The sequence below is a fragment of the Larkinella terrae genome, assembly GCF_009668025.1.
GTDB lineage: Bacteria > Bacteroidota > Bacteroidia > Cytophagales > Spirosomataceae > Larkinella > Larkinella terrae.
The window spans coordinates 167,508-282,850 of record NZ_WJXZ01000006.1; the positions used below are offsets into that span (position 1 = coordinate 167,508).

Sequence of the window (115,343 nt, forward strand, 5' to 3'; positions counted from 1 at the left end):
GCCGAGCGAATCGGTTTTGTGAAAGGTGAACAGCACTTTGTTGGGGTTCTCGTAGCTGGAGACGGTTTCGGCCATCGCGTCTAGCACCTGCTTCTGATGGGCCTTGCGCTTTTCGTCGTCTTCGAAGCCTTCCTGATCAAAATAATCGTCGGGAATGCTGATGTGGTGGGTGATAAAGTAGCCGTTGTCCAGTCCTTTGTCGTTGAAAACCGGCACTTTGTTGCTCACTTTCGTCCAGTTCTCCGTTCCCCACCAGGGCGACAGGGCAAAAAACCGCTGGCCGGGAATGGCCGGCCGTGCCACGCGCAGGATCGACACCGGGTATTTGGCCGGTTCGGCAGAATCGAAGGCCGGAACCCGCACGTACTCGTCTTTTTTGAAGCGGCTGGTGCCGTAATTGGCGTTGATCAGGTAGGCCGTCACTTTCGTCTGGCCCTTTTCAAGTTTGGCAGGCCGAATGTCGAACACATCCACCACGTCGACGGCGAGTAGCTTCCCGCCGGTTTCGAAAGCAAACCGCACGTAGAATTCTTCGGCAAACGCCAGTTGCAGGGCGGCCGCCGGAATATAATCGTTCAGCGCCAGACGGTCGATCCATTCGGTGTAAGCCGGATCAATCACCGGCGTGATTTTGATATCGTCGCCAACGACCTTTTCAATGCCGACGCCCAGGCCCAGCCCGGCGGCAAAGTCGGCTTTGGTGTAGATGAGCTGCCATTTGTTGGGCGACTCACAGGCGAGCTGGTGCAGGCGGTGCAGCACTTTGTCGTCCCCGCGCGGAATGTGGTCGGCTTTGGTGCCGGTGGCGCGGCCGCGGTCCAGGGAGGCATCGACGGTGGTACTGGCATCGCCCCCGAAGGTGACGACGGTGGCCGCGCCTTTCTTGCCGTAGGGCACGACGTAAACGTTGTGTGCGATTTCGCGGATGGGCATTACATCAGGTGGTTTACCGGCATCCGGTTGAAGGTGACAATCAGGTCGATGTAGCAGTCGAAGTGCTTGCGTTCGGTGGGCTGGTAGCACTTCAGGATGCCGGAGCGGTTCATCTTCTTGCGCTCGTTGAGCCGGTTGGCCTGCGTGGGCTGAAGCCGGGTGCAGCCGGTCCGGACCGAAACCGTTCCGTTGGTTTTGCGAAACTTCAGGTCAAAGACGGCGTTCGGCCGGTTGACTTCGGCCAATACTTCGGAGATACCAATCACCAGGCGGTGGACGCGGCTCATAGCGGGCGGTTTTGTTACAGCCACAAGATTAAATCACCGGTATTTGGCAAAGAAGGACACGATTTTTAGGGCGTTTTGAGTAGGTTTTTGCAATCCAAATTTTGGCAAGTGATTGGCAGCGAATGGGATACAAAAAAAGCAGTCAAAAAACCACTTACTGACTCACTCGGTGGGGCGCCCGCCCTTTGACGAGAACGGAAATTTCCAAGATGAAAAACAAGGATATAGACGCTGGAAAAATCGGAATAAATGATTTTTGTAAAGAGCTATAATTTAGAATGCTATTAAAATCAATTTATCTTCAGTAGTAATAGATATTTTGTTTGATATAGCTCAGCCTTAGTAGAAGCGTACTATTTTATTTTTATTATTTCATCGACTACTTTGATCAATAAAGCCATGACTGAAATTAGAGTCGAAAAATAAATGAATGGCGATTTTTCTGGTAATGCAGCACCTTTAAGAACACTTGATAATATAATTTTTTGTGTTGTTAGAATTGATTTTAACAAAAACATAAATAACAAATATATAAGTATTATTGCCCAAGGCGAAATACATATTAATGTGTAATTAATAGAAAAAGATAAATTATCAATTCCATATCCGTTTACTGGATTACCAAGGATAGTTAAAACAAAGGAGAATAGTAAAATGTGAATTATTAGAACTAATAATAGAGTGAAGACAGAAATAGAAATAACAATAAGTTGATAAATGTTTGATTTTGCGTTGTTCCACCTATCAAGAACATTAATTACAAGTAAACCATTTAATAAACAAAATGAAATTGCCCAAATTAAAAAAAAAGCCCATCCAATAGCGCTCAAATTGTCAGATAAATCAAACCAACTTATTAAATAATTATAGAATCCATCATTAAATGGAATGCCGTAATATTTTCGTGACAAATACAATGTATAAATCAATATAAAAGGCAATATTAAAAGTATGAATAATAAAATAATCAATCTTGCTTTCGTGCTTTTTAACAATAACAAAGTGCGTTCTAAAGCAATCTTTGGAAAGTTTGGGACTTTTGGCCTTTCTACATAGGCAAGCATTTTTTTTACCCACTCTCTCGCTTTAGATTTTTGTTCCGTATTAATATGAAAATCGTCTAAAAACTTCCCAGTTCCAGTAATAAGTGCACATATGGCTATGTAAAGGCCCCAATTCATATTCGTTTTTTAAAAAGCAACAATCCTTAATTCCAAAATTAAATTAGGCAGTGAAAATGAAATTCATTTGAAAATGTCACTTTAAAGTTAAGGTGAATATGTAATTAAACCTCAAATTTTTGTTAAGATTTTTATTGGTCTCCTAAACCACATACAACGTATTCTGCTGCTTGCGGTGGCCGGGCAGGAGCTGGCGGCATTTGGCCCAGAGCCAGTAGTCCAGGGCGTCGGTGCCGTCGGTGGCGAACTCCCGGTTTTTGAGCTGGCGTTCGGCGGTCTTGTCTTTTTCGAAGGTATCTCCGATCCTAACGGGGGTGCTCTGAATGGCGATGATGAGCACCTTGTTGGTGTTCTGGTTAATGCGGATACGCGGGGCGCGGGGGTTGGATTCTTCCAGCAGTAAGTTAATCAACAGGTATTTGTCCTTATGGCGAGGGTAGGCCGTCAGCTCCCGGCGGAACACCTTCCAGCCCTTCCTGGCCAGGGCCGTGGCGAACTGGTCAAAGAATGGTTTGTTTTCATTGCTGGTGGCCGCTGAACGGGAACGCCCACCGGGATCACCGTACACAAACACCTCTTTTTTGGCGTGGTTTTCATAGGTGCTCGTAAACCAGGCGGCTATTTGCAGCACCAGGTTGGTGTCCTGATCATGCAAAACCGGCTTGGTGTATTTGCTGTTGACCACCCGCAGTTCCCGGTTAATTTCCTGGCCCACCAGCGCCCAGCAGATATCGGCGTTGAAGTCCAGGGAAATATCCAGGGGTTTGTCACTGTGGTAATCATTCGACTGGTACAGAGTCAGTCCGGATTTATCGTCGTGCTGGTAACCGTAGCTTTCAAAGTAGCAGTGTTTGCTGGTGCCGAAGGCGTGGTAAAAACAATTGGGCAGTTTACCGATCCGCCGGTTGAGGACTTCCACTTCAAACTCCAGCGGGTCCAGCTCTTCCCGCAGTTTATCGGCATAATCCGGAGGCAAGATCTCGGAATTGTCCACGTAGGTCGATTCGACGAACAGCGTTTCAGGTGGGGTGCTTTTCAACTGTTCCGCAGAAAATGTTTTCCGCAGCTCCAGCTCTTTTTGCCACAATTCCTCGGTGTGGTAGATGTGCATGCCCTCCTGGGTCCAGGGCGCGGAGGTGAAATCGAAGAAACCGTGGTGCCAGGGGTCTGAAGAAAACGATTTGTAGCGGTTGGCGCGGAAGGTGGGTTTGACGACTTTATTCAGGAAATCGGTTTTGATCAGGGCCGATTCGTCGGCCAGCCCACCGTCCAGGTTCAGGCCCCGGTGGGTTTCGGGCCGGTCCTGGCTGATGAGCTGGAGCGTGGCCCCGGAAATGTGGGTGATGCAATACTGGTAGCCAAGCTTGCCCGGCGCTTTAAACGGTTTGGGCCAGTGATCCGGCGGACGTACCCCGATTACATAGGTGCCGAACGGATTGGCTTTCGAGTATTCAACCTGGCCCATCAGTTCGAGGGCTTCCTTCAACCCTGGCAGCACGACCAGATCGAGCTGCACATAAGTCAGGCCGATCAGCCCCCACTTGCTGCGGGGAAAGCGGTCGAAGATCATTCCGGCCTTGAAACCCAGCGTGGTGGTTTTCCCCGATCCGCGCCCGGCGTTGAAGGTTTTCCGGCGAGCCCGGCTTTTGAGGAACTTGATCTGCTTGGGGTTGGCGTACACTTTGCGGCTCTCACTCATCCCATTCCAGCCCCTGCTGTTTTTTGTAAACGTTGACGTTGTTGATGAAGACATATTTGCCCGGTTTCTGGAAATCTACCGGGTCCAGCCCCTGCACTTCCTGTTGATACAGCCCGGCCAGTTCATCGGCTTCACGCCGACATTCGCGGGCTTCCTTGATATCCTTTTCCTTGAAGGCAATGTTCGACAACAAATCGTAGTAGGCAATCGACGCTTGCCGTCGGCCTTCTTTGTCGGTTTCTTCGACGGCTCCAAACAGCAGTTTGCATTCTTCGACCAGGTAGCGGGCCATGCGGTCCTGAATGGCGTAGTCTTTCATGAGCACTGAGCGCACCATATCCTCCGTGCGGCCCATGCGCAGCATCCCCCAGGCTTTGGAATATTGTTCTAACTTCTGTTGCTCGGATTCGGTAAAGTCCTCGTATGTAGTCTCATTGGCGTAGAACTGGAGGTACCGGTCGAGCTTCGATTCATCAATTTTCAGCAGCCGCTTGGCCCGTTTGATGGATAGTTTCTTGGTCATTCTCTCCCGAAAAATGCGTTGGGGCAAGATTACAGGGAAATTTTTCACTTAAAAAGGACGGATTTAAAAGAGAGTGAGTCGTAAATTTCCAACCTTTAGGCAACCAAAGGGTCAATAGGGAAAAATCTCAGGACGATGCGCTTTTTTAACCTCCTTCTATTATGCCTAATCGCGTTGTTCAGTCAACAAGCGTGTAACCAAGTAAAGCCGCAGAAGGCTTCAGGCTGTAGCGATCCGAAATTTTCGCGCGCTAAAGAGTTTATAAATCTGGATGCAGTTGTCGTCGATCGGTACGGGGTAAGCTTGTATTTATTGGAAGCTTCCCAGCCCAATGAGTATGGCCTAACTGTTCCCTTACTGCCTTGTAACCTGCCCGATTCCTACAAACAAGATCAGCTTCGCATTCGTGTAAGTGGGTATACGCTCACCCATCCGGACCTGACGTACCAAATCAGTTCAGGTGAAAATTTTGAAATTACTAGGATTGTAGAACGATAAACGACTGGATGCTCCGAGGAGAAAACGCCAGGGTATCCCCTCGGAGCGGAGGACTACTCAAACAACCCATTCCCCTCCGGATTCATAATCGCTTTCATGGCCTTCGTCCGCATTTCCTGCTCACCATCCACATCCCGGTGCGGATGCAATAGCGTGCCTTCGTCGAAGAAATGCGCCCAGGACCGGCCCAGCTTTCGACCGCGATCGTTGTGCTTGTCGAGCGCAAAGTCCGGAATTTCCTGCCGACGGAACGGATGCGTCAGCCAGGCCCATAGCAGCGTCCAGTCAATCATTCGGCTTTTGCGCGCGCGGCAGAGCCGCAGCACCGCCTGAGTCAGAAACAACCGCTGAGGCTCGTTCTTGTCCTCCTTCTTTTTGGCCTGTTCCCGATGCATTTCGTAAAGTGCCCAGATCTCGGCGGGGAGTCCCGGTTCAGCCAGGCCCACGTCTTCGCTGGTCATGATCCGCAGCCGCTTCCAGACGTATTCGACAAAACCGGAATCGTACAGCTCCACCACCCAGAACATGGCCTGCTCTTCCAGGCCCCGACGGATGCACTTTTGCAAGGCACTGCTGCACTCAAAAAAATCGTACCCCTTCCGGGTGCGTATGTCGTACTTGCTCATCGTTCAATGACAATTTTGTTGTGTTCCACCCAAACTTTTACCGAATCACCCCGGCTAAAACCGGCGCTGGTCATCCACTTACCCGCCAGCAGGAGCGACGGCACCAGTTCGGTTTGCTGCCGGATCGTCCAACGGTGTTTTTTTCGTTGTTGATACCCAATTTTTCGTACTTTCACGGCTCAGGTATTTATTCCGGGTCGCCGGCGCGATTAACTTTCAGTGAAAGCCCGGAAGCCCTTGCATCCGGGCTTTTTGTCAATCGAAGAGTCTGGTTTGCTTTTCAACGTGGTTGAACAGCGGGAGGTCCAGGAAACCCTGGTTCTCACTTTTACGTAGCCCCACTCGGGTGGGCTGGCTCATCAGAAACTCGTTCAGGAGCTTGACCTCAAAGGTCGTCAGTTTGGCTTTCTTTGGCTTTTTCATCCGCGTTTTAGCTGTTTGTACACTTTGTCCAGGGCAATTTCTCCGCGCACGACTCGCCAGGCGACTTTCAAACTCATACTCATCGTGACGATGCCGCGCCGGAACAGCGCCCAGGCCGTGGTCATGATCGACCGAAGCTTCGTTAACCATTCTTTTCTCATTGATTTCCAGATAGTTATTGTTAATTGATGGTGTAAAAATCTCCCGGCAGAACGGATTAAAAAAGCGTTTTTCCTGAATTATTTTTCGCTAAAACGCTGATTATCAGAACAATATAAGTTGTCCGTTTTGCGCTACCTGCCCAATGTGCTGGGGTTCTTTGTACGCGCCCTGGGGCCGGGTTTGGGCTGGTTTGGACGGATCGGGTTGAAGCTGTTTTTTCTCCCGAAATGACCCGAACAGGTAGGAATCTTCCGGCTCAATGGTTTCAATGGACGGACACCCGGCCAGGGGCAACAGGCGGTTGACGCGGTAGCCAAACCGCCATTCCCATTTCAGGCTGTCCATGCACACGGCTTCACCTTCGCAACCGTGCAGGGCCATGTTCACCGCCGTCATGCGCGCGCAGATCGGGTCCAGATCGGCGGCAAAATGGTAGTTGCCCGGCGCCAGGGCGTGGAAAGCCAACAGCAGCCGACCGGAACCACAGGAAGGATCATAAACCTTCTGGCGTTTTCCCTTCAGCGATTCTTCGCAGCCCTGCAGGCGCACCATCAGGTCGCAGACGTGTTCGGGGGTGAAGAATTGACCCAGCAGTTGCGATTTCCCGCGTGAGGTCAGGCATTCGTAATAGTTGCCCAGGCCGTCGTACCAGTCGGTGTCAGTCACGATCTGGCTTTGCTGCAGCAGGATTAGTTCCTGGGTCAATTGGACAAACCGGTCCAGATCGCCGTACTGCTGTTTCAGTCGCTCGTAGACGCCAACCCGTTGGGGCATGAACGATTCGGTCAGGAACTCGACGAAATCGCTGAAAAAGCTGGAGTAGTTGAAGCCGTGCTCCATTTGGGAGAATAGCTTGTTAAACGCACGGAGTTCGTGCGGTACAACGGTGGATTTTAACATGGTAGGAGAGAAATAAAAAAGCCCCGCGTGTCGGCGGGGCTGTGGGTTTCAGAACGGGACGGCTTCGGCTTCGGTAGCCGGTCGGCTAAAGTAGGCCGACCGCAGCAGGTGATCGACGTAGTAGTCTTTGATCCGGAAACCGGTCAACTCTTTAAACCGGTCTTCGAGTTGCTCCCGAATCAGTAGGGCCGGAGATTTGTAACTGTTGGGTTTATACGTCCGGACGAACTCCAGAATAGCATCAATGCTGACCTGCGCAGGCGCGATCGCGTTGATTTCTTCCACTTGCACGTCGATGTTCCGACCGGTTTTCTTAAACCAGCCGCGCGACACATCGGGGAGCCAGTTTTTGTCGCCCCATCACTCGAAGTCTTCTTTGGGGAATGGAGCCAGGTGTTCATCCAGTACGCTCTCCACCGACACCCATGCGTCGGCATCGGCGCAGGCCTGTTGCCAGAGTTTGGCGATTTCCAGCGGATTCTGGGATTGTTCAAACAGGTGCTCATCGACGCGCTCCGGATCGATGTCGGGTGGGAGCGGGGTTGGCATCAGGGCCAGGTGGGCCACGGTGTAGATGCCCAATTTGGCACACACCATTTTGTCCAGGGTGTTGATGTGCATTCGGCGGCCGACCTCGCTGGCCCACTCGTAATACTCTTTTTCGGACTTGCCGGTGGTGGTCAAAAACCGGTCTAAATTCCGGCGCGGAACTGTTGTGTTTTCCATTGATTTACAGACGTTTATTGTTTGAATTGGTCTGTAAATTCTCCCAGCAGAACGGATTAAAAAAGCGTTTTTTCTGAAAATTTTGTGTTATTTTGTATTAATTATTCAAACAAAAAAGATCTCATTAAATCGTAACTATCAGTTGGAATAAATGGAAAACATCTGCCAATAACCTTGCTCATATGTTTTTGTAATTTTCCTGTTTCTTTATAATGAGGAGAATTATAAATTGGAAAAGATTTCTTTATAATGCCATCCAACTGATGATTTCCCATTTCTAAGAACCATTTTGGAAGCAGTATAATTTTACCATTTGCATAATATACTTCTTTTCTATCAGAATCTTTACTTTTAAAGTAAGGAAACGAATTGTAAATTAATTTCAATATATAATCACTAAATGATTGTAATGCTTTTTCTGACTCATTCCCAATCAAGTACGGACTAATAGTTCCTAAATCAAATTCAGAAACTACATTGTAAGTGTCCTTTTCAATAAATGAACAAAAAATATAAATGGGATCAAATAGAAAATTTTCTAAGGAATATCTGCTAGAATCTCCATGAATAAAAATGTAACTGTCTAATGCTTCGTAATTCTTTTTATCCCAGTCTATAATTCCATAAACAGTTTTGTTTCCTGCTCCTCTAAATTCATTAACCAAATTAATAACTTTTTCACAAGAACTATCCCCGTAATCACCTGAAATAAAATACAATTTTGTTTCAGGCTTACAAGTTCTTGATACTACTTCGTTAATAATTTGATAATAAACAAGATCAGTTGGGCTTTCTACAATTATCTGTTTATGTTTGCGATAATTAATGCTTAAAATAGGAATTGTGTTTATTAAAATTTCTAATGCTCTATCTTTATTGACTTTTTTTAATGCAGAATTATTTTCATTAGATAACTGGTAAATAGAATCTTCAGGAGAAAGGGCGATTGTGGTCGGATTATGAGTCGTAATAAACACTTTAGATTTATTTTTATTAACAACAGTGTCATAAAGCGATTGGATCAAAGTTTGAATTCCGTCAGGGTGTAAAAAAGCATCAGGTTCATCCAATAAAATTAAATCTGGAAATTTGCTACTCTCATTAAAATTAATGTTCAAAAAAAGTAAAGCATAGAAACTAAATAAAATTCTTTCACCAGATGATAAATTTTGAAATTCAAGAACTTCTCCTGAAATAGAATTTGTTAAAGAAATAGAGAAATTGCCATTTTTTTCAAATTCTTTAAAATTAAAGTCTTTTAATCTGAATTTGAACTCATATTCATTTAAGAAGTCATTAAATTGATTGAATGGAGACCTGTTGGCTTTTATGAATTCAATATCAGAAATGGAATTATTTTCTTCGCCATATAAGACTTTATTGGTAAAGTTTGTTCTATTTAAATCTCTTCTATATATATATGAGGCAAAAATTTGTAGAAAATTATTGGTATAATTAGTGTCGTAAAGATATAGGGTTTCCTCATAAGGTAAATTGATAAAGTCCTCAGTAGAAATATTGGACTCATCTAATCCATTGTATCTAGATATTTTGAAAATGAATTCGAAAAGATGTCTCTTTTGATTTAAATATTTATTTAGTTCTTGCAAAGCTATTTCATTTGAAATCACTTTGCCCTTTACTGAGCCTGGAAAGAAACTAAATGAAATAAGTTCATTAATGTATTTTTTAACTTCATCAGTCTGCTTTTCGGGGAACAGATCAAGATAGTTATTTTCTATGATTTCTTTAATCGGAATATTAGTATAATAAATTTTATGAATAAAATCTTTAAATTTGCCTTTTAATACATGCCAATCTCGAATAATTATAGAATTATAGTCAGACCAATTCTTGAACGAATAGTTTCTTTTATCGAAATCTATAAAATCATACTTGAGAATGGATTCTATGTTTTCACTAAATTTAACTACTCGAAATTCCGGTAATTTTAAGTTGTCTTCTAAAATAGCTTTCAGAAGTTGTGTTTTTCCACTTCCATTAGTTCCAGTAATTACGACAAAATCAGTTAGCTTATCGCTCTCAAAAGGTTTTAATGACAAGTAGTCGTTAGTAATTGACAGAATCATTGGATGTTTTAAGTTTTTGAAAAATTATATTAAAGGTGCCTTACCATCAATCTTTTAGACTATTTTAAATTACAACAATCGATTTCAGATTGTAAAGGAATGATTTGAGAGAATTTTAATTTGTAAATACTACATAATAGTGGTCGATTATTATATTTTTAATCAAATTGTATACATTTCAAAATGGTAGCTTCATAGTCTTCTGAAACGGATGTTTTGGCTTCGCCTTCCCACCAGCTTTTTTCAAAGTAACCACTTCTTTCCCGAACACCCGCTGAAGATAGTTAAAATCTTTCTCTTCCGCATCCAAATTCCGAAACTCGGCCAACCCGCCCGCGTTAACGAACGTATCCTTCTGAGCAAAGTAAAACCGGGTATCCTTCCAGATCAGACGGTGTTCGTAAGCGTTCAGGCAACTGATCCAGTAATCCTCGTTGCATTTGATCTCCGGCGAATACCATAATTTACTTCCGGCCAGCACGCCGTGCGCGCAACCGGTCACGTAGCCACTGAGTTGAATCGGGTTCAGCGAGTTGTAAGAAACCGGTGTCGGGCTGGAGCTGAAGCCGAACAGATACGCTCCGGCATGGCGGGCGGCATCGGAGGTGGCCTGGATAATTTCCCGGGCGGTCAGTTCGTCAACATCGGCGGACTCGCCCGGCTGGGTATATAGCCGCCGGAAGGCGGTAATGTCGTCATCGAGCATGAACACGCTGCCGAAATGCTTAATGATCCAATCACGCTTGCGGGCCAGGCCCACCACCGAATCCGGGTGGGTCACAATCTCGTCTTTCGGGTTACAGAGCCGGTAGGCTTTCGCCTGGCTTTCCGGAACGCAGATGATGGCGCCAGCCACCACGCTGGTGGTTAGCACGCGCGTGTGGCGTTTGTGGCTGGGAATTACGATCTGGCATTCCATTGGGTCTGAAACTGGTTAGCGGTGATAACGTGAGTTTTGCCGATTTTGGTGGAAGCTTTGTAGCAGCGCATTGTCTCGACGCCCAGTTGCTCGGCCACGTTGTTCTCGTCGATCTCATTCGTGCAGACAATGATGAAGGCAGTGTACTTCTCCGAAAACTTGGCTACAATCGGCATTTCCGGTTTTTCGTCCTCCGGCAACGCTTCCTTCAACTGCTGCTCCAGATCGCTCAGGTCGATGCCGTAACTGCCCAGGTCCACGAAATCGGAAAAGTCCGACTGGAGCAGCAGTTTGTCCCACTCGCCGAAGGTGCTGTTCTCGATCACGGAAATTTCCTTGAACTCGGCTTCGGTCAGTTTGCGGGTAGCCACGCGCACGTCGATCATCTCGTCGCCTTTGCCCATCGCCAGCATCACTTTGCACCGCTGGTGACCGGCAATCAGTGTGCCGTCGGCATCTACCACCGGCAGGCCGATCAGGCCAAACTGGCCGATTTTGGTTTCGAGTTCCCGCTGTTTGGCGGCCGTAATTTTTCGGGGATTCTTTTCGTAGGGCACCAGGTCCTGCACCCGGCGTTTTTCAGTCGTAAATAACTCAGTCATGATTTGCGAACACATGGATGATTCACAAACATGGCTCGATCCAATTGACGCTGGTAGGACAAATTAGCCGCAGGAAATAACGCTACATAGTTGGTACAAGAGGCTTAAATGCAACTGCCAAAATAAAAGCAACTGCAAGAAACGAAACCACCCAGAGCAGGATTGGACCCGATGGCCCCTTCAGCTTAATACCCAATACTGACATTTCCAAGGTTCCGGAAGACGATCGGAAGTAGCGGACAACATAGGTGGCTAGGAAAGCCGCTAATAAAACTGTAACGATCCCAGAAATCAGGGGGAATACCTTAACCCATCTTGTAGTGGCAGCATCAATTCGATCGAATCTGCCATCATAAAAATCTAGTAAGACAACAAAAACAATGACAACAGTAATAATTGAGATGGTAATTGAAAATACCCAGGCTAACAGCTGGTCAGGTTTCATCTGTTTCATGAATTTGGCATAATTGTGCTCATAAGCTTCTAACTTTTAGGGATATATGCAAAATAAGTAAGAGAGAATTTTAGAAAATTAAATTTCCCGATAATCAAAGCGCCTTGAACAGCGCCAGCATCCGTTCCAGCTTTAATTCGGCTTTAGCGATCTGCGTCCGGTAGTGCTGCTTTTTAGCTTCGGTCGACGAGCGGTCCAGCCCACTGCGGTATTTGCTCAGTTTCGATTTTTCGTAGCGAATCAGCCGGTCCAGCTCAAACTTGTCGGTGGGCAGCGAGGCCGAAAAACTGTCTTCCACCAGCTTTACCGGCTCCTGGGCGGGTCGGTGGCCGTGGTCCAGGGCGTAGCGGATTTCGTCCTGCTTTTCCACCCAGGCCCGGCGAAGCGTCAGAATCTGCCCCACCACATCCGGACAGGCCAATTCATCCGGAATGCTTCCCAGGGAGTTGGACAGTTCGGCTTTCCGGCGGCTGATCTCGCCCTGCTCGGCCCGGATGGTATTCACCAGAGCGGCCACGGCGGGTGGCAGGCTGGTACCTGGCGGGCGGATCGGTCGGCTGGGTTGGGCCGGTTCAGAAGTGGGATGTGCCGTCGTGAGGGCTTCGTAGACCAGGCGGGCTTGTTCCACGTCGGCCGGGTTCGCCTGGCCGCTTCGGAGCCGGAGTTTGGTCAGGTTCCAGGCGGCTTTGGCCTGGGTGCGTTGGTGCTGCAGTTGGGTTTCGGTCATCCCCGAAATTACCCGGTGGGTTCGGTGTCCGACAGGAGCGCTTCCGTAAAAGCATCGACGGTTTCCTGCCAGGTTTTGGCTTCAATCCAGACTGTCGGCTGCTCGTAGTGATTGATTTGCGCTGAGATCACTTCCTGCACTTCGGCCGAATAACCGGCCAGCAAGTCGCCGAGTTGGTGGGGCGCAATACCGCCCTGTTGCAGATAGGTAAAGAGAGAGGGGAGGCAGGCAGGACGGAGCATATATGAAGCCGGTTGGTCACTGCGAACACTCGTCTGACAGACGACCTGTTACCCTACTTGCAAAGGTATGCCAACCGGCAGGTCGTTAAAGTCCTGCCAGTCGGTCGGCTGTCATAAAAAAGTGTTCGCAGGGCAAACATAACAAAAAAACCGGTTAGCCAACAGGCCACCGGTTTTTGTACGACCAAACAGTTTCAATTGACGCTATTCGTTTGTCTCTTCCTGGGACTCGTCGGCGTCTTCTGGTTCATCCGTTTCCAGACTCACTTCCCGACTCTTCAGCAGGGCCTCCAGCTTCTGCTGAGCTTTCTCTTTCAACGCCTGATCGGTTGCCAGTTCCGGATTTTTTTCGGATTGTGGTGTTTTCGGCTTCTGGTTTTGCTTCGCCATTTTCGGAGATAGGTTGCGCCGATGACTCGGCAGGTTCAAAATAGTGGGTTATTCCGGCGGCCATCAGCTTTTGGGCCATTTCATCGGTCAGGTTTTCGTCGATGTTGACCAGGCCCAGGTTACCGACCGAATGGCGAACGCCCCCCTCGGGAACGTTCACCAGTTTGAATTTAATGAGCATAGGTTGGGGCTTAGGTCGTCGCTTCCGGTTGGATCGGCAGGGTGGCCACCAGCGAAGCCTGGATCGGCAACAGATCCCACATAAAACCGTCCTGATCACCCTTTAGCGTAAAACCCCGCTTGTCGTTGCCCTTCTTACCGCCCTTGAAGGATTTCTTCAGGAAAATAGGGTTGTCGCTCGATCCCACCACCACAAACTGACCGTCATTCATTTCCACAATCCAGACGCTCCCGGCGTTCAGGTGCTTTTTTAGTTCGCCCTGGATGGCTTTGGAGAATCCGGCCAGCATCAATTCGATGGTGTGTTTGTGCGACTGAAAACCGGGATCACCGTTTGAATCACTCGCCACTTCCGCCGTGCCGTCGGGAAACTGGTACTCGGCAAATTTGTTGGTGCCCACCATCAATGGCAGGGCTGTCACCTCACCGGTTTGGGCTTCCTCCAGCGTCGGCCAAATGCCCTGAATGTGTTTCGATAACGCCACCAAGACTTTCCGCAGCCCGCCGGGGTTGGGGGCCTGAAACGACTGGCCGTCGAGGTTGGCGAAGTTGACGTAGGCCAGCCCCATCACCGGAGCCGCCACGTTCAGCGGGTCGCTGGTCAGGTGCTGCACCACTTCCAGCGGCATCACCACGCCCACCAGAAACGCCAGCCCCGCCAGAAAAAAAGAGAAAATTGATTTTGCTTTCATAAAAAATGAACCAGTAAACGAGTTGAGAAAAAATGAATTACAGGCCGTAGCTTTCGTTTAGGCTTGGCCCGACCACAGCAGGCTCGGCATCGCCACGTCCATGCCAATCTGGAAGTCCATGACCCACGCCAGGTCCCGCTCGCGTTTGTTGTAATCGAACTCCAGGTTCGACTGCGCCGACTCGTCATCGTAGAGCCAGGCCACAATGCCGCGCGGCAAAATCAGGGGCGCTTCAAAGGCGGTCGGGCCGCTGGTCAGCATGTAAGGTTCGACGCAGAATTCGATCACCGTGCCCTCGATGGTCTGCTTCTGAAAACCGGCGTTGTAGGGCAGGGTGCCGTAGGTCGACCGGTAGTTGCGCTCGTAGGCTTTCAGGTGCGAAAGCGGGGTCAGGCAGATCAGGTCCTGGTAGAAGTACTCGGTCGGCAGCGTGTCGATCTTAGATCGGTTCACTTATTTGATGCCAAATTAATAATCTAGAGGGGGTTAGATCTTATGATATACCCCTCTAGATTACTATTCCTCAAAACTCAATCGGCACGGCCACCAGCACCGTGTCCCAGCCCATGTACATTGTGGCGGTTTTGGCGTCTTTCTTGGCAAACTGGATCGAGAAATTTTCGATGACGCTGTCCGATTTCTGCACCGGAACCGTCACACGGGCTACGTCGAGGGCTTCGTTGTAGCTGTAGGCACCCCATTGATCGAGATCAGAGCTCAGAATAATTGTCCATTCTTTTTCGGTCGGAATGGCTAGCAGGGCGTAGTTTCCTGCTTTGATTTTTTTGCCGCCGAAGGTTACATCCTGGTAAAATTTGATCTCCGGGGCTTCGTTCGCTCCCGCCCGCCATGCCTTGCCATAGGGTGCCAGTTTTGTTCCGAAAAGCTCCCGGCCATTTTTCCCCGGCCGACTGTAGACAATCCGGACCATCGCCTTGTCGGTACCGATTTTAGCGGGGGCAAATTTGCGGTCGTGGGCGTAATCATCAGGGTAATAGGCCATGTCCATCGGTGATTTGTCGATGCCCCGGAAGGTAAAGGTTTGGGCATTGGCCCCGGTCAGCGCCAGGAAAAGCAATCCAAAAAGCAATGCGGTTTTTTTCATGAGGTTTTTGTGAAATAAATAAATTGGCTTGCGGTTTTTCGTGCCTAATATACAGCATCCCGGCGCGCGATACCGTACTACGGTAAGAATAGACATAAAAAACCAATCAATCGACCGATTGAATCAAATCGGTTGGGCAGTCGTATTGGCTTTTCCGTACACTTAAAACGAACTGAATTCGGAAAGGGGAATGACGTTGAAACGACTAATTCGCCGAAATCCGGAAAACCGGGGTCTCCTCAAACCGCGAGGCCACAATCAATTCGGTACGGTCGACGTGGGGCCGGAACAATTCCCGCAGCAAATCCGGGTTGTTGTTGTCCTTCGATAAGTGCGACAACAGCACGTGGCTCATATAAGCCGGTTTGTGCCGGATGAACAGTTCCAGTGCCTGCTGGTTGGACAAATGGCCTTTGCCACCCCGGATGCGCTGTTTCAGGAAGTACGGATACCGCCCGCGTTCCAGCATTTCATCGTCGTAATTGGCTTCCAGAAAAGCCGCATGGCACTGGCTGAAGTGGTGAACCAGCCGTTCGCAGGGAAGGCCGATATCCGTGAAAACGCCCACATTGGTGTCCTGATCGGAAATCATAAAACTGTGCGGGTCAGCGGCATCGTGGTGTTTGGGGAACGCCGTGATGCGAAGCCCGCCGATCTGAACCGGCTCATTACCGAAGAAAGGATTGACGGGAAATCCCTGGAGCAGCAACCGCGAGTTTCGGAGGGTTTTGACGGTAATAAAAACCGGTATTTTATATTTCCCGGCCAGTTGGGCAAGGCCGCTGATGTGATCGGTATGTTCGTGCGAAATGAAAATGGCTTTTACCGTTTCGAGCGACAATCCCAGCCGCCGAAAGCGGGTTTCGGTCTGGCGGCAGGAAATTCCAACGTCAATTAAAACCGCTTCCTGTTCGTTGCCGATGTAATAACAGTTTCCGTTGCTGCCCGAATTAAGAGAGGAGATAAACAGTGGCATAGACTGGTAAAGATATTAAAAAACGGCCTTACAATGACCGGTTTAAAAAACAATTCCCGGCCTATTGGGCCGGGATGTCCCACTTACCAATCTCTATTAATTAGAAAAGCACAGGGAGTGCCCTTCATTGATAAGAGGGGCAAAAGAGTCGTTTATCACCTTTTTTTTGAAATTATTTTTTCTACTATTCGATAACTCTCAGATAACCAGTAACAAAAAAGTTTTCTTACTCAGGTTTCGACCGGTTTGATTTCGCCTGAACAATGGTAACCGTGGCGGATTTGGTGGCCGGGTTAACCAGACCGTCCTGAATTTCGGGAATCTTCAGGGCAGCCCGGGGGCCGATGGCGGTATCTATGATGCTTTTTGACGAACTGATCTTGTGGTAGGTACTGTCGAAATAATCGAAGCGAATCTCGATGTGCTCATACGCGTACGATTGCGAGGTATTGGTCAGCGTAAACCGGTGTCGGTTCGTGGCGTTTGGCTCATCGCCCTTTTTCCAGACGACGCGGTCGATGAGCAGATCGCGGTAGGCATCCGGCTTCTCTTGGGTTTCGGTTTGGTTCGATTGGCAGGCGAAGGCGGTGATAACCAGCAGCCAGTAAATAACTCTCATACGTATTGATTTCAAGGCGTTTAGCTGATTACTTTCGGCCATAATGCACACCCAGTACGCCGGAAGCAAGTACGGTAGTCTCCAGGAGTTTTAGATATTCGATTTCGTTAATGTTCCGGAATAAAGGTGTTCCCGAACCGAGCAAAACCGGGTTTATAAACAACCAGTATTCGTCTATTAATTGGTATTGCATTAATGAATGGCAGGCTCCCGGACTACCAAAAATTTGAATATTTTTTCCGGGTTCCTCTTTCAAAGACCGGATTTGCTCCGCCAGATTGTCGCCAACAACCTGCACATTCGGGCGATTGGCCTCTTTCCAGGAGTTTGAAACCACCACTTTTTTAACGCTGTTGTACCAGCCCGAATGCTGAATATCGTGCTTCGACGCGCCAGGCTGTTCGCCCGCCGTGGGCCAATAGTTATCCATCATTTCGTAGGTGACGCGCCCGTACAGAGCCGTATCGGCCGCATCGGTCAGCATACCCGAATACTCAAAAAGTTCGTCGTCCACATGAATCCAGTTCATTTCGCCCTTGGGCCCGGCCACAAAACCGTCGAGTGAAATATGCATGGATAAAATCAGTTTTCTCATGACTGCTTGGTTTTACCGTCAAAGTGATCGAATTTGTAATTTCCCGGATGGGAAAGCACCTTAAATTAGTACGATGCCGGTGGTTGCCCGCAATAATGGCTATTTTTCGTAAAAACTACAAAGCCCGGCTGCAACTGCAACCGGGCTTTGTCAGGATTATCTATCGCATAATGAGGTGAACTCATCCAAATATATACTGATAAATTTAAATAATGACAATTTATTCGAGGCTGCGAACGAGGATTTTGCATAGCCTGAGAACTAAATGTCTGATATTTAAGCCGGAATGCCAGGTATATATCTGAACAACGATTTTAGACGGAATGAACAAAGTCCTATTACAACCGGGTTTGAATATGTATGCACTATAACCTCACCGAATTAATTGCCCAGGGCGAAGGAAGCCGACTCGAGTTTAAATCGACCATCCACACCGCCCACCGGATTGCCCGGACGCTGACGGCTTTTTCCAATACGTCGGGCGGCTTGCTGATCATTGGGGTGTCCGACGATGGCCGGGTGACGGGTGTCGAATCGGAATTGTACGAAATGCAGAAAATTGAGAAAGCGACCGATTTCCTGGTTGATCCGGCCATTTCGGTGAGCTACGAAGTAGTAATGGAATCGGGTCGGCAAATCATTTACATTGAGGTACCGGAAAGCGGGGAAAAACCGCATTACGCCATCGACGAGCGGGGCAAACGGACGATTTATGTCCGGGCCAAAGACAAGTCAGTCCCGACTAATAAACTGATTCTGAGCACTTCCGTAACCGCCGATGGTCAGCTCCTGCAAACGTCCAACGTCCGAAATCTGATTCAAGCTTTGCGCAAAACCGACTTCATTACGGCCAAACAATACGCCCAACTGGTCAATATTTCGGAATACCGCGCCAGTAAATTGCTTCATCAATTGACCGGACAGGGTTTGCTGATCATGATTGATAAGCCCCGACCCGTGCGATTTTCTCTGAAAGTCAGTGAGTAAACCGCGTACCGACGGACTTTAGTCCGCATGTCACTGTGATTAAATAAGCTTCTTTCTATTTTTGTCTCTGTTTTATTTAGGATCTGACGGACTCAAGTCTGTCGGTACATACCACGAATGGCTTTCGATAAACAAACGATTACTGATTTTTTTACCGGTTTACAGGATCGGATTTGCCGGGCGCTCGAAGAAACCGACGGAAAAGCGCGTTTTCACGAAGATCTTTGGGAACGGGCCGAAGGCGGGGGAGGCCGGACGCGAATTATCCAGAACGGCGACGTAATCGAAAAAGGCGGGGTGCTGTTTTCGGCCGTGCACGGCCCGGCTTCGGAAGCGACGCTCAAACAGATGAATAGGTCGGAACCAGCCGATTTTTACGCCACCGGCGTCTCCATTGTCATTCATCCGCACAGCCCGCTGGTACCGATCATTCACATGAACGTGCGGTATTTTGAACTCAGTACGGGCGAATGCTGGTTCGGGGGCGGTATTGACCTGACTCCTCATTACGTCGACGACGAGGATGCGCGCTGGTTTCATGAGCAGCTCAAAACCGCCTGTGACCGGCATCATCCGGACTATTACGCCAAATTCAAAACCTGGGCCGACGATTATTTTTTCATCCGTCACCGGGCCGAAACGCGCGGCATTGGCGGAGTTTTCTTCGATTACCTGCGCCCAATCGACGACGATCACAAAGCGGCTTTGTTTGCCTTTGTGCAGGAAATCGGCAATTCGTTTGCCCCGATTTATACCTATTTCATGCAGAAAAACCGGGATTTGCCGTTTGGCGAAACCGAGAAAAAATGGCAGATGCTGCGCCGGGGTCGCTACGTAGAGTTCAATCTGGTCTGGGACCGGGGAACCAAGTTCGGCCTGGAAACCAACGGACGCACGGAATCCATTCTGATGAGCATGCCCCCACAAGCCAACTGGGTTTATGACTACCAGCCACAACCCGGAAGCCGCGAGGAGGAAACCTTGCATAAACTAAAAAAAGGCATTAACTGGGTATAAAACCAAACGATGAATCCGGTTCACCTCGATCGGTTACAGCAGTTCATGAACGGAATCCTCAGCCGCAAATCGGCTGAGTGGCAGCCGTTTATCAACGCTTTTGAATACGCTGAATACCCGAAAAAGAGCTTTCTGACTCAGGCCGGTGAACTCGAAAATTACCTTTATTTCATTCTGGAAGGGGGAACGTCCTCGTATTTTGTGAACGAAGGGCGCGAAAAGTGCCTCGATTTGTGGTTTCCCAACCATTTCGTTTCGTCTTACATGTCTTTTCTGACCCGAAAACCGTCGCAGATTTTTATTCAGGCGCTTTTCCCGACCAAAACATTGCGCATTCATTACGATGTCTTGCAGGGATTTTACGGCAGTCAGGAAGGCAGCAATAAAGTTGGGCGACTGCTGGCCGAAGGGTTGTACATTGCCCGAACCCAGCGCGAAATCCGGTTTTTGAGCCAATCTGCCGAAGAACGCTACCTTGATTTGCTGCAACGGCAACCCCAACTGGTTCAGCAACTTCCGGTCAAGATCATTGCTTCCTACCTGGGAATTCACCCCGAAAGTTTAAGCCGAATCCGGAAGCAACTGATGCCCTGATTTTCCTAACATAGGTCATTTTTACGCAGTAGCCAGCCCCGTAGTTTTGTTTCACACAAATGCACTACGAACATGGCTTTCTTTTTTCTATTGGTATCGATCTGGGCGGTTTTATGGCTGGTTTCCCGGTTTGCCTTTCGGCAGCAACTCGCTTCTCACGCAAAAAAGGGTCGCATTGCAGCCGCCATTGCATTCACGTTGATTGGAATTTCGCACTTGGCGTCGCCCGAAAAATTGGCGTATATGATTGCCGACTGGCTGCCTTACGCCCACGAAATGGTTATTTTGAGCGGAATTGCCGAAATGGCGGGCGGCATCGGTCTACTGTTGCCCCGCTTCCGGCGCCTGGCAGCAATGGGTCTGATTATATTGCTCGTGGTAATCTTTCCGGCCAATATCAACGTGGCTATCAACCAATTACCGGCACCGGGTGGTTTGCCGGCTTCGCCCTGGTATACCTGGTCACGCTTGTTGTTTCAGCCGATGTATATTGCCTGGATCTGGTGGAGCTGTCTTCGGAAGGAGACGAATTAACGCAGAATTTTAGAATCAACTTTCAACCCGCACTCCGCGACCGGCTTCCAGCATTTCCAGATTCCAGCTTTTGGAGAGATCGGTTTTCAGAAAACCGCTTTCAATCGTCAACGGACTTTCAATGTTGTTGTGGTAAAGCTGGCCGGTACCGAGTCCCTGCGGAAGGGGATTTTTGAACTGGGCGGTATACTGCGCAATCGCATTCAGGCCAATATTGGATTCAAGGGCGGACGTAATCCACCAGCCAATGCCGAGCCGGTTGGCAATTTCGATCCATTGAGAGCAATGGCTAAAACCGCCTAACAATGTGGGTTTCAGGATGATGTATTGCGGTTGAATCTTTTTCAACAACCGCATTTTGTCGACATATTCCATGTGGCCGATCAATTCCTCATCGAGCGCAATGGGCACCGGCGACTGGCGACAGAGTTCCGCCATCAGTTCCGGCTGACCCGGTCGGATGGGCTGTTCGATGGAATGGATGTCGTAAACCGCCAGGCAGTTGAGTTTGTTCAGGGCATCTTCTTGACCAAAAGCGCCGTTGACGTCGACGCGCAGTGTGATCTGCTCGGCGCTGAACCGGTTGCGAATGGATTCGAGCAGGGCGCATTCCTGCTGAAAATCAATGGCTCCGATCTTTAACTTGATGGTTGTAAAGCCCGCTTCCAGTTTGTCCTCAATCTGCCGACGCATGAAATCCGGTTTTCCCATCCACACCAACCCGTTGATCGGCAGTTCTTTAGCGCCACTGATAAAACCAGTATCGAAAACTTTGCGGGTTCCGCCGTTGACGTAATCGAGCATGGCGGTTTCGAATCCAAACTGGATCGACGGCAACTGGTCGCTGATAAGTTGCAGGACAATCGGGATGTTCCAGTGAAAAAGTTGCAGGTCTAACTGGTTGAATGTTTGGCAGGTTTGTGCGAGCTGTTCGGCAAAATCAGGGCGGTCGTCAATGCTCAGGCCCCGGAGTGGCGCGCATTCGCCCCAGCCAATCACCGAAGGATCTTCGTCGTCGGAAATGCGGATGAAATAGCTGTCTTTCTGGGTTAATATGCCCCGTGACGTTCCGGCCTCGAACGTAAAATGCAATGTGTATTTGAGGGAGGTGGCCTTGAGACTCATAGTAACGCGAAAGAGACGGCTTTCACCATTAAAAGTAGTAATTTTGGGTGTTACTGAACAGACTTGTTAATAAATTATTACGTAAAATTTAGTGCTCGATCGATTGCTGACTCCACTCAACTGGCTTTATGGCGGAATTACTGATGTTCGTAACTTATTGTATGACAGCAGTATTACTAAATCATTAAGGCCACCAATCTATACCATTAGTGTAGGAAACCTTACCGTTGGTGGAACGGGTAAAACGCCCCATGTCGATTACCTGGTCGATCTGCTAAAGAAAACCGCCCCGACGGCAACGCTCAGCCGGGGGTATGGTCGCCGGACACACGGCTTCCGGATTGCAACGGATGTCGACACCGCCGACACCATTGGCGACGAACCCTTACTTTTGTACCGGAAACATGGAAAAACTGCCGGGCCCGATCAAGTCCGGGTGACGGTGAGCGTGGGCGAAAAACGGGCTGAAGCAATTACGAAACTGTTGGAATATAGTTCAGATTTACAGGTTATTATACTGGATGATGCGTTTCAGCATCGCCCGGTTCAGCCGCATTTGAATATCCTGCTGACGGATTTTAACCGGCCTTTTTATCAGGACCAGCCTTTTCCGGGCGGGCGGCTACGCGAACGGCGACATGGTGCCCGCCGGGCGGATCTGATTGTGGTAACCAAATGCCCGGATAATCTGAGTTCGGCCGAACAAACGGGGATTCGGCAGCGGATTCAAGTGTACAGCCGGGCGGATGTGCCGGTTTTTTTTACCGGTTTTCGGTACGGGAAACCGGTCTGTTTTTTGCCGGAGCTAGGTGTTCAGGCGAGAAACGGGGAAGAGGTGAAAAGCGTCGTTCTGGTATCCGGAATTGCCCGTCCTGAACCGCTGGAAGAGTACGTGAAAGCTCGGTTTTCGATGCTTCGGCACCTGCAATTCGCTGACCATTACCGGTATACGCCCGATGATCTGGAAAAGATTCAGCGTGCGGTACCGCCGGGCGCTGCTGTTTTGACGACCGAAAAGGATTTTGTCAAACTGGCTCCGCTGGTGGCTGAAATGGGCGCGGATGCTACCGGATTTTATTATTTGCCCATTGAAGTGAAGTTTCTGAAGGATGAAAACCGGTTTCGGGAAATGAGTACCCAATTTCAACGCTGATTCGTAGTTGGCCGTCGGAGCGTGTTGTTAAAAAAACTAAAAAGCGAGAAAAGTAATCACCGCGAATCAATAAATTGGCGGAATCCCAGTTCAGACAATATGACCCGACTTTATATTCTTTGTTTAAGTATCCTGTTGTTTTGGTTGATCATTCCGGCTTCGGCGCAGTTGCCCACCCGACTGCCGACATTCCCGGGAGGAGCCAATCGGACCGGGGGGCAAACAACTCCGTCGACCGGTGGCAAGGGGGCAGGCGCGGGCGGGGCTATACTGGACGACTCAACGAAGATGATTTACGGCCCCAAATCAACCCGGTATTTTCTGGAAAGTGACGTGTTGAACAACCGGAAAGCGCTGATTATTATTGATACCACTCTGGAGGGCATTCATCAGGCTCATTACGTCGAACGGCTCGAAAATAAGTATGCGGATCTGGGGAATCTGGGTACGGCCCTGCGACCGGTTTTTTACGAATCGCCCGCCATTGGCACCCAGCTGGGGTATAACGTTTACGGCCTTTACGGCTACCAGACCCAAACCGTCCGGTATTTCGACACCCGCTCGCCGTACACGAACATGGACCTGGTATTGGGCGGGCGCGGGCAAAACCGCATCCATTTCGATTTTACGCAGAATATAAACCAGCGCTGGAATCTCGGTTTCAACCTCCAGCGGATGACCTCGGATTTGCAGTTTGGCGGAACCTCCAGTACGTCCGGTTCGATTTCCACGCAGCGACTGGCCGAAAACTGGAATTTTCTGGTTCACTCCAATTACCGCTCAAAAAACCAGAAATACACCCTGCTGGCGCATTACAACAACATCAACCACCGGATGGCCGATCAGGGCGGGATGATTGAACCCGATACGGTTTCCGGCAACGCGATCAATTCCAACTTTGAATTGCAGCCGGTTTTGACCAACGTCAATTCCCACGAAAAGCGCAATGACCTGCATTTGTACCATCAATACGTGCTCGATACGGCTTTTCAGGTTTACAATATCATCGATTTCCGATCCCAGACGTACAGCTTCTCGGACCCGAATATAACCTCCAATTTGCGTCCCGTTGACTCGTCCCACCCGGAGCGGAAACCGTTTTACCCCAGCGTTTATTTCGATAGCCTGGAAACGAACCAGACCACGCGATTCCGGCTGCTGGATAATCAGATTGGCATAAAAGGACAGTTTGAGACTCGTGGATCGGCTTTTAATTACCGCGCCTGGCTCCGAAACCGGGTTTATGGCCAGAGCTATACGTTCAATGTCGGTCGGCTGCTGCCGGATTCGACTTTCAAAACCAACCGGTTTGAAACGATCGTGGGTGGTTGGCTGGGTTACTACTTCCCGGACAGCCTGACGCGGGCCACGGCGGAAGTCGAATACTTGCTGGGCCGGGATGTCCGGTTTCACGGGCGACTGGAAAGCCGGTTTCTGACGGCGGGTTACGAGAGTATTTTTGCCTCGCCAACGCTGGTTCAGACGCGTTTTATCAGCAATAATTACCAGTGGGATCACGTGACGCGGCAGTCTTCCCAATTTCAGTTGCGCGGTACCCAGCACGCGTACGGACAGTTGAATCTGAAGGTTGGAAAACTGGTTTTGAGTCCCGGTCTGGATTATTACCTGCTGTCGAATTATATTTATTTCGACACAGTTGGGGTTCCGAGACAGGAAAATAACCCATTCAGCGTTTTGCGTACGGGTTTTGGGTTTGAGTTTAAAGCGGGCCGGTTTGCCGCCGTTGGCCAGGGTTATTATACGCTGGTTTCGCGCGATGTGCTGCGGATTCCGAGGCTGTTTGCCAACGCCCGGGTTGAATATAACTTTCTGTTGTTTAAAAAGTTATATGTGCTGACGGGCATTCAGTTTCATTACAAATCGGCTTATTTTGCGGATCAGTACATGCCGCTGACCCAGCAGTATCACTTGCAGAACGAAACGAAGCTTGGCGATTACATCATGGCCGAACCGTTTGCGAATTTCCGGATCAACCGCGTCCGTCTTTTCCTGAAACTGGCCCACGCCAATCAGGATCTGTTCAACAAAATTTATTACAGTGCGCCTTATTACCGGACCATCAACCGCTCGTTTGCATTCGGGGTCCACTGGTTATTATTTGACTAAAACGAACCCGTGAAAATCCTCCACATCCTCAATGGCGACTCAACCGCCGTCTCCTTCGCCGACGCGAATATTCTGGGAAAAACCGATCAGGCCGAAGTCGCCGTCTGGCGGGAAGCGCTATCGGAAGGCCCCGTCAACGCCGACGTTTCGCTGAACGAACTCTGGGACATTCGGCGGGCGTGGCACAAGGTGGCCGACGAACAACCGCAGCCAGAGAAATACAACCAGCTGGTGGTTCAGGAATTTGAAAAAATAGCAAATCCGGCCGATTACGAAGAGATTTACCTCTGGTTCGAGCACGATCTGTTTTGCCAGATCAACCTGGTTTTTCTGCTGGCGCAACTGGGTCAACGGCCGTTGGGAACCACCAGAATCAAACAGGTTTCGGTGGATTCGTTTCCGGGTGTGCCGTTTTTTAAGGGAATCGGAGAATTGAACGGAGCCCAGCTGGCGACCCTGTTTTTGCAGGCCGAAGAGTTGACTCAACACGAACTGGAGCTGGCGCTGAAAGTCTGGAACGCCTACGCCGGACCGGATCCGCTGGAAATTCAGAAACTTCTGGGGGCGGATTTTGGCCGATTGCGGTTTTTGAAAACCGCCTTGACCCTACATTTGCAGCGGTTTCCGTTTACCGAAAACCGCCTGAATCTGATCGAACACCTGCTGACGGCTACGTTGATGGAAGGCCCAATGCCCGAATCGGACCTGATCGGGCGGTTTTTGAAACAGGACCGGGTTTACGGAATCACGGATTTGAGCATCGGCGAAACCATTCGGCAACTGAATGGAAAATTGTGGGCTTACACCGAAGAGGGCGTGGGTCTGACCGAAACCGGTGCCGACATCATTGCCGGTCGGCGGACGCTGAACCCGGTGGAACGCTGGCTGGGCGGTTTTTACCAGACCGGCGACTCGCCGTATCGATGGGACCGCGAATTGGAAAAACTGATCGAATTGTGATTACAACCTTAGGACTGGAGCTCCCGACCGACCCGCGCTGGGTCGATATTGCCCGAATGAACCTCGGCGATATCCTGATCGATCACGCGTTTTGTGAGCAAAAAGCCGCATCGTCGTGTATCTCGCTGATCGTTCAGTATCCCGAACACGAAAAGCTGGTCGAGGTGCTGACGCCGGTGGTGGCTGAAGAATGGGGTCATTTTCAGCGGGTGTTAAAAGAATTGCGGAAACGGAACATCCCGCTCGGAAAACCGCGCAAGGACGAATACGTGAATCAATTGCAGCAGATTCTGCGGAAACCGAGCGCCCGAAACGAGCAATTGATGGAAAAACTGCTGCTGAATGCGCTCATTGAAGCCCGAAGCGCGGAGCGCTTTAAGTTGCTGTCCGAGAGCCTGTCCGACGAACCGCTGCAAAAATTTTACCGCGAACTGATGATTTCGGAAGCCGGTCATTACCGCAATTTTATCGAACTGGCGGAAGAGTACAACCCCAAAGAGCGGGTCAGAAAACGCTGGAAAGAATTTCTGGAAGCCGAAGCTGATATTATGAAAACACTGGAAGTTCGGCCCGACCGGTTTCATTGAACCTTGCAAAACCGTAGTTTTCGCCGTATTTTTGATAATCAACTACTGTATTTCCGGGTAGCCCGAATCGTCGATGCCCGGCCCCATTAAATGTCATTCTTACGCCTGGTTGCCAATCATATTTTCCAGCGCCATCAAACGCGGATGGACAACGTTTGGGTGATTGTGCCAACGCGTCGGGCGGTATCCACGTTCCAGCAGCACCTGAGCGAACACGCCGACACGCCCTTTTTGTCGCCCCACGTCCTGGCCGTCGACGATTTTATCATGCAGAGCGCGGGCGTGTTGCTGATCGATCCGGTCAGTTTACTGTTCGAACTGTTCGAAGTATTCAAGGAAATCGACGATTCGCTGGAATTTGGGCGGTTTTTGAACTGGGCGAGCATCCTGCTCACCGACTTCGACCGCATCGACCAGTACATGATTTCGCCTTCCGAGCTATTTAGTTACATGACAGCCGCCAAAGCCCTCGAACGCTGGAAACTCGAACTGCCCGACGGCCGGGCACCCAAACTCGAAACCGCCGGTACGCAGCGGTATTTCAAATTATTCGAAAATCTGGAAATCGCCTACCAGGCGCTGCACGACCGGCTTTTGGCGAAAGGCTGGGCGTACCGGGGCATGGCGTACCGCTTGCTGGCTAACCGGGTCGACGAGCTGGTGCGCGACAATCCGGCGTATGAAAAACTCTATTTTGTCGGGTTCAACGCCCTCAGCCGTTCGGAAGAGGAGATTGTTAAAACGCTGGTGAAGGCCCAGAAAGCTGAAATGCTCTGGGATACGGATTCGTACTACATGCAGTCCCGGCGACAGGAAGCCGGAAAAATGCTGCGAACGTATAAAACCGCCGGTTGGACCGGCCCCTGGACCTGGGAAGAGAAAAACCTTACCGAAACGCCCAAACACATCCAAATTATCGGCGTTCCGAATGCCAGCATGCAGGCCAAAGTGGCCAGCCAATTGTACCGCCAAAAACCGGTCGATGATTCCGAATCCAGTACGACCGCGCTGGTGCTGGGCGATGAAACCTTGTTGTTACCGGTGCTGTATTCACTCGGCGGTTCAGTAAGCGATCTGAACGTTACGATGGGGCTTTCGTTGCAGAATTCCAATCTGTTTACACTGGTCGATGCCCTTTTCGAAATGCAGCGAACGGTGGCGGCTTTTCAGAAAAAAGACGGCAGCGGTACGGTTTTTATCCCGAAATTCAACCACCGGAACGTAGTGAAAGTGCTGAATCATCCGTTCATCCGGCAGTATGAACAGGTGGAATCCAAAGCGTCGAAAACCGCTCCGGTGCGGATTGTCCAGCGCGCCATCAACACCATTACGACCGATAATCTGGTGTATCTGGACGAAAAACAGTTGCTGCAAATGGGCGACGGCAGCCCGCTGTTCGAGGTGCTGTTTCGCCGGTGGCCCGACGATAAACCGCTGGTCATCATTCACCAGTTTTACGCGCTGATCGATGTCTTGAAAGAAGTGTATACCGACCAGCAGGATGCAATTGAAACCGAATACCTGTATCTATTCCAGAATTTACTGCGCCAACTGGAAACCACGCTCGAACGCGAGCAACGCAACGAACTGGTGACCATCAAGAGCTTAAAGCAGTTTTTGTACGAACTGATCCGGCAAACCAGCATTCCGTTCGAGAGCGAGGGCGGCAGTGCGCTGCAGGTGATGGGAATGCTCGAAACGCGGGCGCTGGATTTTGATCACCTGATCATTCTGTCGGTAAACGAAGGCGTTTTGCCGCAGTCGCGGAAGCTCAACTCGCTGATTCCGTTCGATGCCTGCGTGGAAGTCGGTTTGCCGACCTATCAGGATCAGGAATCGGTCATGTCGTACCACTTTTACCGGTTATTGCAGCGAGCGAAAAATGTATCGCTGCTGTATGTTACTTCCGCCGACGCTTACGGCACCAGCAAGGGTGAAAAAAGCCGGTTTATCCGGCAGATTGAACACGAACTGGTCCCGGCGTCGGGCGGAAATATAACCGTTAGCTACCCTACGGTGCGGTTTGGACAACTTGCGGACAAAAAACCGGTGATGTTACCGTTCGATACGCTTGAAATCCCGAAAAGCGACGCGATTCTGGCGAAGCTGAAAAGAGATTTGACGGCCCAGTTCGATCCGGTCAAAAACCGCACTTTCGGGGGAATTTATCCTACTTCGCTGAATAATTTTGTGAGCTGTTCGCTCAAATATTATTTCAGCCGGGTCATCAAGATGGAAGAAGATGACGAGGTGAGCGACGGTATGGATGCGGCCGAGTTTGGACAATGGATTCATAACACGCTCGAAACGCTCGATCAGGAACACCGCATGGTCGGGGAGGAGGTGACGAATGAAACCGTGATTGAAACGCTGAAACGGAAGTACGAGGAAACGTTTGCGAACCGCATGACGGAGTCGGGCATGAACCGCTTGCTGTACCGGGTTGCCGAAGATCTGATGGTGCGTTTCAATGCGTTGCAGGCCGAAAAGTATGGCAAAAACCTGGAGGTCTTGCAAACGGAAGAAGAATGGGATGCGGAACTGCTGGTTGAAACTGCCATCGGGACGATACCCATCCGAATTGCCGGAAAGATCGACCGGGTCGAGCGTCTGAGGATGCCCGACGGTTCGGTACAGATTCGGGTGGCCGACTACAAAACCGGTAAAGTGGAAGCCAAAGATGCGGATGTTAAAACCATCGACCTGCTCTTGACCGACGCCCTGAAAGATAAGGCGCGGCAGTTATGGCTTTACCAGTATCTGGTGTACCGGAAAATGCTGCAAAACAAGGGATTGCAGTTTGGCGACGAGTGGATCGACGGCACGAAAACCAACGTGGTCGCTGGTTTTTATTCGTTCCGAAATCTGGAAGGCGGTTTTATGGAAAACAAGCTGTACCTGGGACCGCCCGAAGAATTCGTTGTACAAACGGAAATGCATCTCCGCAAACTCATCGCCGAACTGTTCGATCCCAACCAGCCTTTCCGGAAAACCGCCGACAAAAAAATCTGCGAATGGTGCGATTACCGCAAACTTTGTGGAAGGTAGTTTTAATCATAAATGTAAAATGATGAATGTAAAATGTAAAAGCGAGCGCGCCCGGAAAACTTTTACATTCGTCATTTTACATTCATCATTCGATATTCTCATTTTTTACTCTCTTTTCTTGTGAAAAACGGCCGGTTTTTCCTTCGAGGTTTCGTTGAGCAAAATCGCGTCCTGGATTAATTCCCGAATCAGATCTTCGTTGACGGCGTCCGCCTGAACAATAATGGACTTGACGGTTCGGCGGCCACGGCCTTCCAGAACGCCCCGCTCATCCGCTAATTCGTAGCCTCTCAGAAAGCAAATATCGACGGCGGCTACCGGCGTTCGGAGCGGATTGAGGTAACACAAATGGCCTTTGTAAAGGTAAAAAGGTACGCCCCAGCTAATTTTTTCCTGAATTTTTGGGGACGCATCCAGGATTAATCGACGTATTTGGGCTAATAAGCGGTGAATTTCGGGTGTTTGTCGATTAATGTATTCGTCAACTGTCATGGCTTGTTGTAATGGAGTAATTTCGGTGCTAAGTTAGCTGAAAAATCAGATTCAGACAGTAAACCTGCTGTCTGATGTTACTTTCTCAAAGGGCGCAATGCCGCGCTCGATTCAACACGCTATTTCTGTGAAAAGGTGGATTGCAATTATTCTGGTGGTGCTGGTATTAGGTGGCGTCATCTATTACAACAAGTTTTATAAACAACAACCCGGTGGTTCGGGTGGCGGCCGGGGAGGTGCTCCGTCCGGGCAGGCTGGCGGTCGGCCCGGTGGTGGACCAACGGCGGTGAATGTCTTTGTGGTAACCTCGCAAAATCTGAAAGATGAGGTAGTGGCAACGGGTTCCCTTCTTGCCTCCGAGCAGGTGGATATTTACCCGGAAATTTCGGGTCGGATTGTTGAATTGAACATTCAGGAAGGCCGTTCCGTTAGCCAGGGAACGCTCCTTGTTAAATTATATGATGGTGATTTACAGGCACAATTGCTGAAATTGCGGTCATTGGAAGAAAATAACCGCCGAATTGAAGAACGGAATAAACAATTGTTGCAGCGGGGTGGTATTAGTCAGCAGGAATACGACATCATCGTTACCAACCTGAAAGGTACACTGGCCGATATCGAGGTGACCAAAGCGGCTCTGCGCAAAACGGAAATCCGGGCGCCCTTTTCGGGCAGTATGGGTTTGCGGAACGTCAGCCTGGGAGCCGTTGTGAGTCCGAACACGTTGATTGCCAGGTTGCAGCAGACGAACTCGATGAAGCTGGACTTTTCGGTGCCGGAAAAATATGGCCCGTCTGTAAAAATCGGCAGCGTTATTTCGTTTCAGATTGACGGATCGGACAAAACGTTTAACGGATCGGTGTATGCCATTGAGCCGGGGGTTGAAGAAGCGACCCGGAATTTGCGCATTCGGGCGCGGGTGAACAACAACTCGTCGAACCTTCGTCCCGGTACGTTTGCGAAAGTGAATCTGGTGATCAACACCTCAAATGCGCTGATCGTGCCGACGCAGTCAGTTATTCCTCAAACGCGTGGTAGCCAGGTCGTGGTGATTAAAAACGGAAAGGCGGTTTTTCAGGATGTAAAAATTGGTTTGCGAAACGCCAGTGTTGTCGAGGTCACGCAGGGGTTGCAGAAAGGCGACTCTGTGGCTACGACCGGTTTGATTTTCCTCCGTCCGGAATCGCCGGTTAAAGTGGCTAAAATTGAAAAATTGACGGGTCAGAACCAGAGCCAATCAGCCGAAGGTTCCGGTGCGGGTAATAGTGCCAGCATGAAATAACGAGCTAATCCTATGAGTTTACCTTCAGTAAGTTTACGTCGACCGGTATTCGCCATGGTAATGTCGATTGTCATCATCCTGTTCGGGGTGATTGGCTTTACCTTTCTGGGCGTGCGCGAATACCCGGCCATTGATCCGCCGATTATTTCGGTTCGGACCAGCTACGTCGGTGCTAACCCGGAGATTATCGAATCCCAGATTACGGAACCGATTGAAAAATCGCTTAACAGTATCGAAGGCATTCGAACCATCTCGTCGAACAGCGCACTCGGCAGTAGTAACATTACGATCGAATTTGAATTAGGTGCCGACCTGGAGCGGGCCGCCAACGACGTTCGGGACAAAGTGGCGCAATCGCAGCGGCAACTTCCGCAGGACATCGATGCGCCACCGGTGGTGAGCAAGGCGGATGCCAACTCCGATCCGATTATTTTCATGCCGATTCAGAGCACCACCCGCAATCCGATGCAGTTGTCGGATTATGCGGAAAACGTGCTTCAGGAGCGTTTGCAAACTATTCCCGGTGTCAGCCAGGTGATGATTTTCGGTCTAAAACGCCCCGCCATGCGGCTCTGGATCGACCCACACAAACTTTCGGCCTATCGCTTGACCGCTCAGGATATTCAGGATGCCCTGACCCGCCAGAATGTTGAGTTGCCGGGTGGTAAAATCTACGGAAACAACACGGAGCTGACCGTTAAAGCCGCCGGCCGGTTATCCACGGAAGAGGATTTCAATAACCTAATTCTGCGTCAGACCGCCAACCAGATTGTGCGGTTTAAGGATGTGGGCTATGCGGTTTTAGGGCCGGAAAATGAAGAGTCTTCCGCCAAGCAGAACAACGCTTCGGGTGCTATTCTGGTGATGATTCCGCAGCCGGGCGCCAATTATGTGGCCATTGCCGATGAATTTAACCGGCGTCTGAATGACATTAAACGGGAATTGCCGCCCGATATCAAGATTCGGAACGGGATCGACCGGACGATTTTTATTCGGAAATCGATCGAAGAAGTGGGGGAAACCATCCTGCTGGCTTTCGTTCTGGTTGTTATTGTCATCTACCTGTTCTTCCGCGACTGGCTGATCTCCATTCGACCGCTGATCGATATTCCGGTTTCGCTGATCGGAACGTTTTTCGTGATGTATATTTCCGGGTTTAGTATCAACGTGTTAACGCTGCTCGGAATCGTTCTGGCAACCGGTCTGGTGGTGGATGACGGGATTGTGGTAACGGAAAACATCTTCAAAAAAATCGAAGGTGGAATGGAGCTGAAACGGGCCGCGAAAGAAGGGTCGGAAGAGATTTTCTTTGCCGTTATTTCCACCTCCGCAACGTTGGCAATCGTGTTTTTGCCGGTAATCTTTCTGGAAGGTTTTACGGGTCGACTCTTTCGCGAATTCGGGGTCGTTGTCGCCAGTTCCGTATTGATTTCGGCGTTCGTTTCCCTGACTCTCACCCCGGTTTTGAGTGTTAAGCTGGTCAGCAAGGATCACGGAAAAGGATCGTGGTTTTACCGGAAAACCGAACCTTTTTACCAGTGGCTGGATGAATCCTACCGGTCTTCGCTGACCGATTTCATGGGCCGCCGTCGGTGGGCATTTGGGCTGATTGCGGTTTGTATCGCCATTATATTCGGCATTGGTTCGACCTTGAAATCGGAGTTGGCTCCGCTCGAAGACCGGGGTCGGGTTCGGATTCCGATTACGGCTCCCGAAGGAACGAGTTACGAAGCCATGAGCCGGATCTCGGACAAAGTCAATCAATTTGTGCTGGATTCGGTGCCGGAAATCAACTTTACGTTCAGCGTTATTGCTCCCGGCAATTCAGGTTCGGGGGCCGTTAACTCCGGCTTCGTTGCGCTTAACCTGGTCGACTCGAAAGATCGGAAACGGTCACAACAGGATATTACTGATTTCCTGAGCAAAAACCTGAAGAACTTCAGTGAAGCCCGTATGAATGCTACCCAGGAGCAGACCATCCAGGTCGGACGCGGTGGCGGTGGTGGGGGCGGGGGACTTCCCGTTCAGTTTGTGATTCAGAACCTGAATTTTGACAAGCTGCAACAGGCATTGCCGAAATTCATGGATGAGGTGCAGAAAGATCCCACCTTTCAGGGTTTTGATGTGGATTTGAAGTTTAACAAACCGGAATTGAACCTGACTATCGATCGCGAAAAAGCGACGAGTCTTGGCGTAACGGTTCAGGATGTGGCCCAAACACTTCAGCTGGCCCTCAGCAACCGGCGTCTGGCCTACTTCCTTATGAACGGGAAGCAATACCAGGTGATTGGTCAGGTGTCGCGCGATGACCGCGACGAACCGGTCGATCTGGCGTCGTTCTACGTTCGGAATAATGTAGGCAACCTCGTTCAGTTGGATAACCTCGTGAAATTCGCCGAAGTATCCAGTCCCCCGCAGGTATATCACTACAACCGGTTTAAAGCCGCAACGGTATCCGCCGGTCTGGCTCCGGGCAAAACCATTGGTGATGGCGTTGATGCCATGCGGGCTATTGCGGCCCGCACGCTCGACGACACTTTCCAGACGGCGCTTGCCGGTTCATCCCGTGACTACGCCGAAAGTTCGTCAAACACTTTGTTTGCGTTTGTCCTGGCGCTGGTGCTGATTTACCTGATTCTGGCGGCTCAGTTTGAGAGCTTTACCGATCCGTTCATCATCATGCTAACCGTGCCGCTGGCGATTGCGGGGGCGGTTTTATCCCTCTGGATGTTCAATCAGACCCTCAATATTTTCTCGCAGATCGGTATCATCATGTTGGTGGGTCTGGTGACGAAAAACGGGATTCTAATCGTGGAGTTTGCCAACGAGAAACGGAAGGAAGGTATGAATAAAGTAGAGGCCGCTATCGAAGCTTCTGCGCTGCGGCTCCGCCCGATTCTGATGACGAGTCTCGTAACAGCCTTTGGGGCATTACCGATTGCAATGGGTCTCGGTGCAGCTGCTAAAAGCCGGATTCCGCTCGGGGTCGTTATCGTGGGTGGAATTATGTTCTCACTGGTACTGACGCTCTTTGTTATTCCAGCCATGTATTCGTTCATGTCGCGCTTCAAGGCAGTCGACAACTCGGCCTACGAAGATCAGCCTTATCCGCAGCCATTGCCGCTTCCGGAACCGGAGAAACCGCGGAAACGGAAGAGCGAAGAGCTCCACGGAGAAGAAGTATAAAACGAAAAAACCGGCCATCTGCCGGTTTTTTCGTTACTGCCAAATCTACATAATCGGCTTTTTACAGGAAGTATTGAAGGCTTCGATGATGTTATTTTCGGGCATCTGAAAAGCTGTCTTCAAAGCGGAAACTCAGGGTAGGGCGGGCCGGATTGGCGTAGAAAAATCCCTGTACAATGGGTTTGTCCAAAACGGAGATAGTGCTGCCCACATTCTTCAAAATGGTTACATTATTTTTGGACGATCATCCGCCAATCAACTGAAATTTTCCCGGCGGAATGGCCTGCCAGAGACGGCTTCGGACTTCCTGGATATCGTTCAGCGCCCGGACACCCGCGTTGGTCAGAGCGAAAAACCGCTTCCGGCGACCACCGCGTTCGGCGGTAGCACCCCCCATCTCCGACGACAGAAAGCCTTTCTCCTCGAGCCGGTACAGGGTGGCATGAACGGCGCTCATCGTGATCGACCGCCCGGTTTGCTGCTGCACGTCTTCCCAGATCGTGACCCCGTAGGCTTCGGCCGGGCAAGCCGCCACAACCAGCAGGACAATCTCTTCAAATTCGCCTAAAAAGGATCTGCGCATGATCTTAACCGATTAGGAGCATTAGTTGTAATTTTGCAAAACAAATATATTGCCAAACCGGAAAAAATGCCTTCTAAAGCTCGTAACAAGGGGACTGGATTCGGGGCCTGTACGATTTCGGACAATAGTTGTCCGGGCTTGGACAGGGCGGTTTTTGATTTACAGTTTTCGGTTTACGGTTTACGGTGGCTGACGCGACCGACTTCATGCCTCAGCTACCGTAAACCGAAAACCTCAAAACTACATCGACCCAATCAGGGTCGCCATTTTTTCGCGCAGAGCCGGGTCGGGTAAGCGGCCATATCCGGCCAGCATGTTGTCCGCAGCGTGTTTGGGGTCGCTTGTTCCGGGGATAACGCAGGTGACGGCGGGGTGCGAAACGATGAATTTCAGGAAGAACTGCGCCCAGGTGTTGATGTCGTTTTCTTTGGCCCAATCGGGTAGCGGTTTTCCTTTTACGAGCGAAAAAAGCCGCCCTTCGGCAAACGGCTGGTTGATGATCGTGGCCACGCCTTTGTCCTGGGCCGCGGGCAGGAGCTTTTTCTCGGCGTTCCGCGACAGAATCGAATAGTTAAACTGGACGAAATCGATGGGAAATTTGGAAATGATGTCGATCAGGTCGTCGTGCATCGAATCGGTGTAATGCGTGATGCCAATGTAGCGGATTTTACCGGCGGTTTTCCAGCTTTTCAACGTGTCGAGGTGCGTTTTCCAATCGACCAGGTTGTGAATCTGCATCAGATCCATCGACGACCGCTGCATTTTTCGCATCGATTCGTCCATCTGCTGAATGCCCGCTTCGCGGCCGCGCGTCCAGACTTTGGTGGCGTAAAAAAACTGATTTTGAATACCGGATGCCGCCGTCAGTGTGCCGACCACTTCTTCCGAGCGCCCGTACATCGGCGACGAATCGATCAGTTTACCACCCGCTTTGTGGACGGCTTTGAGGGTTTGCAGCAGTTCGTCGTGGGCCGATGCGCCGGAAGCGTCGAACGTCTGCCAGGTTCCGATGCCGACGACGGGCAGTTTTTCCTTCGTGGAGGGAATGGTTCGGTTGAGCATGGTAGATTGGGTAAGTGATGAAAAACCGGTCAAACCATTCACTCCCAGAGCCGAAGCCGAAAGAGCCAGAAGTCGCAGCGCTTCACGCCGGGAGGATAAAGGGGCGCCGGAGTAGTCATTCGTCGGTTTCATGATCGATTGGATTCGTTTTTTGTGGATCGGTTTTACTACAAACCGGTTTGCTTTGAAAACGTTTCCGGCCGTTGTCCGAAGATGCGATCAATCACTAAAAAGGGCGAAAAAAGGTGGCCTGCATCCATTGCCGCAACCGGCGCTGATGCTCCATCAGATTCTGAATCCGTAATTGAAATTCGGTGAAATTATAAGGCTGGGTGAAGTAGTCATCCGCGCCAAGTGCCAGACCTTTGATCCGGTTTTCGGTGGAGGATGTCGTCGTCAGCAAGACCACCGGAATGTGCTGGGTGCGCTGGTCCTCTTTCAATTTTCGGCAGAGCGTAAAACCGTCCATGCCCGGCGTTTCGATGTCGCCAATGACCAGGTCCGGAATCAGCCCGGTTGCCTGTTCCCAGCCTTCGAGGCCGTTGGTAACCTGCAAAACGGTATACTTTCCGGTAAAACCGCTAGCGATGGAATCGGCCAGTTCCGGGTTATTTTCAATCAGCAGAATGAGAGGCTGGACGTTTTGCAGCGGATCCGTTTTCTCCGCATGGGTCGGGGCCCAATCACCGGGCGGTTTTTTCGGGAAATCGGACTTCTTCAAAAACCGGTCGTCCAGAATGACGGAATCCATCTGCTGGTTGAAGAGATTCAGGAGTCGATAGGCGTTTTTTTCGATGGTCGTCAGCCGGTGCCTGTTTTTAGTCTCCTGCGTTTCCATCAGCATGTGTTGAATCGGCAAAAGGATAAGGGTCAGCGTCGTCCGGAATTCCATCGCCAGATTCTCAACGAGACTGACTTTCAGATCCTGAGTGGACTGCTGCTTGGTTTGCCGGTTTTTTAGTCTGACCCGTTTTCGCGCCTGAATCCATTTTTGACCATACCAAAGAAAGCCAAATAGAATTCCGACCAGCAATACCCCAAAAGTAAAGTTGGTTAGCCATTCCATTGCCTGGCTTGAAAACGGGTCAGTTAGTCGATCAGTCATTTAAAGTCTAAGCAGTGAAAAAGAATACTGCTTCCACCGCCAGTTCAGAAAAAATGCCAACAGAAAGGCCCGGACAGAGCCTAAAATATGGAGTAGCCAACCTTCTTTCTGCATCAGGATTACCGCCTTTTTGTCGGACTCTTTCGGCGTCAACGCATGCGGAAAAGGTTGAAACGACGGCGTCGGATGACGTCGGCAGTCAACGGAAAGTAAGCGCTCTGTCAGTGAATGCCCCTGGAGCTTTCCAATGGAGAAGTATTCTTTTTCAACCAGATACCAATAGATTTCCTCATTCAGAATGGCTTCGCTCGCGGGAATGCTTGAATATAACTCTTTTCACGCAAAAGACGGAATGTAGGGGTTGTAATACATAAATTTTGGGTCTATTTGGTGACGAATCGCTTCACTTTGATCTTTCATCAGCCGGTAATAAAAGGTTTCGGACCGGTTTTCGCCGGAAAGGACCATCGGGTTGATTCCAAAGCGGATTGTTCTCCGCCCGAAATCGTCAATGGGTAAGTGAGTGACTACATTTTATAATTTGTCCGCCCCCACCCCCCTAAAGGGGGCTTTGAAATGCCGATTAAAGCCCCCTTTAGGGGGGTGGGGGCGGGGCAGACCGAAGAAAGGGAAAATCTGGATTTTAGACAGTCGATAGGATGTTGAGTAACTGAAATCGTTTTTTCAGAGTGGCGATGGCGAAGGATCAGCGCGGATCGTTTGAAATCAAACGGTCTATTGTAAACGTGGCCGGATTATTCGGATTTTCTGCCCGCAGAATCAAAGCGTGCTTACCGGTTTTATACTGAAACGGATTGGTTCGGAAAAACCGGTTCCTGAATTTCAAAAGGACCCAAACCGGTTTCCGTTTCAATCACTGGCATACATAGCCGCCGTCCGCGCTGACCAGGCTGCCTGTCATGAACGAATTTTCATCGGATAACAGAAACGCCACCACGGCGGCAATTTCCTGCGGTTTTCCGATCCGGCCCCAGGGCTGCACCGCGTTGAGGGATTCGTAAACACCGGCTTCCTCCACGCCGTTGATCGTCGCAAAATGCGTGACGGCCCGGTCGAGCAGGGGAGTATCGATGGTGCCGGGGCAGATGCAGTTGACCCGAATGTTGTAAGGCGCGTAATCGATGGCGGTGCTTTTGGTCAGTTGTCCGGTGGCACCTTTGGTCATTCCGTACACGGAACTGCTGCCTTTGCCGACGAACGTCTGGTCCGATCCCATCAGAACGATACTGCCCCGTTTCTGCGCTTTCATGTATGGCAAAATTTCCCGAACGCTGTAAAACGTGCCCTTGATGTTGATGTTGATCAGGTTGTCCAGGTCTTCGTCCGAGGTTTGCTCCATCGTGGCAAAAAGGTGAATGCCTGCGTTGGCGAAGAGCATATCGATTTTTGTTTCCCGGGCGATAATGGCCGAGAAAGCGTCTTTGATGTCCTGGACCTTTCGCACGTCGCAGGGGATAAACTCCCCCCGCGTGTCGTCGTCGGCCGGTTTTGTCGTATCGAGATTATAGACTTTGACACCCCGATCGACCAGTAATTCCCGGGTGGCTTTGCCAATACCGGTGGTGGCTCCGGTGATGACAGCAATTTTTTCTTTCCAACTCATTTTGAATGCATTAAGCAGGTTTGGGTAAATAGATGATTTATTTGAACTATGCCGCTGAATGGCGTGATTACGGTTTTTCTAACAAAACAACCCGATTGCAAAGCCAGTCGGGTTGTCATAACTAAACTACTAATCGTATTCATTTTATCGGTTTTCCAGGCTTCGGGCGTATCTAAAGCGTTGGAGAATAGTTCCATAACCAATAGAGAAGCAATATGAGCAACAACCCGCACAGACACCAGATGGCAAAAATCAGAGTGGCTTCTTTTTTCACCGGAAAATGCCGGTTGTGCGGATGAACAGCAACCGGTTTCTGGTTAAAAATTTTATCCGAATGCTCGTTGGAATGCTTCCAATCAACGGATAAAAGCCATTCTTTGGGCGACTTTCCCTGCGGTTTTCCAATGGCCTGGTAATCGTTTTCGATGAGAAACCAGTAAACGATTTCGCTCACGGCCGACTCGTCTTTGGGCATGTCATTAAACAGTTGCCGTAAATGAAATGATGAAATATATTCTTTGTGGCGCATCAACTGAATCTCAACTTTTAGACGAATATTTTCTCTCATTCTTCAAGGGCTATGTGAAAGAACGCCGGAATCCGTATTCGTTTCCGGCAAGCCTACACGGTCAGCAAACGTAGGCACTTCAGCTCACAACGACTATCACAATTGTCCCAATAACTATCGCATTTGTACCATTGACGGGGATTTTTGCGGTTTTTCGAAACACCTGTGCCACGTAGCAAAAAATAACCCGGTTGCAATGCAACCGGGTTGTCGGAAAGGCTATTTGAAATAAGCCATGAAGTGCGGAGTCCAGACTCCATGATAGACTATTTTGCGCTGACCCGCCAGATTCGGTTCCCGGCATCATCCGCCACGAGCAGCGAGCCATCGGGCAAAACCGATAACCCAACCGGACGCCCGAACACATCGTTGTCATTTTCGATAAAACCGGTCAGGAAATCTTCCGGTTTTCCGCTGGGTTTGCCGTTCTGAAAAGGCACAAAGATGACTTTGTAACCGGCAAACGACGAGCGATTCCAGGAACCGTGCTGACCCACAAAGGCTCCGTTGCGGTATTTTTCCGGAAAAGCGGTTTTGTCGTAAAATGCCAGCCCCAGCGAAGCCGTATGCGAACCCACCGGCACGTCGGGAACGATTGCTTTTTGGACCAGATCGGGTCGTTCGCCCTTCCGGCGCTGATCTTCGTGCTGGCCGAAATAGGAGTAGGGCCAGCCGTAAAAACCGCCTTCCTTCACGCTGGTGATGTAATCGGGGACCAGTTCGTCGCCCAGTTCATCGCGCTCGTTGACGGCTGTCCACAGGGTCTTGGTGCCGGGCGCCCAGTCCATCCCGACCGGATTACGCAGGCCACTGGCGTAGATGCGTTCGCCCGAACCATCCGGATTGATTTCCAGAATATTCGCCCGTTTTACTTCGTTTTCCATTCCGTGTTCGCCCACGTTGCTACCCGATCCCACCGAAACGTAAATCTTGGAACCATCGGCATTGGCTAGCAGGTTGCGGGTCCAGTGGTTGTTGTAACCGCCTGCCGGGAGCGGCAGAATGGACGTGCCTTTCGCGGTTATTTTGGTCTGACCAGTTTGGTACGGGAATTTGAGAAGCCCATCCGTATTGGCGACGTAGAGCGTATTGCCAATCACCAAAACCCCAAATGGCTGATTTAAACCTTCGAGAAACGTTTCCCGAACTTCTGGTTTTCCGTCTTTATTGGCATCGCGGAGGAGGGTGATGCGGTTGGCGCTTTTGCCGGAAGCCCCCGATTTGGCCTGACCGCTGACGGCCGCCACCACTTTCTTAACCACTCCTTTGCGCTCGGTTTGCGATTCGACCACCAGCACATCGCCGTTAGGCAAAACGTACGTCCGGCGCGGATTGTCCAGGTCGCGGGCAAACTCCGTAACCACAAAACCGTCGGGCGCTTTGGGCATTTGCCCGTCTTTCCAACCGACGACATTGCTGAAATGCGTCGAGGATTCGGATGGCGGAGGCAGATCCGGAGAAATGGGCGTTGCGGTTTGTTCCGTCGTTGCCTGGGTATCTGTCGTTGCTGTATTTTCTGATTTTTTGCCCTGACCGCAGGCCAGCAGTAGGCCGGCCAAAAGTAGGCTGTACGTAGAAAGAATAAACCCGTTTTTCATCGTTGAACAGAATTACATTTGAATTCTTAATCAACCGTTCGTGCAGCGGGTTTGTTTGTCACTTGTCCCTGGTCGCGCTGAGTTCGTTACCCATAATTTTAATGCTGAAACCGGTGACCGCTTTGGTGGCGGCATCGCGGGTGAAGGTAAAAATGGAACCGTATTCACTCGTCGATTTGAAGGTTTCGGGAGCGGATTGTTTCACAAGCTTGTTTTTGGGATATTCATCCACGGCCCCGTACAGGTCGCCGTTTTCCAGCGTAATGGTAAATTGCTTGAACGTATCGTTTTGGGCAAAGGTGTATTTTCCGGTATACGCTTTGAGATCCGTCGAGTCGGCCTGCTGAACGGTTGCGGTTTTTGAAACCGGCGAATTGGAAGCGAAAGCCAGGGGCGAGGCCGCCGTAAGTGCGAAAGCGAAAACAAGCAGTTTTTTCATGGAAAGATTTGTTGAGGAATGTGAGAGAAGTGTATGAGACTGTCAAAATTTTATAATTTTTCCTTTCTTCGATTTGCCCCCAACCCCCTAAAGGGGGCTTTGAAATGCCGATTAAAGCCCCCTTTAGGGGGTTGGGGGCAAAGCGAAGAAAGGAAAAATCTGAATTTTAGACTGTCTCTATCAGTTTTGATGTTCGGCTACGGGCTTGCTTTCCGGTTTCGGACTCACCTGCAGAAAACCGCTGACAGCTGCCTGCCATTTCGCCTTTTCATTCACGCAGTACGATTGGTGGGCCGAATTTTCAAAAACCACCAGTTGCTTGCGGGAGGTGCCTAAATTTTCAAAAATAGCGTCGGTTTCGTGCCGCAGAACGCGGGGGTCTTTCGCGCCCCAGTTCAGCAAAACCGGCATGCTGAGTTGTTTCGCGTAAACCGCTGGCCGGTACCCAAACGCCCACATGCTTCGTTCCATGCCTCCCCAGAGGGTGAGCAGCTCCGCAATCGGGTGGGCGGGAATGTGCATCGAGCGAAGCCGACCCTGAACGGCATCGTAAAGCGAGGCAAACGGACATTCCAGAATCACCTGCGCCGGTTTTAACCCGTGTTCGGGGATGGCTTTCAGGATGGTAGCGGCCCCCATCGACACGCCCCAGAGAATAATGTTTTTTTCCTTTCCCTTCACCACAAAATCGTAAGCGGCTTTCAGGTCGTTGGTTTCGCGAAAACCGATCGTGCAAATGTTGCCTTCGCTGTTGCCGTGCGCCCGGAAATCGAACGAAAGCGTGTTGTAGCCCAGTTCGTGGAAATATTCCGTTTCGCAGAGAATGCGCGATTTGTTTGACGCGTGGCCGTGGCAGAGAATCACCGTGCCTTTGGGATTTTCAGCGGGAATATACCAGCCTTCCAGCTTCTGATTGTATTCGTTGGTCAACCGGATGGTTTCGAAGGGAATCCCGGGCTGTTCGTTGACGACCGATTTCTTCAGTTTTACCCCAAAAAAAGCCGCTTCAAACTTTTCGCCGGTCGTATACTCTTCCGGTTTTCGGGGCGGTGTTTTGTCCGGATTGTTGTAGAAATACGTGAAGCGGGAAGCCTGGAACGCCGTAATGATGTTCAGCAGAAGAAACAGAACGAGCAAAACCAGCCCGGTTCGGCGCAAAATGAGCATGACTTGTCAGAATAAGTAAAACCAGATGGGAGATGTACTCGTTCGTCTCCGCTCTTCCGGTGGATGGAATAAACAAACATATCGATTTTTTAGAAACCGTGGGTCGTTTGGGACATCCTTTCAGCACCGTCCGCAGCGAATTGATCCGGCGGTTTTCTTCGAAAATCGGAAGCGCAGCGTGACAAACCGATTCGTTCTCCGTCTAATTTAGGTAAACCGGAAAAATCATGAAATCTTCAACTGTCCTCCTGGTATTGCTGGCGCTGACCTTTTTGCTCAATCTGTATTCCGTTCTGGCGAATGGCGCTGAAACCAATCAAAAAGCGTTAATCGCGGGCGGGTCAACCGCATTTGGAATGACTTTGCTGCTTGCATTAGTTTTGAAAGCAAAACAGGTAAAGTAGCCTTTCGCTATTTCGCATGGGGAAACAGGCAAATCAATACGACAAAGTTTTCAAGGAAAATATCGAAGCTGCCATACCGAGCCTGATGAAAAATATCCTCGGTATTACGGCTATTTCATCCGAAGAATTACCCGGTGATATTCAGCATACCAAAGAACGAAAACTCGATTTATTGAAGAAAATTACGGACGTTCAGGGGAATGTATTTGTACTTCAGGTCGAGTTTCAATTGCTGGATGAATCGGAAATGGTATACAGAATGACCGCGTATCATATTATGCTCGCCAGAAAATATCGGTTACCGGTGCGCCAATTTGTTCTTTTTATTGGCGCTGAAATCCCCAAGATGGCCGTAAAATATCAAAGTGAATGGATGAGCTATGCGTTTCCGCGTTGCTTTGAAGCAGATCATCCACCGGATTGAGGAAACGGTAAAAGGTGATTTTGCGCTAAAAAGGTACTTCAATCAATTGCGTGTATTAGCACAGTTGCGTAACTTAGAGCATAAACTAAAAGAGATTGTTATGAATAGCGTAGCACAATACTTTGATGATGAAAAAGATGTGGGCTATATGATTGGAAGGGAAGTAGAGCAGATTAAGTTTGTAACTTACTTATTAACTGAAACGGATTTTGATGATGAAAAAATAGCAAAAATTACCGGCGTTTCAACCGATTTTGTGGATAAAATCAAGCAGAAACTAGCCTCCCAAAAGTAGATTATACATCCCATTATTGACTTTATCTATAACTGGCTATTCGGTTAAATAACTCCTGGTAAGTTAGCAATTAGTGACTGAGATTGAGTAGATTAACTCGTACGGAACCTTATCGGCATAACTCTATTCTGAAACGCTATGCCTTTTCTGCTTCAACGACGCGAATTGTTAAAAGGTCTGCTGGCAACCAGCCTGATGGGCTCAACGGCAGAAACCCAAGCGGCTCCCGAACGGGTGGCTGGCGCTAAACCGTTCAGCATTCATATATTTTCCAAACTTCTTCATTTTCTAAAACCTGCCGAACTGGCCGCAGTGGCGGCTGATCTCGGTTTCGACGGCGTCGATCTGACGGTGCGGCCCGATGGTCACGTCGAACCGGCTATGGTCCGAACTGACCTGCCAAAAGCCGTCGAAGTGCTGAAAAAGCGGAATTTAAGTGTCTCTACTATTACCACTGCCATCACCAAAGCCGATGATCTGGCACGAAATGTGCTGGAAACCGCCAGTCAGCAGGGAATTCGGTATTACCGCACGGGTTGGCTGGCTTATCCGAACGATCAGTCCATTGCGGTCGCGCTCAAACAGTATAAAACGCAGCTTGGCGAACTGGCCAAGCTGAACCAGGAATTCAAAGTGGTCGGGGCGTATCAAAACCATGCCGGAACCAATTTCGGGTCGGCCGTCTGGGATCTGTACCGGGTTTTGCACGAAATCGATAATCCTGCTCTGGGGAGCCAATACGATATTCGCCATGCGACGGTAGAGGGCGGCACATCGTGGTCGACGGGCTTGCGGATGATTGCCTCCCACATCCGGTTTATTGCCATTAAAGACGTGATTTGGGAAAAAGTCGATGGAAAATGGAAAGCTCAGAGTGTGCCGCTGGGACAGGGAATGGTCGATTTCCCGGCGTACTTTGCGCTGCTGAAGCAATTGAACGTTCAGGTTCCGATCTCACTGCACCTCGAATATCCGCTGGGTGGAGCCGATCAGGGCAAGCGCGATATTACGATTCCCCGCGAAAAAATCTACCAGGCGATGCAGACGGACTTGGAAACCCTGCGCGGTATGCTGAAAAAATCGGGCCTGGCCGTTTAAAAACAAACTCCCCTTGTCGTTTACTTCCGCGAACGACAAGGGGAGTTGTTCTCCTTCGGTTATTGTTTGGTATAAAACGGATCGAGGAACAAATAACGAGCTCTGTTTGTCTCCGTTTCAAGCCGGGTGTTGACGTCAATCTGCATAAACTGAACGCTGTTCCCGTTGTTGATGGCGGGCCATTTGGGCAGTCCTGCTCCATTGGGATTACCGGTTTTTACGAAATTGGCGAAATAATCCTGCATAATTGCCGAAACTTTGTGATCATCGGGAGTCCAGGCGTATACCTTGTTTTTCGAAAGATTCCCCATCGCATACTCAATTTCGGCGGAATGGACAGCCCCGCGAGCAGGCGGTATTTTAACCGCATTCGCATCCGTTGATTTCACCACTCCACCCGCCAGACCGGGCGCTGCATTCCCCATTTCGGGCGTCATCGCGGGGCGGGGCCGCGAATAATAATAGCGATACACCGGTTTTCCGCCCCCGGTTTTACTTTGTAAATCCGCCCACTTCCAGGTGCTGTACGCCAGAAAACGGTCGCCCGCCAGCGCTGTGGCCGATTGCAGAATTTCTTCTTCCGTCGAACCCGGATACAGTTTTAAAACCTCGTCGGCGCGGTCCTGATACAGTTTTTTTACCGCATTGGCGTAGTTCTCGGGCGTTGGTTTTTCCTGCCCCAGCACGGCGCGCGCGTTCATTTCTTCCGAATTCCAGCCCGCCAATAAGGGTACATGCGCCTGTTCACCCGCCGTAAAAATTTCCATTGGCGGTTTGGGGAAAAAATAACCGTCGACGGTTGCACTAAACCGGGGCGCACCGGATTTTCCGGTGGCTTCAAGCAACTGATCGGCAGGCATGGCCCGCATTTCCGCCAGCGAATTGGCGCCGACAAACTTTGCAAAACCGTTGCCCGTTTCTTCGCCTTTCGCCAGCGGAACGGGCGGCAATCCACCGAGCAGGGAGCCGCTTTCACCAATGGCCCCGGCAATCAGTCCTTTCGACAGGGGAGACGCCATCAGACCGCTGACCGCAATCGACCCGGCCGACTCTCCGGCAATAGTTACACGGTTGGGATCGCCCCCAAATGCCGAAATGTTCTGCTTTACCCACCGGAGGGCGGCCGCCATGTCCAGATAGGCGTAATTTCCCGACGAATGGTTGGGTGATTCTTTTGTCAATTCAGGATGCGCCAGAAAGCCGAATACGCCCAGCCGGTAGTTGACGGTCAGCGCAACCATGCCTTTTCCTGCCATGCTTTCGCCGTCGTAACGACCTTCTGAACCATCACCCGCGATAAAACCGCCCCCGTAGAAATACACCAAAACCGGCAATTTTTCTTTGGCAGACTTCGCGGGCGTCCACACATTTAAGTAAAGGCAGTCTTCGCTCATGCCATCCGAGCGGAAACCCATATCGCCAAAAACCGCGCGCTGCATGGCTCTCGGGCCAAATTTGTCGGTTTTCCGAACGCCCTGCCAGTTCTTGACGGGCTGCGGCTCCTTCCAGCGCAGCTCACCAACGGGCGGCTGAGCAAACGGAATGCCTTTGAAGGCACGTATCCCACTGGGCTCCAGAACGCCCTCAACCTCACCATTGGCGGTTTTGGCTTTTGGCGCCGTCTGGGCACTCGCAAAATGAGTAAACTGAATACTTAATGCGGCCAGAATTAATAGCGTTTTCATGCTGTTTCGTTTAGGTAAAATGGAGCCGTGCCGCCGACTTGTAGCCCGAAAGCGGGCCACTGCAGGCTGGGCCGCGGGTCCATTTCCTGAAAGGAAAATTCACCTCACCATCTACCGGCTTTCTCGCTACAAGTTATCGGTCAAAGTTCTTCGCTAGGCCAACTGCCTGAAAAACTGTCGTTTTCAAAAAAGGACTCCATACCCGTGCCGGAATTATGGGTTTGATTATTAAAAATGGCATCGTTTCCCGGAAACCGGCGGTTTTTCGGTTCCGAAACCTTCGGATAAGCGTTGAAACCATAGATTCCAAGATTAGAATACCCTTAGAAATACCGGTTCCTGAAACCGCTTTGGTAAATTATGACGTTATTTTGGTAATCGTCCTGAACCGAAGCCGTATGAAAACCATTCTGATCGTTGAAGATGACCGCCGGATCGCCCAGAACATCAGCCGGGGCTTATTGGAAGAGGGATACCAGACGGAGGTGGCTTACGAAGGCTACAACGGCCGGGATCTGGCGTTGCGGCAACCGTTCGACCTGATTATTCTCGACATTAATTTGCCCGGTTTGAACGGTTACGAAGTCTGCCGGAACATTCGCGCCGAAAAACCGCACCTTCCGATCATCATGCTGACAGCACTGGGTGAAATTGAAGACAAGGTGGAAGGACTGGAACGTGGCGCCGACGATTATTTGGTAAAGCCATTCGATTTCAGGGAGTTAAATGCCCGGATTGCCGCCTGCTTCCGACGCGCTGATCTGCTGGATAAAACCGTGGCCGACGAAGTGCTGCGGATTTCCAACCTAGAAATCAATATTTCTACCAAGCAGGTCAAACGGGCGGAAATTCCGATCGACCTGACCGCGCGCGAGTTTGCACTGCTTGAATACCTGGTGCGGAACCGTGGGCGAGTGGTTTCCAAAATGGATCTGGCCGAGAAGGTCTGGAGCCTGAATTTTGATCCCGGTACGAACGTCGTTGAGGTGTATATCAATTACTTACGCAAAAAAATCGACCGGGATTTTGAGCCAAAACTGATTCACACCCGCGCCGGAATGGGCTATGTGTTAAAAGTAGAGTCGTAAGATGAAGATCAGAAACCGGATCGCACTTCAATTTTCACTCATCGTAGCCACGATCTTACTCGTTTTTTCGGTGGTCATTTATTTTACGACGGCCACCTACAGCCGCGACGATTTCTACGATCGGCTGAAAAGTAAGGCACTGACGACCGCCCGGTTTTTGATTCAGGTGAACGAAGTTGACCGCAATCTGCTGAAAATCATCGACCGGAATACCCTTACGGCCCTGTACGACGAAAAAGTGCTGGTTTTTGATGAAAACAACCGACTGATTTACGCCAGCGTCGATGATCATATCATTCATTATCAGCGCAGTTTGCTCAACGAGGTCCGGCAGTTGAAGGAGGTCGAGACCTGGAGCGACGAAAACCAGCTGGCCGGTATTTTATACGAAGAGGGTGGCCGGAAACTGGTGGTACTGGCGTCGGCGAATGACCGCGTGGGCCGGAACAAACAGAAAAATCTCGGCATTACGCTCGTCTGGGGGCTTCTGGGTGGGATCAGTGTGACGATCGGTTTGGGGATTTTCTTCGCCGGGCAGTCGCTCGAGCCCATCGACGAAATCAATTCCCAGGTTTCGACTATTACGGCGCGGAACCTGCGGCAGCGTCTCGACGAGGGCGACCGGCGTGACGAAATCGATCAGTTGGCGGTCAATTTTAATGCGGTTTTGGGGCGGCTCGAGCAGGCTTTCGAGCAACAGCGCAGCTTTGTTTCCCACGCTTCGCATGAACTTCGCACGCCGTTGGCCGCGCTCAAATCCGAAATACAACTCGGGTTGCGTCGTCCTTTGAAAACCGCTGAGTATGAAACTATTCTGACCAATCTCTTATCGGATACGGACCGACTGATTGGCCTGACCAACAGTTTGTTGTTTCTGGCCCGAACGCTCGAAAACATCAGCCAGATGCCGCTGGAACCGGTGCAGATGGAGGAAGTGGTGTTGCTGGCGCGGGACGAGTTGCTGAGTGCCAAACCCGACTACCGGATTGAGTTTGACTACGACAATTTACCCGGATCGGAAACGGAAACGACGGTTTCCGGTAATGAAGAACTGCTGAAGCGGGTTTTGCTCAACCTGATGGACAATGCCTGTAAATATTCCGCCAACCATACGGCCCGCGTCCGCATCCGGACCGACAGCCGCTCGTGTTGGGTGAGCGTGCGCGATCAGGGAATCGGGATGTCGCCGGAAGATGCTGTCCTCATTTTTGAACCTTTTTACCGCACTTCCAATGCCGTTGGTTACGACGGTTTTGGCATTGGTCTCTCCATTAGCCAGCGGATCATCGAACTGCATCAGGGCCAGATTTCGGTCGAAAGCGAGTTGAACGCAGGCAGTCAGTTTACCATCCAATTAGCTCATTTGTAAGGATCAGAAATGGGTTCTGGCTCAAAAGTTACGGGTTTATAAAAACCGGTATGATCTGCTGCATGGAAAGCAAGTTTCTGAAAATCAGAAGAATACAGTCAATATTAGGGCCGATTAGAAAACTTCTAAGTTTTTTTTAACGGCTATTTAACCTTTTTCTAATTCGCTTTTAACGGCCTTCTAACTTCTTTTAGGCAATCTTGCATTCCGAAATGTGCTAACCTTTTTTAATGCGCCTGATATTTAGTTTTTGTTTGATTGGCCTGATTTCTATCCACGTTCAGGCACAGGATTCGTTACGACTTAGTCGACGGCAGGCCGACAGCCTTTTTCTCAAAAATAACCTCTTGCTGCTGGCCGGGCGGTTTCGGATCGAAGCCGGACAAGCGCAGATCATCCAGGCGAATTTGTACGATAATCCCACGGCCTTGCTCGAAGTCAGTGCTTACAATACGGAACAGCATCGGGTTCTGGATGCAGGGCGGCAGGGGCAGAAAATTATCTCCGTTCAGCAACTTTTGTATACCGCCGGGAAACGCAACAAGCGCGTGGCGCTGGCGCAGGAATCGGCCCGACTTAACGATTACGAGTTCGCAGATCTGCTCCGGTCCCTGCGGTTTGAACTCCGGAGCCGGTTTTTCGATCTGTATTTCCAGCAGGAAACGCTGGCCCGCTACGACCGCCAGATCACGACCTTACAGGGAACCGTAACGGCTTTTGAACAACAGTACGACAAAAATAACGTGTCGCTGCGTGAACTCCTCCGGCTGAAAGCGCTACTGTTTCAACTCAATAACGACCGACTGGAAATCCGGCTCAACCAGGCTGAAAACCAGCAGTTTTTGCGAACCCTGCTGTCGGTTGAGCAGCCGATTCTGCCGCAGGTCGATGAAACACAATTGCAAATTTACCGCTTTCCGAACGAATCGGTCGACTCGCTACGCAGCCGGGCGCTTCACCACCGGGCCGACGTGCTGGCCAACCAGTCGCTCACCCGGCAGGCGGAACTGAACTACAATCTGCAAAAAGCGCTGGCAACGCCGGACCTGCGGGTGGGCGGAACCTACGATCAGGCCGGGAGCTACGTTCCCAATTACCTCGGTGTTTCGGTGAGCATGGATTTGCCGTTTTTCAACCGGAATCAGGGGGCCATCAAAGCCGCCCGCAGCCAGATCGATTATCAGAAGCAGATCCAGAGTCAGAAAGCCGTTCAGGTTGGTAATGAGGTCATTGCGGCCTTGCAGAAAGTCCGGGAAGTAGAGCGGACGGTGCAGTCGGTCGAGTCGCGGTTTTCGGAACAATTTGAGCTGCTGAATCAGGGGTTGTTTACCAATTTCCAGAAACGGAACATTTCCCTGCTGGAATTCATCGACCTGATCGAGACGTACAACGAAAGCACCAAAGAACTGAACCGCCTGAAAGCCGACCGCATCGGCGCCTACGAAGAACTGAACTACGTGGTGGGGGAGGAATTATTTAATTAACTATCCAATGAAACAACTCGTTAGCTGCGTGCTGCTGGGAACACTCGGGCTGGCAACGGCTTGCCATCAGAAAGCAGAAGTAGAAGAGGCTAAGGCATTTATGATGTCGGACACGATGATGAATCGCATCCGGCTCGACACAGTGCTGAACCAGCCGGTTCGCTCTGAACTGACGCTGGTGGGGAAAGTAGCCGCCGACGAAAGCAAGGTCATTAAAGTATTCCCGCTGGTGGGCGGGGTCGTGGAGGAAGTGGACGTCGAACTGGGTGACTTTGTGAAAAAAGGCCAGCAACTGGCAATTATCCGGTCGGGCGAAGTGGCTGATTTTGAACGGCAAATGATTCAGGCGCAATCGGATCTGCTGCTGGCGCAAAAGAACCTGAGTGTGGCCGAGGATCTGTTTGAGAGCAAATTGAACTCGCAGCGCGAGGTGGTCGCGGCCCGCAAAGACGTAGAAACCGCCCAGGCCGAACTCAGCCGTGTAAAGGAAATTTTCCAGATTTATGGTTTGGGCAAAACGCCGACGTACACGGTTCGCGCGCCAATCGACGGTTTTGTGATCGAAAAAAACGTTAACCGGGACATGCAACTGCGGTCCGATAACGCCGACAACCTGTTCACCGTCGGCCAGATCAGCGACGTCTGGGTGCTGGCCAACGTCAACGAAAGCGACATCGGCCGGGTGAAAGCCGGAATGCCCGCCAGCGTTCAGACGCTGAGCTATCCCGACCAGCGGTTCAACGGAAAAGTCGATAAGATTTTCAGCGTGCTCGACCCCGGTACCAAGGCCATGACGATCCGGATTCGGTTGCAGAACGAAGGCATGAAGCTCAAACCGGAGATGCACGCGACGGTGGCGCTGCGGTTTGATGAGGGCGATCAAATGGCCACGGTTCCGTCTAACGCCGTTATTTTCGATAATTCGAAATACTACGTCATGGTTTTCCGCAGCCGTTCCGACGTCGAAACCCGCCCGGTTCAGGTGCACAAATTTCTGGGAGACATCGCCTACATCAACGCCGGTTTGAAACCGGGTGAAAAAGTCATCTCGAAGAACCAGCTTCTGGTTTACGACGCACTAAACGATTAATTAGTGAATGAGTGATTGAGCGACGGGGCCGCCCGCGCGGTGAGTGAATAAGATCGAAGATCACGCTTATTAATTTGTAGAACTGCGGTAGCTATTCACTCAATCACTCATTCGCTCATTCACTCATTGGAAGCATGAACAGATTTATCCGGAATATTGTCGGTTTTTCGCTTAAAAACCGGTTTTTCATCTTCTTCATGACCACCGCGCTGATCATTGCCGGGGTGGTCAGCTATTTGAATACCCCGCTCGAAGCATTTCCCGACGTGACCAACACGCAGATTATCGTCGTGACGGAGTGGAATGGCCGGAGTGCCGAAGAAGTTGAGCGGTTTGTAACCGTGCCGATTGAAGTGGCCATGAACTCGGTGCAGCGCAAAACCAACGTTCGTTCGATCACGATGTTTGGGTTGTCGGTCATCAAAATCATTTTTGAAGACGATGTGGAAGACTTTTTTGCCCGGCAACAGGTTAATAACCAGTTACGTACCGTCACGCTTCCCGAAACCGTCGAGCCAGATGTGCAGCCGCCGTACGGCCCAACGGGCGAGATTTTCCGGTTTACACTCCAAAGTCAAACGCGCGACAGCCGCGAACTGCTGACGTTGCATAACTGGGTGATCGACCGGCAGTTGCGGTCCGTTCCTGGTGTGGCCGATGTGGTGGCGTTTGGCGGACAGGAAAAAATCTACGAAATCCGGGTGAATCCGACCCAACTGACCAAGTACGATCTGACTCCCCTTGAAGTTTACCAGGCTATCACGCGCAGTAACATCAACGTCGGGGGCGATGTCATCGAGCGCAACGGGCAGGCGTATGTCGTGCGGGGCGTGGGGTTACTCACGTCGATTCCTGATATTGAAAACATCATTATTGAAGAGCTGAACGGCAACCCGGTTTTGGTGCGCAACGTGGCCGAAGTGGCCGAATCGAGTCTGCCCCGGGTGGGTCAGGTCGGTTTAAACAACAACGACGACGTGGTGGAAGGCATCGTGGTGATGCGCAAAGGTGAAAATCCGAGCGAAATTTTAAAGCGGGTGAAGGACAAAATCGACGAGCTGAACACCCGGATTTTGCCCGCCGATACCAAAATGGTGACTTTCTACGACCGCGACAACCTCATCGCGTTCTGTACCCGCACCGTGATGCACAACCTGACCGAAGGGATCATTCTGGTGACGGTGATCGTCTTCATTTTCATGGCCGACTGGCGGACCACGATCATCGTTTCGATCATCATTCCGCTGGCGCTGCTGTTCGCATTCATGTGCCTTCGGTTGCGCGGGATGTCGGCCAATTTGCTGTCGATGGGCGCGGTTGACTTCGGGATCATCATCGACGGAGCCGTCGTGATGGTCGAAGGGGTTTTTGTAACGCTCGATCATCTGGCGCATAAAAAAGGTATGCCGGCCTTTAACCGCATGTCCAAACTCGGGCTGATAAAAAAAACCGGGGGCGATCTCGGGAAAGCGGTTTTCTTCTCCAAACTGATCATTATCACGGCGTTGCTGCCCATTTTTTCGTTCCAGAAAGTGGAAGGAAAGATGTTCTCCCCGCTGGCCTGGACGCTCGGTTTTGCCCTGCTCGGCGCTTTATTATATACGTTGACGCTGGTGCCGGTTCTGTGTTCGATCCTGTTGCGGAAAAACGTTCGGGAGACCAACAACTTCGTTGTCCGGTTTTTCAACAATTCCGTAACGGCCGGTTTTGAATGGTGTTACGCGCGCAAGCGGCTGAGCTTTTTGCTGGCAACGGTTTTCCTGGGCGTTACTTTTTTCTCAGCCACCCTGCTCGGAACCGAGTTTTTACCCCAACTGAACGAAGGGGCTTTGTGGGTGGAAGCCAAACTGCCGATGAGTTCCTCGCTGAGTGAAACGACGAAAATGGTGCGCGTACTTCGCAAGAAACTGATGGAATTTCCGGAAGTCAACGGCGTATTGTCGCAAACCGGTCGCTCCAACGACGGAACCGATCCGTCCGGTTTTTATTACGTTCAGATGCAGGTCAACCTGAAACCCAAAGACGACTGGCAGCGGAAGATTTCGACCGATGAGCTGATCGAGGAAATGGACGGCAAACTCAAACAGTTTCAGGGCATTAACTACAATTATTCGCAGCCGATTATCGACAACGTGGCTGAAGCTGTGGCCGGGATGAACGCGTCCAATGCCGTCAAGATTTTCGGCGAAGACCTCAACCAGCTCAACGGCCTGGCCAACGAGGTGATTGCCGCCATCAAGGACGTGCCGGGGATCAAGGATGTCGGTATTCTGCGAAACATCGGTCAGCCTGAAATTAGTGTCTTGTTTCACGATCATAAAATGGCGTTGTACGGGGTTTCAACGGCTGACGCTCAGGCGGTTATTGAGATGGCAATCGGCGGCAAAACCGCTTCCATTCTGTACGAAGGTGAACGCCGGTTCGACATCCGGTTGCGGTACGCCGAGAATTACCGGAAAACCGAAGATGACATCATGCGGCTCATGGTGCCGACCATGCACGGCAGCAAAATTCCGCTCAGCGAAATTGCCACCCTGCGTAAAACCACCGGCCCGGCTTTCATTTATCGCGACCTGAACAAGCGATTTATTGGCGTCAAATTCTCGGTTCGGGAGCGTGATCTGGGCAGCACGATTGCCGAAGCGCAGCAGAAAGTGGAGCAGAAACTGAAGAAACTGCCCAAGGGGTATTCCATCAACTGGACCGGCGAATTTGAGAATCAGGTGCGGGCCACGCAGCGGCTCGGGCAGGTGGTTCCGCTGAGTCTGGCGGCTATTTTCGTTATTCTGTTCATTACGTTCGGCAATCCGAAAGACGCGGGATTGGTGCTCCTGAACGTGCCGTTTGCGCTCATGGGCGGTATTCTTGCGCTGCACGTGACCGGGATCAACTTCGGGATTTCGGCGGGCGTCGGTTTTATCGCCCTGTTCGGAATCTGCGTCCAGAACGGGGTGATTCTCGTATCGGTTTTTAACCAGAACCGGGCCGATCGGCAACCGCTCGATGAAGCCATCCGGCAGGGTGTTCGGAGCCGGATTCGGCCGGTGGTCATGACCGCCCTGATGGCGGCCATTGGCTTGCTGCCCGCGGCCGTCTCGACCGGTATTGGTTCCGAAACCCAAAAACCGCTCGCGGTGGTCGTCATTGGCGGTTTGATTACGGCCACGATCCTGACGCTGCTCATATTCCCGATTCTGTACCGTTATTTTTACCGTAAAGCCGAATCGGAAGCCAAACCCTGGCGACGCCAGCCGCAGGTACTGGAAAGTTAGAATTAACTTTTTTCTAAGACGGCTCTAAGCATTTTCTAATTTGACGGCTCCTTCTTTGTACCGGGAACGTCGGAAGCAGAATCAGCCTCCTGCTCCGGTTTGCTTATTGAGATAATAGATAGGAGAGGTGAGGCAAGAGACGAAGATGGTTGATTTTCAGGCCTTTATTCTCGCGTCTCTGGTCTTTTATCTCAATGCAATAGAAGGTTTTGGCGAGTAAAATTGCTAATTTCAGGTGATTTCGATAGCCGGTTACGTCATGGAAACCGGCTATTTTTTTGCCTAAAAATTCTAATTTTTTTCTAATCGCCGTCTAAGGGTTATTTAAACTGACTACCCCATCTTTGCGGTAAGACTATCCCACATTTAACCTCATTAACTGAACATGTCCTGGTTTGAATATAGCAAGTGTGTATTGAATAAAGTTGATTTTGACCGACGATTATTCCGCAAGGAATTACGTAAACTGCTGCGGCTGCTTTCTCACCCGGAACGACTGCAATTGCTTCAATGGTGCCGCCAGCAGGTTAAACGAAAAAGGGTGGTTCTGAATACATAGAAATGAACGGTAAGACCGAAGAGTAGAGCTGTAAAATACCGTAAGTCTTTATTCTCCTGTCTCATTTCTTTTCTCTGATTGTGTGTTTTCTTTAGCGTTTTAGGTAGAAAGGGAGTAGCCGGTTCGTGAAAAGGACCGGCTATCTTGTTAACGATTGACTGGGCGCGTTTTAACTAAAACCGTAGTATCATGCAGTTAAAAAACAATCTTATTTTTATCGTTGATGACGACGATGATGACCGGTTTATGCTGTGGCAGGCGTTTCAGAAAAAACACCCCGGTTGTCTGGTATTCACGTTTACGGACGGGCAGGAATTGCTGGATCACCTGAGCGAGTATTACGACACACCCGACCTGATAATTCTCGATCAGAACATGCCGGTCATGGACGGTTTTACGACCTTAAAACGCTTGAAAGGAAGTAGCCGACTCCGGTCGATACCCACCGTGATCCTCGGTTCTTCATTCGAAACGAACGACAACTGCCGTGGTCATGAACTCGGTGCGGATGCGTTGCTTACAAAGCCAACCCGGTACAGCGAACTGGTGCAACTGGCGAATCAAATGTTTTCGGCCAGCGCCTGATTTTGTCGCGTTATTCGGTTGCTGAAGCCTTTTTACTTCAACGGCAACGATAGTTTCACCACCTGCTGATTGCGAATTACGGAAACGTTCATGCGTCCCGTCCAGGTAACCTGCTGCTGAATGGCCACCAGCCGCCCGATGTTGGGGGTCTCTTCCTGGTTGGCCGTTCGGATTACATCACCGGTTTTCAGACCCGAATTTTCGAGCAGGCTACCGGCCGGGATGTTTACCACAATAATGCCGTTTTCGTCGGGTAAACCGTAGGCCGACCGGTCGCCGAGGCCGCGTACGTTTCGGAGCAAAGCACCCAGCCAGGTCAGCTCCTGCACGGATTTTTCAAACTGCTGATCCAACAAAACCGGTAGTTTGGGCGTGCGGGCCAACGCTCGGAGAGCGGTTTTTTGGACCCCAAACTGATTCATCGGAAAATTCTGAAAACCTATTTTCAGCGCGGGACTGCTGGCCCGAACCTGATAATTTCCCTTTTCCGGCTGAACGAAAACCGGGTCGCCAAAGGTGCTGTGGAAGTCGGTGCCGTCTTTCTGCGCTTTCAGCAGAGCGCCCTCATCGGGAAACAGATTGTAATCAACTTCCTTGCCCCAATCCTGAACGCCAATCGGAAAATAAGACCGCATGACGATGTTGTTCCGGAAAACGTCCCCGCTGTTTTTGAACCAGACGTGTGGATGGAATGAGTTGTTAATCAGGATGTTATTTTGGGCAGTGCGGTTAAAGCCTTCCCGGAACTTCAATCCGCCGTTTAGCAGCACATTGTTGTAGATGAGGTAATTACTGCTGCCATCGTCGAGGTCGATATCCCAGCCGTGGTCGCAACGAAACCGGTTGTTGCGAATGATTGTGGTTTTTTGGGCGTCGATCAGAATCAGTTCGGGATGAGCCGCCACCAGGCTGTCCATTTTGGAGCGGTTGGGATGCCAGTACCGATCGCGACCCCAGGAGTTGAACGCGCCGTGATCACCGGTTTCCAAAACCGTATCGAACACGTCGTTGAATTCCAGCAGGTGACCGCCCCAGGTGCCGTCGCCGATGTTGATGCCAGCGCGGGGAACCTGATAAATGGAATTATGCCGAACGACAATCCCGGAAGCCATTGCAATCTGAACCCCCGCCGACTGTTTTTCAATGCGCCCGATATCGTGAATCAGGTTATTCTCCGCGACGCATTCCAATGGATAGTGGTTGTTTTTCGGACCCGGTTTCAGATCCATCTGATCATAAGGCACAAACTGTTCGTACCGAAAAGCCGGAGAGCGAACCGCCGATGAATCGCCGATAAAACTGATGGCGCTGGCGCCAATTTCGAAGAAGTGCGAACCTTCGACAGCTGATTTTCGATTATATCGACTGAAAATCAGCGCATTTCCGCCCAGATTGCTAAACTGACAATCTTCAATCTGGCAGTTTTCGGTATTTTCCAGAAAAACCGCTGCGCCCCGGTACATCATCCAGTCGCTGCGTAACAGCGGCTCGTATGGCTCCATAAACGTCCGTTCGGTCTGAACAAACCGGATGCCGCGAAGGGTGACCTGCCGAAGTGGTTTATCCGGTGTCCCGTTTAAAGCAATTAGTCCCTTGAGTTGGGAAACCTCGACGATGGCGGTTGTCGGATTGACGCCGGTTGGCGGAATCAGGTGAAGCTGTTGGGTCTTTCTGTCGTAAAACCACTCGCCGGGCGCGTCCATTTCCTCAAAAATGTTCTCGACAAACCGCTCTTTGGCGTGCAGGGGCGAAGGGCGGTTATTCTGCCAGCCGCCTTCCAGCTGAAGTTTTCCATCCGATTTGCCGGTAATCCGGTAATGAAAATCCCCCCATTCGCCTTCGTGCAGGGCGTGGACATAACCGCCTTCGGGCGATTGCCAGCCATTGATTCGGGCTTCGCTCAGCGCGTCGGCGGCTGTGCCGTTAAAAACCCTGGCGCGGGCGTCGAAATTGGGATAACGGGCCAGAATCTGCTTTTTCCCGTTTAGAAAGAGTTGCTCGAAAACCGGCCCTTCGACGGGGGCCGTCCAACGGGCCTGACCGGTTTTCTGCCAGCGAAGCGACAACCTCCTACCTCCGCTGATCTGAACGGTTTCGTTGGGGAAGTTGCTAATGGTCAGGGTTTTATTCTGAACCAGTTCCGGGTCGATGCGGATGGTTTCTGTCAGGTAATACGTGCCTTTTCGTAAAAAAATCTGGACGGCAGGCTGGGGCGCGGTTTTTACTTTTTCCAGCGCTTTGGCCAGCGTGGCCAGTGGCAGCGAAACGGTTCCGGGGTTGCTATCTTTCCCCGACGGCGCGACGTAAAACCGGCTTTGCGCCCGGACAGTCAGGGAAGTGCCGACAAGAAAAAATAGCAACCATCGGAGCATAAAGTACTATTTTAGGAAAAAGCGTACCGGTTTTTCAGGCCGTTTGTTCGGGCCAGTGCTGCGCAATTTTCCGACGGAGGAAAGCCACACTGCGCGCGAGTTGCTCCATGCCATCGACACCGTCTTCGATGCTGATCCAGCCATCGAAACCAACGCCTTTCAAGGTAGTGAAAATCGCGTCATAATCATTCAGCCCTTTGCCGATTTCGCCGTGGCTGAGCCGCTTTGCGTAGCCTGTAGCGCCACCTTCTTCCTTGCGCAGATCTTCAATGGTTCCTTCCAGCAAATACCGGTCGCTGGCGTGCATCGTCACCACGCGGTTGGCGACCCGGTCCAGCAGTTCCAACGGTTCTTCGCCCGCCAGGTAGGTATTGCTCGGGTCGTAATTGACGCCAAAGTTCGGGTCATGAATCGCATCGACCAACTGACAGAAAACGTCCATTTTCTGCGCAAATTCCGGGTATTCCCAGAAATCGTCCTTGTAGTGGTTTTCGATAATCAGCGTAATGCCGCGTTCGCGGGCGTAGGGCAAACACGCTTCGATGCATTCAGCGGCTAGCCGAACACCTTCATCGATCGTGAGTTCCGGGCGACGCTGGCCCGAAAGCACGCGGCAGTACGAACCACCCAGCGCGTAAGTCATGTCGATCCAGTGTTTCTGTTTGGCGATTTCCTTGGCGCGGAAAGCCGGATCGGGGTGCGTGAAATCCGGTGAACAGCACATCATCGGAATCACCTTGCCGTGGCTCTCCACCTGCTGGCGAAAACGCGACCAGTTGGTTTCGTCCGCCATTTCCAGAAAACCGGCGTACCATTCGAGCCCGTCGATGTCGAGCTGGACGGCGAGTTCGATCCATTCAGAAACCGTCATTGTGCCATCTTTGCAGAGGGCTTGAATAAAAGCTTTGGGAAAAGCAGCCAATTTAGGCATAATATTTTTTGAGGTTTATGGGTTAGAGTTTACGGTTTTCAGTTTACGGTGGCGGACGCACGAAAAGACGAATGTGTCCGCCACCGTAAACTGAAAACCGTAAACCGAAAACCGTTAATTTTTTGGCGGATTTCGCCCGATCAACGGATATTGTTCTAAATCAACGATCTGACCACTGATTGGGCCGCTCTCGTCGGCCAGCCAATAGACGGCGGCTGCAGCAAGTTCATCGGGCCAGATAATCCGACCCGAGGGGGCAAAAACCGGTGAAATGTCTTTGTACCAATCGACGGGCATACCGTGTTCGTGTTTCCGACGGGCTTCGTTTTCGGTGAGCACCCAACCCGGATTGATCTGGTTGACCCGAACACCTTCTTCGCGGTGGAGCGTGTCGCCGAGATTACGGGTCAGGGTCATCAACGCCCCTTTCGAAACGCTGTAGGCCATCAGATCCGGTTCGCCACTCCAGCCATTGACGGAACCGATGTTCAAAACCGCCCCTTTGGTTTGCTTCAAATGGGGCAAAGCGGCCTGGATCAGCGCAAAAGGGGCGAGGGTGTTCACTTCCAGAATATGACGGAAAAAGGCAAGATCGGTCGTGTGAATGTTCGACGAAGCCACCAAAGCCGCGTTGTTCACCACTGCATCCAGCCGACCGAAGGTCTGAACAGCCCGGTCGACCAGCCGCTGCGCAACGCCTTCCACCGCCAGATCTTCGATGTGCAGAACGGCGTTGGCGGAACCCAGTTCGTCTACCACTTTCTGACCCAGTTCCGGTTCCAGGCCGTGAATAACCACCTGCGCTCCTTCTGCCACGCAACGTTTCGCAATGGCTTTCCCGATGCCCGTACAACTGCCGGTAACAATAATAACTTTCTGATGTAAGCGCATTTGCTAGAATAAAGAAGTGAGAATAAAGACAAGAGATTTAAAACAGAAACCAGTCACCGGTTTTGTCTCACTTCTCTTGTCTCACCTCTCCCGTCTATACAGGTTTTAAAACGCTTTTGATGACTTCGCCGTGGTGCATTTTTTCGAAGGCTTCGTGCCATTCGGTGATGGGCCACACGCCACCAATGATCGGTTTGACGTCGAGCTGGCCGCTGGCTAATAGCGCGAGAACGCGTTCCCAGATGGGCCAGTTGTGGCTGAAACTTCCCTGCAGTGTGACGTTTTTCTGCACCAGTGCATCGAGTGAAAAGCCGAGCGGCTGCGGACCCCAGCCTACTTTCGTGATGTGACCATTCGGGCGAACCAGTTGGAGCGCGATTTTTAAGGTAATGCTGGCTCCGGCGGCATCGATGATGCAGTCGGCACCCAGACCGTCGCGTTTTCTGGCCCATTCCGTGGCGTCGCCGATGATGGCCTCGCAACCATACTGCTGGGCGATGGCGAGCCGGTGACGATCCGCTTCCAGACCCACTACCGCTACTTCGGCACCACAAAGCCGGGCCATGGCTGCGCATAAAATCCCGATCGTTCCGGGACCCAGCACGATAACGCGGTCGCCGGGTTTCAGTCGTGAATTTTCGACCACAGCATTGAAAGCCACGCAGCAGGGTTCGGTCAGGCAGGCCTGCTCGAATGCCAGTGCGTCCGGCACTCTGTGGAGAATGCGCATGGGAACCCGAACATATTTGGTCATGGCGCCATCGACGCCGTAGCCAAACCCTTTGCGGGTGGGGTCCAGGTTATAGAGACCCTGCCGGGTCATCGGGTTATTGGGGTCGATGATGGCGGCCGTTTCGCTCACAACGCGGTCACCTTCTTTCCAGCCCACCACCCGGCTTCCGACTTCGACGATGTGACCGCCAAATTCGTGGCCGAGTACGACGGGATAATTAACCGGCCAGCTATGATCGGCGGTCCACTGGTGAAGGTCGCTGCCGCAAACACCGACGTTGGCGACTTCCAGCAAAACATCTTCCTCACCAATGGTCGGTTTTGGAATTTCACGAATTTCAACCGAGCCTTTCTCGGGAGCAAAATTGACAACAGCAGCAGAATTCATTGAGATAAGTAAGGGTTTAATTGTGAGAAAGTTATGCGTTTATTCTCACAGATATGCCGGTTTTTATTTTCCGACGGGAACATCGCCGTACGCGTGAATTTTTTCGCAAATCAGACGAAGGGAGCTTTCCAGATCGCCGTCGGCGGTTTTGAACGCGTCGGCATCGATGGTCAGCGGAGCGCCCAGCACCACGAGCGGAGCGCCGTATTCCGGGCAGCGAATGGCCTGTTCCAGCGAAAGTCCGCCCACGGCCTGCACTGGCACGTTAACCGCCTGCACCACTTCGCGCAGTTGATCGAGCGGGCTCGGCATCCGCAATCCCTGAGCCGCGATGCCCCGGCGTTCATCGTAGCCGATGTGGTGAATAATGAAATCGCAACCCAGATCTTCGAGCCATTTAGCGCCCGCGACCATGTCGGTGGAAATCATGTTGTCACCCATTACCTGAACGCCAAAATCACGACCGGCTTTCACGACGCACTTGACGGTTTCGGCATGGGCGCGCGCCATTACCACGACGTAAGACGCCCCGGCTTTTGCCATCATTTCCACTTCGAGGTAACCGCCGTCCATCGTTTTCAGGTCGGCCACAATGGGCACATTCGGGAAGGCTTCGCGTAGTTTTCGGACACCGTGCAGGCCTTCCGCCAGCAGCAGCGGGGTTCCGGCTTCGAGCCAGTCGACCCCGGCGCGCATGGCCAGTGCCGCTGTTTCGAGCGCTTCATCAATATTGGTGAGGTCTAGGGAAATTTGGACAATCGGTTTCATTAAATGGGGTTGAATTGAAGGATTACGGGACAACTAACAACGTCGGTACTTTTAACTACCAAGGCATTTTTTACCTAATGACTACTCATTTTTTTGCAAAAAAGGCCACTGGAAGATAAATAATTCCTTTAAAAATAGTCGGAATCAGGGACGGAAAAGTACTATAAAGGTGAGCGGTTTCGCATTAGTACTTCTAACCCCAAACTATTTTTAAAATGGCAGCCAAGCCGGATTCTACGTTGCTTGAAAAACTGAAAAATGGCCAGAATGTCTATGGCACCTGTATTACCTCCACCGCGCCGATGTGGCCGATTACGCTCCAGCGGGCGGGCCTCGATTTTGTTTTTTTAGACACTGAACATATCCCCCTCGATCGGGCGGAACTCGCGCGTTTGTGCCAGATTTTTCGCGCTTATCACATTACGCCCATTGTCCGTATTCCGAAACCCGATCCGTTTCTGGCCTGTCAGGTCATTGACGGGGGAGCAGTTGGTGTGATTGCGCCCTACCTCGAATCCGTCGATCAGATCATCGATCTGGTAGGAGCTACCAAATACCGACCCCTGAAAGGCGAGCGGCTGGCCCGGTTTCTGAGCGGAAAAGAACAGATGCCCGACGATTTGAAACAATACATTGAAGCCCACAATGCCGGAAATATCTGCATCGCCAACATCGAAAGCGTTCCGGCGCTCGAACGGCTGGATAGCCTACTGTCGGTCCCCGGACTCGATGCGGTTTTCATCGGTCCGCACGATTTGTCGGTGAGTCTGGGCATTCCCGAACAGTACGATCATCCGGATTTTGAAGCTGCGGTTCTGAAAATCATTCACACGACGCGCGCCAAAGGACTTGCCATCGGCATCCACTTTTCACTGGAACCCGAGCGCCAGATTCGCTGGGTGAAAGAAGGCGTTAACATTGTGGTGCACAGTTTCGATGTCGCTCTGTTCGCGCAGCGGTTACGGCACGACATCGGAACGATCAGGAAAGCCGTCGGCGATGAACCGACGTCGGACGATAGTCCTTCCCTCATCGTTTAATTTTGCCATGATTACCACGGATTCTCCGAAGCGAGTTGCCAAAACCGCCCAGTCGCCAGCTCACCGTTTAAGTACGTTTTTGCTGGTTGGGCTTTCTTTGTCAATTGGTTGGGGAATTCGGGGTAATTTCGGGCACGAATACGGAGCGGCTTTTGCAGGCTGCCTGGCGGCCATCACCGTGGCGCTGCTGTCGGGCCGGGATGACTGGCGGCAGCGGGTCCTGTATTTTGCCTTCTTCGGTGCCATCGGCTGGGGGTTTGGGGCCTCGATTTCCTACATGCAGGTCATCTCCTACACCCAGAGCGGCCACGCGCTTTCGCAGTGGTACGGATACACCGGTTTGTTCTACATTGGTTTTTTGTGGGCCGGACTCGGCGGAGCTGGCACCGCGCTGGCCGCTGTTGCCGGGCAGGATCGGCTGGTACGCTTGTTCAAACCCGTTCTGTTCGTCTTTGCGGCCTGGTTTTTTCAGGATTTGATCGAAGATGCCGTGGCCACTGCTTTGCAGTCCAGCCTTGGTTTCGACCGGACGTGGTCTCGGCACAAAAGCCCGCTCTACTGGTTCGACGCTGATTATCTGGGTGCTTTTTTCGCCTTGCTGGGCGTGGGAGTTTACGATTTGCAGGAACGCCGACAAACCAACGGCTGGCTGCTCCCGGTTTTTGCGTTGATGGGGGCGGTTTTGGGGTATCTGGTCCAATGGATCCTGCAAAAAACCGATCTGGAAGCGGGGCTTTCATCGCTTCTGACGTATTCCTTGGGCGACCCGGCGTACATCGATCCCGCTACGGGAAAACCGGCCTTTGATCCGCACAACTTCCTGAATAACTGGCCGCAGTGGTTCGGCGATTACCCGCAGCACGTCGGCTGGATGCTAGGGCTGGTGCTCGGCATCACGGCTTATTTTATCCGGTTTGGCAAATTCCGCAACGGTTCTTCGCTCATCGTTTACATGGCTTCGGGCTGGTTGCTCGCCTTTCTGGCTTTTCCGGTGCTGGGTAGCCTGTTTTTTGCCGACGCGGGCGGTATTCGGATGACACCGCCCCGGAGCGACGACTGGGCCGGGATTACCGGCGTTTTCGTCGGAACAATCCTTTGGATGCGTCGGAACCAGTTGCTGCCGGTTGCGGTGGCGGCAGTCATGAGCGGAACCATTGGCGGACTCGGTTTCTCGGGCGTTCAATGGCTGAAACAACTACTGATGGCACCGGGAAATCCAGCGATCCTGAAAAACAAGGGATTTTTTCCAGAAAGTGAATCGTTCAGGCACATTGCATCGGACTGGGCCAACTGGCAGCACCAGAACTGGCATAGTTTTCTGGAGCAGTCGTACGGTTTTGTCAACGGTATTGCCATTGCGGTTACGCTGGGTTTTCTGGCCACCCGCATCCCGATGCACGATACGTCCAAAACCGTAGAGCCAACCCGGGGGCGCTGGACGCTCGGCGTGGCTGCGGTTTTTGTTTTGCTGGCGATTCCATACGTCAATCTGGTCAAAAACGTGGAGGAATGGGGTAAGAAACTGAATCCGGAAGTATGGACACAAACCCTCTTTCAAGCCGACGGCAGTTTAAAAACCGCCCCCGCCGTCTGGGATGTCCCGTATCTGGGCCATCTGCCCGGCGTCGATTTCCTCAACCTGAGTCCGGATAGCTGGTTTAAACTCACCTGGTTTTTCCTGCTGCTGATGGCGGTTTTAGTCATCCGGCGTCATTTCCGGGAACCGCTGGCAATCATCCCGAAAAGCTGGCTGGGCAAGGGGCAAATGCTGTATCTGATTCTGCTCTGGGTAATGGTCATCGGAAATTTTGAACGCGCGCTGGTCGACTGGGCTCCCCAACGCCTGCTGACCGAATGGGTCATTACCGTCAACGCCGTTCTGGCTACGGCGCTGGTGTTGCTGGCTCCGTTTGAGAGAGAAACCGTCCGCATCCAGCAGGAAAAAGCGTTTGCGTTTTGGTACAGGCGGGTCTGGTTTTGGGCTGTTGCCTCGGCAGTAGTTGCCGTTCCAATTTTTCTGGTTACCAACCGATTGATTTACCAGTATCCGCCGTATGAAAAACTGGATAAAGTTACCAACCACACGCGGTTTGGGCCGGAAGCGAGTTGGCGCGCCCGCCCCAATCTAAAAAACGCGGAACATAAGTAGGTTTTGTTTTTTCGACTCTTACGTGGGCATGATGGATCAGATCAAATGGGGAATTATCGGTTGCGGGAATGTAACCGAAGTCAAAAGCGGCCCGGCTTTCAACAAAGTGCCGAACTCGTCGCTGGTGGCGGTGATGCGCCGGGATGGCGAACAGGCCGCCGATTACTCCATGCGCCACGGCGTGCCGAAATGGTATGACGATGTGGACGACCTGATTAACGATCCGGACGTCAATGCGGTTTACATTGCCACCCCGCCGGACGTTCACACCGATTACGCCATTCGGGCCATGAAGGCCGGAAAACCGGTTTACATCGAAAAACCGATGGCTCGAAACTGGGCCGAATGCGACGCCGTTATTCAAATGGGCAAGCAAACCGGGTTGCCGGTTTTTGTCGCGTTCTACCGCCGATCGCTTCCGTATTTCCTGAAAGTGAAGGAGTTGATCGACACGAAGGCGATTGGCGACATTCGGCTGGTCAACATTCAATTGCACTGGCAGCCGTATGCTGAGGAGGTCGGGGAGAATCCCCAGCCACGCTGGCGGGTTTTTCCGGAAATTTCGGGCGGTGGCCACTTTCACGACCTGGCTTCCCACCAGTTCGATTTTCTGGAATTTGCGCTGGGACCGATCAAAACCGCTCAAGGTTTTGCCCGGAATCAGGCCGGTTTATACGAAGCCGACGACATTGTGATCGCCAATTTCGAGTTCGAATCCGGCGTTCTCGGAACCGGCAGCTGGTGTTACACCGTCAACAAGGAGCAACGGATCGACGAAGCGCAACTCATTGGTTCAGAAGGGAAAATTACATTTCATTACTTCGAAAAATTCACCATCAAAGTCGAAACGGCGGCCGGTGTGGAAGAATTTAATCTGCCGTATCCGCCCCACGTTCAGCAGCCGATGATCGAAGAAATCGTTAAGGAATTGCGGGGCGAAGGCAAATCGCCGAGTACCGGCGAAACCGGTGGCCGGGCCAATCTGATCATGGACTGGATTACGGCGAAATAAATTTCCAGACAAGAGAGGTGAGACAATAGAGTAGAGACTTTTCTTACTATGCGAGTCTCTATTCTCTTGTCTCACCTCTTACTTCTCATTTCCGAATCAACCAGATTTCCGTTACCTGCGAGCCACGTTCCCCTTCACCGCAGGTCCAGACAAAGGTTACTTTGCCATCGGACGAAGCCGTTTGGGGAAGATCGAATTCATAAATCGGCTGTTCGCCGGTCTGGATAAAGTCGTGAATCACCGAGCCGTCGTCCGTCGTCATTTTCATGCGCGACCGAAACCGCCCGGTGTAGGCAATCCGGATTCGGTACGATGCCGTCGGGTCCAGTTCATCGTAGGCGATTTTCAGCGGCTGGTCGTACAGCGTTTTGGCCTGTTTCATCCAGACCCGGGGCGTAATCTGGCCTTTAAAACCGGTCGCCTTGATCTCGTCCACCCACTCGACACCGACCAGACCCACACCAAAGCCGATTCGGGGCGATTGCAGACTGCCGGGGTCTTTTTCCCAACCCACACCGGGAACGACGCGGTACCAGCTTTCTGGTGCGCCAAAATGATCGTAAAAACCGCCCGGGCCGGGATCGGTGCGGTGCAGCATCTCGTAGATTCTGGCCTGCCGCGCCTTTTCATCGGGTAACTTCTCAATTTTCGCCATCTGATCCATCAGCCAGGGCGAATCGTTGAGCGGAATGCCAATGTTGTCCACAAAATTTCCCCGCCCCGACATCGCGCCGTGCTTTTCCATCGTTAGCTGGGCACCGATCGACTTGAAGAGCGAATCGGCCAGCGCGAAACATTTGGCGCGGTATTCGGGCAGAATCGGCGACTTCCAGGCTTTTTCGAGAATTTCCCGGGCGCGGTTCATGGTCGGTATGGAACCACCCGTTGCGTAAGTTGCCAGCACCTCCCGGGCTCGTTGTTCCAACTCGCTTTCGTACAAAAACCGCTGCTGGGTGTAGGCGTCGAAGTAGGCGCGGATCAAGCCCATCTGAAAACGGGCATTCTGCAACACCTTCAGCGGAGCCTGCTTTTCGAGCGTTTGCCACTGCATCAGCGACTGGTTGACGGCCTGATTGGTGAGGAGGCTTCCGCGCCAGTTATTTTCCAGCGAAATCAGGGCCTGCGCCACGGTTTCGGTATAATCCGGACCGATAAACAGCCGGGAAAAATCGCGCAGGGTTTCGATCACCGGCGTTTCGGGGTTCCAGTCCTGATCGCTCCAGACAAACTTGTTGACGTCGTCGTTGGTGCCTTCCGAATAGCTGATGCTGCCCACGCCAAACTCATCGAGCGCGTTATGAATCGCCTTTTCGTCGTGCGGGCGCGGGTTGATGCTTTCGCGCCCACAAGTCATCGACCAGGCCAGATCCCAGTGCGGAACCGGGTATTGCGAACTGTAATTATGCGTGATGTCGGGATAGTGTCGAATCGGAATCGACGGTTTGACAATTTTCCGAATTTCCTGCACCGGCATTTTCACCCAGGGCCCGAAAACGACTCCGCCGAACCACGGATATTCCTTGTTGACGTGCTTGTAAAAAGCGTCGAACCACGCCTGGTTTGGCCGAAAAACCTGCGGAGAAACCCAGATTTTGGCTTTCGGGTGGTATTTATTCAAAACCACGGCTTCCTTTTCGAGCCAGGCAAACAGCACGTCGGGCTCGAGGTCGCCGGGATCACCGCCCGGAACAAAAACCGCATCCAGTTTCGGAACGGACGCAAAAATCTCCTGCCGTTCTTTCAGTTCCTTCTGGATCGAATCCGGATGGACGTAATCTTTAGCCAGGTTCGGGTACCACATCCAGACATCCAGACCGTACTCCTTGCAAATCCGCGACTGCTCGCCGATCATTTTGATGGCGGGAAGTTTCATGTGCCGACTCGTAAAATCGTCGTCGGTGCGCGGGGGCATGATTTCGATACTGTTGGCCCCAAACAGCGCCAGATCGCGGATATACTGGTCGAACTGGGCGACCGTGAACGCATCGTAGGCGTTGGTTTTGGGTCGGTAACCCAACTGGTGTCCACGAATCGGGTACCGGGGACTGGTGGCGATAGTTGCGTTGTCGGGCACCAGAATCTGGCCGGGGCGAATTTCCATTTTGCGCAACAGCCGACCTACCCCAAACAGCAGTCCGCGCGCATCTTTCCCCACCACCAGAACGGCCTGCGAATTCTCCTGAACCAATAATTTATATCCTTCTTTGGTAATTGAAGGCATTCCGGCCAAAGCCGTTCGGAAGGTTTCAGGAAGTGTATTTAGCTCATTTTCGGTTAGTAAATAAATTGCAGGTTGCCCGGCCCCCGGCAGTTTTTTGGCGACAGGCAATTTGATCCGGCTTCGTTTGGCAAGTTCTTCCTGGAAAACCGCCAGGCTTCGGAGCAATACATTCGGGTCTTTTACGGGGCAATAAATCTGCGCTTTGGTAAGGTCAATGGGGTTTGAACAGGCCGGTTTCGACAGCAAAATCACAAATCCAATCAGCACAAAAAACGCTTTGAGTGGCTTCAACATGGTAATTTTAAGGGTCTGGGTTTTGGTAAACTTTTAATTAAAAATGGACTTCAACAATCATAAACGGTTTTACTACTGAACGACATTCGCGGTAAGATTAAAGTTTGATTGATGACTATTTTATTGCCTTAACCTGCACATCATCAATGTGGTAGGTGGCCGCAGTCACGGGCTCGTCGGCTCCCGGCAGGGGCGGCCCCGGTTCTTCGTTGGGCGTTTTCCGGTTGGGTAAATTCCGGTATGGCCCCGTCCGTATCGACAGCCGTTCGACCGACTTGACGGCTTTGGCCAATGCCGCTTTTGTTAAGACTTTTTTGCCATCGATTGCCAGATCGTAACATCCTTTCAGGCTGGCGTCAACGCTGAATGTCAATTCATACCACTTTCCCGGCTGATACGACTGGAGCGGTTTTTCGGTGCTGCCATCGGTTGCCACAATGCTGCCTGTTTCATCGAACCGCAGCCGCACCGGACGATTTCCGTAGCGGTCGGTGAGGTCAATTTCCAACGTGCCGGTGTTGTTTTGGGAAGCGCGAACTTTTAGCCGGGTTTCGATCCGATTTCCCTCCTCAAATACCCGAACCGCACGGGCATAATCGTAGGGGTCTTTGTCGGTTAATTCCAGGCATTTTTCACTTGAACCCGGAGTATTGACCACCAAAACCGGAGCCCATTTCGGTGCGTAGATATTCCAGTCGGTAACGCTGCCATTCAGCACCAATCCATTGAAGTCATCGGCCACTGGACCACGGATCGCATACCGCACCGGCGTCGGTATCCGGCTGATCCAGATGTCCTCTTTGTTCATGCTGTACGACAGCCACATGTCGTTGCCGGGCGGATTTCCGTTGCCTTCTTCGATGCCGCGCATGTAGCAGGGGCCAAAGTCTTTCCAGCGGCCAAAAAACCGGCGGGGTGGCACTTCCCCCTGAACAATCAGCAAGTTATCGAATAAAACGCCGTCGTCTCCGGTAATGATTGTGAGCGGATACCGGTATTCATCCAGTTCAATCGGATTGTAGCAAATGGCAAACCGACCATCGTCCGTGCGCTGGCCCCACTGCTTTCCACCCGCCATGACCATCGTCGGCACCTTGATTGGTTTGGAAAACGTTTTCCCTTCGTCGGACGACAGGGCACTGTGCGAGCGCTTCCACAACGCCACCACTTTTCCGTCTTTTCGGTGGTAATACGAGAGCGCTTCGCGGGCTTCTTTTCCGCCGTAAAAACCGTCGAGTCCCCGGTCTTCGTCCCACCATTGAAAAGTCATGAGTTTGTCTGCCAATAGTGCATTGCAGGCATCCAGAAAACCGGTGTCGGTCGACTTTTTAAAAAAGGGGAAGCTCGTGTTGGTTTCGTTCCAGCGAACGCCGTTGATGGTGGCATGACTGCTGTATCGGATGAAATAGATCGGGCCGTAGGTGCCGTCTTTGTAGGCTTCCCGAACCACGCGGCCAATACCGCCCTGCCCGAACGGATCCTCAGCGTGCCCGTAGAACGCCAGCACGAGCAGACGACCGTTAGGGGCTACGTAAAAACCCATGCGCTGGTGCATCATGTAACCGTTGGAACTGTCGGGAATTTTAACGCCGGTGGGCGGTTCGTAAGGCGGAAAAACCACCTTTGGTTTGCTCCAGTCCCGACCGTCTTTGGAAGTCATCACCAGCGTTTGACCCGGCGAAATGTGTTCATCGACCGGATTGCTCAGGTATTGCTGGTAAAACGTGTTGTTCCAGTAGCAAAGATTGGAAGCGTGGTTGTACGTCCAGCCGTGTCCGTCGGCGAGGTCGGGGTGGGTGCGATTAACGCGCAGCGTCTGGCGGCTTTCGACCCCAATGGCGTAGCGAAGTCGCCCGTCGTGGACACTCGGATCGACGGATTCTCCGCCGATATACCGCACGGGTTCTGCCGGGGTACCGGTTTGAGCGTGGCTGGTAAAATTAACAAACAAACAAAAAGCAATAGAAAGTAAAGAGTTTTGGAACGTCATTCTTTCTGAAATTACACCCCTAAATCCCCTAAAGTGGACTTTTTCAGCTGGACAATTCTGTGTCCCAGTCCCCTTTAAGGGATTTAGGGGTTATGATTAATTACTGATTTACGGGAGAAAAGCGTAGTTTCTTTTCCCGGATTCCGGGCCGATCATACGCTTTATTTTTGTCGGGATAGCCGACATCCCAGGGCGAAGGACCCACCCAGCTTGACTTTTTACCGGCAATCTGGATCACGCCATTCGTTGAGATTTCGACGACGGTATAGAGCGGATCTTTGTATGGAGCCGTGTATTTGATCCACTTATAATTCTTATCAATTTCGTCGCTGTACCGAACGTGACCGTATTCTTCACCCAGCCATTTATAAGACATGGAATTGATGCAGATGTACCAGATTCCGTTTACCTCTTCGGCCCGGTCGTAGTGAACATGGCCGTAGAAATTGGCGATGATTTTAGCCTTTTTCGTTTTGGCATTGTGCGCTTCCAGCATGGCCCGGATTTCGGCGGCATTATCCACGCCGTCGAGGCCCAAACCCTGATGGGAAAAGATAATAATGGGCGTGGTGGCTTTTTCCAGTTCAGCTTTCAGCCACGCCAGTTGAACGGTTCCGACGTGTTCCTGATAACCTTTCAGTTCCGGAGATTTTTTGTCGTTACCATCCAGAATGATGAAGCGAAAGCCTTGTTGATCAAAGGTGTAGTAGGAGGAAGGCATCTTCCGGTGCGCCAGTGCCTGAGCGAGTGTGGTGCCGCCATCCATTTCGTGGTTACCGATCAGGTGGTATTTGGGGCCGGGATAAGACTCCCAGATTTTGAACGCATAGTCGTATTTTTCGGCGGGTGTGCTGAAATCACCGAGTTCGATAATGAAATCCGGTTTGGCGGTTTTCATGCTGTCCATAAAGGCCTTCAGCCGTGATTCGCCGTCGTGCATCGTCGGAACGTGAACGTCGGCAAACATCCCGATTTTTACTTTTTTTATCCCGTTTTTCTGGGCAATCGAAAATGTCGTTACCAGACAGAAAAATAGGGTTAGAAAAGAATATTGTTTCATTTTTTAATCGCTCAAAGCTTAATAAAAATCTTTCGCCGGTAGAGGATGTAGGCCGGAATAAAATTGATCCCAACAAAAAACAGGGCATACGCCATACTGGCAAATCGGGGATCGAAACCCAGCCCCGTTAAAGCCGCAACGCCGTGTTCGTTTAGCGAATGTCCGCCGAATTTCAGGGAATAAAAAAGAATGGAAAATACGTCCGCTAAAACGAAAACCGTTATCGCGTTGGCTCCGAAAATGATACCCGGTTTGGTGCCACCGGTTTTTCCCAGAATGTCCACCAGAAAATAAACCGCACCGAGCAACAACGCGGCAAAACCGGAAGTAACCAAAACGAACGAACTGGTCCACAGGTTTTCGTTCAGCGGGAACGTCAGGTTCCAGAAAAAACCGGCAGCTGCCGTGAACACCCCGGCCGTCATCAGGTAATTTACTTTTTCATTGCGACTTAACGGGCTGATCATCAGGCGACCCGCCAGCAACCCGGTTATCCCGGAAACCGCCGATGGGAAGGTACTGAGAATGCTTTCGGGGTCCCAGGTGTGCTGCCACATCCGCCCCGGCAGGTATAAATTATCAAACCAGGCGACGAGGTTGGCCCCCGGTTCCAGCATGACTTTTCCGTATCCGGGCGTCGGAATCAGCGTCAACGCGAGCCAGTAAACGACCAGCGTAACGATGGCAATCCAGGCTTGCTGCCGCCAGGTAGTATTCAGGAAAAGAAAGGCGCAGATGAGAAACACGAAAGCAATCCGCTGGAGCGTGCCCGTCCACCGAATATCGGAAAAGCTGAACGTGGACAGGATATTCAGGAACATTCCGACGGCAAAGATCTTCACCGCCCGGATGATAATTTTTTTGTACATTTCTCCTTTCGGATCACCGCTTTCCAGCCGTTTGGCGTACGCCAGCGTAATGGAAACTCCAATGATGAACAGGAAGAATGGTGCAATTAAATCGGTGAATGACAGGCCGTTCCACTTCGTGTGCTGCAACTGAAAATAGACATGCTCGCCGTCGCCCGGGAAATTGACCAAAACCATGGCCGCAATCGTAAAACCGCGCAGGGCATCGAGCGATATCAACCGGTTTGGGCTGGAAGCCAGCAACTCGGTTGAAGGGACCGATTGATTCGTTGGAGTAATCATCGATGGGAAAGCTTGAAAAAGTCTTTGAGCGCCAGTGGTATTTTTAATACTGGATTCCGTATTATTAAGGCTATTTAACTCACCCTTCCATGCGTAACTTTTTTTGTCTCACGGCTTTATTCGCCGTTGTATTTCTGCTCAATAGCTGCAAATCATCCGAAAAAGAAACCGGGCAAATCGCGGTATCCTGGCAACTGGTGACCAATTTTACGGAGGTCGAGAACGGTTTTGAAGCCCGGTTTACCCTGGCAAATCACGGCAATACGGCCCTGACGGACAAAAACTGGGCGCTGTTTTTCAACATGTCGCCCCGGCCGATTATTCCAACAAAAACCTCGCAATCCGCTACCGTTCAGCATATTAATGGCGATTGGTACAAGATGACGCCAAATGCCGGTTTTACGCTGGCTCCCGGCGATTCGACGGCCATTCTGTATGCCGGAACCGAAGCCGTGATCAAACTAACCGATGCGCCACTGGGACTGTATTTTGTATTTTACGACAAGGATGGCAAGGAAGAAAACGTTGTCGAGGTCGCCAATTACCGGGCGTTGCCATTGACGAAAAAAGAGCAGCAACTGCGCGGAAAAGCCGACCTTCTGCCGCTATATACGGCGGCCAAACGGTACGAAGACAACCTGGCACTGAGTCTGCTCGGTGCAAACCAGTTGCAGAAAATTGTGCCCTCACCAGTCAAAATAACGAGCGGTTCGGGTACGCTGAATCTGGATAAAAGTTTTCCGATTTACTACGGGAATGGCTTGGAAACGGAAGCGAAACTGCTGAGTCAGAAGTTGAAAGCCGTTACCAATACCGATTTCCCGGTTCAGGGCGGTGCTGCTTCCGGCAAAGGGATTGTACTCAAAACCGGGCCGGTTTCGGTGAACGGCGTGGCGAAAGAAGCTTATAAACTGGATATCAACCCGAATGGAATCACAATTACGGGCAGCGACGCGGCTGGTGTTTTTTACGGTGTCCAGAGCTTGCTGGCGCTGGTACCGACCGAATCGTACCTGAAACCGTCCGCGAGCCTGACCCTGCCTTTGGTGCAGGTGGAGGACGCCCCGCGCTTTGCGTTCCGGAGTATGCACCTGGACGTGAGCCGGAATTTCCAGACCAAGGAAACCGTGTTGCGGCTCATTGACCTGCTGGCTTTTTACAAGATCAATCACTTTCTGTTTTATACGACCGAAGACGAAGGCTGGCGGCTCGAGATCGACGGTTTGCCGGAACTGACCAAAGTCGGTGCCCAGCGCGAACACACCGCCGGGGGAATGGCGGCACCGGTTTTGCACCCGGCTTACGGATCGGGGCCGAAAGCATACGAAGAAGGCAAACACGGCAGCGGTTTTTACACAAAAGCGGATTTTATCGAAATTCTGAAATACGCCACCGAGCGGCACATCAAAGTCATTCCCGAACTGAACTTTCCGGGCCACGCCCGTGCGGCCATCAAGTCGATGGAAGCCCGGTACGAGCGGCTGATGAAGGAAGGCAAGGAAAAAGAAGCGAATGAATACCGCCTGGTCGATCCGAATGACAAATCGGTGTATCTGTCGGCGCAGGGTTACAAGGACAATGTGGTGAATGTGGCCCGTGAATCGACCTACCATTTTTACGAAAAAGTGGTGGATGAAATCACGAAAATGTACGCCGAAGCCGGTTTGAAACTGGATACGTTCCACGCCGGGGGGGATGAGGTGGCCGAGGGCGTCTGGACGAAATCACCCGAAGCAGCCCAGTTACTGAAAGATAATCCGGCGGTAAAAGATCCCAAAAACCTGCAATCGTATTTTTTCGGAAAACTGCTGAAACGGCTTGAAAAACGTAATCTGAGCATCCACGGCTGGGAAGAAGTCGCACTCAACAAATCGCCGGAGGGCAAATACCTGCCGAATCCGGAGTTTGTGGGTAAAAAAGTGGTGCCTTACATCTGGAACAACATTTACGACCTGGATTTAGGGAACCGGCTGGCGAATGCAGGCTATCCGGTCGTGCTATGTAATGTTACCAACTTCTATTTTGACCTGGCCTACAACAACGATCCGCAGGAGCCGGGTCTGTATTGGGGCGGTTTTGTCGATACGCGCGCCAACTGGACGTTTGCGCCTTTCGATATGTTCAAGACGACGTACCGAACTTCAATGGGCAAACCGCTGGTCTTCAGCGGTTTGGAAAAGATGAAGCCCGAAGCGCGCAAAAATGTGATCGGTTTGGAATCGCAACTGTGGAGCGAAACCGTGAAAGGTCGCGAGATGCTCGAATACTATTCACTGCCGAAACTACTCGGCTTTGCTGAAAGTGCCTGGGCAGCTGAACGGCCTTGGGAAACCATCGAAAACCGGGAAGCTCGTGAGAAATCCATGCAGACCGGCTGGAATGTATTTGCCAATACGCTGGCGCAGAAGGAGTTGCCCCGGCTGGCGGTTTTGAACAACGGCTACAATTACCGATTGCCGTTACCAGGAGCGGTTTTGCAGAACGGCGAATTGAAAGCAAACATCGAGTATCCGGGGTTGAGCATTCGGTATACAACCGACGGCTCCGAACCTACCGCCCAATCGACCTTGTATACCGCGCCGGTGAAGGTTTCCGGAAAAGTGAAATTAAAAAGTTTTGATGCTGCTGGCCGGTCGAGTCGGACGGCAGCATTGGACGGCAACGCGGCCGGGTCGACGCTCGATTGAACAGATGTAACGGATTTTAACTGATAATCCGTTTTAATCCGTCCCATCCGTTCAATCAAGCGCCGACCCGGCCGCGTTCCTATCAATAATTTGAAAAGAAATGAAGCATAATTCCCTGATTGTCACATTAATCCTGCTCATATTTTTTGTTATATCATTTCTGACCAATATCCTCGGTCCGCTTATTCCGGACATTATCAAAAGTTTTGAGTTAAGCATCGGTCTGGCCGGTTTTCTGCCGTTTGCGTTCTTTGTGGCTTATGGCGTGATGTCGATCCCGTCGGGAATTCTGGTCGAAAAGTACCGCGAAAAACCGGTGCTGCTGGGGGCATTTTTCCTCGCTTTTGCGGGCGCTTTATTGTTCGCCTTGGTACCCGGTTTTTCCGTTGCCCTGTTCTCCCTTTTCCTGATCGGCGTCGGGATGGCAATGCTTCAGGTGGTGATCAATCCATTGCTGCGGGTGGCCGGTGGCGAAGCGCAATTTGCGTTCAATTCGGTGCTGGCGCAGTTGTTTTTTGGGGCGGCTTCGTTTTTGAGTCCGCTGTTATACAGCTACTTAGTGAGTAATGTGCATTCCGGGGTCGAGTCGTCGGCGTTGATTGCGCTCTTCAATCAACTGGTTCCCTCCAATCTTCGCTGGGTGTCGCTCTACTGGGTTTTTGCCCTGACGGCCTTCCTGATGGTGGTCGTCATTTATTTCGTTCGCTTCCCGGAAGTGGAATTGAAAGATGACGAGAAGATCGATACCGGAAAAGCGTTTAGCGACTTGCTCGGTAACAAAACCGTGTGGCTATTTTTCGCCGGAATTTTCGCATATGTCGGCACGGAACAGGGCATTGCCAACTGGACGTCGCAGTTTTTGCAAACCTATCACGGCGTCGATCCGGCCACGACCGGCGCTTCGGTTATTGCCTATTTCTGGGGGTTGCTAACGGTCGGTTGTTTGCTGGGATTGTTGCTCCTGAAGATTTTCGACAGCCGCCGGGTGCTGATGCTATTCGCGGCCGGGGCCATCATTGCATTGTTGGCCGGGTTGTTCGGCACGAAGGAACTGGCGATTTACGCTTTTCCGTTGACCGGTTTTTTTGCTTCCGTCATGTGGTCGATTACCGTTTCGCTGGCGCTGAATTCGGTGCCGCACCACCACGGAACGTTTTCGGGAATTTTGTGTACGGGCATTGCCGGGGGTGCCGTCGTGCCGCTGATCATCGGCGGTTTGGGAGAGCTGGTTGGATTGAGATTCGCGATGTTGTTCCTTTTGATAACGTTGGGTTACATTTTCAGCATCGGTCTGTGGGCCCGTCCACTGGTGAACAATGCAACGGTGAAGAGTTTTCGGGAGTTATTTGAGTGAGAGAGTTATTTCGCGGAGATTAGCGGAGAAAAAGGGAGTTTAGCGGAGTTATATTTTTTTTCTCCGCTAAACTCTGCGAAATAATTCCTTTACAAAACAAATATGCTTAAAATCATCCTTCTGATCGATTTCGCTGAGGATTACAGCAAAAACCTGCTGAAAGGCGTTACGAAATATTCGCGGGAACATGGCCCCTGGGTGTTTTGCCGGATGCCGCTTTATTACCGCGAGACCATCGGAATTAAAGGCATTCTGCAATGGGCGCAGGAGTGGGGCGCTGACGGGATTATCGGACAGTTTTATAACGACAACGAAATTTCCGAAATCATCAAAGCCGGGATTGCGGTGATTGCGCAGGACTTCAAGGAGCGGTTTGACGACATCCCGAATATTACCGGAGCCTACCACGAAGCCGGGGCGATGGCTGCCGATTATTTCCTGAAAAAAGGTTTTACGCAGTTTGCCTTTTACGGTTTTAAGGACATTGTCTGGTCGCGGGAGCGGGCGGAAGGATTCGAAAACCGCATCAAAAGTGCGGGCTACGAGGTACATTCGTTCGAGCATACCAAGGCCCAATCCAGCGAATTGTGGTATTACAAACCGAGTTCGTTGAGCCAATGGCTGCAATCGTTGCCGAAACCGATTGCGATTATGGCCTGCGATGACCGTCAGGGTCAGCACATTACGGAAGCCTGCCGCCAGACAGGCATCCGGATTCCCGAGGAAGTGGCGGTTTTGGGTGTCGATAATGACGAGACGATCTGTGAACTTTCCGATCCACCTTTGTCGAGCATTGCGCTGGATGCGGAGAAAGGCGGTTACGACTCAGCCCGGCTCCTCGATCAGATGATCCGTACGGGCGTGGCCGGTTTTTACGATATTGTGGTGAAACCGACGCAGGTGGTCACGCGACACTCGACGGATATCTATGCCACTAACGATCATTACATCGCTTCCTCGCTGAAATACATCCACCAGAACATCGATAAAAATCTCCAGGTGGAGGAGGTTGTCAGACAGGTTCCGCTATCGAGACGAGCATTGGAAAAGCGGTTTTTCACGATTACTGGCTACCCGATTTACAAGTATATTTTTAACCTCAGGATTGAAAAGTTTACGCAGAAACTCCTGGAAACCGACATGACGGTTTTTGAAATTGCGCTCGATATGGGGCTGACGGACAGCAAGAACATCGCCCGGCAATTCCGGCAGGTAAAAGGCTGCACGCCGATTGAATTCCGGAATAAATACGTGGCGGGGAAGTGAGTTTGAAAAAGAGTTGTTTCGCAGAGTTTAGCGGAGGAAAAGAGAGTTAAGCAGAGTTTTTTATACATTTCTCCGCTTAACTCTCTTTTCCTCCGCTAAACTCCCCGAAATAACTCAAATAACCTATGACATCTCGACTTAAGACGATTTTACTTGCGGGTTTTACCGCCGGGACATTGGACATCATAGCCGCCATTGTTTTGCTTGGCAATAGGAAGGCGGTTCCGATTTTGAAGTACATCGCGAGTGGCGTGTTTGGAAAAGAAGCGTTCGCCGGTGGCACCGAAATGGCGGTGCTGGGCCTCCTTTTTCATTACACGATCGCGTTTTCATTCGCCATCGCGTACTTTCTGCTATTTCCGTCGCTGCCACCGCTGCTGAAAAAACATAAATTGCTGAGCGGTTTGCTCTACGGAATTTTAGTCTGGTGCGTGATGAATCTGGTAGTCGTGCCGATGACCAACGTGTCGCGCGGGCCGATCAAACTGGAGAGCGCGTTGCTCAATATGGGTATTCTGATGGTGTGCATCGGGTTGCCCATTTCGCTTATTGTCGAGCGGTATTATGCGTCGAAAAAATAATAAACCTTATAACCAACTCCTAAACCCATGTATTTTCTGCTTGCAATTTCCCTTTTTGTTAACTCTTTCTCAGGTTTCGAAAATCGTTCCAAACCCGTTCAGTCCGGTTGGATCTGGCTTTTTGATGGCTCCAACACCAGCCAGTGGACCAGCGCCAAAGCGGCCGGATTTCCGAAGGAAGGCTGGAGTATTGAAAATAAAACGCTGATTGCCAACAAAGGCGGTGATAAATCGAAGCGGGGCGGTGACCTGATTTCGACCCGGAAATTCAGCAATTTCGATTTACGGTTTGAGTTCAAACTGACGCCCGGCGCCAACAGCGGTTTGAAATATTTCGTCAAGAAATATCCCGACGGCGCCTGGCTGGGCTGCGAATACCAGATCATCGACGACGCGAATAACAAAGACATTGCCGCCGACAAAGACGACAAACGCCGGACAGCCGGTTTGTACGAATTGTTCGCACCGACGTCCCGAAAACTGAAACCGATTGGACAATGGAACGAAGGCCGGGTGGTAGTCAAAGGCAAGCACGTTGAACATTGGCTCAACGGAACAAAAGTCCTTGAATACGAGCGTGGTGACGACCGGTTTAAAGCCGCCAAAGCTCAAAGTAAATTCAAAGCCGTTGAAGATTTCGGAACCATGGAATCCGGCTATTTTCTCCTGCAGGACCACGGCGACGAAAGCGCGTTTCGGAATATTAAGGTGAAGGAATTATAGTTTTTAGTTTACAGTGTATGGTTTTTAGTTGTAAATGTGAACCGCCAGAATCTCGCGTCAAAAACTAAAAACCATACACTGTAAACTAAAAACATAAGCCGTCAACAGGTACTACTGCTTCAACAGCCACACGTCCGAAACTTTCGAGTGTTGGCGCCAGTTCAGGTGGGATTCTTCGGGCTCATCGAAGGTGACGGAAATCTTTCCATCTTGGGTGAGCGACAGCGGAACGATCCATTCCTTAAAAGTTTCGTTCGCTTTGTTGTAAATGAGCGGTTTCAAGCGATAGCCGTCCACGCGGAGGAGCGCTTCGCCCAAACCAGCTACCCGGATGATGTACCGGCTGCCCGGGTCGAGGTTATCGTAATCCAGCGCCGGTTCGTTCTGAAACGTTTGCGTCGATAGCCGGGCGCGGCTGAAACCGTTGTCCCACCAGGCAATGTCCGTGGCATCTTCGGAGATGGTTTTCACGCGCGGACTTTTGCTGCCGCTCGACACATCATCGTAATAGCTACCTTCGCCGGGCGTTTCCCAGTTGCCTATAACGTGCAGCCGCTCCAGCTTTTCTTTCGGCGTTTTCATGGCCTGAACTTTCTTGAATTCATCGGCCAGCCACCAGCGGTTATTCAGCGGATAATCCACAAAATCGAGCGAAGCACCCCGCTCGTAATTCTTCGCCTTGTATTTTGGAACGCTGGTTTGCAAACCGATGGAAGCGTACAAATCCGCGCACAACGTTTCGATTTTCTTCCGCAATTCGGGCGAAACCGGCTCTTTATCGGCCTTCGTTACAACCGCCAGCGCCGATTCCATGCTCTTTTCCACATCTCCTTCTTTCGCCTGCGCCAGAATCGCATTAGCGGTTTTTTCGAGGCCTTGCTCATAAATTAACCGCCGACGCGTATAAGTGTCGTAGTAGGCGCGCATGAGCAGCATTTGCCACCGCCAGTTGTTTTTAAGTTCAGGATGAGCGGTTTCCAGACTTTTCCAGAAACGAAATGTAGCTTCCACACCGCCGTTTTGGGCCAGCGGCCCCTGCCAGTTGTTTTCGAGCGCGGAAATACCGTCGGCGGCTTCGTTGGCCACCAACCAACCGAAGAAAAACCGGCTGTAGTCGTTCAGGATTTCGTTGACGTCTTTGGTCGGATCCCAGGCGCGCTGGCTCCAAACGATCTTGTTAATATCATCGTGACAACCATCGGAGTACGACACAAAACCGTCAGTAAAGGCAGCGTATTTTCCGTGGATTCCGGCGAAGAAAAACGGCCGCGGATTGATGGCTTCCCGGCCCAGCGTCAGGGCGTAAGCCTGATCCCAGCGCTCGACCGGAAATTCGCAACGGACGTTGTGCGTCAAATCCGGGTATTCGCGATGTTGGTAGTTTTTGGGCAGCCGGTACCGGGTTTCGGCCATCGGCGGACTGCTTGGTCCCGACACCACACCCTGCAACCAGGTCGGCTTGTTTTGCGCCAGGTAATTGTAGAAATAGTCGATCTGTTCGGTGTTAAAACCCTGCAACGAAATCCAGATTTTGGCCTTCGGATGGGCTTTAACCAGCCTTTCCTGCAGGTCTTTCAGAAACGCCATCACCTCGCGCGGATGGTTATCGCCGGGGTCACCGCCGGGGAAAAAGATGTGGTCGAGCCGGGGGCAGGATTTATAAAAAGCCTCGTGCTTTTCGATTTCCGCTTTTCGCTTCGCTTCGTCGGTCAGTTCGAATTCAACCGGCGTCCAGACCCAATAATCCATGTCGTATTTCTGGCACAATTCGCTCATCCGAACCTGCATTTCGGTGGGCGGAATCTTGAAATGCGGGCTGGGTTTTTCTTCTTCGTGGAACGGAATCCCTTCAATGGCATTGGTGCCGAAAATCGCCAGATCGCGGTAATACTGGTCAAATTGGGCAACCGTCCAGGCATCGTACGAATTAGCGGTGGTGCGATACCCCAACTGATGGCCACGAATCGGGTAGACGGGGGCGCTGGCAAATTCGACCGGGCTGACGAGTTCGAGCCGTTTGGCGTCCATTTTCAAATTCCGGAGTAACCAGCCGGAGCCGAATAGAATGCCGCGTGAATCGGCCCCGATGATCCAGAGGGTCGTTCCTTTGGCCCCGGTTTCAGTTACGATCCGGAAACCTTCCGGTTTTTGTTCCGGCAATCCGGTACCCGTTCGGGTCGGAACCGGTTTTCCCAGCACGTCCTTGTCCGAAGAAAGCGCCAGAACGAGCGTCGTTGCGCCCCAGCTTTGCGACTGTTTCAGCGTCGTATTGGTGCGTTTGTCAATCTCCTCCACCAGCATCTGCGGAGCGGTCGTCCGCATGGGAGCGGGGATGGAAGGGGAAACGACAATAACCGCATTTTTTAGATTAACGGGTTGAGCGGCAAGCGGTAACGTGAGCAGGAGTAATAGAATACTTAAAAAAGATTTCATTTTAGGGACTAGGAGAGTTTGTTGGAGTTATTTCGCGGACGGGGCCGCCCGGCGGTTGAGCAGAGTTAAAGGGAGTTAAGCGGAGAAATATAAAACTCTGCTTAACTCTTTTTTACTCCGCTTAGAGCCTGTCTAAATTTTATACTTTACTTTCTTTCGCGTTGCCCCCAACCCCCTAAAGGGGGCTTTAATCGGTGTGCGAAAGCCCCCTTTAGGGGGTTGGGGGCAACATAGAAAACATGATTTACTATTTTTGGACAATCTTTTAACTCTGCGAAACAACCCGTTGGATTTTACGAATGGCTTCAGCAAAGGAGCGCATGTCTTCGCGGGTGCCCAGCATGGCGTGTTGGAAGATCCAGACTGCTTCGTCGCTACAGGCGCGTTCGGCTGCGGGGCAATTCACGGAGGTGTAATCGACGGTTTCCGGAATGGCGTAACACATGAAATTTTTGTTCTGAAAAACCGGCTGTTTGTAAAGCGGATGCGGATAACCCATCGAACACGGTACCCCTTCGGCCGCCAGCTGCGCGACGAAATCTTTCCGGGAAAGACCGCCAAAGGCCGACGCGTCGTACTTGAAAATGTACAGATGGTAGCAATGCCGGATTTCTTCGGTTCCCCGGCTTAAAGGCGTAGTGCCGTCGATGTCTGCCAGTAATTCATTTAAATACAGGCCGTTATCGTTGCGCAAAACTGTCTGTTCTTCCAGCCGGTTGAGTTGCTGGGAAAGCAAAACCGCCTGCATCTGGGTGATGCGGTAATTGCAGCCGGGGTTGAAATGGTCGTACCACTGGTGGCCTTCCACACGACCGACGTTCCGGAGCGACGCCATCATGCGGTAAAGACTTTCGTCGTTCGTGACTACGATACCGCCTTCGCCACTCGTCAGGTTTTTAGACGATTGAAAACTGAAACTGCCCACATCGCCGATGGAACCCAGTTTGCGCCCCCTGTATTCGGCACCGTGGGCGTGGGCCGCATCTTCGATCACGCGTAAATTGTGTCGTTGGGCGATGTCCAGAATGGCGTCCATGTCGCAGGCCAAACCGGCAAAATGAACGGGAATAATGACTTTGGTTCGTTCCGTAATGGCCGCTTCAATGGCTTTCGGATCGAGGTTGTAGGTGTCGGGATCGATGTCCACAAAAACCGGTACACAGTTGACTTCCAGTACCGTAGATGCCGTTGCGATGAACGTGTAGGGCGGAACGATCACCTCATCGCCGGGACGAACTCCGCAGGAAATCAGCGCCAGCCGGAGCGAAACAGAACCGTTGACGCAGGTAACGGCGTATTTCGTGCCGCAGTAAGCCGCGAATGCCTGCTCGAAAGCCGCCACGGCCTCCCCGCAGTCGGGATTGCCCCAGCGTCCGCTCCGAATGACCTCGGCCACGGCCTGAACTTCACTTTCGTCGTAAATGGGCCAGGGGAAGGTCGACTGCACGGTTTTTTCTCCGCCATCGATGGCCAGGGTTTCCGGTGTGCTTTTCATTTTCATACCAATCGAATCCCTTAAAGTACGCGATCCAATGGGTTTCAGGCTATTGCAGCCGAATAAATTTTGCGGAGAATAGCCTGTTTCGCAGCCCGTAACGTATTAGTTCAAAACCCCTTAACCACTATGAACGTCAAGTCATTATTTACCAGCCTGCTCGTCGCGGGCATGGCCATGGGCACGGCCTGGGCCATCCGCGGGCAATTCGGGCACGAACAGGGTGCCGCCTGGGCCGGAGGCATCGGGGCACTGGGTATTTTGTTGGTTGCCAAACGGACGGATTGGTACTCAAAAGTGTTCAAGGCCGCGCTGGCGTCGGCCATCGGCTGGGGCACGGGAGGAATAATGAGCTACGGCATTGTGGTGGGATACGGACGCGGCATCGACTTTGTGAATGTCTATTACGGCCTGGTGATGCTGTTCATCATCGGCGGTTTATACGGGTTTATCGGGGGCGGTTTGTTCGGGCTGGCCCTGGCCGATTCGGATAAAAAACGCGTTAGCTGGCATCGGATGATCGTCGAAATGCTGGTTGGTGGTTTGATCGTTTACTATTTGCTGATCGAGGAGTGGGGCTGGTTAATGACACCCCCGCGCTCCGAAATGTGGGCGTCTTGCCTGGGAATGGCGTTTGCGCTGACCTGGTTTATGTACCGCAACGAACAATATTCAGCCCTGCGCGTAGCGGTTTTTGCGGGATTGGGCGCCGGATTCGGGTTTGCCTTCGGAAACTTCCTGCAGGTGATGGGCGGGGTGGCAGAAATCAAGTTTAACTTCTGGAATGTAATGGAATATTCCATCGGTTTTTTCGGGGGCGGGGGCATGGCCTACGGCACGTTTACGTCGGACTGGGAGCCCGCTGAAAACCGCGAAAAAAGAAGCCGGATCTGGTTTCCGTTGCTGATGCTGACGCTGGTTATTCCGTTCATCGTGTGGGATCAGACGTTTACAATGGAGAAACTGGAAGGAACCTACAGCAAAATTGCCACGGGCGATATCGTGGGTTTGATCACCAACGTTCGGTGGATAACACTGGCTATTTTGCTGGTAACCAGCGCGATCTGGTTTATGAAGTTTTACCGCAATAAAACAACCGAATTCGTCAGCTATACGTACAACGACGTCCGCACGTTTTTCATCGGCCACCTCGGCCTGTATACGGTTTTTAGTTTTCTGACCACCGGCGCCTACATGAGCACGTACCGGATCGAGCAATACCTCTACGTAGCCAATCTGCTGATTATTACCGCAGTTATTGGAAAAGCAAAACCCGGTTTTTCGAGCCGGGGTCTGTATGCGGGCCGCTGGGCAATGGGCTTTGCGGTGGTGATGGTATTTATTGCGCTGATTACCCTGGTCGCCATCCATTCGCACGGTGAAATGAAAATGATGAACCGGCGGTTTCAATAAAAAAAGGGGTGGTTTTGGCCACCCCCGGTTTTTAGCTCAGGATCGCGTTTCGACAGTAATTAACGCATTTTTTGACTTCCGCAACGGAATTGGAACCCGCCGGAATCTGATACTCCAGCTCAACCACCGCCGGGAATTTATACTTCTGTTCGCGCATCAGTTTCAGGACCTGCGTCAGGGGCGTATCGCCTTGTCCCCAGGGCAGATTGCCTTTTCCGTGCGCAGCGGTTTGGCGGTCTTTGATGTGCATGCTGGCTATGCGGTCGTGCTTCTGTTTGATCAGAATCAGCGGGTCGGGATTGCCCGCGGCCACGTAATGCCCCAGATCGAAGTTGAGCGCGTTGGCCGGTGACTGGGCGAGGGCGGTATCCCAGAACGTCGGGGTTTGTTGCTCGTGGCCGTGGTAGCCAACCCGCAAACCGTGTTTTTCGGCCATTTTGCCGAGCTTGAGCGTGTGGGCGTCGTTGGCCGGGTGTTCGAGCGTCACCTGATTGGCACCCAGCAGTTTAGCGGCCCGCATTCCGTAATCGATCTCGGCGTCGGAACTCTGCATGCCAAAGGTCGAGGGTTTAAACGCGTAGATCTGGACCCCCGCCTGGTTGTACATTTTACGAACCTGCTCAAACTTGTTCATCGGGGCCGAAAGCCGCCATTGAGTCAGTTCCTGCTGGTAGGCTTTCCGCTGGGCTTCTACCTCCGCCAGTGTTTTTTGCTCGTCTTCGGTCAGCGTCTGGTTCTCGCGACGCTTCCGCATCAGCGGGCCAACCACCTTCATATCGACCTTACTTTTGGGAGCGCCCGCGAACGATTCCGCCGGATCACCCATCAATTCAATGGCGCTGATGCCGCTGTCCAGAACGTATTGCAAGGTTGCATCCGCACTCTGGTCGGGCATTTCCCGAAACGAATACGTAATGCATCCGATCTGAACACCGTCGATCAGCGAGTTGGGTTTGTCGCCCAGGCTCCGGAGGAGGGCGGGAGCGCCAAAAACCGGTTTTGTCCCCACCATGAGGCCCGAAACGAGCGCGGTTGTCGCGCCAATAAACTGACGCCGGGATTGGTTATTTTTCATATGTTTTCCGGAATAGAATGAGGTAAGAATGGTCAGTATATTTCAGAAAGAACGCTGCGGAATGGGTTTACTCGGTTTGGTTTATTTTAAGTATACCGGTTTCGGCATCAGGTAGTTAGTTTGCAGGAGGTAAAAATTGCTGACACAAGCTGTATTTTCGGAAAATCAATTGAAAACTAAGTTTAAAAGTACCTTTGAGTTTCCTGAGTAGACAATTTCCTTATATTACACAGCCGCATTACCTTCCTGCTGTCCAGACTCATGACCAATACTGCCATCTCGCTGCTTGAAAAGTATTTTGGCCGATTATTCTGTACTTTACTCACGTTGATCCGTAACATTAGGGCGGTTTTCTTTCCGGAAAACAAGGTGGATCAGCCTACCCGAAAGATTGTCTTTATCAAATTCATTGAGCAGGGAGCGCTGGTTCTCCACCAGGCTACTTTTAAAGAAGCAGCCCGGACGTATGGCCCGGCCAATGTTTATCTCTGCACCTTTTCCGCCAGTACACCCCTGATTGATCTGCTGGACGTGTTTCCCCGGGAAAACCAGATCGTGATTAACGAAAAAAGCCTCTGGCTCTTTGCGAAAGGGTTTATTCAGGCGCTCATTCAGATCCGCCGAAATCGTATCGATACCGCAATCGACCTGGAATTTTTTTCGCGTGCCACCGCCATTTTCGGTTATTTAACGGGAGCGACCAAACGGGTCGGCTACCACCGGTTCAAGGGCTCCCAAAATTACCGGGGCGATTTGTTTACGCATAAGCTCAGTTATTCGCATTACGTTCACGTGTCAGCGAGTGGCTGGTGTCAACTCAAGAGCCTGGAAATACCGGTAAAAAAACTGCCTGCTTTGCCTTTTCCGGTACCTGCTATCCAAACGGAGGTAAGTTTTCGACCAAATGAACAGGATTTGATTCGTTTGAATGATTTAATGGGCGCTGAAGCGGACAATGGCAAATCCATTATCATTATTAACCCCAGTTTAAATGACGTTCTGCCGCTGCGAAGATGGCCCGAAAACCGGTTCAGGGAGCTAATCGGCAAACTAACCAGCCAATTTCCCGATCACACTCTTGTTTTTACCGGGCGGAAAGACGAATGGGAAAAAACCGGTCATTTTATGGATTCCATGCAGTTGCCGAGTGCTGTCAATTTGTGCGGAAAAACGGAGTTACGGGATATTCTGACCTTGTATTGCCACTCGAAATTGCTAGTGACCAGCGACAGTGGACCGGCCCATTTTGCGGCCATGACCCCGGTCCATACCCTTGTTCTGTTTGGCCCTGAAACACCGGCCTTGTATGCTCCCTTATCGGTCAGAACCCACGTTATCTACAACGCGTTGCCCTGTAGCCCCTGCTACAATGTCTACAATAACCGCGTGTCGCCCTGTCAGAATAACCTTTGTATGCAATCCATTTCGGTGGATCAGGTCATGAAAACCGTTCGGGAAATCAGTCGCTCAACTCACTGGGAAACCAGTATTCCCTTTTCTTCGCAATCATCCTCCAAACTAAGTTAACAACAGTACTGCTCCTCATATATTTATCCGATTTACAAGCATTTCGGTAGCCGCTACCTTTGTTCCATAGCCCACGGCTTTTCACGCCCGGGCCGGATAAATCCACTTTTATTCCCTACACCAATGAAATCTGTTCTGCTGTTTACCCTGTTGGCCTCCGTTTTGGATCTATGTTCCAACCCGTTTCCGGTTTCTCCCAACATTGTTTTACCAACTCCCTGTAAAATGATTGACGGAAAAAATCGCCCGTATGCCTGCGAGTTTGAAATCCTGAACATCAACTTTATAGGAGCCAACAACGAGATTCTGGCTAAAAGCACCGGCAATGGGCAGTACATCAAATTGCCGAAAAGCAAGGCCATCAGCTCCAGCTTGATTACCAATGGCGGTTCGCTGTTCTACACGGTTTCGGTGAGTTTCCGCCGGATCAACCGGGCGTCCTTCTCCACGGATGCCTACACCCTCAGTAAATCCTCGATTACCGACCCAATTTCTCCGGGTGAAACCTCGGTGGTCGACAACACGATTAAGGTGGGTGCTAACATTCCCGACCCCTTAATCCGGCCAAACTGGGTGACGTTTACTATGCAATTGAACTACTCGACTTCGGGACAGCCTACCTTAGTGGCGCCCCCGCAGTTGCTGATGCTCGAAAATCCGGTGACGTATGCAAAGATGACGAAGCCAACCTATCACCACGACCGCGACCGCGCCGAAGCCTGGCGAACCTTTCAACTGTCCGTTAATTTCTCTGAATAACCCGCTGAATACTAGTAGTATATGTGGAGAGAAATCCATAGTTTTGGAAGGATATGGCTTCAATAAAATTATCGGATACACTGGAATTTATAATCGAACCTTTTGAAAAGAAGGTTCGATTAATCGTTCAGAAAAACGGTGACGCTTGGGTTTGCCGGAAAGAAAATACGAGCAAACTGGAGCGGTTTTTAAAAGACGAACGTGGGCGACTTTTCAAAGGCCGACTGCAATTGGTTTTGCAGGACACGAAGGTGGAAATTGAAGTGAAAGGAAAACCGGTTGGGGCCGTTCCCGTTGAATCCTTGAAAAACGAACTGCGGTCTGTCAACCGATTTCATCCCCGCAAATTTCTGGATTTTGCCACCTAAAACCTTCGGGTATTGTGCCAAAAACTTCGTGTATTGTTGCAATTGCAGCATTTTAGAGCATGTCAGACATTTTAAAATTTTGACATGCTCTAACAGATGGATGGAAGTCAATTAACCACCTGACGAAAAAAACGTTGCCCGCATCGCCCAAAGATTGATTAATTTAATCGACAAAAACTGCCACCCTTTGCAAAAAAAGCATCATTGTTTTTATGAATGATGTCACGAAGCATTTTTGGGAAGCGACCTACAAGCAGCACATCGCTAAAATGATTGGCGTTTGCTACCGGTATACCTATAACCGACAAACCGCCGAGGATCTGGCACATGATGCCTTTCTGGTTGCCATCGATAAATCGTCGAGCTTTGAAAACAAAGGGTCGTTCGAGGGCTGGTTCCGGCGGATCGTCGTCAATGTGGCGTTGCAACACCTCCGGCAGCAGAAAAAGCAGAAGGCGCACGAAGACCGGATTATCTACGAAACGCCTGTCATCGATTTCCAGAACGAACATCAAACCAGTGACGAAAACGGCTTCTCGGAAGCTGAGTTGCTAGATGCGGTTGGGCGGTTGCCCGAGCACCATAAACTCGTGTTTAACCTTTACGTGTTCGATCAGTACACGCACGCCCAGATCGGGGCGGAACTGGGCATCAGCGAGGGAACGTCAAAATCGCATCTGGCAAGAGCGCGGAAGAAAATCCGGGAAATTCTTACCAAAAAGGCGAACGAGGACAAAAAAAGAAAGCGGTTTTTATTCCTGCTTTTGCTTCCGGACCGGCTTTGGAAAATCGATCATCTATTGACCGGAAAATTAAAACATTTCGAGCTTCAACCACAGAACGTATCACCGATCAATACTACCGGTTTTGGTACGGTTTCAATGCCAGCGTTCAAAACCGCCCCCGGTTTTTCAGCCAGCTTCCTGCCGGCGAATGTGGCTACTTTGGCAATGGTGATGAATCTGGCCGTTGTTGTATGGCTGCAGGTAAAGTCGGAAACGGGAATGAACGAATCGATCAAAGTTGAAAAACCGTTGGCTGAAATGAGCAGCGTTTCCGGTTTAAACTCAGAAAAAGAGGCTGATAAAAAGTTTTTAAATCTTGATACCTACACTGCCACCTTTTCAAACACTGGCATCTTATCAAGTGAAAAAACATTAAACAGCAAGAATATGAAATCGTTAAACACGGTAAGTGCCCTGCTCCTGACCACCTCGGCGCTGTCACTCGATTCAACCAGCCTCTTAACTCATCCTTTGCAACCCATTCAGGTTGAGAATCAGGAGATTGTAAAAACCGCTGCGCTGGAAACAGCTCGGACGATTGAAGCAATGAAACCAATGGCCAATGAAAATTCGGAGGAAATGTATGGTACATTTTATGCCTCGGAGTTGTTTTGGTCGGCCGAAAACAACTACGTGTATTTGCGGGGAAACAAGGTGAAGGTCAACCTGAACACCCAGAAGTTTACGGGCAGCGGGAAATTTTCTTTATTCGGCAAAATAAGTTACCTGATCGTTGACGGAACGCCCCGGGAATTGAATGAAACCATCAAACTTGCCGACAAAAAATACCGGCTGGTTAAGCTGATGGAAAAAGAAGCCGTTGAAAAATACGGCGAAAAAGGGAAAATCGGCGCCGTCGAAATAACGCTGGCGGAATAAAATCATCCCAACGAGGGTTTCTGGTTTTTATAAAAATCCCCGCCCGGCAACCGCCGGGCGGGGATTGATTGTTTCACGCTTCCATTAATTTTTTACGATTTTCAGGGTTACGGTTTTGAAAACCGTATTCACGCGGAGTAGCAACAAACCGGCCGGTTGCTGATCAAGCGGGATTGTGTACCGCTCGACCGGTTTGGCCAGCTCGATCCGATGCAGGTTCACCAACCGTCCGCTGGCATCGCTCAGGTGCAGGTTGACCGCCTGGCCAACCGCTCCCCGGATTTCCAGCGCAACCTGATCCGTCACCGGATTGCCCAGCAACGTCACTGATAGTTCCGGACCGGTTTCGGCCGATATGCGGGCGGGTGAGCCGCAGGTCAGCGGTTTTCCCGAATCCTTCAGCATGAAATTGCTCCCCTGCACCCGTCCGTAAATCAGCCGGGTCGTGCCGTCTTTCAGACTGTTTGGAACCTCAAAACTGTATGCGTGAACGCCATTGCCCTTGCCTGCATTCTTCAGGTCGTCGCGATAAATATTGGCGATCGTACTGCCCCAAACCGTGCTGCCGGTGTAAAATTCGACCGTGACCGGCGTGTTGGGTTTGTTGCGATCCCAGACCCAGCCGCGAATCGTCCCGCATTCGACTTTGTCTAAATACCCTTCGAAATTCCCTTGCACGGTGGTGGTCTGCGCCGGGTTGATCGTCAGGTTGAAACTCACGCTATTGGTAGCACCTTCGGTATCGGTCGCCGAATAGGTCAGGACAAACGTTCCGTCTGCCGTGGGCGTTCCACTGATCACCCGGCTGAATTCGTTGATCGACAAACCGCCCGGCAAACCGCTCAGTTTGTAGGTCAGCGCTTGGCCTTCCGGATCGGTGAAGGCCACCAGCGTCCCCGAGAAAGGCACTCCGACCTGCGCGGTCAGGGGCGCAATCAACACAGTGGGGGTGGGTGCGACCGGCGGTTTGTTGGTGGGCGTCCCCGAAGTGGCACAGATCAATACTTTGGGGGAATCTTTCAGAATGAAACTGCTGCCTTCAATCCGGGCCGAGAGGTTGTGGGGTAAGCCGTCCCTGATACTAGTCGGAATGGTAAACCGGAACGCGTGTTTCCCGTTGCCTTTTCCGGCATCCAATAAATCCTGTCGAAAATCACCCGCCAGTAAGGTGCCAATGACGTTGGGGCCATCGAGAATCTGGATGGAGACGGCGGTATTGACCTTGTTGCGATCCCAGGCCCAACCCCGGAACGACTCGCAGTCGGCTCCGTTGACAAACCCGTCGAAGCTGCCGGTTGCGGTGGGCGCCGTCACGGAAACCGTGAAGCTGGTTACTGAACTGGTACAGCCGCCCTGCTGGCAGAAAACCGTATAGATCAAAGAACCGGTAGTGGACGTAGGCACCGAAACCATCGGGCCCGTGGTTGTGTTGGGACCGGTCCAACTGAGGGTTCCGGCACAACCGCTGGCGGTCAGGGTGACGAAGGGGGTATTCTGCAACACGGCGACGCTGCCCGGATTGCCAGATGACACATTCGTGCTCAGCGTAGGAGCGGGAATCGAATTTTCGGTAACGGTTTGGGTGGCCGTTGCCGAGCAGCCATCGGTGGTGCCCGTTACGGAGTAGGGGCCGCCGGCCGAGACGCTGAGGGTCGTCGAGGTCGCGGTGGTGTTCCAGAGGTAGGTTCTGGCTCCCGACGCGGTCAGCGTGACGCTTTGCCCGGAACAGATCGTGGGATTATTGGGGCTGATCGAAACCGTTGGGGGCGTTTTGACAACAACAGTAAGGGGTTTGAGGGCGGAAGGACTCCCTTCCTGACTGACCGCTTTGACGTAATAAATGCCTGCGCCGACGGCGGCCGGATTGGGCACCGGCTGCGTTCCGTCGGCATCGGTGTAAAAGTAAAACGTAGCATTGGGAATGCTCGAAGTGGCGATGCCCTGGGTCAGATCGACCGTCGCGGGGGCGCAGACAGCCGGCGGGTTGGTCACCGTCACGTCAGTGACGACATTGACGGTAAGCGTTACGGAAGTCACCCGGGCACATTCGCCCAGCGTTCCGGTGACGGAATAGGGTCCGGCGACCGTCACGGTAATGGCGGGGGTTGTTTCAGAGGTCGACCAGCGGTAACTGGTGGCCCCTCCGGCGGTGAGCGTGACGCTCTGCCCGGCGTTGACCGTCAGGGAAGGTGTGGCGGTGATGGTGGGTTCGGCGGGTCCCTCGGTCGTAGTGAGCAAGCCGGTATTGGTGGTGATGGAAAACGTGCCCCCGTTCAGGTTCTGCACCAGACCGGTATTGCTGCTGATGGAGCTGTTGCCGCTGGCTTTCTCGATAATCAAGCCGCCGTTGGTAAAGGTGTTACTGCCATTTTGGATAATTTGCCCGGTGGTGATCACTCCTCCGCAGTTGTTGTTGATTGTGCTGATGTTGAAAATACCGTAGGTAGCCATCGTAGCCCCGATGGTAATCAAGGCTTCGTTGGTTACGGTACCACCATTGTACCAGCCACTATTCGTGTACCGGTCAATCTGGATTGTCCCTCCCGTATTGTTGTTGAAAGTTCCGGCACCCGAACGAATTCCATAATCACCGACCTGAGCGATGGTCCCGATCTTGATCGTACCTTCGTTGGTTACGGTGCCGCTACTGTTCCAGCCACTATTCGAGGACCGGTCAATCTGGATAATCCCCCCCGCATTGTTTTTGAACTCTCCGGAAGTAGAAAAACCGTTGACTCCGGTGGCAACGAGGCTCCCAATCTTGATCGTAGCCGCGTTGGTAAAGGTGGCTCCAGTCCAATTGTATAATCCTTCATTGCTTGATTGGTCAATCTGGATGGTTCCCCCGGTTTTGTTGTCGAATTTAGCCCGGTTTTCTATCCCATTTCGGCCAACTGAAGCGTTCGCCCCGATGGTGATTGTAGCCGCATTGGTAAACGTACCACTAATATTGTATATGCCACTGGAGAAGGTTCGGTCAATTTGAATGCTTCCCCCGGCATTGTTGTTAAAGTTGCCCTGGTTGATTACTCCATTACTACCCCCGGCACCAGACGCATTGTTTCCAATGGTAATGGTGGCCGAATTGGTGAAAGTTCCCCCGGGATCGTTGGCCAAACCTGTAGTACTTACTTTGTCCATTTGAATGCTTCCTCCGGTAGTGTTGTTAAATGTAGCCGAATTGGAAAGGATCGAAGCACTTCCTGGTGCAATGGTGCCAGAGACGATTGTACCCGCGTTGGTAAAGGTACCGCCCGTAAAATTGTTTAAATTAGTGGAAGATACCCGATCAATTTGAATGAGTGCACCTGAGTTGTTGTTGAATACGGCTGTATTGTAGATGCCATCACCATTGACAATATTCGGAATGCTCCCGATGGTGATCGTGGCCGCATTGGTGAAGGTGCCACTGGAGTTATACAAAGCGTAGTTCGTTGTTCGGTCAATCTGAACCGTTCCGCCCGTATTGTTGGTGAAAGTGCCCCGATTTGTTAGGCCATTCAGACCAGAATAACCGGTATTGCCGATGATCAGTTGCCCATTGTTCTGGACCGTACCGTCATTTAAGAGAGCCCCTGCAGTGGTTTGCGAAAATTCCTTGAAATCATTAATTGTCAGGCTGCCTCCGCTCACAATGGTCAGCGAAGCGCCACTTTGCACCTCTACCGACTTGGCAACGGCTGCGGTACCGTTTTCAATCTGGGGGGAACGGGAAACCGATGGAATGATGGCATGGAGGGTCGTTGTCGGAACACCGTCCGACCAGTTTCCGGCGGTCGCCCAGTTGGAACTGGCGCTTCCGGTCCAGGTGGTTTGGGTTATTGCTGACGGATTGGAAAAGGTGGGCAGGGTGGTTACGGCCCAAAACAGGGTCAGGGCGACGGCCCGGTAACGACCCAAAAAATGATAAATGCGGTGGTAAAACAGAAACATAGGAATCGGGATTTGACAGATTAGAAATGAAAGGCGGTTTTGAAATACGGTACCGGTTTTCGGGTTGTGGATTAATTCGAACGGGGTTGGTATAAGAACAGATAGCGGTCAATATGCCCAGTGTTATCGAAGTGGCAGCACATGTTCATGAACAGGTCGGTCTGTCGCCCATCCACCAGCGACAGGTGAGCCTTGCAGTACGAGACGACATGGACGCCGGTTTTATCCCAAAGTGCCGAGGGCTCCGTAACCCGGACGGGCAGGTGCGTAAAATCCGTCAGTTGAATCCGGTCTACACCAACCTGATGCCGCCATTGCTGCCAGCCCGCCAGCACCGCCGGTTTTCCGCGCCAGACCGCTCGCCCGGTGGGCGAAATGAATTCGATGCTGTCGGTGAGCATTTGCCCCCAGGCTTCGGTGTCGAAGTCGGCCTGGTAGGTGAGGGCTTTCTGGGTGAGGACCAAATAGGCCGGGGCAGCTGTTTCGTAGCCATCGGGAAGGCCATTCTGGGAAGGCGGAGCGCAGGCCAGATCGAGAGCCAGCAACAGGAAGAGGACAGGTTTCATAAACCAATTTTTTGGTTACAAAATTGTCGCTCAACCCGGCAAAAGCTGTTGGCGTATTATTCCAAAAAGTTGGTCTATTGTGTCAAAAAGTTAGTGTATTGTGTCAGCAGACGGCAAAACGGGCTAATCCAGTTCCACTTTGTGCAGGACGGCCCGAAACCGGGGCGTATTCCGCAGCGACTTAAACAAGGGCGATACTTTCAGGTAATTGGGCAGGCAACCGACTTCGGCCCCCTTTTCAAGGTAGTCCAGGCAACGGTTGGGGACGCCAAGTCCGGCGTAGAGGACGGCCCGGTTAGGGTAATTGATTTCGTCATTCGGCAGGGATTTGAGCAGAGACCGGGCGGCATCGGGTTGGTTCATGCGGGCTTTTACATACGCAATGAAAACCGGAAACGGGCTGGCGTCGGAGTTGAGTCGCCGTCCTTTTTCCAGTTCCCGGAGGGCTTCGGGAAACCGTTCCTGATTAATGTAATAGAAGGCTGTACCCCAATACCAGCCGTAGGTGGAACCGTGCAGCCGCTGGCCTTCCTGCATGACCTGCCGGGCTTCTGCAAACCGCCCCGCATAGGTCAGATTACCCAGATGGCCGATCATGATCACCGGAAAAAGCGGATCGATGCTCAGGGCTTTGGTGCTGTATCGAATGGCCTGGTCGGCCTCGCCCACGGAGCGAAGCATGAGGCTGTACCAGTAATTGTTCAGGGCATTATTGGGCTGGTAGCGGAGGGCAATTCGCATGGTAGTCAGCGCCTGTTCCCATTTGTTCTGGCGCTGATAAAATTTGGCCAGCAGCGCAAACGCGTTGGCATTTTCGGGATCGAGCCGGATGGCTGTCAGGGCATTTTTTTCGGCCAGTTTCAGACTACTGTCGGCTTCGGTATAGCCTTCGTCAATGTTCAGAAAATAGGCCTGCGCTTTACCGGCGTAGGCTTCCGCAAAACCGGAATCCAGGGTAATGGCCCGGTCCAGACTGATCAGGCTGTTGGCCAGCCCTTCCTTGGTGCGGATTCGGAGGAAGTACTGCCCTTTGAGGTATTCCGTATACGCGGCTGGCTGCCGGGTCGGGGCCTTATTCATTTTCTGCCGGATGGCGCTGCTGAGCTGCTGATTCAATTCACCCGCGATGGTTTTGGCAACCGTGCTGGTAAACGTCCACAGGTCCTTCGTTTCGCCGTCGTAAGTTTGGCTCCAGACGGTCTGGTTTTCTTCCGCCCGGATCAGCTCGACCGAAAGTTTGATCCGGTTGCCCACCTGAAGGGCGCTGCCTTCGAGCAGGTATACGACGCCGAGTTCGCGGGCAATCTGCGGGACGGTTTTGGTAGTTCCTTCGTAAGCCCGCGTGGACGTTCGGGAAATCACTTTGATGCGGGGCAAATAGGCTAAAACGGCCTGAACTTCCTCGCTGACGCCCTCACTGAAATACTGGGTATCGGAGGTTCCCAGGTTTCGGAAGGGCAAAATGGCAATCGAACTATCAAATCCCGATTTGTCCGGATTTTCATCGGTTTTCGTACCCAACGGTAACCCGATGTACAGGCCCAGGCCCGTTACGATCACCAGCATTAATCCGAGAAAAAGATAGCGGTTTCGGGACCGGTTTTCAGAAACCGCAGCGGGTTGAACAATGGCTTTTTGGGAAACCGGTTCTAGTTCAGGGGCAGTTTTGATCGACTCGAAAATCGGTTTTGAGGTATTTAACGGGAGCTTCCGGAACTCGGACGGGCTGGCACCGAAGGCCTCGGTAAAATACTTGCTGAAATTCTGGGGATTCGGAATGCCGACCAATTCGGCGATTTCCACACTGCGCAATTCGGTGGTTTTGAGGAGTGTCCGGGCCTTTTCCAGCCGATACTGACGAACGAAAAGCGTAACGGACAGATTGGTCTCCTCCTTGACCAGCCGGTGCAAACCGGAGCGGCTCACGCCCAACTCCCGGCAAATAGTTTCAATCGAGAACGAAGGATCGGCTAAGTTACTCTCAATCAGTGATTCCAGTTTTGGAAGGAATGAATCGCCGGAATTCATTTAAGTTAAACGGAGTAATCGGAAGTGCCGATCGGTGATTTTTAGCATTAAGGTTTGTAAAAATACAAAGCAAACTCGCATGAGAAGCGTATTACGCGTGGACTTGTGTTAATTTATTGATAAATAAAGCCAAAGCGGATTGACGCGAATGCAAAGTGCTTCTGGTTCAAACGGTTTTTATAGGTAGACTATACTTGATGTTTACCCTTTAAAACGTCATTTTTTTAGAAACTGGTCAGGAGGTGTGCATATCGTCCATGATGCCGTCTCAGGCCGGACGACTGGCGGTTGCTCCCAGATTTGTAAACGGCAAAACCGGCAGCGAATGCCGGGCGGTTCCGGCGGGCCGACCAAACGGGCGGATTTCGATAGAGTCACCATAGTCGTGCTGGCGAACGGTTTATCCCTCGTCGGCGACGGTTTTATGAGAACTGCTGTCGTGGCTGACACTGGGATTTCCGCTGACGGTTATTGGCTGGTTTATCAGACGGCGAAGGCCGAATAATAAGTCTCGGTAACCAATTACCGGAAAAATCTTTTCAGCGGGCTCAAATCCTTTTTTGATTTGAGCCCGCTGTTGTTTTTGATGGTATATTTACCGATTAAAATAGGTTTATAAGAAGATCGCCCGATTGAAAGTCATCAAGGAAACGCTGTATAAATTAATTGGAAGGCCGGACGAGTTTTCGCTCGAAGCGCGGATTTTCAACGCCATCTGTATTTTTGTAGTGCTGAATATGGGATACAACATCCCGTTCAGCTTCCTCGTCGGCATCCCCGAAACCGCCTGGATCTGCACCCTGCTTTTTTTGTTCGGCGGTTACGTTTATTACCTGTCACGCATCCGGAACAAGTTCGTTCCAGCCATCACCACTTCCGGAATCGTCGTGACTGTTCTGTTTGCAGTCAACTACTTTTACAATTCCGGAATGGCAGGAGCGACCCTGCTGAGTTTTTCCATAACCCTGTTTCTGCTGCTGATTGCCGGGCCATCCCGACACGCGGTGTTCTGGGTGTCGATTAACCTGATTGTTGTCCTCCTGCTGCTGACAACCGAATACCTGTATCCCGAATCGGTGCGGGGAAAATACCCAAGCCGGTTGTCGCAAACCATCGATCTGGCGTCGATTTACATCACCAACGGGCTTTTTCTTTACTTTGGAACCCGGTTTTTTACCAGCGCCTATAAAAAAGAACAAAAACGGATTGAGGAGCGGTCGGTGGTGCTGGAACGATTGAATGCGGAGAAAAACAAGTTATTTTCCATCGTTTCGCACGATCTGCGCTCGCCTTTGGCGTCGGTGCAGCAGTATTTCGAAATCCTGAAAGAAGTGGATTTGGAGTCCGAAGACCGGAAAAAGATTGAATCGGAATTGCTGAGCAGCATTAATTACACGCAGGACATGTTGTTCAATCTGCTGTCGTGGTCGAGCACGCAAATGAAAGGCGCAACGGTTTCACTGGTTTCCGTCAATCTTTTTCTGTGCCTGAAACCGGTTGTTGAAATTTATAAACCGCTGGCACAGAAAAAGACAATTCAGCTGGATTTTCAGGTCGATCCGACACAGGACGTTCTGGCTGATGCCGCCATGCTTCAGCTGATTATCCGGAATCTGGTGGGAAATGCGATCAAGTTTACCGAACCCGGTGGGTTGGTAACGATTAGAGCGGTTTTGGAAGGGAAAAAGTGTCTGATCACGGTAAAAGACACCGGTCGGGGCATCGGGAAAGAAGAACTCGCGCCCATTTTCTCGCTCAAAGCCCAGCCAACCTTTGGCACCAACCAGGAGCGGGGCGTTGGGCTAGGCCTTTTTCTTTGCAAAGAATACGCCGAAGCGCAACACGGTACGATCTGGCTGGAAAGTACTCCGAGTGTAGGCACGACTTTCTTTTTGTCACTTCCGGTGCCGGTCTAAACCACGGATTCAGAGGTCTTTAATGAAGCAAACGATCCGATTTACTTCGCTAAAACCGGTTTTCTGGTGAAAATCAATGCTTGTCGTATTCGTGAGTTCCGTGTCCGAAGCAAATTGCCGGCATCCTTTCTCCCGGGCCCATTCTTCGCCGAAGGCAACCAATCTTCGACCGATGCCGTGTTTTTGATACCCCGGTTTTACATAAACCGCTTCCAGATAAGCCACCGGTGAATCGGTTGCTCCTTTCACGTAGTCGGTGCGAATAGTTACATGGACAAAAGCAATGTAAGTATTATTCACGCTGGCCAGGTAGCAAACTTCGTTCGCTGAATTCAGGATAGTTTCACCGTTCTCAAATTCTTCCTCGTAACGGCAATCGGGCCAGAGTTCCAGAACGAGTTCCGTCAGCGGGCCGATCGTAGCCGCCGAAAGCGGTTCAAATGACAAATCGAAAGGTTGGTTCATTGTCGTTGTCGCCGGTTTTACCGCGTCCGGATTACCCCGAGTTTTTTCAGCAAATCGGCGCGGCTGTTGGTTGGCACCAGAATCGGCGTGTTATGATGGCGCATGAATAACTGGTTTTGCTCCATTCGTTCAACGTGATTCAGGTTGATCAGCAGGGAGCGCGACAAGCGGTAGAAGTGGGAGAGGGGAAAATACTGCGCCAGATACCCCAGATTCATCGACAGCAGATGTGGTTTTTCCGTGTTGAGCATGAACACTTTCACGTAAGCTCCTTCGGCCAGGAGGTAAAGAACGTCCTTTTTGGCGACCTGCTCATATCCCTTATTGATCGGCAGAAATAACGTCTCGGCGTTTTCCTGGTGATTCGTCTGCCGATTATTTGTTGAACGATTGCAGTAGGCCAGCTCGATCTGAAAAACGATTTCGTTCTGGTGGAACGGTTTGATCAGGTAAGCCGCCGGATCGGTTTCCTTCGCCCGCTGGAAGGTGGGAACTTCCGAATTCGCGGTCAGGTAAATGATCGGCATCCGGTGAATTGCCAGCATATCGCGGGCCGTGGAAATACCGTCTGCCGTTGATCGTTCGAGGTGAATATCGACCAGCGCCATATCCGGTTTTTGCTGCCGGACGGCCGCCATTGCTTCCTGATAATTCCGGGCGATTGTCGGCACCCGGTGCCCGGCACTTTCCAGAGCATCTTTCAAATCGGTTGCCGTCAATAAATCGTCTTCAATAATCAGGATTTGTAGGGATTCCATGAACATTAAATTTTAAACTGCATTTCGAATCGAACTCCGGGCTGGGAACTGAACCGCCCGACGCCGGCGAGCTGATTGACCTGAATCTGAATCAGGCGCATGCCAAACGTCTTCCGTTGGGTTAGGCTGTCGTCAATGCCTGCTTGGGCGGGCAAACCCGGCCCGTTGTCGGCGATGGTCAGTTTCAGCACATTTTCCTGCTTCTCTCCAACAATCTGAAAAACCGGGTCCGGGTGATCCGGGAAGGCGTATTTACAGGCATTGGTGGTTAACTCGTTGACGATTAATCCCAGCGACAAGGCGTCGTTGGCCGACAATTCAACGGGAGCCAGATCAAAAACCGTGCGGATTTCGGAATAACCGAAGGTTCGGATGACGCTGGTCACCAGTTCCTGAATAAATTCATCGAGATTGACCGTCACCAAACCGTCGCCGTCGTAAAGTCGGCGGTGCAGAATGGCCATTGCCTGAACCCGAAGCTGACTTTCTTCGACGGCTTTTTTGGCGGTTTCGTCCACGAGTTGCCGGGATTGCAGATTGAGCAGGCTCGACACCACCTGAAGGTTGTTCTTGACCCGGTGGTTCTGTTCTTTCACCAGTTCGGCGTTTCGGATGCTGATGCGACGGTTTTTGCGGTAAAGAATGAAAAAGACGGTACAAAGCACGGCGGCAACCAGCAAGAGAGCCGACACGGCCCAGGTCAGGCGCTGTTGAGCGCGGAGCGTTTCCGTCCGCAGCGCCAGTTCGTTCTTCTGAGCTTTCAGGAGCGCATCCTTCTGCTCGGCCTTGAACTCCATATTTAACCGGGAAACGGCTGCGTTTCGTTCGGTGACGAAGTCGTTCCGTTCGATTTCCCGAAGGTTTTCGCTATGCTTCAGGGCCTGTTTCCAATGGCCCGTTAAGCGGTAATAGGTGTAATAAAGGTTTTCAAAGTTGCCCCGGATAAAGAAATCATTAAATGGGCTGCGGTTGTATAGTTTCTGTGCCTGTGTGAGAAAAACCCAGGCTTTCTGGGGTTGTCCGATGGCCAGGTAGCCATCCGCCAAATCCATCATCAATTTCATTTTTTGTCCTTCTTCATTCCGTATCGTTGCCAGTTTGAGCGCATTTGTCAGATACTTGATTCCTGTTTCAGGCTTTTTTAAAATTTTATGGATGTGGCCAATGCCCATCATATTCTCGACGATGCTATTGGTGTCTCGGTGTTTATACAGCAGCGGAGAGATTTTGTGCAAATAGTACAGGGCACTGTCGAATCGGGGTTTGGGTAAATGGGGTTTCAGCCCGCCCTCGGACCAGTCAATTGTGTAAAAGTTGGAACGTGATCCATACACCCGCACCCAGGCTTTGTACGAATTCAGGCGTTGGGCAATTCCTTGGGCCAGAAGTATATAGCGCCATGACTCCTCATACGAAACCTGTGATTCATAGATCCGAATGTACAATCGGCATAATTCAAACGAATCTCCGCGTGGTTCGAGAATTTTTAATGATTTCAGATACCAGCGGTGGGCAGTCACTTTATCGCCCGACGCGCCGTACGTCTTGCCATACAGATAATAGGCTTCGGCCAGCAGCAACGAGTCGTTCTTCGCGATGGCTTCCCGGTAAACCGTATCGGCATACAGCAACTTGTGGGGCTGGAGTTTCAGATACTGCGGATTCTGCGCCAGGCCGGTTAGGTAAGTCGCCAGGAGAGCAGGAAGCAGTAAAAACCGCCGGGTACGCCCACTGATCCCGGAAAACGGCTTCCATTCCCTGCTAGCAAAATCGAGTTGGAGCTTCAGAAAAAGCGTCATTGAGCGAATTGGCAAAAGGAAAACCGGCCGCTTCATAAGGACTGTCTAAAATTCAGATTTTCTTTTATTTCAGTTTGCTCCCAACCCCCTGAAGGGGGCTTACATCGGCGTCTCAAAGCCCCCTTCAGGGGGTTGGGGGTAAAGCGAATAAGGAAAATTATAAAATTTAGACAGTTTCGTATTGTTACCAAAACTTTACAACTGGAAAGTAAGCAAATTTAGCGGCAATCTATCGGCGGCTATGGTTTATTGTACGCATTTTTTTCAACTAATTTTTTCTGGCTTGGTCGGACCAATGCACTTCCGAAAAAAACAGGATCAAACCCTGTAACTGACACCACGATAGTTGGGATTACGTATACAATTCCCGTTCCGGCGCGTGCCAATTCACTTTCCCGATTTCAATTCCGTCAGCGCCTGATTCACCTTTTGCACATAATCCGTCTGAATGACGTCGATGCCCATGCGGGCGGCTTTTTTATATTGATCCGCATTCTCAAAAAAGTCGAGTGCATCCGAAAAAACCTGAATCCCCTGAGTATGAATCTGCTGTATCAACTCACTGGTAAGTGACGACCAGCGAACGTCGAACGCATACGGATGGAGCTTTTCAATCTTGCCCGGTAATTCTTCCGCACTTTTGAGCGACGGCATCAACTTGGCCCGGGGTTCAACCTGTTTTAAGGACGCCAGAAAACCATCGGAGCCGTAAAAAACCGCATCGGCCAGCACGCCAAACTCGTTTAGTTCGTCCACCAGTTGCTGAGGAGCCACGGCTTTGCAATCGACGTACAGATTCACTTTGGCTGCCCGGTTGGCGTTCCAGTCGCGGATCAACCGGCAGACTTCTTTGAGCGTTGGAACGCGCTCGTCTTTGAATTGGTGACTAAACCCTTTTCCCGCCGAGAGCTGCTTCACTTCGGCCAGCGTCAGTTGTTGGACCGGGCCGGAACCGCTCGTCGTCCGGTCGAGATTGCCGTCGTGGAGAATCACCAGTTGTCCGTCTTTGGTCGTCCGAACGTCGATTTCAATGTAGTTGACTGGCATTTCCAAAACCGCCCGGAACGTAGCAAGCGTGTTTTCGGGCGCGGTAAGTGAAGAACCGCGGTGCGCGGAAATGGCGGTTTGGGCAAAAATTGACAAAGGAAAAAGAAGGCAGAACGAAAGAAAATAAATCTTCATCATTGAAATGAATAAAAAACGACAAATGTCACATATATTTACGTCAAATAATCGAAATCGTACAAATTGAGCCTTCAATCGTCATCATCCAGGCCATCGACTCCGCTCGCCGGTATTATTCGGCAGGCACGTGTCGGCGTATTCCAGGCTGAGGCCGCCAAACTGGCCGTTCAATTGTCGTTGACCGAAAAGGAAATGGCCACATTGCTGGCCATGAACCTGCGGACTTTTCAACGTCGTCAAGCCAGCGATAAACTGGACTCGGTGGCATCTGAACGATTGGCTTTGTTAAAAAACCTGACGAACCACGGCCTGGATGTATTCGAAGATCAGCAAAAATTCAATCGATGGTTGCGGCAACCGCTTCGGGTATTAACCTCCGAAGATGACCCCGGTTCCGAAGCCACTCCCCTTGCCACGCTGGATACTGCAACCGGCTACCGGCTGGTTGACGCCATTCTGACCCGTCTGGAACACGGGGTTTTCTAAGTTTCCGCCCGGTTCTGCCTGATTATGCCGCTCGTCTACCGAATTACGAAAGAAAAATACCTGGATTCGATGCTATCTGGGAAAGGTGCCGCGTTGGAAGGTGGCCGTTGGAATGCTATTGATGTTCCACTGGTTTATACCGGTTTTTCTCCCGAACTCACGCTGCTGGAAATGCTGGTTCATCTTGAAAAAAGCTTGTTGGATTTGTTACCACCTTTTCAAATGGTTGAATTACTTGTTCCTGACACTTCAGCCATCCACCATTTTACAGAATCTGATTTGCCCCTTACGTGGAACAGTGTTCCGTATACGGAAACCGTTCAGCGGTTTCTGGAACCCTGGCTGGCTCCGGGCGGACCGTTGGCATTTTCAGTTCCTTCGGCCGTCATGCCCTGGTCACGGAACCTGCTCATTAATCCTCATCATCCGGAAATCGACCAGGTAAAAGTAATTCGCCATGAACGTTTACAGATTGACGATCGCTTGTTGGGGTTGCTGTAATCGCCGGGTCATTTCACAATCTTCAATTCATCTTTCAATTTTCCGTCCTTGTCAAAACTTTTGTAAACTAGCGTCTTTCCGTCGATTTTCAGGTGCTGATACAAAGGTCCGTTTTTGAACCGGACCTGGGCGTAAGGCTCATCCGGCCAGACTTCGTGTTCACTTGGAATGCCGATCGAAATGGTGTAAATCGTGCCCTGGGCGGGGGAGGAGACCGGCTTTTCGGCGAACATCGGCTTGGTGCGCTGGTAATAATGAACATGGCCGCTCATGACCATATCGACGTGGTAGTTGTCAAAGAGGCTGCACCACTCCCGGCGGATGTCTTTGTAATCTTCCTCAAAATTGTAAGGCGGAAAGTGGAAAAAGGCAAACTTCCAGTCGGCTTTCGAATTCGCCAGTTGCTCCCTGATCCAGGCGGTTTGAATTTCGATCGGCGAGGTCGCATCGATCATCAGAAAAAGTGCATTCTGGTACGTAAAGGCATAGGTTTGTTCTGCCGGAACGTCTTTCGATTGGGGACCATTTTTGGGTAAGCTGAACATTTCCTGGTACATCCACGCGCCCAAACCGTCCTGGCTATCGTGGTTTCCGGGAATTGGCAGAAGCGGTTTTTGCCGGAATATTCCGCCGGAATACTGCCAGAGTTCGTCCCATTCGTTGCGGTGCAAACCGGTGCTGACCAAATCCCCAGCAATGGAATAAAACGCGATTTCGGGGTGACGGGCGAGTGTTTTCCGGGCCAATGAACCCCAGTCCGGTGATTTGTGCGTATCGCCAAACCAGATAAACGAAAAACCGTCCGGTTTTGCCGACTGCGTTGTAAACGACGCCGGTTCCGACCAATTGCCAGACTTCGAACCGACCCGGTAGCCGTACGAACCCCCGGCCTTTAGTCCGGAAAGCCGGGCCGTAAACCGATTCGCAAACCGGTCATTTTGCAGCAGCCGATCTTCCATCCGAAAAGCCATTGCGGTTTTCGAAAGTGTGTCCGTCGTACCCGTTTGCCAATACTGCACCAGGCCCTCCGAAACCGTTGCTGCCGTCCTCCATTGCACATCCATCGTGCTCGTTGGGTCACCGCTCCAGGTCAGCAAAATCTGATCGGGTTGATCGGATGAAGGTGTCGCTGTTTTCCGAAATGCGCCCACCAGATGCGCTTCCCGCGCCCGGCCGCGAATGGTTTGAAACAGGGTTTGCCCGCGCAACGGTTCCGGTACTTCAGTCAGGGTCAGGTCGCTCCAGTCGTGGTACGTAAACGCCCCGATCCGCAAAGTGTCGAGGGTTTGGGCGGCCGGGAAAACCCTGGAAATCCGGATCGGCTCTCCCGGTTTTTGCGGCCCAATGCTGATGAAATAAACCGGGCGGTGTTTATCGAACCCGTTGATTCCCAGTTCTATTTTGCCGGCGTCGAACGCTTTTTGCCAGACTTCATACGTATATTCTTCGTTTTTGACGACCAGATCAGTCTTTTTGAAACCGCTGTTTTCCAGCCAGAACGGCAGCACTTTCTGATCCTGATGCCGCATCAGCGAAACTGTCACCGGCACATCGACCTCAAAAGTAAGGTACTGCGTGGCCAGCACTTTTTTCTCAGCTTCCGTCAGAAAACCGAGCACGTACGACTGGCTGATCGTGTCGAGTTGTTCCGGTTTCAGCGTCTGGTAAAGCCGGGTTACGGCATCATCCATAACGGTTTTTACAGAAGTGTTGGCGGGTTGGGAATCCGTTCGGCAGGAGGTACCCAAAAGGATACTCCCCAGACTAAACAGGAGAAAAAGGGAACGTTTCATGGGAGGTTTATGGGCTGCTTTGAAACCGCTGACAGATGGTCTTTAACTGTCTTGATGGTGAAGAGGGGCTTCGAAACCGCTGACAGGGCTTTCAGCCGCTGTCAGGGTTTCTCGCCCTGACAGTGGCTGAAAGCCCTGTCAGCGGCTAAAAGACAAGAGGCTCAAATCGAACTCGGTTTCAAAAACACCTCGTCATTGTCGGACACAAACATGCGGGTGCTTTCGGTGTACGTTCCGCCGTTCGGATCGGCATATTTCAGGTCCACATAAAAGGCGTGGTAGCCCGAGGCCGGAAACGCTTCGGAAACCTCCACTTTTGATTTGTTTTTAAGGCCCAGGCTTTTGCTGGTCCAGGTTTCATTCCGAAAATCCGTATCGGTTGAATTGGCCGACCACACGATCACATCGACCAGCGCGTCCGAGGTGGTTTTGATCGATACATCGACGCCTTTTTTCGTACTGGTGGCATTCCACTTGCAAATCGGATACGACTTTTTCGCCATTGTCATGCCAAAGAACGCACCCAGTCCTTCGAATGCCGACTTGCCGTCGCCCAGACTATGGCCCGCATTCGGCACGTAATGAATCATGTTGTCACCCGGAATATCGTCGTAATAATTTTTGATATTATCCACTACCCAATACTCATCATTGGTGCCCATAAAAATCATCTTCGGCATCGTTAAATTCTTACGATACGAATACGGATCGACCATCGTATTGATGGCGTTTCCGCTTTCCGTACGCGCTCCCTGCGGAATACCCAATTTGACATAATCCTCAATCTGAACGCTATATTCCTTCCATACTTTTACCTGATAATCCAGGCTCACCGGCATGTTTAAAATATCGATAACCATCGGTGCAATGGCCGTTACACGCTTGTCATTTGCGCCGGTCAGCCAGGTGGTCCAACCGCGTTTGGAAGCTCCTGAAACCACAAACCGGTTAACGTCGTGTTTCAATGTCTGCTTCGAAAATTCCTGTACCGCATCCATCGCCTTCACCGCACTTTTCACCATCGGAAACAGCAGCGGCCAGGTATAATCGCCATCTTTTTTGAAGTTATGGAGCGTGTACGAAATCAGCGCATCCTCCGTCAGGTTATTGAAAAACGGCTGATTGGGCGTTTGGCGCAGTAGGGTTACGATCGCTTTGTTTTTAAGGGCGATTCCGGCCAGACCCTGCACCACTTTGTCGTCTTTGCCTTTGTCATTCCAGTTCGGTTGTTCTGCCTTGTTGGAACCGCCGGTAATAAACAGCAATGCACCATCGTATTTATTCTCTTTCGGGACCAGAACCGTCACCTGGTGCCGCCAGGTAAACTCACGCCATTTCTGGGAAGTAAGCAGCAGGTTATAGGCTTTTACGTCGCCTACGTCGAAGGAATCTTTCAATTCCCATTTATACGATTTATCGTCATTATTCAAATAATTTTGAAGGGCGGTTTCCGGCGTTACAGCCTTCTTGTTGGGCGAATCAAACGACAGAAACGTCAGCGTTAGAAGTAAAATCAGTGGGGTTATGAATCGTTTCATTGGAATTGTTAGTTTTTAGATGTTTGGGTGCTTTAAACGGTTTTTGATGAATGAAGTTGAGAGAAGTTATTGTTCCGGTTTGGGACTTTCGGCGACTGATTTTAAAGCCTGTTCGATGTAAATTTCACCGGTCATTTCGCCGAGGCTTGTTCGGCTGATGTAATCGTACCGCTTGAAACTGTTGAAGTCGACTTTGGTCAGCATGTAACCGAAAGCGTCGTTGGTGAGGCCAAACAGGAACGGATATTTGGTGTTCATGTGACGTTTGACGTAAAAACCGATGTTGGGCAACGCTTCGCCCGGAATGCTCAGGATTTGCGCGGGGCCGATGTTCAGCAGGTTCAGTTGGGTGGTTACTTTGTCGGAACTGTTCAGCTTGTAGCCCAGCGGGGAATTTTTGAGAATGTATTTCATCATGTCCGACTCAATCGGGAACTCAATGGACCGACTCGCGCAGTAAAGCGATGGATTTTCCAGCACCTTCGCAGGACCAACAATCCGCAGGGCTTCTTCGCCGAGTAACTCCCCAATCCGGATGCATTCTTCCCAGGTGTTGGCTTCGGTGCCGCCCTCGCGCCGGACGTCCGCAGTCACCATGCCGCCCTGCGCCCCATTCATAAAAATGGCCATTCCGCCGGTTTTTGACTCGATTTTGTCGTAGAGCGGACCGCACAAATCCGGGCTTAGAATCCCCCGGCCCGAGCCGATGACTTCGGGGTGAATGGCATAATTAACCAGCGTAACGATCGGTTTTCCGGCAGTGGAAAGGGCCTGAATGACTCCGCAGCGCGGATCGTACAACTCGTCGGCGTAATAGTTGAAAGCAATCTTGCCTTTGGCCTCACCAACCGCAATTTTCAGGGTCGCGGGTTGCAGTTTAGCCACGGCTTCCTCTACTGCTTCGGCGATTTTTTTAACACATTGGTCAAGGTACGGCAAATCGGCCAGGGCTTTCCCCGACTGATCCGGAAAACCGTAGGCATCCGGTCCGCTGTGGGTGTGCGTAGCTCCGATCAGGACGTTGCCGGGCGGGATGCTTCTGATCAGCGCCCGCGATTTATTTCCCAAAACCGACGGCCAGCCCAGGTTATCAACACTGACAATGGCGATTCGGGTAGTTCCTTTTTCCAGCACAAACGCCCGGACGAACAGATCACCCTTTTTCTCCGTCGCTTTTTTCGGCGTACCAATTCCGCCCGAAATGGGCAGTAACGGATTGGGCGTAATCACCCGTAAAGCCGCCCCGGCCCGAAATGGCTGGGCGTGAGCGAAATACGCAGAAAGTATTAAAATAAAACCAACGAAAAGGACCTTTTTCATGGAGCTATTTAAACAAGACAAGAGAACATAGACAAGAGAGTAGAGAACAAATGGCAATCATCACGGGTGTTCGTATCTTTTCTCTCTTGTCTATACTCTTTTCTCGCCCATTCAGGCTATCACCACGGTTTTCCGGTGCCCTGCAACAGCCACGGTTTCGACCAGGGACTGTTTTTGCCATCAGCTTCGGAATTGGGCGTCAATTCCAGGCGGCCCAGGGCGGCATCGGAATTGGCTTTGTTCAGGTTGCGTTCGTCGAGCATGTAATAAAACCGGACGGGCAGCACTTTCCGTTTCGAATTCGGGCCGCTTTTCAAAACCGGGAAACCGGTCCGGCGGTAATCGAACCAGGCTTCGGTGGCGGCAGTCCAGCTCGCAATCCACTTCTGTTCAATGATTTGCTGCTGCGTTCCGTTGTAGGCAACGCCTTTCTGGGCAATATACGTGGCGTAAGAACCGGCAACGCCCCAGGTTTCCAGCGATGCCTTGATGGCGGCTTCGTAACGGGCTTTGGCATCGCCCGCGGCCCAGCCTTTCTGCGCGGCTTCGGCCAGAATAAAGTTCACCTCCGACGCCGACATCAGCCGGGCTTTCAGCAACGGACCTTTGGCCGCCCTGTAAATATCGTTCAGCCACGAAACGTGCGGATTTTTAGCGGCCTGTTCGGCGGTGGGGCTCAGGTTGTAGGCTGCTCCGCCGACAATGGCGGTGGGCAAACCGACGTAATTGGGATCCGTATTCACTTCCTTGCCCGCCACTTTATCCGGTGACAGATAGCGTTTGCCATCGACAATTTTGTCGGTTCCGGCGGGCAATGTGGCATCCACGACCAGCGGAATCTGCACTTTATTGGCCCAGATCGGTAATCGGGGATCACTCACCGCCAGCAGCGCTTTAACGAATGTATCGCTCATTTTTAGCCGCCGGTAATTGCTTTCGGTGACATCATAGGTTGCATTGGCAGGCCACGAATCGGAGTTGCTGTTTCCGGCAAACGGCATGGCGGCATCATCGGCCGAAGTCGTGATAATCGGATATTGAGTGGCATTGGCGATGATTTTTTCGATACCAGCTTTGGCCACATCCGGTTTTTTCAACGAAAGCCGCATGTAATACCGCAGCGACAGCGAATTGGCCAGTTTTCGCCATTTGGCGGGGTCGCCTTTGTAATAGACATCGGCCGATTCGGCGGTGCTGTTATAGGCATTTTTGGCTTTGGACAGCAAGGTGTTGGCTTTATCCAGATCGGCCAGAATACCGGTATAAATGGCCTCCTGCGTGTCAAAAACCGGAAACGTGTTTTCCGCCCCACCGGTTGCACCCTTGAGGGCCTGGCTGTACGGCGCGTCGCCCCACAGATCGGTAATGAGCCCAAACACCATCGATTTCATGACCAGCGCAATGCCCTGGTGCAGGTCGAAATTCAGTTCGACCGAGCGGTTGTAGACGTACTGGTTGTTCCGCAGAATGTCGTAATATCCGCTCCAGCTCTGGCTTCCGCCCCAGTCGTATTCGTTGTGCGAACCGGCCCAGCCGTCTTTCTGCGTGTGTTGCATCACCCCGGCGATGTCCTGATAACCCAGATTGACAAACGCTTTACCGGTTTCGGTCAGAACCGTCGATAACACCAGATTGGGGTGAGCCGTTGTTGGCTCCACGCCATTTGGATTGCGGTTTACCTCCGTCAAATCCCGGCACGAAAAAACCGTCAGGGCGAAAAGGCAAACGAGTGCGATGTGTTTATTGGCTGCGATTTTCATGTTTTCAGAAGATCGGGTTGCTTAAAAAGTTAAACCAAGACGGAAACCTACCGGAATGACCCAGGGCGTGACATTGTTGCGTTCAATGCCTTGCTTGAACTGAATCCCGGATGCCTGCACACCTGCTTCGGGCTGATAAGCCATTTCCGGATCAATGCCGATTTTGGCCGCCGTCCACAGAATAATGTTGCGGCTATACACCGAAACGTTTGCGTTTTGCATTCGTAGCCGTTTCACGAGGCCCTGCGGTAAATCGTAGCCAAACGACACTTCGCGGAGTTTCAGGAACGACGCATCGAACATCACCGCCCGCGAAAACGCCCAGGAAGTGGCCCCCGCAAAAGGCAGAATCAAGGTTCCGGGGCCGCCTAAGTTTTCTTTGTAACCTGTCGGCTTTCCGGTTTCATCGTAGCCCGTCGCCAGCACGCCCGGAATAAAGACTCCGCCGTGGGGCAGCGTGTAGGGACCGTATTTGAACGGATACCCGCCGTAATCGGGTGTTGGTCCGCCCACGAGCGGAAAGTTGTTGCCGTTGATCAGAATCATCTTGTCCTGGTTGGCCACTAAATAATTACGTAAAGCGTCGCCGGTCAGGCCGTTGGGATTGATTAGTTTATCCAGAAACAATTGCGAGCGTCCGTCTTCTTCGCCATAGCGGTAGGTTTGCGAGACAAAATCCCCACCGTTCCGCCAGTCGAAGCTCATGTTCAGGCTGAAACCACGGTAGGATAGCGATGTTTGGGCGCCCAAAATAAACCGGGGGTTAAAATTGCCGATTTTGTTCTTTGTGTTGATGGCATCGATGGCCTGCCATTTACCGGTTTGGTCGAGAATCGGGTAGCCGTAGTAAGGCGAATTCTTATCTTCGACCGTCACGACTTTGGAGTCATAAATATCACCGATTTCATCGCCCACGTACGTCCAGGCTCCGCCTTTGGCATCCGTCCAGAGGGTGAAATAGGGGATTTCGTCGGCCAATCGTTTGATGGTTGTGCGGTTGCGAGTCAGGTTGGCATTCACATCCAGCCGCCAGCCATTTTTTTCGAGCGGAGTTCCGCCCAGCGAAAATTCAAACCCTTTGCTGATCAGCAAACCGGCATTGATGTTCTTGGAAGTATAACCGGAAGAGGGCGGGAGAAGGGAGCTCAGAATCTGGTTGCGGTTTTCCGAATTGTAATACGTGGCGCTGGCCCGCAGGCGGTTTCGGAACAGATTCAGGTCCAGCCCGAATTCTTTCGACGTGGCAATTTCCGGTTTCAAGCTCGAATTCAGCAGGATTCCCGGTACGTTCAGGCGCGGAATGCCGTCCCAGGTTCCGGCGTTTTCGAGGGTGCTGAGCAGGGCGTACGGATTGGCATCGTTCCCGACCTGCGCCACCCCGGCCCGGAGTTTCAGCAAACTGATGGCGTTGGAAACCGGCAGCATTTCGTTCAGCAACACACTCAGCGAAGCCGAGGGGTAAAAATAGGAGCGGTTGGAAGGCGGAAGCGTACTCGACCAGTCGTTTCGGGCGGTCAGGTCCAGGTAAACCATCTCCTTGAAACTGAGATTTGCCAGCGCATACAGGCTGTAAATGACCCGCTCATACCGGGTGCTGTTGAAGTCGAGGTTGGCTGGGGCAATGTTCTGAATCGTGAACACACCCGGCACGATCAGACCGGTTCCGGGCCGGCTGGCGGTCGTTACATTCGAACCTTTCTGGTACCGGTAATTGCCACCCAAGGAGAAAGTTGCGCCGAAATTGCTGAACTCTTTCTTATAAGTACCCAGAAAATCGATGTTGCTTTCAAACGGTTTTATATTGATCAAACCGTAAGCTCCGCGCGGGTCGTTGACGTAGCTGTTGGAAATCCTGGTTTCCCGCTCTTCCGAATACGTGTCGAGCGAATACCGGCCCATCAGGCTCAGGTCCTTCGTGATCTGCCAGTCGGCTTTGATGTTACCGAAAAGCCGGTCGCGGGTAAAACCGTTGTTGATTTCGTTCGCCAGAAAATAAGGATTGTTGTAAAGCCCGTTGTACGGCGTTCGTTGCTGGAAGCCAACCTGGCCCGGCATCCAGTAATCTCGCAGATCCCGAATGTCGATGTGGGGGGAAATGTTATACGCAGCCTGCAACGGGTTTGCCCCCCGGTTTCCAGCGGGCCGGTTGTTCGAGTTATTCCGGCTGATGTCCAGGTTGGTACTCAGGTGCAACTGGTTGCTGAGCTTCACCGACGTGCTCAGATTCAGCGTATTCTTGAACAGGTCCGAATTCGGAATGATGCCCCGGTTTCGCATGTTCGAATACGAAATCCGGTAGGTGATCTGGTCGTTGCTGTTGGCAATGGAAATGCCGTTGGTGGTGGTAATACCGGTTTGTACAAAATTCCGGACGTTGTTTTTGTGCGACACCAGCGGCATCGGAACTGGTTTTCCGTTGGCGTCGAGCGGGCTGTTCCATTGCACTTCCTCGTAGCCTTTGTCCAGAGCCGCGCCGTAAGTCGCGCCAATTTCCTCCTGAATCAGTTTGCCGAAAGGGTTGGTCAAGGGGTTTTTACTGACCGAAACCGGAATGGCCGAATACTGCCCCGGACCAAAACTGGTCTGCCATTTCAGAAACTTATACGGTTGGTCAAAAACTGTGTTGGACGAAATGGTTACCGTCATTTTCTTCACTTTCGAGCCGTTTTTGGTCGTGATCAGCACCACCCCGTTGCCGGCGCGGGTGCCGTACAGGGCGGCTGCACTGGGTCCTTTCAGAATGGAAATGTTTTCGATGTCGTCGGGATTCAGGCCCGAGATGGCGTTGCCGTAATCCACGCGGTTGTCGGTTCCGATCTGGCTGACGTTGTTGAGCGTGTTGGCCAGCGGAACGCCGTCGACCACGAACAGCGGCTGGTTGTCGTTACTGAGCGATTTAGCACCCCGGATTACCATGCTGACCGATGAACCCGTTCCGCCGGTTTGGTTGATCGTAACCCCGGACACTCTCCCGGCTATGCTGTTGAGGACGTTTTCCTGAACGACGCGCGTGAGGTCCTTGCCGTCGATTTTCCCAACCGAATACCCGAGCGAGCGTTCTTCGCGTTTGATGCCGAGGGCGGTGACGACGGCTTCCTGCAGCGTTTCCGCACTTTCGGTTAAAGTAACATCGACGGTGCTGCGGTTGCCGACAGTTACCTCCTCGGTTTGGTACCCGATGTATGAAAATACCAACACGGTATTGGTTCCGCTGATGTCGAGCGAAAACCGCCCGTTGTCATCACTGGTGGTTCCGATCTGGGTGCCTTTGATGAGGACATTGACGCCGGGCAGGGGCGTGTTGTCAATGCCCAGTCTGGTTGTACCGCTGACTTTTCGACCCGATTGGGCCAAAACCGGGAAGAAACAAACCCCGATCAACCATGTGGTGACAAACAAGCATGTGAGAAGCTTAATAAACGTTTTTCGCATAGGAATAGGTTGAATTGAGTAGTAAGATAGGAAGCTGAAATATAATTATTATTATGCAAAAAGGGTGGAATTTCTTCCACCCTTTTTCTGATAAATCCTTCATTTGGTATGCGGAAAACCGTTTATTTTACCACGGTTTGCCGGTTCCCTGGATCAACCACGGTTTCGACCAGGGGCTGTTCTTGCCCTGTGCCTGGGAGTAGGTCGTTGTTTCGAGTTTGTCCGCAGCAGCGGTTGCGTTTTTGGCATTGATATTCATTTCGTCTTTCATGTAGTAGAAACGAACCGGCAATACCGTTCTTTTGGCCGCTGGCCCCGCTTTCAGTTCCGGGAAACCGGTCCGGCGGAAATCGAACCAGGCTTCGGTAGCGGCAGTCCAGCTCGCAATCCATTTCTGCTGAATGACCTGCTTGATTGTTTTGTCGAAAGCTACCCCCGGATTTGTGATGTACGTAGCGTAGTTGCCGCCCACCGTCCAGGTATTCAGCGACGCTTTGATACCGGCCTCGTAATGCGTTTTGGCATCGCCAGCCGCCCAGCCTTTCAGACCGGCTTCGGCCAGGATGAAATGAACTTCAGCCGCCGACACCAGCCGCGATTTCAGCAGGTTGCCTTTTGCCGCTTTGTAAATATCGTTCAGGAACGACACGTGCGGGTTGTAAGACGTCTGGCCGGGAGTCGGGTTCAGGTTATAGGCCGATGGCAGCGCGGAAAAGCTCGGCGGCATGCCCACGTAATCCGGATCGGTATCGATTTGGGTATTGCCCACTTTGTCGGGCGACAGGTAGCGTTTTCCGTTCATGATTTTATCCGTACCGGCTGGTAACGTAGCATCCACCACCAGCGGAATTTCGACCTTATTGGCCCAGATCGCCAGCCGGGGATCTTTCAGCGCCTGCAACGCTTTGACGAACGTTGCGCACATTTTGATCCGGCGGTAGTTACTGCCACTCACGTCATACACTGAGTTGGCGGGCCACGACGTTCCGTCGCTTGTACCGGGGAAACTCATGGTGGCGTCTTCCGTTTCAACCGTAATGATCGGATACTGAGCCGCTCCGGCGACAATTTTCTCGATACCGGCTTTGGCTACGTCGGCTTTCTTGCTCGAAATCCGCATGTAATACCGCAACAGGAGCGAGTTAGCCAGTTTTCGCCACTTGGTCGGGTCGCCTTTGTAATACACGTCGGCTTCGTCAACGATGCTCGAATATTCCGCTTTGGTTTTCGACAGCAGCGTGTTGGCTTTTTCCAGATCGGCGATGATACCGGAGTAGATAACCTCCTGCGAATCGTAGGCTGGCGTGATGTTATCGGTTCCACCCAGCTCGCCTTTTAACGCGTTGGTGTACGGCGCATCACCCCACAAATCGGCAATC

The 115,343-nt window shown here is 51.3% G+C and carries 99 protein-coding genes (2 of these 99 cut by a window edge); 38 read left to right on the forward strand and 61 right to left on the reverse strand.

The annotated features are described in order from the left end of the window. The 25 genes from GJJ30_RS11380 to GJJ30_RS11500 all read right to left on the reverse strand — a co-directional run. Positions 1 to 933, reverse strand: partial view of a hypothetical protein gene (locus GJJ30_RS11380; protein WP_154175277.1) — the 5' portion only. It extends 426 nt beyond the left edge of the window; only the first 933 of its 1,359 coding nucleotides appear in the window; the start codon lies at positions 931 to 933; its stop codon lies beyond the left edge, outside the window. After that, on the reverse strand, positions 933 to 1,220 hold the full coding sequence (locus GJJ30_RS11385; RefSeq protein WP_154175278.1) for a hypothetical protein: 288 nt from the start codon (positions 1,218 to 1,220) through the stop codon (positions 933 to 935). The genes GJJ30_RS11380 and GJJ30_RS11385 overlap by 1 nt, the downstream gene beginning before the upstream one ends. A gap of 353 nt (positions 1,221 to 1,573) precedes the next feature. Then, positions 1,574 to 2,401, reverse strand: coding sequence for a hypothetical protein (locus GJJ30_RS11390; protein WP_154175279.1), 828 nt, complete (start codon positions 2,399 to 2,401; stop codon positions 1,574 to 1,576). 142 nt (positions 2,402 to 2,543) lie between these two features. Continuing rightward, complete coding sequence (locus tag GJJ30_RS11395; RefSeq protein WP_170299171.1) at positions 2,544 to 4,154, reverse strand: hypothetical protein; 1,611 nt, start codon at positions 4,152 to 4,154, stop codon at positions 2,544 to 2,546. Continuing rightward, complete coding sequence (locus GJJ30_RS11400; RefSeq protein WP_154175281.1) at positions 4,093 to 4,623, reverse strand: hypothetical protein; 531 nt, start codon at positions 4,621 to 4,623, stop codon at positions 4,093 to 4,095. The genes GJJ30_RS11395 and GJJ30_RS11400 overlap by 62 nt, the downstream gene beginning before the upstream one ends. Before the next feature lie 551 nt (positions 4,624 to 5,174). Beyond that, positions 5,175 to 5,747 (reverse strand): AAA family ATPase, encoded by a 573-nt coding sequence (locus GJJ30_RS11405; protein ID WP_154175282.1) that lies wholly within the window; start codon positions 5,745 to 5,747, stop codon positions 5,175 to 5,177. Continuing rightward, entirely contained in the window at positions 5,744 to 5,923 is a 180-nt protein-coding gene (locus GJJ30_RS32320) for a SymE family type I addiction module toxin (protein WP_154175283.1), read from the reverse strand. The genes GJJ30_RS11405 and GJJ30_RS32320 overlap by 4 nt, the downstream gene beginning before the upstream one ends. Before the next feature lie 79 nt (positions 5,924 to 6,002). Then, on the reverse strand, positions 6,003 to 6,170 hold the full coding sequence (locus GJJ30_RS11415) for a hypothetical protein (RefSeq protein WP_154175284.1): 168 nt from the start codon (positions 6,168 to 6,170) through the stop codon (positions 6,003 to 6,005). Next, the gene (locus GJJ30_RS11420; RefSeq protein ID WP_154175285.1) at positions 6,167 to 6,331 is read right to left on the reverse strand and encodes a hypothetical protein; all 165 of its coding nucleotides are present in this window, start codon (positions 6,329 to 6,331) and stop codon (positions 6,167 to 6,169) included. The genes GJJ30_RS11415 and GJJ30_RS11420 overlap by 4 nt, the downstream gene beginning before the upstream one ends. Before the next feature lie 103 nt (positions 6,332 to 6,434). After that, on the reverse strand, positions 6,435 to 7,232 hold the full coding sequence (locus tag GJJ30_RS11425; protein ID WP_154175286.1) for an N-6 DNA methylase: 798 nt from the start codon (positions 7,230 to 7,232) through the stop codon (positions 6,435 to 6,437). A gap of 48 nt (positions 7,233 to 7,280) precedes the next feature. Then, positions 7,281 to 7,565, reverse strand: a complete 285-nt coding sequence (locus tag GJJ30_RS11430; protein WP_154175287.1) for a hypothetical protein — start codon at positions 7,563 to 7,565, stop codon at positions 7,281 to 7,283. A 27-nt stretch (positions 7,566 to 7,592) separates the two neighbouring features. After that, positions 7,593 to 7,958, reverse strand: a complete 366-nt coding sequence (locus GJJ30_RS11435; protein WP_154175288.1) for a hypothetical protein — start codon at positions 7,956 to 7,958, stop codon at positions 7,593 to 7,595. A gap of 101 nt (positions 7,959 to 8,059) precedes the next feature. Further along, entirely contained in the window at positions 8,060 to 10,048 is a 1,989-nt protein-coding gene (locus GJJ30_RS11440; RefSeq protein ID WP_154175289.1) for an AAA family ATPase, read from the reverse strand. A 178-nt stretch (positions 10,049 to 10,226) separates the two neighbouring features. Then, complete coding sequence (locus tag GJJ30_RS11445; RefSeq protein ID WP_154175290.1) at positions 10,227 to 10,967, reverse strand: GREB1-related protein; 741 nt, start codon at positions 10,965 to 10,967, stop codon at positions 10,227 to 10,229. Then, positions 10,949 to 11,569 (reverse strand): ParB N-terminal domain-containing protein, encoded by a 621-nt coding sequence (locus tag GJJ30_RS11450; RefSeq protein ID WP_154175291.1) that lies wholly within the window; start codon positions 11,567 to 11,569, stop codon positions 10,949 to 10,951. The genes GJJ30_RS11445 and GJJ30_RS11450 overlap by 19 nt, the downstream gene beginning before the upstream one ends. 82 nt (positions 11,570 to 11,651) lie before the next feature. Continuing rightward, positions 11,652 to 12,023 (reverse strand): hypothetical protein, encoded by a 372-nt coding sequence (locus tag GJJ30_RS11455; RefSeq protein WP_154175292.1) that lies wholly within the window; start codon positions 12,021 to 12,023, stop codon positions 11,652 to 11,654. A 94-nt stretch (positions 12,024 to 12,117) separates the two neighbouring features. Then, positions 12,118 to 12,750 carry a hypothetical protein gene (locus GJJ30_RS11460; protein WP_154175293.1) on the reverse strand — a complete coding sequence of 211 codons (633 nt, stop codon included), beginning with the start codon at positions 12,748 to 12,750 and terminating at the stop codon, positions 12,118 to 12,120. Between the two features lie 8 nt (positions 12,751 to 12,758). Then, positions 12,759 to 12,992, reverse strand: a complete 234-nt coding sequence (locus tag GJJ30_RS11465) for a hypothetical protein (RefSeq protein ID WP_154175294.1) — start codon at positions 12,990 to 12,992, stop codon at positions 12,759 to 12,761. A gap of 204 nt (positions 12,993 to 13,196) precedes the next feature. Next, entirely contained in the window at positions 13,197 to 13,382 is a 186-nt protein-coding gene (locus GJJ30_RS11470) for a hypothetical protein (RefSeq protein WP_154175295.1), read from the reverse strand. A gap of 191 nt (positions 13,383 to 13,573) precedes the next feature. Further along, entirely contained in the window at positions 13,574 to 14,254 is a 681-nt protein-coding gene (locus GJJ30_RS11475; RefSeq protein ID WP_154175296.1) for a hypothetical protein, read from the reverse strand. A gap of 57 nt (positions 14,255 to 14,311) precedes the next feature. After that, entirely contained in the window at positions 14,312 to 14,707 is a 396-nt protein-coding gene (locus tag GJJ30_RS11480; RefSeq protein ID WP_154175297.1) for a hypothetical protein, read from the reverse strand. A gap of 70 nt (positions 14,708 to 14,777) precedes the next feature. Next, on the reverse strand, positions 14,778 to 15,359 hold the full coding sequence (locus tag GJJ30_RS11485) for a DUF2911 domain-containing protein (RefSeq protein ID WP_154175298.1): 582 nt from the start codon (positions 15,357 to 15,359) through the stop codon (positions 14,778 to 14,780). 205 nt (positions 15,360 to 15,564) lie between these two features. Beyond that, positions 15,565 to 16,335, reverse strand: a complete 771-nt coding sequence (locus GJJ30_RS11490; RefSeq protein ID WP_154175299.1) for an MBL fold metallo-hydrolase — start codon at positions 16,333 to 16,335, stop codon at positions 15,565 to 15,567. Between the two features lie 226 nt (positions 16,336 to 16,561). Beyond that, entirely contained in the window at positions 16,562 to 16,954 is a 393-nt protein-coding gene (locus GJJ30_RS11495; RefSeq protein ID WP_154175300.1) for a hypothetical protein, read from the reverse strand. 28 nt (positions 16,955 to 16,982) lie between these two features. Beyond that, positions 16,983 to 17,549 (reverse strand): dihydrofolate reductase family protein, encoded by a 567-nt coding sequence (locus tag GJJ30_RS11500; RefSeq protein WP_154175301.1) that lies wholly within the window; start codon positions 17,547 to 17,549, stop codon positions 16,983 to 16,985. Between the two features lie 360 nt (positions 17,550 to 17,909). Here GJJ30_RS11500 and GJJ30_RS11505 point away from each other — a divergent pair, with 360 nt between their 5' ends. The 4 genes from GJJ30_RS11505 to GJJ30_RS11520 all read left to right on the forward strand — a co-directional run bounded on the left by GJJ30_RS11505 (position 17,910) and on the right by GJJ30_RS11520 (position 20,681). Further along, positions 17,910 to 18,536, forward strand: a complete 627-nt coding sequence (locus GJJ30_RS11505) for an AlbA family DNA-binding domain-containing protein (protein ID WP_154175302.1) — start codon at positions 17,910 to 17,912, stop codon at positions 18,534 to 18,536. Positions 18,537 to 18,653: 117 nt separating this feature from the next. Then, on the forward strand, positions 18,654 to 19,553 hold the full coding sequence (hemF, locus tag GJJ30_RS11510) for an oxygen-dependent coproporphyrinogen oxidase (protein ID WP_154175303.1): 900 nt from the start codon (positions 18,654 to 18,656) through the stop codon (positions 19,551 to 19,553). 9 nt (positions 19,554 to 19,562) lie between these two features. Next, a complete protein-coding gene (locus GJJ30_RS11515) occupies positions 19,563 to 20,147 on the forward strand; it encodes a Crp/Fnr family transcriptional regulator (protein WP_154175304.1) in 585 nt (194 codons plus the stop codon). A gap of 72 nt (positions 20,148 to 20,219) precedes the next feature. Continuing rightward, on the forward strand, positions 20,220 to 20,681 hold the full coding sequence (locus GJJ30_RS11520) for a DoxX family protein (RefSeq protein ID WP_154175305.1): 462 nt from the start codon (positions 20,220 to 20,222) through the stop codon (positions 20,679 to 20,681). A gap of 15 nt (positions 20,682 to 20,696) precedes the next feature. On the opposite strand, the gene menC is transcribed toward GJJ30_RS11520, so the two are convergent. Next, positions 20,697 to 21,806 carry an o-succinylbenzoate synthase gene (menC, locus tag GJJ30_RS11525; RefSeq protein WP_154175306.1) on the reverse strand — a complete coding sequence of 370 codons (1,110 nt, stop codon included), beginning with the start codon at positions 21,804 to 21,806 and terminating at the stop codon, positions 20,697 to 20,699. 103 nt (positions 21,807 to 21,909) lie between these two features. Between menC and lpxK the strand changes: the two genes are divergently transcribed. The 5 genes from lpxK (at position 21,910) to GJJ30_RS11550 (ending at position 29,681) form a co-directional block, all read left to right on the forward strand. After that, on the forward strand, positions 21,910 to 22,959 hold the full coding sequence (lpxK, locus tag GJJ30_RS11530) for a tetraacyldisaccharide 4'-kinase (RefSeq protein WP_154175307.1): 1,050 nt from the start codon (positions 21,910 to 21,912) through the stop codon (positions 22,957 to 22,959). 99 nt (positions 22,960 to 23,058) lie between these two features. Further along, the gene (locus GJJ30_RS11535) at positions 23,059 to 25,086 is read left to right on the forward strand and encodes a putative porin (RefSeq protein WP_154175308.1); all 2,028 of its coding nucleotides are present in this window, start codon (positions 23,059 to 23,061) and stop codon (positions 25,084 to 25,086) included. A gap of 9 nt (positions 25,087 to 25,095) precedes the next feature. Beyond that, a complete protein-coding gene (locus GJJ30_RS11540) occupies positions 25,096 to 26,046 on the forward strand; it encodes a DUF1835 domain-containing protein (RefSeq protein WP_154175309.1) in 951 nt (316 codons plus the stop codon). Continuing rightward, positions 26,040 to 26,633, forward strand: coding sequence for a MiaE family protein (locus GJJ30_RS11545; protein WP_310588236.1), 594 nt, complete (start codon positions 26,040 to 26,042; stop codon positions 26,631 to 26,633). The genes GJJ30_RS11540 and GJJ30_RS11545 overlap by 7 nt, the downstream gene beginning before the upstream one ends. 90 nt (positions 26,634 to 26,723) lie before the next feature. Next, positions 26,724 to 29,681: a PD-(D/E)XK nuclease family protein gene (locus tag GJJ30_RS11550; protein ID WP_154175311.1), complete on the forward strand. Its 2,958-nt coding sequence runs from the start codon at positions 26,724 to 26,726 to the stop codon at positions 29,679 to 29,681. Between the two features lie 105 nt (positions 29,682 to 29,786). Here GJJ30_RS11550 and GJJ30_RS11555 read toward each other — a convergent pair whose 3' ends face one another. Beyond that, the gene (locus GJJ30_RS11555; protein WP_154175312.1) at positions 29,787 to 30,173 is read right to left on the reverse strand and encodes a DUF1801 domain-containing protein; all 387 of its coding nucleotides are present in this window, start codon (positions 30,171 to 30,173) and stop codon (positions 29,787 to 29,789) included. Between the two features lie 127 nt (positions 30,174 to 30,300). On the opposite strand from GJJ30_RS11555, the gene GJJ30_RS11560 reads away from it, so the two are divergent. Beyond that, positions 30,301 to 31,455 carry an efflux RND transporter periplasmic adaptor subunit gene (locus tag GJJ30_RS11560; RefSeq protein ID WP_310588230.1) on the forward strand — a complete coding sequence of 385 codons (1,155 nt, stop codon included), beginning with the start codon at positions 30,301 to 30,303 and terminating at the stop codon, positions 31,453 to 31,455. Positions 31,456 to 31,467: 12 nt separating this feature from the next. Further along, positions 31,468 to 34,641, forward strand: coding sequence for an efflux RND transporter permease subunit (locus GJJ30_RS11565; protein ID WP_154175314.1), 3,174 nt, complete (start codon positions 31,468 to 31,470; stop codon positions 34,639 to 34,641). Positions 34,642 to 34,885: 244 nt separating this feature from the next. Here GJJ30_RS11565 and GJJ30_RS11570 read toward each other — a convergent pair whose 3' ends face one another. The 8 genes from GJJ30_RS11570 to GJJ30_RS11605 form a co-directional block, all read right to left on the reverse strand. Then, entirely contained in the window at positions 34,886 to 35,224 is a 339-nt protein-coding gene (locus GJJ30_RS11570; protein ID WP_154175315.1) for a PadR family transcriptional regulator, read from the reverse strand. A 240-nt stretch (positions 35,225 to 35,464) separates the two neighbouring features. Next, positions 35,465 to 36,418: an aldo/keto reductase gene (locus GJJ30_RS11575; RefSeq protein ID WP_154175316.1), complete on the reverse strand. Its 954-nt coding sequence runs from the start codon at positions 36,416 to 36,418 to the stop codon at positions 35,465 to 35,467. 94 nt (positions 36,419 to 36,512) lie between these two features. Continuing rightward, positions 36,513 to 37,391, reverse strand: coding sequence for a response regulator (locus GJJ30_RS11580; protein WP_154175317.1), 879 nt, complete (start codon positions 37,389 to 37,391; stop codon positions 36,513 to 36,515). A gap of 874 nt (positions 37,392 to 38,265) precedes the next feature. After that, positions 38,266 to 39,015 carry an SDR family NAD(P)-dependent oxidoreductase gene (locus GJJ30_RS11585; RefSeq protein WP_154175318.1) on the reverse strand — a complete coding sequence of 250 codons (750 nt, stop codon included), beginning with the start codon at positions 39,013 to 39,015 and terminating at the stop codon, positions 38,266 to 38,268. 172 nt (positions 39,016 to 39,187) lie between these two features. After that, positions 39,188 to 39,583, reverse strand: a complete 396-nt coding sequence (locus tag GJJ30_RS11590; protein WP_154175319.1) for a hypothetical protein — start codon at positions 39,581 to 39,583, stop codon at positions 39,188 to 39,190. A 266-nt stretch (positions 39,584 to 39,849) separates the two neighbouring features. Further along, complete coding sequence (locus tag GJJ30_RS11595) at positions 39,850 to 41,181, reverse strand: PQQ-dependent sugar dehydrogenase (RefSeq protein WP_154175320.1); 1,332 nt, start codon at positions 41,179 to 41,181, stop codon at positions 39,850 to 39,852. Positions 41,182 to 41,239: 58 nt separating this feature from the next. Then, a complete protein-coding gene (locus GJJ30_RS11600; protein WP_154175321.1) occupies positions 41,240 to 41,620 on the reverse strand; it encodes a DUF3471 domain-containing protein in 381 nt (126 codons plus the stop codon). Between the two features lie 180 nt (positions 41,621 to 41,800). Next, the gene (locus GJJ30_RS11605) at positions 41,801 to 42,787 is read right to left on the reverse strand and encodes an alpha/beta hydrolase (protein ID WP_154175322.1); all 987 of its coding nucleotides are present in this window, start codon (positions 42,785 to 42,787) and stop codon (positions 41,801 to 41,803) included. A gap of 227 nt (positions 42,788 to 43,014) precedes the next feature. On the opposite strand from GJJ30_RS11605, the gene GJJ30_RS11610 reads away from it, so the two are divergent. The 4 genes from GJJ30_RS11610 to GJJ30_RS11620 all read left to right on the forward strand — a co-directional run bounded on the left by GJJ30_RS11610 (position 43,015) and on the right by GJJ30_RS11620 (position 45,008). Continuing rightward, positions 43,015 to 43,191: a hypothetical protein gene (locus GJJ30_RS11610; RefSeq protein ID WP_154175323.1), complete on the forward strand. Its 177-nt coding sequence runs from the start codon at positions 43,015 to 43,017 to the stop codon at positions 43,189 to 43,191. 16 nt (positions 43,192 to 43,207) lie between these two features. Next, the gene (locus tag GJJ30_RS32325; RefSeq protein WP_229313083.1) at positions 43,208 to 43,615 is read left to right on the forward strand and encodes an RpnC/YadD family protein; all 408 of its coding nucleotides are present in this window, start codon (positions 43,208 to 43,210) and stop codon (positions 43,613 to 43,615) included. After that, on the forward strand, positions 43,590 to 43,910 hold the full coding sequence (locus tag GJJ30_RS32330) for a hypothetical protein (protein WP_229313084.1): 321 nt from the start codon (positions 43,590 to 43,592) through the stop codon (positions 43,908 to 43,910). The genes GJJ30_RS32325 and GJJ30_RS32330 overlap by 26 nt, the downstream gene beginning before the upstream one ends. Before the next feature lie 138 nt (positions 43,911 to 44,048). Continuing rightward, positions 44,049 to 45,008: a sugar phosphate isomerase/epimerase family protein gene (locus tag GJJ30_RS11620; RefSeq protein WP_154175324.1), complete on the forward strand. Its 960-nt coding sequence runs from the start codon at positions 44,049 to 44,051 to the stop codon at positions 45,006 to 45,008. A 59-nt stretch (positions 45,009 to 45,067) separates the two neighbouring features. On the opposite strand, the gene GJJ30_RS11625 is transcribed toward GJJ30_RS11620, so the two are convergent. Further along, positions 45,068 to 46,693 (reverse strand): carboxylesterase/lipase family protein, encoded by a 1,626-nt coding sequence (locus GJJ30_RS11625; protein WP_154175325.1) that lies wholly within the window; start codon positions 46,691 to 46,693, stop codon positions 45,068 to 45,070. 398 nt (positions 46,694 to 47,091) lie between these two features. Here GJJ30_RS11625 and GJJ30_RS11630 point away from each other — a divergent pair, with 398 nt between their 5' ends. The 6 genes from GJJ30_RS11630 to GJJ30_RS11655 all read left to right on the forward strand — a co-directional run bounded on the left by GJJ30_RS11630 (position 47,092) and on the right by GJJ30_RS11655 (position 56,140). Next, positions 47,092 to 47,781, forward strand: coding sequence for a response regulator transcription factor (locus GJJ30_RS11630; protein ID WP_154175326.1), 690 nt, complete (start codon positions 47,092 to 47,094; stop codon positions 47,779 to 47,781). 1 nt (position 47,782) lies between these two features. Beyond that, entirely contained in the window at positions 47,783 to 49,150 is a 1,368-nt protein-coding gene (locus GJJ30_RS11635; RefSeq protein WP_154175327.1) for a sensor histidine kinase, read from the forward strand. A 230-nt stretch (positions 49,151 to 49,380) separates the two neighbouring features. Continuing rightward, on the forward strand, positions 49,381 to 50,634 hold the full coding sequence (locus tag GJJ30_RS11640; protein ID WP_154175328.1) for a TolC family protein: 1,254 nt from the start codon (positions 49,381 to 49,383) through the stop codon (positions 50,632 to 50,634). Between the two features lie 7 nt (positions 50,635 to 50,641). Continuing rightward, positions 50,642 to 51,724 carry an efflux RND transporter periplasmic adaptor subunit gene (locus GJJ30_RS11645; RefSeq protein WP_154175329.1) on the forward strand — a complete coding sequence of 361 codons (1,083 nt, stop codon included), beginning with the start codon at positions 50,642 to 50,644 and terminating at the stop codon, positions 51,722 to 51,724. Between the two features lie 134 nt (positions 51,725 to 51,858). Beyond that, a complete protein-coding gene (locus GJJ30_RS11650; protein WP_154175330.1) occupies positions 51,859 to 54,996 on the forward strand; it encodes an efflux RND transporter permease subunit in 3,138 nt (1,045 codons plus the stop codon). 748 nt (positions 54,997 to 55,744) lie between these two features. Then, the gene (locus GJJ30_RS11655; RefSeq protein WP_154175331.1) at positions 55,745 to 56,140 is read left to right on the forward strand and encodes a response regulator; all 396 of its coding nucleotides are present in this window, start codon (positions 55,745 to 55,747) and stop codon (positions 56,138 to 56,140) included. Between the two features lie 32 nt (positions 56,141 to 56,172). Here the strand turns inward: GJJ30_RS11655 and GJJ30_RS11660 are convergent, their stop codons facing one another. From GJJ30_RS11660 to GJJ30_RS11680, 5 genes are all read right to left on the reverse strand, one after another. Then, the gene (locus GJJ30_RS11660) at positions 56,173 to 58,512 is read right to left on the reverse strand and encodes a right-handed parallel beta-helix repeat-containing protein (protein ID WP_154175332.1); all 2,340 of its coding nucleotides are present in this window, start codon (positions 58,510 to 58,512) and stop codon (positions 56,173 to 56,175) included. Positions 58,513 to 58,546: 34 nt separating this feature from the next. Next, positions 58,547 to 59,443: a sugar phosphate isomerase/epimerase family protein gene (locus tag GJJ30_RS11665; RefSeq protein WP_154175333.1), complete on the reverse strand. Its 897-nt coding sequence runs from the start codon at positions 59,441 to 59,443 to the stop codon at positions 58,547 to 58,549. Between the two features lie 114 nt (positions 59,444 to 59,557). Beyond that, on the reverse strand, positions 59,558 to 60,334 hold the full coding sequence (locus tag GJJ30_RS11670; protein WP_154175334.1) for an SDR family NAD(P)-dependent oxidoreductase: 777 nt from the start codon (positions 60,332 to 60,334) through the stop codon (positions 59,558 to 59,560). Between the two features lie 94 nt (positions 60,335 to 60,428). Beyond that, positions 60,429 to 61,454 (reverse strand): zinc-binding dehydrogenase, encoded by a 1,026-nt coding sequence (locus GJJ30_RS11675; protein WP_154175335.1) that lies wholly within the window; start codon positions 61,452 to 61,454, stop codon positions 60,429 to 60,431. A 63-nt stretch (positions 61,455 to 61,517) separates the two neighbouring features. Further along, positions 61,518 to 62,222 (reverse strand): orotidine 5'-phosphate decarboxylase / HUMPS family protein, encoded by a 705-nt coding sequence (locus GJJ30_RS11680; protein ID WP_154175336.1) that lies wholly within the window; start codon positions 62,220 to 62,222, stop codon positions 61,518 to 61,520. A 215-nt stretch (positions 62,223 to 62,437) separates the two neighbouring features. Here GJJ30_RS11680 and GJJ30_RS11685 point away from each other — a divergent pair, with 215 nt between their 5' ends. From GJJ30_RS11685 to GJJ30_RS11695, 3 genes are read left to right on the forward strand one after another with little or no spacing between them, the layout of a single operon-like run. Beyond that, positions 62,438 to 63,262, forward strand: coding sequence for an HpcH/HpaI aldolase family protein (locus tag GJJ30_RS11685; RefSeq protein WP_154175337.1), 825 nt, complete (start codon positions 62,438 to 62,440; stop codon positions 63,260 to 63,262). A gap of 7 nt (positions 63,263 to 63,269) precedes the next feature. After that, on the forward strand, positions 63,270 to 65,411 hold the full coding sequence (locus tag GJJ30_RS11690; protein ID WP_229313085.1) for a hypothetical protein: 2,142 nt from the start codon (positions 63,270 to 63,272) through the stop codon (positions 65,409 to 65,411). 31 nt (positions 65,412 to 65,442) lie between these two features. Next, positions 65,443 to 66,423: a Gfo/Idh/MocA family protein gene (locus GJJ30_RS11695; RefSeq protein ID WP_154175563.1), complete on the forward strand. Its 981-nt coding sequence runs from the start codon at positions 65,443 to 65,445 to the stop codon at positions 66,421 to 66,423. Positions 66,424 to 66,508: 85 nt separating this feature from the next. Here the strand turns inward: GJJ30_RS11695 and GJJ30_RS11700 are convergent, their stop codons facing one another. From GJJ30_RS11700 to GJJ30_RS11715, 4 genes are all read right to left on the reverse strand, one after another. Then, positions 66,509 to 68,938, reverse strand: coding sequence for a beta-N-acetylhexosaminidase family protein (locus GJJ30_RS11700; protein ID WP_229313086.1), 2,430 nt, complete (start codon positions 68,936 to 68,938; stop codon positions 66,509 to 66,511). A 115-nt stretch (positions 68,939 to 69,053) separates the two neighbouring features. Next, positions 69,054 to 70,889, reverse strand: coding sequence for a sialidase/neuraminidase family protein (locus GJJ30_RS11705; RefSeq protein WP_154175338.1), 1,836 nt, complete (start codon positions 70,887 to 70,889; stop codon positions 69,054 to 69,056). Between the two features lie 139 nt (positions 70,890 to 71,028). Then, positions 71,029 to 71,988, reverse strand: coding sequence for a metallophosphoesterase family protein (locus GJJ30_RS11710; protein WP_154175339.1), 960 nt, complete (start codon positions 71,986 to 71,988; stop codon positions 71,029 to 71,031). An 11-nt stretch (positions 71,989 to 71,999) separates the two neighbouring features. Beyond that, positions 72,000 to 73,139 carry an acyltransferase family protein gene (locus tag GJJ30_RS11715; RefSeq protein WP_154175340.1) on the reverse strand — a complete coding sequence of 380 codons (1,140 nt, stop codon included), beginning with the start codon at positions 73,137 to 73,139 and terminating at the stop codon, positions 72,000 to 72,002. Between the two features lie 89 nt (positions 73,140 to 73,228). Here GJJ30_RS11715 and GJJ30_RS11720 point away from each other — a divergent pair, with 89 nt between their 5' ends. The 5 genes from GJJ30_RS11720 (at position 73,229) to GJJ30_RS11740 (ending at position 79,750) form a co-directional block, all read left to right on the forward strand. Further along, positions 73,229 to 75,826, forward strand: coding sequence for a family 20 glycosylhydrolase (locus GJJ30_RS11720; protein WP_154175341.1), 2,598 nt, complete (start codon positions 73,229 to 73,231; stop codon positions 75,824 to 75,826). Positions 75,827 to 75,926: 100 nt separating this feature from the next. Next, positions 75,927 to 77,180, forward strand: a complete 1,254-nt coding sequence (locus tag GJJ30_RS11725; protein WP_154175342.1) for an MFS transporter — start codon at positions 75,927 to 75,929, stop codon at positions 77,178 to 77,180. 102 nt (positions 77,181 to 77,282) lie between these two features. Further along, the gene (locus tag GJJ30_RS11730) at positions 77,283 to 78,446 is read left to right on the forward strand and encodes a DNA-binding transcriptional regulator (protein WP_154175343.1); all 1,164 of its coding nucleotides are present in this window, start codon (positions 77,283 to 77,285) and stop codon (positions 78,444 to 78,446) included. A 125-nt stretch (positions 78,447 to 78,571) separates the two neighbouring features. Beyond that, on the forward strand, positions 78,572 to 79,027 hold the full coding sequence (locus GJJ30_RS11735) for a DUF1440 domain-containing protein (protein WP_154175344.1): 456 nt from the start codon (positions 78,572 to 78,574) through the stop codon (positions 79,025 to 79,027). 27 nt (positions 79,028 to 79,054) lie between these two features. Continuing rightward, a complete protein-coding gene (locus GJJ30_RS11740) occupies positions 79,055 to 79,750 on the forward strand; it encodes a 3-keto-disaccharide hydrolase (protein WP_154175345.1) in 696 nt (231 codons plus the stop codon). A 111-nt stretch (positions 79,751 to 79,861) separates the two neighbouring features. Here GJJ30_RS11740 and GJJ30_RS11745 read toward each other — a convergent pair whose 3' ends face one another. Both GJJ30_RS11745 and GJJ30_RS11750 read right to left on the reverse strand, forming a co-directional pair. Then, positions 79,862 to 82,183 carry a hypothetical protein gene (locus GJJ30_RS11745; protein WP_154175346.1) on the reverse strand — a complete coding sequence of 774 codons (2,322 nt, stop codon included), beginning with the start codon at positions 82,181 to 82,183 and terminating at the stop codon, positions 79,862 to 79,864. Between the two features lie 265 nt (positions 82,184 to 82,448). Then, complete coding sequence (locus GJJ30_RS11750) at positions 82,449 to 83,678, reverse strand: DegT/DnrJ/EryC1/StrS family aminotransferase (RefSeq protein ID WP_154175347.1); 1,230 nt, start codon at positions 83,676 to 83,678, stop codon at positions 82,449 to 82,451. 129 nt (positions 83,679 to 83,807) lie between these two features. Here GJJ30_RS11750 and GJJ30_RS11755 point away from each other — a divergent pair, with 129 nt between their 5' ends. Next, the gene (locus tag GJJ30_RS11755) at positions 83,808 to 85,091 is read left to right on the forward strand and encodes a hypothetical protein (RefSeq protein ID WP_154175348.1); all 1,284 of its coding nucleotides are present in this window, start codon (positions 83,808 to 83,810) and stop codon (positions 85,089 to 85,091) included. Positions 85,092 to 85,122: 31 nt separating this feature from the next. On the opposite strand, the gene GJJ30_RS11760 is transcribed toward GJJ30_RS11755, so the two are convergent. Continuing rightward, entirely contained in the window at positions 85,123 to 86,166 is a 1,044-nt protein-coding gene (locus GJJ30_RS11760; RefSeq protein ID WP_154175349.1) for a sugar phosphate isomerase/epimerase family protein, read from the reverse strand. Positions 86,167 to 86,427: 261 nt separating this feature from the next. Here GJJ30_RS11760 and GJJ30_RS11765 point away from each other — a divergent pair, with 261 nt between their 5' ends. From GJJ30_RS11765 to GJJ30_RS11780, 4 genes are all read left to right on the forward strand, one after another. Further along, entirely contained in the window at positions 86,428 to 87,693 is a 1,266-nt protein-coding gene (locus tag GJJ30_RS11765; protein WP_154175350.1) for a glycosyltransferase family 9 protein, read from the forward strand. Positions 87,694 to 87,816: 123 nt separating this feature from the next. Beyond that, positions 87,817 to 88,452, forward strand: coding sequence for a hypothetical protein (locus tag GJJ30_RS11770; protein WP_154175351.1), 636 nt, complete (start codon positions 87,817 to 87,819; stop codon positions 88,450 to 88,452). A gap of 53 nt (positions 88,453 to 88,505) precedes the next feature. After that, positions 88,506 to 88,820 (forward strand): hypothetical protein, encoded by a 315-nt coding sequence (locus tag GJJ30_RS11775; RefSeq protein WP_154175352.1) that lies wholly within the window; start codon positions 88,506 to 88,508, stop codon positions 88,818 to 88,820. 212 nt (positions 88,821 to 89,032) lie between these two features. Next, entirely contained in the window at positions 89,033 to 90,484 is a 1,452-nt protein-coding gene (locus tag GJJ30_RS11780; RefSeq protein ID WP_154175353.1) for an RNA polymerase sigma factor, read from the forward strand. 84 nt (positions 90,485 to 90,568) lie between these two features. Here GJJ30_RS11780 and GJJ30_RS11785 read toward each other — a convergent pair whose 3' ends face one another. The 3 genes from GJJ30_RS11785 to GJJ30_RS11795 all read right to left on the reverse strand — a co-directional run bounded on the left by GJJ30_RS11785 (position 90,569) and on the right by GJJ30_RS11795 (position 97,011). Then, positions 90,569 to 94,417, reverse strand: coding sequence for a putative Ig domain-containing protein (locus GJJ30_RS11785; RefSeq protein WP_154175354.1), 3,849 nt, complete (start codon positions 94,415 to 94,417; stop codon positions 90,569 to 90,571). Positions 94,418 to 94,488: 71 nt separating this feature from the next. After that, positions 94,489 to 94,983: a nuclear transport factor 2-like protein gene (locus tag GJJ30_RS11790; RefSeq protein WP_154175355.1), complete on the reverse strand. Its 495-nt coding sequence runs from the start codon at positions 94,981 to 94,983 to the stop codon at positions 94,489 to 94,491. A gap of 123 nt (positions 94,984 to 95,106) precedes the next feature. After that, positions 95,107 to 97,011: a helix-turn-helix domain-containing protein gene (locus GJJ30_RS11795; protein ID WP_154175356.1), complete on the reverse strand. Its 1,905-nt coding sequence runs from the start codon at positions 97,009 to 97,011 to the stop codon at positions 95,107 to 95,109. A 244-nt stretch (positions 97,012 to 97,255) separates the two neighbouring features. Between GJJ30_RS11795 and GJJ30_RS11800 the strand changes: the two genes are divergently transcribed. Further along, positions 97,256 to 97,516 carry a hypothetical protein gene (locus GJJ30_RS11800; protein ID WP_154175357.1) on the forward strand — a complete coding sequence of 87 codons (261 nt, stop codon included), beginning with the start codon at positions 97,256 to 97,258 and terminating at the stop codon, positions 97,514 to 97,516. Between the two features lie 127 nt (positions 97,517 to 97,643). Then, entirely contained in the window at positions 97,644 to 98,927 is a 1,284-nt protein-coding gene (locus tag GJJ30_RS11805) for a sensor histidine kinase (protein ID WP_154175358.1), read from the forward strand. Positions 98,928 to 98,936: 9 nt separating this feature from the next. Here GJJ30_RS11805 and aac(6') read toward each other — a convergent pair whose 3' ends face one another. The 4 genes from aac(6') to GJJ30_RS11825 form a co-directional block, all read right to left on the reverse strand. Beyond that, positions 98,937 to 99,392, reverse strand: coding sequence for an aminoglycoside 6'-N-acetyltransferase (gene aac(6') / locus GJJ30_RS11810; RefSeq protein ID WP_229313087.1), 456 nt, complete (start codon positions 99,390 to 99,392; stop codon positions 98,937 to 98,939). Between the two features lie 17 nt (positions 99,393 to 99,409). After that, positions 99,410 to 100,150 carry a response regulator gene (locus tag GJJ30_RS11815; RefSeq protein WP_154175359.1) on the reverse strand — a complete coding sequence of 247 codons (741 nt, stop codon included), beginning with the start codon at positions 100,148 to 100,150 and terminating at the stop codon, positions 99,410 to 99,412. Positions 100,151 to 100,155: 5 nt separating this feature from the next. Further along, a complete protein-coding gene (locus GJJ30_RS11820) occupies positions 100,156 to 101,949 on the reverse strand; it encodes a sensor histidine kinase (protein ID WP_170299172.1) in 1,794 nt (597 codons plus the stop codon). Positions 101,950 to 102,336: 387 nt separating this feature from the next. Then, positions 102,337 to 103,134 (reverse strand): glycerophosphodiester phosphodiesterase, encoded by a 798-nt coding sequence (locus GJJ30_RS11825; RefSeq protein WP_154175361.1) that lies wholly within the window; start codon positions 103,132 to 103,134, stop codon positions 102,337 to 102,339. 63 nt (positions 103,135 to 103,197) lie between these two features. On the opposite strand from GJJ30_RS11825, the gene GJJ30_RS11830 reads away from it, so the two are divergent. Beyond that, positions 103,198 to 103,620 carry an Xre family toxin-antitoxin system antitoxin gene (locus tag GJJ30_RS11830; protein ID WP_154175362.1) on the forward strand — a complete coding sequence of 141 codons (423 nt, stop codon included), beginning with the start codon at positions 103,198 to 103,200 and terminating at the stop codon, positions 103,618 to 103,620. Positions 103,621 to 103,644: 24 nt separating this feature from the next. Beyond that, positions 103,645 to 104,121, forward strand: coding sequence for an RES family NAD+ phosphorylase (locus tag GJJ30_RS11835; RefSeq protein ID WP_154175363.1), 477 nt, complete (start codon positions 103,645 to 103,647; stop codon positions 104,119 to 104,121). Between the two features lie 8 nt (positions 104,122 to 104,129). Here the strand turns inward: GJJ30_RS11835 and GJJ30_RS11840 are convergent, their stop codons facing one another. From GJJ30_RS11840 to GJJ30_RS11865, 6 genes are all read right to left on the reverse strand, one after another. After that, positions 104,130 to 105,914: a purple acid phosphatase family protein gene (locus GJJ30_RS11840; RefSeq protein WP_154175364.1), complete on the reverse strand. Its 1,785-nt coding sequence runs from the start codon at positions 105,912 to 105,914 to the stop codon at positions 104,130 to 104,132. Between the two features lie 161 nt (positions 105,915 to 106,075). Beyond that, positions 106,076 to 107,452: a PhoPQ-activated pathogenicity-related family protein gene (locus GJJ30_RS11845; protein ID WP_154175365.1), complete on the reverse strand. Its 1,377-nt coding sequence runs from the start codon at positions 107,450 to 107,452 to the stop codon at positions 106,076 to 106,078. 66 nt (positions 107,453 to 107,518) lie between these two features. Then, positions 107,519 to 108,772 (reverse strand): hypothetical protein, encoded by a 1,254-nt coding sequence (locus tag GJJ30_RS11850; protein WP_154175366.1) that lies wholly within the window; start codon positions 108,770 to 108,772, stop codon positions 107,519 to 107,521. 119 nt (positions 108,773 to 108,891) lie between these two features. Next, a complete protein-coding gene (locus GJJ30_RS11855; RefSeq protein WP_154175367.1) occupies positions 108,892 to 110,532 on the reverse strand; it encodes a SusD/RagB family nutrient-binding outer membrane lipoprotein in 1,641 nt (546 codons plus the stop codon). Positions 110,533 to 110,553: 21 nt separating this feature from the next. Further along, on the reverse strand, positions 110,554 to 113,964 hold the full coding sequence (locus GJJ30_RS11860; RefSeq protein WP_154175368.1) for a SusC/RagA family TonB-linked outer membrane protein: 3,411 nt from the start codon (positions 113,962 to 113,964) through the stop codon (positions 110,554 to 110,556). A gap of 127 nt (positions 113,965 to 114,091) precedes the next feature. Continuing rightward, positions 114,092 to 115,343: the 3' portion of a SusD/RagB family nutrient-binding outer membrane lipoprotein gene (locus tag GJJ30_RS11865; RefSeq protein WP_154175369.1), read on the reverse strand. It continues 389 nt past the right edge of the window; 1,252 of the gene's 1,641 nt are visible here — the last part of the coding sequence; the start codon falls outside the window, past its right edge — the gene reads right to left on this strand; it ends in the stop codon at positions 114,092 to 114,094.

Coding starts and splice junctions, on each gene's coding strand:
- GJJ30_RS11385 (WP_154175278.1), bottom strand. CDS start 1,220: ATGAGCCGCGTCCACCGCCTGGTGATTGGTATCTCCGAAGTATTGGCC.
- GJJ30_RS11390 (WP_154175279.1), bottom strand. CDS start 2,401: ATGAATTGGGGCCTTTACATAGCCATATGTGCACTTATTACTGGAACT.
- GJJ30_RS11395 (WP_170299171.1), bottom strand. CDS start 4,154: ATGTCTTCATCAACAACGTCAACGTTTACAAAAAACAGCAGGGGCTGG.
- GJJ30_RS11400 (WP_154175281.1), bottom strand. CDS start 4,623: ATGACCAAGAAACTATCCATCAAACGGGCCAAGCGGCTGCTGAAAATT.
- GJJ30_RS11405 (WP_154175282.1), bottom strand. CDS start 5,747: ATGAGCAAGTACGACATACGCACCCGGAAGGGGTACGATTTTTTTGAG.
- GJJ30_RS11415 (WP_154175284.1), bottom strand. CDS start 6,170: ATGAAAAAGCCAAAGAAAGCCAAACTGACGACCTTTGAGGTCAAGCTC.
- GJJ30_RS11420 (WP_154175285.1), bottom strand. CDS start 6,331: ATGAGAAAAGAATGGTTAACGAAGCTTCGGTCGATCATGACCACGGCC.
- GJJ30_RS11425 (WP_154175286.1), bottom strand. CDS start 7,232: ATGTTAAAATCCACCGTTGTACCGCACGAACTCCGTGCGTTTAACAAG.
- GJJ30_RS11435 (WP_154175288.1), bottom strand. CDS start 7,958: ATGGAAAACACAACAGTTCCGCGCCGGAATTTAGACCGGTTTTTGACC.
- GJJ30_RS11440 (WP_154175289.1), bottom strand. CDS start 10,048: ATGATTCTGTCAATTACTAACGACTACTTGTCATTAAAACCTTTTGAG.
- GJJ30_RS11445 (WP_154175290.1), bottom strand. CDS start 10,967: ATGGAATGCCAGATCGTAATTCCCAGCCACAAACGCCACACGCGCGTG.
- GJJ30_RS11450 (WP_154175291.1), bottom strand. CDS start 11,569: ATGACTGAGTTATTTACGACTGAAAAACGCCGGGTGCAGGACCTGGTG.
- GJJ30_RS11455 (WP_154175292.1), bottom strand. CDS start 12,023: ATGAAACAGATGAAACCTGACCAGCTGTTAGCCTGGGTATTTTCAATT.
- GJJ30_RS11460 (WP_154175293.1), bottom strand. CDS start 12,750: ATGACCGAAACCCAACTGCAGCACCAACGCACCCAGGCCAAAGCCGCC.
- GJJ30_RS11465 (WP_154175294.1), bottom strand. CDS start 12,992: ATGCTCCGTCCTGCCTGCCTCCCCTCTCTCTTTACCTATCTGCAACAG.
- GJJ30_RS11470 (WP_154175295.1), bottom strand. CDS start 13,382: ATGGCGAAGCAAAACCAGAAGCCGAAAACACCACAATCCGAAAAAAAT.
- GJJ30_RS11475 (WP_154175296.1), bottom strand. CDS start 14,254: ATGAAAGCAAAATCAATTTTCTCTTTTTTTCTGGCGGGGCTGGCGTTT.
- GJJ30_RS11485 (WP_154175298.1), bottom strand. CDS start 15,359: ATGAAAAAAACCGCATTGCTTTTTGGATTGCTTTTCCTGGCGCTGACC.
- GJJ30_RS11490 (WP_154175299.1), bottom strand. CDS start 16,335: ATGCCACTGTTTATCTCCTCTCTTAATTCGGGCAGCAACGGAAACTGT.
- GJJ30_RS11495 (WP_154175300.1), bottom strand. CDS start 16,954: ATGAGAGTTATTTACTGGCTGCTGGTTATCACCGCCTTCGCCTGCCAA.
- GJJ30_RS11500 (WP_154175301.1), bottom strand. CDS start 17,549: ATGAGAAAACTGATTTTATCCATGCATATTTCACTCGACGGTTTTGTG.
- GJJ30_RS11505 (WP_154175302.1), top strand. CDS start 17,910: ATGCACTATAACCTCACCGAATTAATTGCCCAGGGCGAAGGAAGCCGA.
- hemF (WP_154175303.1), top strand. CDS start 18,654: ATGGCTTTCGATAAACAAACGATTACTGATTTTTTTACCGGTTTACAG.
- GJJ30_RS11515 (WP_154175304.1), top strand. CDS start 19,563: ATGAATCCGGTTCACCTCGATCGGTTACAGCAGTTCATGAACGGAATC.
- GJJ30_RS11520 (WP_154175305.1), top strand. CDS start 20,220: ATGGCTTTCTTTTTTCTATTGGTATCGATCTGGGCGGTTTTATGGCTG.
- menC (WP_154175306.1), bottom strand. CDS start 21,806: ATGAGTCTCAAGGCCACCTCCCTCAAATACACATTGCATTTTACGTTC.
- GJJ30_RS11535 (WP_154175308.1), top strand. CDS start 23,059: ATGACCCGACTTTATATTCTTTGTTTAAGTATCCTGTTGTTTTGGTTG.
- GJJ30_RS11550 (WP_154175311.1), top strand. CDS start 26,724: ATGTCATTCTTACGCCTGGTTGCCAATCATATTTTCCAGCGCCATCAA.
- GJJ30_RS11555 (WP_154175312.1), bottom strand. CDS start 30,173: ATGACAGTTGACGAATACATTAATCGACAAACACCCGAAATTCACCGC.
- GJJ30_RS11565 (WP_154175314.1), top strand. CDS start 31,468: ATGAGTTTACCTTCAGTAAGTTTACGTCGACCGGTATTCGCCATGGTA.
- GJJ30_RS11570 (WP_154175315.1), bottom strand. CDS start 35,224: ATGCGCAGATCCTTTTTAGGCGAATTTGAAGAGATTGTCCTGCTGGTT.
- GJJ30_RS11575 (WP_154175316.1), bottom strand. CDS start 36,418: ATGAAACCGACGAATGACTACTCCGGCGCCCCTTTATCCTCCCGGCGT.
- GJJ30_RS11580 (WP_154175317.1), bottom strand. CDS start 37,391: ATGACTGATCGACTAACTGACCCGTTTTCAAGCCAGGCAATGGAATGG.
- GJJ30_RS11585 (WP_154175318.1), bottom strand. CDS start 39,015: ATGAGTTGGAAAGAAAAAATTGCTGTCATCACCGGAGCCACCACCGGT.
- GJJ30_RS11590 (WP_154175319.1), bottom strand. CDS start 39,583: ATGAGAGAAAATATTCGTCTAAAAGTTGAGATTCAGTTGATGCGCCAC.
- GJJ30_RS11595 (WP_154175320.1), bottom strand. CDS start 41,181: ATGAAAAACGGGTTTATTCTTTCTACGTACAGCCTACTTTTGGCCGGC.
- GJJ30_RS11600 (WP_154175321.1), bottom strand. CDS start 41,620: ATGAAAAAACTGCTTGTTTTCGCTTTCGCACTTACGGCGGCCTCGCCC.
- GJJ30_RS11605 (WP_154175322.1), bottom strand. CDS start 42,787: ATGCTCATTTTGCGCCGAACCGGGCTGGTTTTGCTCGTTCTGTTTCTT.
- GJJ30_RS11610 (WP_154175323.1), top strand. CDS start 43,015: ATGAAATCTTCAACTGTCCTCCTGGTATTGCTGGCGCTGACCTTTTTG.
- GJJ30_RS32325 (WP_229313083.1), top strand. CDS start 43,208: ATGGGGAAACAGGCAAATCAATACGACAAAGTTTTCAAGGAAAATATC.
- GJJ30_RS11620 (WP_154175324.1), top strand. CDS start 44,049: ATGCCTTTTCTGCTTCAACGACGCGAATTGTTAAAAGGTCTGCTGGCA.
- GJJ30_RS11625 (WP_154175325.1), bottom strand. CDS start 46,693: ATGAAAACGCTATTAATTCTGGCCGCATTAAGTATTCAGTTTACTCAT.
- GJJ30_RS11630 (WP_154175326.1), top strand. CDS start 47,092: ATGAAAACCATTCTGATCGTTGAAGATGACCGCCGGATCGCCCAGAAC.
- GJJ30_RS11635 (WP_154175327.1), top strand. CDS start 47,783: ATGAAGATCAGAAACCGGATCGCACTTCAATTTTCACTCATCGTAGCC.
- GJJ30_RS11640 (WP_154175328.1), top strand. CDS start 49,381: ATGCGCCTGATATTTAGTTTTTGTTTGATTGGCCTGATTTCTATCCAC.
- GJJ30_RS11645 (WP_154175329.1), top strand. CDS start 50,642: ATGAAACAACTCGTTAGCTGCGTGCTGCTGGGAACACTCGGGCTGGCA.
- GJJ30_RS11650 (WP_154175330.1), top strand. CDS start 51,859: ATGAACAGATTTATCCGGAATATTGTCGGTTTTTCGCTTAAAAACCGG.
- GJJ30_RS11655 (WP_154175331.1), top strand. CDS start 55,745: ATGCAGTTAAAAAACAATCTTATTTTTATCGTTGATGACGACGATGAT.
- GJJ30_RS11660 (WP_154175332.1), bottom strand. CDS start 58,512: ATGCTCCGATGGTTGCTATTTTTTCTTGTCGGCACTTCCCTGACTGTC.
- GJJ30_RS11665 (WP_154175333.1), bottom strand. CDS start 59,443: ATGCCTAAATTGGCTGCTTTTCCCAAAGCTTTTATTCAAGCCCTCTGC.
- GJJ30_RS11670 (WP_154175334.1), bottom strand. CDS start 60,334: ATGCGCTTACATCAGAAAGTTATTATTGTTACCGGCAGTTGTACGGGC.
- GJJ30_RS11675 (WP_154175335.1), bottom strand. CDS start 61,454: ATGAATTCTGCTGCTGTTGTCAATTTTGCTCCCGAGAAAGGCTCGGTT.
- GJJ30_RS11680 (WP_154175336.1), bottom strand. CDS start 62,222: ATGAAACCGATTGTCCAAATTTCCCTAGACCTCACCAATATTGATGAA.
- GJJ30_RS11685 (WP_154175337.1), top strand. CDS start 62,438: ATGGCAGCCAAGCCGGATTCTACGTTGCTTGAAAAACTGAAAAATGGC.
- GJJ30_RS11690 (WP_229313085.1), top strand. CDS start 63,270: ATGATTACCACGGATTCTCCGAAGCGAGTTGCCAAAACCGCCCAGTCG.
- GJJ30_RS11695 (WP_154175563.1), top strand. CDS start 65,443: ATGGATCAGATCAAATGGGGAATTATCGGTTGCGGGAATGTAACCGAA.
- GJJ30_RS11700 (WP_229313086.1), bottom strand. CDS start 68,938: ATGTTGAAGCCACTCAAAGCGTTTTTTGTGCTGATTGGATTTGTGATT.
- GJJ30_RS11710 (WP_154175339.1), bottom strand. CDS start 71,988: ATGAAACAATATTCTTTTCTAACCCTATTTTTCTGTCTGGTAACGACA.
- GJJ30_RS11715 (WP_154175340.1), bottom strand. CDS start 73,139: ATGATTACTCCAACGAATCAATCGGTCCCTTCAACCGAGTTGCTGGCT.
- GJJ30_RS11720 (WP_154175341.1), top strand. CDS start 73,229: ATGCGTAACTTTTTTTGTCTCACGGCTTTATTCGCCGTTGTATTTCTG.
- GJJ30_RS11725 (WP_154175342.1), top strand. CDS start 75,927: ATGAAGCATAATTCCCTGATTGTCACATTAATCCTGCTCATATTTTTT.
- GJJ30_RS11730 (WP_154175343.1), top strand. CDS start 77,283: ATGCTTAAAATCATCCTTCTGATCGATTTCGCTGAGGATTACAGCAAA.
- GJJ30_RS11735 (WP_154175344.1), top strand. CDS start 78,572: ATGACATCTCGACTTAAGACGATTTTACTTGCGGGTTTTACCGCCGGG.
- GJJ30_RS11740 (WP_154175345.1), top strand. CDS start 79,055: ATGTATTTTCTGCTTGCAATTTCCCTTTTTGTTAACTCTTTCTCAGGT.
- GJJ30_RS11745 (WP_154175346.1), bottom strand. CDS start 82,183: ATGAAATCTTTTTTAAGTATTCTATTACTCCTGCTCACGTTACCGCTT.
- GJJ30_RS11750 (WP_154175347.1), bottom strand. CDS start 83,678: ATGAAAAGCACACCGGAAACCCTGGCCATCGATGGCGGAGAAAAAACC.
- GJJ30_RS11755 (WP_154175348.1), top strand. CDS start 83,808: ATGAACGTCAAGTCATTATTTACCAGCCTGCTCGTCGCGGGCATGGCC.
- GJJ30_RS11760 (WP_154175349.1), bottom strand. CDS start 86,166: ATGAAAAATAACCAATCCCGGCGTCAGTTTATTGGCGCGACAACCGCG.
- GJJ30_RS11765 (WP_154175350.1), top strand. CDS start 86,428: ATGACCAATACTGCCATCTCGCTGCTTGAAAAGTATTTTGGCCGATTA.
- GJJ30_RS11770 (WP_154175351.1), top strand. CDS start 87,817: ATGAAATCTGTTCTGCTGTTTACCCTGTTGGCCTCCGTTTTGGATCTA.
- GJJ30_RS11775 (WP_154175352.1), top strand. CDS start 88,506: ATGGCTTCAATAAAATTATCGGATACACTGGAATTTATAATCGAACCT.
- GJJ30_RS11780 (WP_154175353.1), top strand. CDS start 89,033: ATGAATGATGTCACGAAGCATTTTTGGGAAGCGACCTACAAGCAGCAC.
- GJJ30_RS11785 (WP_154175354.1), bottom strand. CDS start 94,417: ATGTTTCTGTTTTACCACCGCATTTATCATTTTTTGGGTCGTTACCGG.
- GJJ30_RS11790 (WP_154175355.1), bottom strand. CDS start 94,983: ATGAAACCTGTCCTCTTCCTGTTGCTGGCTCTCGATCTGGCCTGCGCT.
- GJJ30_RS11795 (WP_154175356.1), bottom strand. CDS start 97,011: ATGAATTCCGGCGATTCATTCCTTCCAAAACTGGAATCACTGATTGAG.
- GJJ30_RS11815 (WP_154175359.1), bottom strand. CDS start 100,150: ATGGAATCCCTACAAATCCTGATTATTGAAGACGATTTATTGACGGCA.
- GJJ30_RS11820 (WP_170299172.1), bottom strand. CDS start 101,949: ATGACGCTTTTTCTGAAGCTCCAACTCGATTTTGCTAGCAGGGAATGG.
- GJJ30_RS11825 (WP_154175361.1), bottom strand. CDS start 103,134: ATGATGAAGATTTATTTTCTTTCGTTCTGCCTTCTTTTTCCTTTGTCA.
- GJJ30_RS11835 (WP_154175363.1), top strand. CDS start 103,645: ATGCCGCTCGTCTACCGAATTACGAAAGAAAAATACCTGGATTCGATG.
- GJJ30_RS11840 (WP_154175364.1), bottom strand. CDS start 105,914: ATGAAACGTTCCCTTTTTCTCCTGTTTAGTCTGGGGAGTATCCTTTTG.
- GJJ30_RS11845 (WP_154175365.1), bottom strand. CDS start 107,452: ATGAAACGATTCATAACCCCACTGATTTTACTTCTAACGCTGACGTTT.
- GJJ30_RS11850 (WP_154175366.1), bottom strand. CDS start 108,772: ATGAAAAAGGTCCTTTTCGTTGGTTTTATTTTAATACTTTCTGCGTAT.
- GJJ30_RS11855 (WP_154175367.1), bottom strand. CDS start 110,532: ATGAAAATCGCAGCCAATAAACACATCGCACTCGTTTGCCTTTTCGCC.
- GJJ30_RS11860 (WP_154175368.1), bottom strand. CDS start 113,964: ATGCGAAAAACGTTTATTAAGCTTCTCACATGCTTGTTTGTCACCACA.